The 115,343-nt window shown below is 60.9% G+C and carries 91 protein-coding genes and 1 tRNA gene (2 of these 92 only partly in view); 52 read left to right on the forward strand and 40 right to left on the reverse strand.

The genetic code is table 11. From position 1 onward, the window contains the following. The 6 genes from OHL18_RS06865 to OHL18_RS06890 all read left to right on the forward strand — a co-directional run. Positions 1-283, forward strand: the 3' portion of a protein-coding gene (locus tag OHL18_RS06865) for a chemotaxis protein CheW (RefSeq protein WP_263374072.1). Its footprint begins 164 nt before the window's first position; the window shows 283 of its 447 coding nt (coding positions 165-447); the start codon falls outside the window, past its left edge; it ends in the stop codon at positions 281-283. A gap of 54 nt (positions 284-337) precedes the next feature. After that, a complete protein-coding gene (locus tag OHL18_RS06870) occupies positions 338-2,488 on the forward strand; it encodes a methyl-accepting chemotaxis protein (protein ID WP_263374073.1) in 2,151 nt (716 codons plus the stop codon). Between the two features lie 60 nt (positions 2,489-2,548). Further along, positions 2,549-2,929, forward strand: coding sequence for a response regulator (locus tag OHL18_RS06875; protein WP_184214907.1), 381 nt, complete (start codon positions 2,549-2,551; stop codon positions 2,927-2,929). Between the two features lie 77 nt (positions 2,930-3,006). After that, entirely contained in the window at positions 3,007-4,092 is a 1,086-nt protein-coding gene (locus OHL18_RS06880) for a protein-glutamate methylesterase/protein-glutamine glutaminase (protein WP_263374074.1), read from the forward strand. Continuing rightward, positions 4,089-4,961 carry a CheR family methyltransferase gene (locus tag OHL18_RS06885; RefSeq protein ID WP_263374075.1) on the forward strand — a complete coding sequence of 291 codons (873 nt, stop codon included), beginning with the start codon at positions 4,089-4,091 and terminating at the stop codon, positions 4,959-4,961. The genes OHL18_RS06880 and OHL18_RS06885 overlap by 4 nt, the downstream gene beginning before the upstream one ends. Before the next feature lie 9 nt (positions 4,962-4,970). Continuing rightward, positions 4,971-5,465, forward strand: a complete 495-nt coding sequence (locus tag OHL18_RS06890) for a chemotaxis protein CheX (RefSeq protein ID WP_263374076.1) — start codon at positions 4,971-4,973, stop codon at positions 5,463-5,465. A 204-nt stretch (positions 5,466-5,669) separates the two neighbouring features. Here the strand turns inward: OHL18_RS06890 and OHL18_RS06895 are convergent, their stop codons facing one another. The 3 genes from OHL18_RS06895 to OHL18_RS06905 form a co-directional block, all read right to left on the reverse strand. Next, on the reverse strand, positions 5,670-9,026 hold the full coding sequence (locus OHL18_RS06895) for a carboxypeptidase-like regulatory domain-containing protein (RefSeq protein ID WP_263374077.1): 3,357 nt from the start codon (positions 9,024-9,026) through the stop codon (positions 5,670-5,672). 186 nt (positions 9,027-9,212) lie between these two features. After that, entirely contained in the window at positions 9,213-9,635 is a 423-nt protein-coding gene (locus OHL18_RS06900; RefSeq protein WP_263374078.1) for a helix-turn-helix transcriptional regulator, read from the reverse strand. A 60-nt stretch (positions 9,636-9,695) separates the two neighbouring features. Further along, positions 9,696-10,280, reverse strand: coding sequence for a YceI family protein (locus tag OHL18_RS06905; RefSeq protein ID WP_263374079.1), 585 nt, complete (start codon positions 10,278-10,280; stop codon positions 9,696-9,698). A 214-nt stretch (positions 10,281-10,494) separates the two neighbouring features. Between OHL18_RS06905 and OHL18_RS06910 the strand changes: the two genes are divergently transcribed. Further along, entirely contained in the window at positions 10,495-14,577 is a 4,083-nt protein-coding gene (locus OHL18_RS06910; RefSeq protein ID WP_263374080.1) for a hypothetical protein, read from the forward strand. A 36-nt stretch (positions 14,578-14,613) separates the two neighbouring features. Here the strand turns inward: OHL18_RS06910 and OHL18_RS06915 are convergent. Further along, a tRNA-Cys gene (locus OHL18_RS06915) sits at positions 14,614-14,689 on the reverse strand. A gap of 82 nt (positions 14,690-14,771) precedes the next feature. Beyond that, complete coding sequence (locus OHL18_RS06920; protein WP_263374081.1) at positions 14,772-15,437, reverse strand: peroxiredoxin; 666 nt, start codon at positions 15,435-15,437, stop codon at positions 14,772-14,774. A gap of 385 nt (positions 15,438-15,822) precedes the next feature. Here OHL18_RS06920 and OHL18_RS06925 point away from each other — a divergent pair, with 385 nt between their 5' ends. Further along, positions 15,823-16,761 carry a PhzF family phenazine biosynthesis protein gene (locus tag OHL18_RS06925; protein ID WP_263374082.1) on the forward strand — a complete coding sequence of 313 codons (939 nt, stop codon included), beginning with the start codon at positions 15,823-15,825 and terminating at the stop codon, positions 16,759-16,761. 265 nt (positions 16,762-17,026) lie between these two features. On the opposite strand, the gene OHL18_RS06930 is transcribed toward OHL18_RS06925, so the two are convergent. Further along, positions 17,027-17,239 (reverse strand): hypothetical protein, encoded by a 213-nt coding sequence (locus OHL18_RS06930; protein WP_263374083.1) that lies wholly within the window; start codon positions 17,237-17,239, stop codon positions 17,027-17,029. A 210-nt stretch (positions 17,240-17,449) separates the two neighbouring features. Here OHL18_RS06930 and OHL18_RS06935 point away from each other — a divergent pair, with 210 nt between their 5' ends. The 3 genes from OHL18_RS06935 (at position 17,450) to OHL18_RS06945 (ending at position 22,010) form a co-directional block, all read left to right on the forward strand. Next, the gene (locus OHL18_RS06935) at positions 17,450-18,001 is read left to right on the forward strand and encodes a response regulator (RefSeq protein WP_317890469.1); all 552 of its coding nucleotides are present in this window, start codon (positions 17,450-17,452) and stop codon (positions 17,999-18,001) included. Between the two features lie 254 nt (positions 18,002-18,255). Then, complete coding sequence (locus OHL18_RS06940; protein WP_263374084.1) at positions 18,256-20,886, forward strand: glycoside hydrolase family 2 protein; 2,631 nt, start codon at positions 18,256-18,258, stop codon at positions 20,884-20,886. Between the two features lie 215 nt (positions 20,887-21,101). Beyond that, positions 21,102-22,010 carry a DUF817 domain-containing protein gene (locus OHL18_RS06945; protein ID WP_263374085.1) on the forward strand — a complete coding sequence of 303 codons (909 nt, stop codon included), beginning with the start codon at positions 21,102-21,104 and terminating at the stop codon, positions 22,008-22,010. Between the two features lie 176 nt (positions 22,011-22,186). Here OHL18_RS06945 and OHL18_RS06950 read toward each other — a convergent pair whose 3' ends face one another. Then, on the reverse strand, positions 22,187-22,930 hold the full coding sequence (locus OHL18_RS06950; RefSeq protein ID WP_263374086.1) for an anti-sigma factor family protein: 744 nt from the start codon (positions 22,928-22,930) through the stop codon (positions 22,187-22,189). Next, a complete protein-coding gene (locus OHL18_RS06955; protein ID WP_263374087.1) occupies positions 22,927-23,508 on the reverse strand; it encodes a sigma-70 family RNA polymerase sigma factor in 582 nt (193 codons plus the stop codon). The genes OHL18_RS06950 and OHL18_RS06955 overlap by 4 nt, the downstream gene beginning before the upstream one ends. Positions 23,509-23,606: 98 nt before the next feature. Between OHL18_RS06955 and OHL18_RS06960 the strand changes: the two genes are divergently transcribed. Both OHL18_RS06960 and OHL18_RS06965 read left to right on the forward strand, forming a co-directional pair. Next, positions 23,607-24,590 (forward strand): metallophosphoesterase family protein, encoded by a 984-nt coding sequence (locus tag OHL18_RS06960; protein WP_263374088.1) that lies wholly within the window; start codon positions 23,607-23,609, stop codon positions 24,588-24,590. Next, positions 24,587-25,357: a heme-binding domain-containing protein gene (locus tag OHL18_RS06965; RefSeq protein WP_263374089.1), complete on the forward strand. Its 771-nt coding sequence runs from the start codon at positions 24,587-24,589 to the stop codon at positions 25,355-25,357. The genes OHL18_RS06960 and OHL18_RS06965 overlap by 4 nt, the downstream gene beginning before the upstream one ends. A 9-nt stretch (positions 25,358-25,366) precedes the next feature. On the opposite strand, the gene recG is transcribed toward OHL18_RS06965, so the two are convergent. Together recG and OHL18_RS06975 are read right to left on the reverse strand one after the other, a co-directional pair. Continuing rightward, complete coding sequence (recG, locus tag OHL18_RS06970; RefSeq protein ID WP_263374090.1) at positions 25,367-27,739, reverse strand: ATP-dependent DNA helicase RecG; 2,373 nt, start codon at positions 27,737-27,739, stop codon at positions 25,367-25,369. Positions 27,740-27,865: 126 nt separating this feature from the next. Beyond that, positions 27,866-29,758, reverse strand: coding sequence for a glycoside hydrolase family 127 protein (locus tag OHL18_RS06975; RefSeq protein ID WP_263374091.1), 1,893 nt, complete (start codon positions 29,756-29,758; stop codon positions 27,866-27,868). A gap of 144 nt (positions 29,759-29,902) precedes the next feature. On the opposite strand from OHL18_RS06975, the gene OHL18_RS06980 reads away from it, so the two are divergent. Then, complete coding sequence (locus tag OHL18_RS06980) at positions 29,903-31,135, forward strand: MFS transporter (RefSeq protein WP_263374092.1); 1,233 nt, start codon at positions 29,903-29,905, stop codon at positions 31,133-31,135. A 227-nt stretch (positions 31,136-31,362) separates the two neighbouring features. After that, positions 31,363-32,238, forward strand: a complete 876-nt coding sequence (locus tag OHL18_RS06985; RefSeq protein WP_263374093.1) for an NAD(P)-dependent oxidoreductase — start codon at positions 31,363-31,365, stop codon at positions 32,236-32,238. A 186-nt stretch (positions 32,239-32,424) separates the two neighbouring features. Here the strand turns inward: OHL18_RS06985 and OHL18_RS06990 are convergent, their stop codons facing one another. Continuing rightward, positions 32,425-33,285, reverse strand: coding sequence for an oxidoreductase (locus tag OHL18_RS06990; protein WP_263374094.1), 861 nt, complete (start codon positions 33,283-33,285; stop codon positions 32,425-32,427). Between the two features lie 92 nt (positions 33,286-33,377). On the opposite strand from OHL18_RS06990, the gene OHL18_RS06995 reads away from it, so the two are divergent. The 7 genes from OHL18_RS06995 (at position 33,378) to queA (ending at position 39,729) form a co-directional block, all read left to right on the forward strand. Further along, complete coding sequence (locus tag OHL18_RS06995; protein WP_263374095.1) at positions 33,378-34,010, forward strand: TetR/AcrR family transcriptional regulator; 633 nt, start codon at positions 33,378-33,380, stop codon at positions 34,008-34,010. Positions 34,011-34,138: 128 nt separating this feature from the next. Next, the gene (locus tag OHL18_RS07000) at positions 34,139-34,909 is read left to right on the forward strand and encodes a class I SAM-dependent methyltransferase (RefSeq protein ID WP_263374096.1); all 771 of its coding nucleotides are present in this window, start codon (positions 34,139-34,141) and stop codon (positions 34,907-34,909) included. 44 nt (positions 34,910-34,953) lie between these two features. Then, positions 34,954-35,913, forward strand: a complete 960-nt coding sequence (locus OHL18_RS07005) for an ABC transporter ATP-binding protein (protein ID WP_263374097.1) — start codon at positions 34,954-34,956, stop codon at positions 35,911-35,913. Next, a complete protein-coding gene (locus OHL18_RS07010; protein ID WP_263374098.1) occupies positions 35,906-37,153 on the forward strand; it encodes an ABC transporter permease in 1,248 nt (415 codons plus the stop codon). The genes OHL18_RS07005 and OHL18_RS07010 overlap by 8 nt, the downstream gene beginning before the upstream one ends. 182 nt (positions 37,154-37,335) lie before the next feature. Further along, the gene (locus OHL18_RS07015) at positions 37,336-37,998 is read left to right on the forward strand and encodes a lysophospholipid acyltransferase family protein (RefSeq protein WP_263374099.1); all 663 of its coding nucleotides are present in this window, start codon (positions 37,336-37,338) and stop codon (positions 37,996-37,998) included. A 97-nt stretch (positions 37,999-38,095) separates the two neighbouring features. Beyond that, positions 38,096-38,605, forward strand: a complete 510-nt coding sequence (locus OHL18_RS07020) for a protein-tyrosine phosphatase family protein (protein ID WP_263374100.1) — start codon at positions 38,096-38,098, stop codon at positions 38,603-38,605. A gap of 2 nt (positions 38,606-38,607) precedes the next feature. Next, positions 38,608-39,729, forward strand: a complete 1,122-nt coding sequence (queA, locus tag OHL18_RS07025; protein WP_263374101.1) for a tRNA preQ1(34) S-adenosylmethionine ribosyltransferase-isomerase QueA — start codon at positions 38,608-38,610, stop codon at positions 39,727-39,729. A gap of 7 nt (positions 39,730-39,736) precedes the next feature. Here queA and OHL18_RS07030 read toward each other — a convergent pair whose 3' ends face one another. After that, a complete protein-coding gene (locus tag OHL18_RS07030; protein ID WP_263374102.1) occupies positions 39,737-40,219 on the reverse strand; it encodes a nuclear transport factor 2 family protein in 483 nt (160 codons plus the stop codon). 95 nt (positions 40,220-40,314) lie between these two features. Here OHL18_RS07030 and polA point away from each other — a divergent pair, with 95 nt between their 5' ends. After that, entirely contained in the window at positions 40,315-43,308 is a 2,994-nt protein-coding gene (gene polA, locus OHL18_RS07035; RefSeq protein WP_263374103.1) for a DNA polymerase I, read from the forward strand. Positions 43,309-43,322: 14 nt separating this feature from the next. Here polA and OHL18_RS07040 read toward each other — a convergent pair whose 3' ends face one another. Continuing rightward, positions 43,323-44,741, reverse strand: coding sequence for a Cache 3/Cache 2 fusion domain-containing protein (locus tag OHL18_RS07040; RefSeq protein ID WP_263374104.1), 1,419 nt, complete (start codon positions 44,739-44,741; stop codon positions 43,323-43,325). Between the two features lie 534 nt (positions 44,742-45,275). Here OHL18_RS07040 and OHL18_RS07045 point away from each other — a divergent pair. Further along, positions 45,276-47,510 carry a putative bifunctional diguanylate cyclase/phosphodiesterase gene (locus OHL18_RS07045; RefSeq protein ID WP_263374105.1) on the forward strand — a complete coding sequence of 745 codons (2,235 nt, stop codon included), beginning with the start codon at positions 45,276-45,278 and terminating at the stop codon, positions 47,508-47,510. Between the two features lie 33 nt (positions 47,511-47,543). On the opposite strand, the gene OHL18_RS07050 is transcribed toward OHL18_RS07045, so the two are convergent. Beyond that, a complete protein-coding gene (locus OHL18_RS07050; RefSeq protein ID WP_263374106.1) occupies positions 47,544-48,626 on the reverse strand; it encodes a vWA domain-containing protein in 1,083 nt (360 codons plus the stop codon). A 382-nt stretch (positions 48,627-49,008) separates the two neighbouring features. Here OHL18_RS07050 and OHL18_RS07055 point away from each other — a divergent pair, with 382 nt between their 5' ends. Next, positions 49,009-49,458, forward strand: a complete 450-nt coding sequence (locus tag OHL18_RS07055; RefSeq protein WP_263374107.1) for a hypothetical protein — start codon at positions 49,009-49,011, stop codon at positions 49,456-49,458. Positions 49,459-49,586: 128 nt separating this feature from the next. Here OHL18_RS07055 and OHL18_RS07060 read toward each other — a convergent pair whose 3' ends face one another. Continuing rightward, positions 49,587-50,597, reverse strand: a complete 1,011-nt coding sequence (locus OHL18_RS07060; protein ID WP_263374108.1) for an MBL fold metallo-hydrolase — start codon at positions 50,595-50,597, stop codon at positions 49,587-49,589. 150 nt (positions 50,598-50,747) lie between these two features. Next, the gene (locus OHL18_RS07065) at positions 50,748-51,836 is read right to left on the reverse strand and encodes an MBL fold metallo-hydrolase (protein ID WP_263374109.1); all 1,089 of its coding nucleotides are present in this window, start codon (positions 51,834-51,836) and stop codon (positions 50,748-50,750) included. A gap of 238 nt (positions 51,837-52,074) precedes the next feature. Here OHL18_RS07065 and OHL18_RS07070 point away from each other — a divergent pair, with 238 nt between their 5' ends. The 3 genes from OHL18_RS07070 to OHL18_RS07080 all read left to right on the forward strand — a co-directional run bounded on the left by OHL18_RS07070 (position 52,075) and on the right by OHL18_RS07080 (position 57,144). Next, positions 52,075-53,190: a hypothetical protein gene (locus OHL18_RS07070; RefSeq protein ID WP_263374110.1), complete on the forward strand. Its 1,116-nt coding sequence runs from the start codon at positions 52,075-52,077 to the stop codon at positions 53,188-53,190. Positions 53,191-53,468: 278 nt separating this feature from the next. Continuing rightward, complete coding sequence (locus tag OHL18_RS07075) at positions 53,469-54,215, forward strand: tetratricopeptide repeat protein (protein WP_263374111.1); 747 nt, start codon at positions 53,469-53,471, stop codon at positions 54,213-54,215. A 313-nt stretch (positions 54,216-54,528) separates the two neighbouring features. Further along, on the forward strand, positions 54,529-57,144 hold the full coding sequence (locus OHL18_RS07080; RefSeq protein ID WP_263374112.1) for a sensor domain-containing protein: 2,616 nt from the start codon (positions 54,529-54,531) through the stop codon (positions 57,142-57,144). 16 nt (positions 57,145-57,160) lie between these two features. Here the strand turns inward: OHL18_RS07080 and OHL18_RS07085 are convergent, their stop codons facing one another. The 4 genes from OHL18_RS07085 to OHL18_RS07100 all read right to left on the reverse strand — a co-directional run bounded on the left by OHL18_RS07085 (position 57,161) and on the right by OHL18_RS07100 (position 65,262). Beyond that, positions 57,161-59,278, reverse strand: coding sequence for a beta-galactosidase (locus OHL18_RS07085; RefSeq protein ID WP_263374113.1), 2,118 nt, complete (start codon positions 59,276-59,278; stop codon positions 57,161-57,163). 178 nt (positions 59,279-59,456) lie between these two features. Further along, complete coding sequence (locus OHL18_RS07090) at positions 59,457-60,362, reverse strand: proline iminopeptidase-family hydrolase (protein WP_263374114.1); 906 nt, start codon at positions 60,360-60,362, stop codon at positions 59,457-59,459. 89 nt (positions 60,363-60,451) lie between these two features. Beyond that, a complete protein-coding gene (locus OHL18_RS07095; protein ID WP_263374115.1) occupies positions 60,452-63,679 on the reverse strand; it encodes an FG-GAP-like repeat-containing protein in 3,228 nt (1,075 codons plus the stop codon). 344 nt (positions 63,680-64,023) lie between these two features. Beyond that, positions 64,024-65,262, reverse strand: a complete 1,239-nt coding sequence (locus OHL18_RS07100) for a potassium channel family protein (RefSeq protein WP_263374116.1) — start codon at positions 65,260-65,262, stop codon at positions 64,024-64,026. Between the two features lie 206 nt (positions 65,263-65,468). Between OHL18_RS07100 and OHL18_RS07105 the strand changes: the two genes are divergently transcribed. Beyond that, positions 65,469-65,837 carry a response regulator gene (locus OHL18_RS07105; protein WP_263374117.1) on the forward strand — a complete coding sequence of 123 codons (369 nt, stop codon included), beginning with the start codon at positions 65,469-65,471 and terminating at the stop codon, positions 65,835-65,837. 160 nt (positions 65,838-65,997) lie between these two features. Here the strand turns inward: OHL18_RS07105 and OHL18_RS07110 are convergent, their stop codons facing one another. Then, positions 65,998-66,219, reverse strand: coding sequence for a hypothetical protein (locus OHL18_RS07110; RefSeq protein WP_263374118.1), 222 nt, complete (start codon positions 66,217-66,219; stop codon positions 65,998-66,000). A 369-nt stretch (positions 66,220-66,588) separates the two neighbouring features. Here OHL18_RS07110 and OHL18_RS07115 point away from each other — a divergent pair, with 369 nt between their 5' ends. The 4 genes from OHL18_RS07115 to OHL18_RS07130 all read left to right on the forward strand — a co-directional run bounded on the left by OHL18_RS07115 (position 66,589) and on the right by OHL18_RS07130 (position 71,828). Then, positions 66,589-67,041 (forward strand): hypothetical protein, encoded by a 453-nt coding sequence (locus tag OHL18_RS07115; RefSeq protein ID WP_263374119.1) that lies wholly within the window; start codon positions 66,589-66,591, stop codon positions 67,039-67,041. A 224-nt stretch (positions 67,042-67,265) separates the two neighbouring features. After that, positions 67,266-68,504 (forward strand): hypothetical protein, encoded by a 1,239-nt coding sequence (locus tag OHL18_RS07120; RefSeq protein WP_263374120.1) that lies wholly within the window; start codon positions 67,266-67,268, stop codon positions 68,502-68,504. Positions 68,505-68,670: 166 nt separating this feature from the next. Further along, complete coding sequence (gene xseA, locus OHL18_RS07125) at positions 68,671-70,341, forward strand: exodeoxyribonuclease VII large subunit (RefSeq protein ID WP_263374121.1); 1,671 nt, start codon at positions 68,671-68,673, stop codon at positions 70,339-70,341. Then, positions 70,338-71,828: a phosphoglucosamine mutase gene (locus tag OHL18_RS07130; protein ID WP_263374122.1), complete on the forward strand. Its 1,491-nt coding sequence runs from the start codon at positions 70,338-70,340 to the stop codon at positions 71,826-71,828. Before xseA ends, OHL18_RS07130 begins: the two co-directional genes overlap by 4 nt. Positions 71,829-71,999: 171 nt before the next feature. Here OHL18_RS07130 and OHL18_RS07135 read toward each other — a convergent pair whose 3' ends face one another. The 3 genes from OHL18_RS07135 to OHL18_RS07145 all read right to left on the reverse strand — a co-directional run bounded on the left by OHL18_RS07135 (position 72,000) and on the right by OHL18_RS07145 (position 75,942). Then, positions 72,000-72,602, reverse strand: a complete 603-nt coding sequence (locus OHL18_RS07135; protein WP_263374123.1) for a hypothetical protein — start codon at positions 72,600-72,602, stop codon at positions 72,000-72,002. A gap of 364 nt (positions 72,603-72,966) precedes the next feature. After that, positions 72,967-74,058 (reverse strand): permease, encoded by a 1,092-nt coding sequence (locus OHL18_RS07140; protein WP_263374124.1) that lies wholly within the window; start codon positions 74,056-74,058, stop codon positions 72,967-72,969. A gap of 222 nt (positions 74,059-74,280) precedes the next feature. Then, complete coding sequence (locus OHL18_RS07145) at positions 74,281-75,942, reverse strand: MFS transporter (RefSeq protein WP_263374125.1); 1,662 nt, start codon at positions 75,940-75,942, stop codon at positions 74,281-74,283. Between the two features lie 376 nt (positions 75,943-76,318). Between OHL18_RS07145 and OHL18_RS07150 the strand changes: the two genes are divergently transcribed. Both OHL18_RS07150 and OHL18_RS07155 read left to right on the forward strand, forming a co-directional pair. Continuing rightward, positions 76,319-76,735 carry a secondary thiamine-phosphate synthase enzyme YjbQ gene (locus tag OHL18_RS07150; protein ID WP_263374126.1) on the forward strand — a complete coding sequence of 139 codons (417 nt, stop codon included), beginning with the start codon at positions 76,319-76,321 and terminating at the stop codon, positions 76,733-76,735. Between the two features lie 257 nt (positions 76,736-76,992). Then, positions 76,993-78,393, forward strand: a complete 1,401-nt coding sequence (locus OHL18_RS07155; protein WP_263374127.1) for a DUF3999 domain-containing protein — start codon at positions 76,993-76,995, stop codon at positions 78,391-78,393. A 142-nt stretch (positions 78,394-78,535) separates the two neighbouring features. On the opposite strand, the gene OHL18_RS07160 is transcribed toward OHL18_RS07155, so the two are convergent. Both OHL18_RS07160 and OHL18_RS07165 read right to left on the reverse strand, forming a co-directional pair. Further along, entirely contained in the window at positions 78,536-80,497 is a 1,962-nt protein-coding gene (locus tag OHL18_RS07160) for a CocE/NonD family hydrolase (protein WP_263374128.1), read from the reverse strand. Positions 80,498-81,027: 530 nt separating this feature from the next. Then, positions 81,028-83,670, reverse strand: coding sequence for a DNA translocase FtsK (locus OHL18_RS07165; protein ID WP_396274056.1), 2,643 nt, complete (start codon positions 83,668-83,670; stop codon positions 81,028-81,030). 632 nt (positions 83,671-84,302) lie between these two features. Here OHL18_RS07165 and OHL18_RS07170 point away from each other — a divergent pair. Both OHL18_RS07170 and OHL18_RS07175 read left to right on the forward strand, forming a co-directional pair. Then, positions 84,303-84,770: a PA2169 family four-helix-bundle protein gene (locus OHL18_RS07170; RefSeq protein WP_263374130.1), complete on the forward strand. Its 468-nt coding sequence runs from the start codon at positions 84,303-84,305 to the stop codon at positions 84,768-84,770. A gap of 236 nt (positions 84,771-85,006) precedes the next feature. Continuing rightward, the gene (locus tag OHL18_RS07175; protein WP_263374131.1) at positions 85,007-85,354 is read left to right on the forward strand and encodes a DoxX family protein; all 348 of its coding nucleotides are present in this window, start codon (positions 85,007-85,009) and stop codon (positions 85,352-85,354) included. A gap of 175 nt (positions 85,355-85,529) precedes the next feature. Here OHL18_RS07175 and OHL18_RS07180 read toward each other — a convergent pair whose 3' ends face one another. Both OHL18_RS07180 and OHL18_RS07185 read right to left on the reverse strand, forming a co-directional pair. Further along, positions 85,530-87,158 carry a PDDEXK family nuclease gene (locus OHL18_RS07180; protein ID WP_263374132.1) on the reverse strand — a complete coding sequence of 543 codons (1,629 nt, stop codon included), beginning with the start codon at positions 87,156-87,158 and terminating at the stop codon, positions 85,530-85,532. A gap of 326 nt (positions 87,159-87,484) precedes the next feature. Then, the gene (locus OHL18_RS07185) at positions 87,485-88,027 is read right to left on the reverse strand and encodes a YfiT family bacillithiol transferase (RefSeq protein WP_263374133.1); all 543 of its coding nucleotides are present in this window, start codon (positions 88,025-88,027) and stop codon (positions 87,485-87,487) included. A 296-nt stretch (positions 88,028-88,323) separates the two neighbouring features. Here OHL18_RS07185 and OHL18_RS07190 point away from each other — a divergent pair, with 296 nt between their 5' ends. Next, on the forward strand, positions 88,324-89,151 hold the full coding sequence (locus OHL18_RS07190; protein ID WP_263374134.1) for a glycoside hydrolase domain-containing protein: 828 nt from the start codon (positions 88,324-88,326) through the stop codon (positions 89,149-89,151). Between the two features lie 26 nt (positions 89,152-89,177). Here OHL18_RS07190 and OHL18_RS07195 read toward each other — a convergent pair whose 3' ends face one another. The 9 genes from OHL18_RS07195 to rpmE form a co-directional block, all read right to left on the reverse strand. Next, positions 89,178-89,366, reverse strand: coding sequence for a hypothetical protein (locus OHL18_RS07195; RefSeq protein ID WP_263374135.1), 189 nt, complete (start codon positions 89,364-89,366; stop codon positions 89,178-89,180). 344 nt (positions 89,367-89,710) lie between these two features. Next, positions 89,711-91,138 (reverse strand): protoporphyrinogen oxidase, encoded by a 1,428-nt coding sequence (gene hemG, locus OHL18_RS07200; RefSeq protein ID WP_263374136.1) that lies wholly within the window; start codon positions 91,136-91,138, stop codon positions 89,711-89,713. Between the two features lie 144 nt (positions 91,139-91,282). Then, a complete protein-coding gene (gene hemH / locus OHL18_RS07205; protein ID WP_317890470.1) occupies positions 91,283-92,413 on the reverse strand; it encodes a ferrochelatase in 1,131 nt (376 codons plus the stop codon). Further along, positions 92,410-93,507: a uroporphyrinogen decarboxylase gene (gene hemE / locus OHL18_RS07210; protein WP_263374137.1), complete on the reverse strand. Its 1,098-nt coding sequence runs from the start codon at positions 93,505-93,507 to the stop codon at positions 92,410-92,412. Before hemE ends, hemH begins: the two co-directional genes overlap by 4 nt. 351 nt (positions 93,508-93,858) lie before the next feature. Continuing rightward, positions 93,859-94,152: a hypothetical protein gene (locus OHL18_RS07215; RefSeq protein WP_263374138.1), complete on the reverse strand. Its 294-nt coding sequence runs from the start codon at positions 94,150-94,152 to the stop codon at positions 93,859-93,861. A 2-nt stretch (positions 94,153-94,154) separates the two neighbouring features. Further along, positions 94,155-95,426 (reverse strand): tRNA dihydrouridine synthase, encoded by a 1,272-nt coding sequence (locus OHL18_RS07220; RefSeq protein ID WP_263374139.1) that lies wholly within the window; start codon positions 95,424-95,426, stop codon positions 94,155-94,157. Between the two features lie 4 nt (positions 95,427-95,430). Further along, positions 95,431-95,952 carry a hypothetical protein gene (locus OHL18_RS07225; protein ID WP_263374140.1) on the reverse strand — a complete coding sequence of 174 codons (522 nt, stop codon included), beginning with the start codon at positions 95,950-95,952 and terminating at the stop codon, positions 95,431-95,433. Continuing rightward, a complete protein-coding gene (locus OHL18_RS07230) occupies positions 95,939-96,358 on the reverse strand; it encodes a hypothetical protein (protein WP_263374141.1) in 420 nt (139 codons plus the stop codon). The genes OHL18_RS07225 and OHL18_RS07230 overlap by 14 nt, the downstream gene beginning before the upstream one ends. A gap of 78 nt (positions 96,359-96,436) precedes the next feature. Continuing rightward, positions 96,437-96,673 (reverse strand): 50S ribosomal protein L31, encoded by a 237-nt coding sequence (gene rpmE, locus OHL18_RS07235; protein ID WP_263374142.1) that lies wholly within the window; start codon positions 96,671-96,673, stop codon positions 96,437-96,439. A gap of 309 nt (positions 96,674-96,982) precedes the next feature. On the opposite strand from rpmE, the gene OHL18_RS07240 reads away from it, so the two are divergent. Next, positions 96,983-97,756, forward strand: coding sequence for an ATP-binding protein (locus tag OHL18_RS07240; protein ID WP_263374143.1), 774 nt, complete (start codon positions 96,983-96,985; stop codon positions 97,754-97,756). A gap of 143 nt (positions 97,757-97,899) precedes the next feature. On the opposite strand, the gene OHL18_RS07245 is transcribed toward OHL18_RS07240, so the two are convergent. Then, positions 97,900-98,061 (reverse strand): hypothetical protein, encoded by a 162-nt coding sequence (locus OHL18_RS07245; RefSeq protein ID WP_263374144.1) that lies wholly within the window; start codon positions 98,059-98,061, stop codon positions 97,900-97,902. A 195-nt stretch (positions 98,062-98,256) separates the two neighbouring features. Here OHL18_RS07245 and OHL18_RS07250 point away from each other — a divergent pair, with 195 nt between their 5' ends. Both OHL18_RS07250 and OHL18_RS07255 read left to right on the forward strand, forming a co-directional pair. Next, a complete protein-coding gene (locus tag OHL18_RS07250) occupies positions 98,257-98,835 on the forward strand; it encodes a DUF2393 domain-containing protein (protein ID WP_263374145.1) in 579 nt (192 codons plus the stop codon). Positions 98,836-99,203: 368 nt separating this feature from the next. Then, positions 99,204-100,109: an OmpA family protein gene (locus OHL18_RS07255; RefSeq protein ID WP_263374146.1), complete on the forward strand. Its 906-nt coding sequence runs from the start codon at positions 99,204-99,206 to the stop codon at positions 100,107-100,109. 370 nt (positions 100,110-100,479) lie between these two features. Here OHL18_RS07255 and OHL18_RS07260 read toward each other — a convergent pair whose 3' ends face one another. After that, complete coding sequence (locus OHL18_RS07260; RefSeq protein ID WP_263374147.1) at positions 100,480-102,987, reverse strand: putative bifunctional diguanylate cyclase/phosphodiesterase; 2,508 nt, start codon at positions 102,985-102,987, stop codon at positions 100,480-100,482. Between the two features lie 482 nt (positions 102,988-103,469). On the opposite strand from OHL18_RS07260, the gene OHL18_RS07265 reads away from it, so the two are divergent. From OHL18_RS07265 to OHL18_RS07290, 6 genes are all read left to right on the forward strand, one after another. Continuing rightward, a complete protein-coding gene (locus OHL18_RS07265) occupies positions 103,470-103,964 on the forward strand; it encodes a thioredoxin family protein (protein ID WP_263374148.1) in 495 nt (164 codons plus the stop codon). A gap of 302 nt (positions 103,965-104,266) precedes the next feature. Further along, positions 104,267-105,337 (forward strand): YihY/virulence factor BrkB family protein, encoded by a 1,071-nt coding sequence (locus tag OHL18_RS07270; RefSeq protein ID WP_263374149.1) that lies wholly within the window; start codon positions 104,267-104,269, stop codon positions 105,335-105,337. A gap of 141 nt (positions 105,338-105,478) precedes the next feature. After that, positions 105,479-107,086 carry a pyruvate kinase gene (gene pyk, locus OHL18_RS07275; RefSeq protein WP_263374150.1) on the forward strand — a complete coding sequence of 536 codons (1,608 nt, stop codon included), beginning with the start codon at positions 105,479-105,481 and terminating at the stop codon, positions 107,084-107,086. 497 nt (positions 107,087-107,583) lie between these two features. After that, positions 107,584-108,357: an EAL domain-containing protein gene (locus tag OHL18_RS07280; protein ID WP_263374151.1), complete on the forward strand. Its 774-nt coding sequence runs from the start codon at positions 107,584-107,586 to the stop codon at positions 108,355-108,357. Positions 108,358-108,529: 172 nt separating this feature from the next. Beyond that, positions 108,530-110,503, forward strand: a complete 1,974-nt coding sequence (gene mutL, locus OHL18_RS07285) for a DNA mismatch repair endonuclease MutL (RefSeq protein WP_263374152.1) — start codon at positions 108,530-108,532, stop codon at positions 110,501-110,503. Positions 110,504-110,609: 106 nt separating this feature from the next. Continuing rightward, positions 110,610-111,161, forward strand: a complete 552-nt coding sequence (locus tag OHL18_RS07290) for a hypothetical protein (RefSeq protein WP_263374153.1) — start codon at positions 110,610-110,612, stop codon at positions 111,159-111,161. Between the two features lie 23 nt (positions 111,162-111,184). Here the strand turns inward: OHL18_RS07290 and OHL18_RS07295 are convergent, their stop codons facing one another. After that, positions 111,185-111,943 carry a hypothetical protein gene (locus OHL18_RS07295; protein ID WP_263374154.1) on the reverse strand — a complete coding sequence of 253 codons (759 nt, stop codon included), beginning with the start codon at positions 111,941-111,943 and terminating at the stop codon, positions 111,185-111,187. A gap of 88 nt (positions 111,944-112,031) precedes the next feature. Between OHL18_RS07295 and OHL18_RS07300 the strand changes: the two genes are divergently transcribed. The 5 genes from OHL18_RS07300 to OHL18_RS07320 form a co-directional block, all read left to right on the forward strand. Beyond that, on the forward strand, positions 112,032-112,226 hold the full coding sequence (locus tag OHL18_RS07300; protein WP_263374155.1) for a hypothetical protein: 195 nt from the start codon (positions 112,032-112,034) through the stop codon (positions 112,224-112,226). A gap of 103 nt (positions 112,227-112,329) precedes the next feature. Then, the gene (locus OHL18_RS07305; protein ID WP_263374156.1) at positions 112,330-112,842 is read left to right on the forward strand and encodes a PAS domain-containing protein; all 513 of its coding nucleotides are present in this window, start codon (positions 112,330-112,332) and stop codon (positions 112,840-112,842) included. Between the two features lie 260 nt (positions 112,843-113,102). After that, positions 113,103-113,483: a KH domain-containing protein gene (locus tag OHL18_RS07310; RefSeq protein ID WP_263374157.1), complete on the forward strand. Its 381-nt coding sequence runs from the start codon at positions 113,103-113,105 to the stop codon at positions 113,481-113,483. Further along, entirely contained in the window at positions 113,461-114,657 is a 1,197-nt protein-coding gene (locus OHL18_RS07315; protein ID WP_263374158.1) for a PAS domain-containing protein, read from the forward strand. Before OHL18_RS07310 ends, OHL18_RS07315 begins: the two co-directional genes overlap by 23 nt. Positions 114,658-114,791: 134 nt before the next feature. Then, positions 114,792-115,343: the beginning of an alpha-L-arabinofuranosidase C-terminal domain-containing protein gene (locus tag OHL18_RS07320; protein WP_263374159.1), read on the forward strand. 1,425 nt of this gene lie beyond the right edge of the window; only the first 552 of its 1,977 coding nucleotides appear in the window; it begins with the start codon at positions 114,792-114,794; its stop codon lies beyond the right edge, outside the window.

The raw sequence follows: 115,343 nt of genomic DNA on the forward strand, positions 1-115,343 counted from the left end.
ACAGATCGTCATCGCCATCGACACTCGCCGAAGCCTCGGCCTTCCGCCCGCCGAAGGCGAAGACACGCGCGTGAATATCGCCATTCGCTCCGGCGACTCCGTCATCAGCCTGCTCGTCGACGAGGTCTGCGACGTCATCGATCTTCCCCTCTCCGCGCGCGCTCCCGTTCCGGAGAACATGCCCTACGAGCAGCGCCAGATGATCGAATGCGTCTTCCGCGCCAAGGACGAACTCATGCTCGTCCTCGATACCAACAACGTCTTTGAGAACGCCTGCAGTTGAAGCCAAATCTAGATTTCCAACTCAGTTTCAAAACACGGAGAGGACCAGGTCATCATGGAAACGAATCTCGAAAATGTACACGAAGAAGCACAGCAGGTAGCGGACCCGATTGACCTCGTTCGCCGGCTCGCCGCCGTCGCTCGTACCCAGGCTGTGGTCGAACTCGATCTCGACGGAAAGATTCTCTTCACGAACGATGTCTTCGCGAGGCTGGTGGGTTCTACTGCGAATGCGCTTGTAGGCACGCTGCACAGTTCGCTTCTTCGCTCAGCGGACCAACGCTCACCCGAGAACCGGCAGCTGTGGGACGATCTCCGCCAGGGCAAGTTTCACAGCGGTACTTATAGGATGCTCTCTGCCGATGGCGATCCCATCTGGTTCGAAGGCTCGTTCAATGCCATCCCGAGTTCGGACGGCAAGGGCAACCGTGTCGTCATGTTCGCCCATGACATCACGAAGGTGGAGTTGGAGCGGCAGGACTCGCGCGCGATTCTCGCTACCGTGAATCGCATGAATATGTTCGCCGAGTACAGCCCGGAAGGAATCATCCTCACCGTGAATGAAAACTTTACAAAGGCCTTCGGATACGACGCCTCCGAGATCGTCGGACAGAACATCTCACGGCTCAACTTCTCCGATGCCACCAGCCAGGAAGAATTCAGCGAACTGTGGGGCATCGTCCTCTCGGGGCGGCACAAGAACCAGGCCTTCAAGCGCAAGTCGAAGGACGGCCGCGTCATCTGGATCGGTGGCACCTTCGCGCCAGTGCTGGACGATAAAGGCGGTGTGGTCAAGATCATCTCCATCACCAGCGAGATCACCCAGCGCATCGTCGACGAAGAGAACCGCAATCGCCAGTTGGAAGAGACCAAGCACACCAAGGCGATGATCGAGTTCACCAATGAAGGCATCATCCTCGACGCCAACGACAACTTCTGCCACGTGATGGGCTACACGTTGCCAGAGATCAAGGGCAAGCACCACCGCATCTTCGTCGATCCCGCATACGCAGCCAGCCGCGAGTATGTCCAGTTCTGGGAAGACCTGAACCGCGGCAAGTTCCAGACCAGCGAGTTCAGACGCATCGACAAGAATGGCAAGGATGTCTGGATCGAGGCCACCTACAGTCCGCTCTTCGACATCAATGGCAAGGTAGACCGCGTCACCAAGCTAGCCACCGATATCACCGCGCAGGTGCGTGCGAAGGCCGACGCGGAGGCCGCTGAGACTCGCGAAAAGGCCGCCACCGCCGAGCTCCGCCACAAGGTCGACTCTCTGCTCGCCGTTGTCGCCGCGACTGCCAATGGCGACCTTACGCAAACCGTCACGGTCACTGGTGAAGACTCCATCGGCCAACTCGCTGCCGGCCTCACGAAGCTCATCACCGATCTCCGCTCCAGCATCTCCGGCATCGGGCAGACTGCCGGAGCTCTCTCCGCAGCGTCGTCGCAGCTGCTCAAGATCAGCCAGCAGGTGCTCACCAACTCCGATGGCTCCTTGCAGAAAGCCAAGACCGTATCGCAAAACAGCGAACAGGTCTCCGCCAACGTCTCCATCGTCGCGGCAAGCTCGGAAGAGATGCTCGCATCCATCCGCGAGATCTCGAAGAGCGCTTCGGGTGCATCGCGCATCGCCCGCACCGCAGTGAGCATGGCCGACGAGACGACCCAGACCATCGGCAAACTCGGCGTCTCCAGCCAGGAGATCGGCAAGGTCATCAAAGTCATCACGTCAATCGCTCAGCAGACCAATCTGCTCGCCCTCAACGCGACTATCGAAGCGGCCCGCGCAGGTGAAGCAGGCAAGGGCTTCGCGGTTGTCGCCAACGAGGTCAAAGAACTCGCGAAAGAGACTGCCCGCGCCACCGGCGAGATCAGCCTGAAGATCGAAGCCATCCAGAACGACACCAAGGCTGCGGTCAAGGCCATCGGAGACGTAAGCTCCATCATCAACGAGGTCAACGATATCTCAGGAACCATCGCTTCGGCGGTCGAAGAGCAGACCGCGACCACCAATGAGATTGGCCGCAACGTGACCGATGCTGCGAGAGGCACCGGCGACATCGCCCGCAACATCACCCTGGTGGCGGAGTCGGCGGAGTCTACCACTGCCGGGGCGCGCGACACCGAGACCGCCGCCAAGGAACTCACCGAGATGGCCAACCAGCTTCAGGTGCTCGTACAGCGCTTCCGCATCGCCGCATAACCAACAGACACTTCGCCCTCTCGCACCGCGCGGGAGGGTCGCCAACCGAAGGGAACCGCCATGAAGAAGGCACTCGTCGTCGACGATTCAAGGGCCATCCGCACCATGCTCTCGCGCATCCTCGTCCGCTACGGCTTCGAGGTCGCGCAGGCCGGTGACGGATCGGAGGCGCTGGTCGTGCTCGAACAACACCACGGAGACTTCGATCTGCTCTGCGTCGACTACAACATGCCCGTGATGAACGGTCTCGAACTGCTGAGCGAGATGCGCGAGCAGCCGCGCTTTGACGACATCCCCATCATGATGGTCACCACCGAGACGCAGATCGACTTCATCACATCAGCTCTCGCGCTCGGGGCCAACGAATACGTTATGAAACCGTTCACCGACGTCATGGTTCTTGAAAAGCTACAGACCCTCGGTCTCGTTCCTTACGAATGAATCTCTCCAACGCTTCGAACCAACACTCCGCCAGAGACTGGCAAGACAGCCGCTGGCAGAAAGGAACTGCAGCCTTCATGACGATGCTTCTCGAAAGCAGCCACTCCCAGGCGACCAAGATCCGCGTCCTCGTCGTCGACGACTCCAGCCTCATCCGCCGGATGGTCTCGCGCATCTTCGAAAGCGACCCCGAGATCGTCCTCACCGGCACCGCGCGCAACGGCATCGACGCGCTAAGCAAGCTCGGCGAGATGAAGCCGGATGTCGTCACGCTAGACGTAGAGATGCCCGAGATGGACGGCCTCCAGACGCTTCGCGAGATCTCGAAGACCTATCCCTCCGTGCGCGTCATCATGCTCAGCAGCCTCACGGAGCGCGGCACAAGCACCACACTCGACGCCCTGATGCATGGCGCAAGCGACTACGTCACTAAGCCCACGCAGGGCACGGAGTCGGCCTACGAGCAGCTTGCCGTGCAGCTCCTCTCCAAGGTCAAACAACTCTTCCCGAAGTTGAACTCCAACAAGCTCGCGGCAAGCGTCGCCCGCGCCAACGCTACCTCCTCCGCGCCAGCTCTCTCGCATCCTCCGGCGGAGATCTGCTGCATCGGCGTCTCCACCGGTGGCCCCAGCGCGCTCTACGACATTTGGGGACAATTTCCGAAGAACTTCCCTCTGCCCATCGTGCTCGTGCAGCACATGCCGGCGATGTTCACGCAGATGCTAGCCGACCGGCTGCACAGCGTCGGCTCCATCCCTGTCGTCGAAGGCAAGGAAGGCATGATGCTGATGCCCGGTCAGGCCGTCATCGCTCCCGGCGGCTATCACATGCGTGTCGCGCGGCAAGGCCGCGAGCTCATCGTGACCCTCGACGAAGGCCCCAAGGAAAACTCCTGCCGCCCCGCTGTCGATGTCCTCTTCCGCTCCGTCGTTGAAGTTCTGGGAGGCCGCGCCATCGCCGCGATCCTCACCGGCATGGGCCAGGACGGTCTGCTCGGCGTGCAGGCACTGAAGGCCAGGGGTGCCGTCATCCTCGCGCAAGACGAGGCCACCAGCGTCGTCTGGGGCATGCCCGGTGCCGTAGTCGCCGCCAAGGCCGCCGACTACGTTCTTCCCCTCGACAGAATTGTTCCCGAGATCCTCAAGAGCATTCGATACCGATGACGAATCCAAACCCCATATCGCGCCTCGAATACCCTGGCTCCCAGTCGGCCAGCGCCGCGCCGCTGATCTCGCCGCGCAACTACACCTTCCTGCAGACCTACATCTATCGCGAGTCCGGCATCGTGCTCGACGAGGACAAGCAGTATCTCTTCGAGAGCCGCCTTCGTCCTATCGTCGTGCGCGAAGGTCTAGCCTCCATCGATGCACTCTGCGACCTGGTCGCAACAGGCCGCTCGCCCGCGCTCGCCACGCGAGTCATCGATGCGATGACCACCAACGAGACGCTCTTCTTCCGCGATACAGCCATCTTCGAGGTCATGAAGACACAAGTTCTTCCGGAGCTGATCGCCGCTGCTGGTTCACGCAAGCTTCGCATCTGGTCGGCTGCGTCCTCCACCGGGCAGGAGGCCTACAGTCTCGCCATTACGCTGCTCGAAGCACGCATCGATCCCGGCCGAGTGGAGATCATCGGCACCGACCTCTGCGAACAGGTCGTCGAGCGCGCGGCAACAGGCAAGTATGTTCAGTTTGAAGTGGGCCGCGGCATGCCCATTCTTCTCTTGATGAAGTACTTCACCAAGGTCGGCCTCGACTGGCAGATCAAGCCTGAGGTCCGCAACATGGTCCACTTCCAAAAGTTGGACCTTAGGGGAAGCTTCGCCGCACTCGGGAAATTCGACCTTGTTCTTTGCCGGAACGTGCTTATCTACTTCGACGCCGCGACCAAGGAACAGATCATCGCCTCCATCCACAAGACGATCCTGCCTGGAGGCATGCTTGTCCTCGGCTGTGCCGAGACGCTCATCAGCGTCGATCACAAGTACGAGCGCAAGGTCTTCGGTCACTCCACCTTCTACGCCGTTCGATAGGACAAACCCATGCTTGCCGAACTCCTCACTCCCGAAAACATCGACGTTCAGATCACGGTCGCGCAGCAGGCCTTCACGGTTCTGGCCGACATCGAAGTCTTCCCTGTTCCGCCAGCCCCCGAACTGGTGGTCCTCGATCCCAACGAGATCGCCGACATCCGCGCCACCATCTGCTACATGGGCGAGTCCGAGGGCAGCATTCGCATCGAGTGCAGCCCCTCCATCGCCTTCGCCTTCACCGAGCGCATGACCGGAGCCGAGTTGCCGCAGGCCTTCAACGAAGACGTCCGCGACGCCATCGGCGAACTCATCAACACCATCGGCGGCAACCTCAAAGGCCTGCTGCCGGCGGGCACACGCATCAACACGCCGTTGGTCTTCCCCCAGCCTGCGGACAAGCTCCACCACCATGAGCCCGAGCCACAGCTAAGCTGCCTCAACTTCAACTCGCAGTTCGGCCCCTTCAGGATAGTGCTCCTCGACACCCTTCCCGACGCGGCCTAGCGGCTGCTCCACATCTCGCCTTTGAGATATGGGGCACACGCTAGATATGGGAGCTGTGCCCCATTCATCGCAGTCTCACCGCGATGAATGGGAATTCGTGCGAAGCACGAATCGCTTTCAATACCACTAAGAAACGTCATCTCGACCGGACCCTGAGCGCAGCGAAGGGGTAGTGGAGAGACCCCCCGCATTTGCTTTAGGCTCTTACCGGCTCAAACGAAGCGCCAACTGCAACACCCTCTGCTCGGTAGTCGTACTGGTAATACTTCCAAACGCCGCCGCCCCAAAGCTGCCATTCGGCTGCGCAAACGCAGGCGTATTGGTCACGTTGAACAACTCCGCTCGAAACTCCACATCATTCTTTTCGAGGACGCGCGTGTGCTTCACCAGCGCCATGTCGAGATCGCGGAACGCCGGCCCGCGCACCGGATTTCTCGAAGCATTTCCCAGCGTGAACTCCGGTGCCGTCGCAAACGCGGCCGTGTTGAAGTAATGCGCGGGCGTCCGCCGGCCGGGGCTCAGCGAAGAATTCGCGATGATGTTTGGCCGCTGCAGCGAGAAGCCCGCAAACGCATTATTGTTCGTCGCCTGCGTCACCGTGACCGGCATACCGGACTGCAGCGATGCAATCCCATTCACGGCCCATCCCCCCGCGATCACACTCGCAATGCCGCGCGATGCGAAGCTATGCCCACGTCCCGCCGGCAGCTCATACGTTGCTGCAAGCGAGGTCACATTCGGCATGTCGCCATTAGACGAATCCCGCTCCAGCCGCGGCTGGAAGGTGTCTGCCGCGATCAGGCTGCTCGAGTTCGGCGACGACAGCACGGTCGACGAGAACACCGAGGAAGCATCGTCGATCAGCTTCGAGTGCGTGTACGCCGCCAGGAAGTAGAGCCCATGCGTCACACGCTGTTCTACCTTTACCTCTAAGGCGTTGTAGTTAGTTGTGCCGCTGTTATTGCGATACGTCGCAACGTTCTGGAAGCGCGGATACGGCTTCAACAACTGTGCCGCGGCGATCGTCTTGGTCCCGATCGGGCTGGAGACGGGAATCTGGCCGTAGTAAGGATTCGTAACCTTCCCAGTCAGCGCTGTCGGATCGGTCAATCCCACCGCAAGCTGCGCTGCGGTCAACTGGTTCAGGTTCGAGTCGGGAATGCCAACATGCACAATGTGCGATCCGACATAAGCCACATCTACGGAAAGACTATTCGTAACCTGTCGCTGCACCGCGAGGTTCCACTGCTGCACGTATCCCGATCCAGCCTTGCGGTTCGCGGTGTAGACGCTCTGCCCAAGTCCGGCATTTGCGTTCAAGGTGATCGGCGCTACAGTCGGCCCGTTCGCCAGCGTGAATGCGGAGTTGATGCTGTCCTGCGTCTTCTGCTGCACGTTCTGGATAAACGGAAACTGCGGCAGCGTGAAGGGTGTCGTGATACCCGACTGATCGATGAAGACGATGCCGAAGCCCGACCGCACTACGGTCTTCGGTGTCAGCAGATAGGTGAAGCCGAGCCGAGGCCCAACGTTGTCCCAGTGAAGCTCACGCGCACTCTTCGAGTTGCCATCCACGCCCGCGTAATCCAGCTGCTGCGTCGCAAGATTGAAGACCGCGCCCTGGTTGTTCTTCTCGGTCGAAGGCGAATGCAGCGTCCATCGCGCTCCGATGTTCAACGTCAGCTTGTCGCTCGCGCGCCAGTCGTCCTGGATGAAGTACTCCTGGATGTGGTCGCGCGGCCGCAGAATCGATGTCTGCAGATCGATCGAGAACGTATCGACCTGCCCGAGTAGAAAGCTTGCCAGCGCGTTACCGCCCATGGTCGTCGTGGACGCCGCCGTCTGCGTGTCCGTTCCCGTCGTCGTGAACGCAAACGATCCTGTGGGACTTGGCGGAGCCACGGCATTCAACTGGTAGAAGCGCACGTCCGCGCCCCCCTTGATGGAGTGCCGCCCGAACGTGTAATTCAGCGTCTCTTCGAACTGCCACACGCCCGTCTGGTACTTCGAGAACGTGCTCGCCGTCGATCCAATCTGCTGGAAGCCGGTAATCGTAAACAGCGGCAGCGCATTGTTGAACGCCGCATTCGTTGGGATGCCCGGGATATTCAACGCAGCTGACGCCGTATCGCCCAGCGTCGGCCCAACGATGTCGTTACTGCGCCGTGTATAGCCCACATGAACATCGTTCAACAGGTGAGCATTGAACGTATGCGTCTCGTCAAAGACCGCCTGCTGTCCAAGCACATTCGACAGCCCGGCCACGCTGCCTGTTCCAATAATCCCGCTCAGCACCGTACCTCCGCTGCCCGGCAACGAGGTGATCGGCAGCTCGACATCGCTGTAGTAGGAGTAACGCCCAAACGCACGGTCCTTCGTCTTATAGGCTCCATCCATGCGGAAGTCGAACTGGTTCTGGTGGTCGGCATCGTTCGCCGTCCGCGTGTAGTTGTTCGCGGCACCAGACTTCGTCGGCACAGGAAAGCGGTTCAGCAGCGCCAGTGCGACTGGGTCGAACGGCGTTGTAATCACGTCGTTCGCGAACTCCTGCCGAATGTACTTGCCGTCTACCGTCTGCGTCGTCGCGGGGTTGTAGATCTTTGATACCCCGGTAAAGATGCCCTGCCGCTCCAGCAGAGTCGGCACTGTCGAAGTCGCAGGCTTGCCGATCAACTGCTTGATGCCCTGGTAGTCGCCGAAGAAGAACAGATGATTGCGCAGCACCGGCCCGCCCAGCGTCGCGCCATAAAGGTTTCGCCGATACTCCGGCTTCGCTCCGGTGGCCGCAAAGTAGTTGCGCGAGTTGAGGTCTTCGTTGCGGAAGAACTCATATAGGCTGCCATGAAACTCATTCCCGCCCGCCCGCGTTGCCACGTTCACGACGCCGCCGTTGAACCGGCCAAACTCCGCAGGCACGTTGTCAGCTTCGACCGTGAACTCCGCAATGTCATCGACGATGGGGAAGAACGCGACCTGCCCCGGCTCCGGCTGCAGCGCAGAGATGCCGTCGTAAACATACTCGTTCGTACGCGGACGACCGCCATTGATGCGCGGCAGCACCGTGCCGGGCGGCAACGCCACTCCGGGAGCCAGTGTTGTGAGGTTGATGAAGTTCCTGCTGTTCAGCGGCAGGCCCACGACCGTACTCCCAGCGATGTGCGTCTCAATGTCGCTCTCGCCTGCCTGCATCAGCGGAGCGTCCGCCGTCACGCTCACCCTCTGCCGGTCGCTACCCACCGTCAAAGTCAGCGTAACGTCCACGGTCTGCCCGACCGTTGCGGTAATTCCACTCCGAGTCAGATGTTCGAACCCTGAGACTGCCACATCCAGCCGATATTCGCCCGGCACCAGTTGCGAGAACAGGTAATCTCCCGCCGAAGAACTGATCGCCTGCTGGGTCACCCCCGTCGCCGCCTGGGTCAGAGTCACCTGGGCGTTCGGCACCGCCGCGCCCGAAGGATCGACAACTCTCCCTTGCAGCCTGGCTGCGATCTGCGCGAGCGTGGGCGACGAGGCGATGACCAGCAAAAAGGCGACGAGGAAGAGGTTTCTTAGTTTCACGCAGGGATCTCCTGAAGTTGCTGCGTCAGGCGGCAACCGGTCTTGAAGGGAAGAGGAACGAACAGGCAGCATCTACCCGATGCTGGTCCGTGGAACCTGACCTGTAAGGTTTCCTAACGAAATTATATGTTTCGATTCATATAGTCAACGAATGAGACGCAGCTCTCCCCGACCGGGTTACAGCTCTTATTCAGCGTCCAGCCGCTCCACCATCACGTCTGTTGACTTGATCAACGCCGCCGCGCTGTCGCCCTTTTTCAGGCGAAGCTCCCGCACCGCGCTTGCGGTGATGATCGCCGTGATCTGGTTGTCCCCAGCGCCGATCACCACCTCCGCCAGCAGGCCCTCCACGCGAACGCTGAGCACCTTGCCGCAGATCTGGTTCCTTCCGCTCACCCTGCGAAACCGTGCGCGCGACTCAGCCTCCGGCTTGAGGCTGTCCTTCGCCAGCAGCGGCCGCAGCGCGATCTCGGCGATCCGGTGATGCCCTCCCGGCGTCTGCACGGTAGACAACTTACCGCTCAGAATCCACTGCTTGATCGTCGGGTAGCTGATACCCAGCATCCGTGCCGCTTCGCGAGGTGTAAGCATCGGTGTCCGGGTCGCCATGCACGCAACTCTACCAGCGTCGTGTCCCACCCGCAAAGCATCGCCGACGCGCGCCCAAGATCATTGCGCTAACTGGCCGGTCAGCGTCAGGTCCACGTCGACCTCCTTTGCCACCTTCAGAATGAAGATGCTGGGGTCCTTCATGCCCCATTTCACGTAGGGCACGACGAAATGGGTCTTGGCGGTGCAGCGGCCGCCTTCGATATGGATCTGCATGGGTACCGTCAACTCATGCGCGTCGCCATGCACCGTGAAGATGCCACTCACCTGGATCGTGGAATCGCCGCTGGCCGCAATCGTCCCCTGGTAGCTCTTCGGCGCGAAGGAGATGTCGGCAAACTTCGAGATCTCCAGAACCTCACCCCACATCCTCTCGTCACGAGGGCCGTTGCCGGTATTGCCGCTGCCAGCGGAGACGACAACCAGGCCCGAGATCTTCGCCGCGCTGCGGTCGAAATCGACCGCTCCGCTCTTTACATGGAACGTTCCCTCGGTATCGTGTGCAGACCCGGAAAGTTTGAAGGCGACGGAGCTGGCATCGGGATTCACCGAGAACCTCTGCTGCTGTGCGAGTGCGCGACACGGCGCCAGCCCGCTCAACAGAAGCACCGCAGCCGTAAACATCGCTGGAAAGCTCGACTTCATCTTGGTCACCCTCGAATCCCTTGCAGTCACTTGCAGTTACTTGCAGTCTCAGGCCAGAGTGAGCGTGTTGCGACACACCTAACTACATTGTGAGGCCAACAAGCGGCTCTGTGAGGAGCTGCCTCCGCCAGCCTGAAGCACCTCGAAACGAAAAGCCGCTTGCGCTCACTGCTATACTGCGCGCTATTCGTGAGGAAGTGATTGGGAGTTGGCTATGTTCAGGAGAGCTTCAGCCGCGGTATTCACTCTGGCCGCCACCTTTGCGGCGGTGCATCTCGGATCTCCGTCGGCTGCTGCGCCTTCCGTCATGGCCGACGCTAAATCGCCGGCGATCGCTGATTCAGTGTCGACACCCGCCTATGCGGGCGGCTGCAGCGCGTATGCGTCGACCGGTGCTGCGAAGCCGGAGACCGGACCCCAGGACGAAAACGCCGCTGCCGCTACCAGTGTGATCGACAGCTTCTTCAGCCTGGACGCGGGCAGGAATCCCGCCTTGCCCTCCACGGTCCGGTTTGCCATCGTTCTTGCGCCCGATCCTCGCCACACCAACCTCAGCCTGATGTTCGATCGCGAGATGGCGATGCTCGTGCAAGCCGCACAGGACCAGGGCTACGACTACAACTCCTCATGGTTGCCCTGGAAGCAGGATTCCTCGCCGGCTCTGACTCATCTAGGCGATCGCCAGTATGCGGAGGACCTAACCAGCCAGCGCGAGAACTGCCCGGGCGTGATCCTCTTCCGTCGCCGCACCCAGCCCGGAACCGAGGACTTCAGGCAAGGTCTGGTGGTCTTCGTCGTCGGCGAACAGGCCACGGGAGGCATCAACGAGGGGCAATGGTTCAATGCATTGTTATGGCTGAGCAAGCATGCGGGTCTCAACGGCCCCGATGCATCCGCAGGGAAGACTCCGACGAAATCCATTGCAGGCGATGGGATCCTGCGTATCCTGGGCCCCACGTTTACCGGATCGCTGCCTGCACTCCGCCGCAACCTCAAAGCTCTTTACGATCCAGACCCGCCGCAAGCCGGCGGTGCTCCAGCGCCGCCAGCAATTCTCCGCGAGATATTTCCATCGGCCCGCATTCTCAGCGGCAGCGTAAGCAGTTGCTCCGCCGTTCAGTGGTTCGAGCGTGAACTTCCGCGGGACACAGCGAAGCCTCCTGCCACAGCGACTTGGCATATCGACTTCGGCACCTTCCAGGAGAACGACTCCGTCCACATCTTCCGTCTGATGAAGTTCCTCAGCTCCCAAGGCACACCTCCATCCGACACCGCCATCCTCTCCGAGGACGATACCGCCTACTCCGAGCACGAGCGCGTAGACTCTCCCTGCGACTTTCCCTACGCCCAGGACAACCGCCCGATTCACCTCGTCTTCCCCCGCGACATCTCCGCCCTTCGCAGCGCTTACGAGAAGCAGGCGGTCTTCGAGGGGTCAGGCCCCGGCCTCAAGGATCGCGCCCATCCGATCCTGCACGACGATGCGTCGAGCGATTCCGGGCAGTCAGAGATCACCGACACCATCGCCAGCTCCAGCGGCAGCGTCGCCGCGATCGACCAGGAGGCCTCTCTCTATGGCATCGTCAGTATCCTGCGCAATCACCACTCGCGCTATCTCATCCTGCGCTGCACCAACCCGCTGGACTTCCTCTTCCTGACCCGTTTCTTCCACCGCGCCTATCCGCAGGCTCGCATCGTAACTGTCGGCTCTGACCTGCTCTTTCGCCGCGAGATCGACACTACGGAGTTCCGCGGCGTGCTCGCGGTCTCCAGCTATCCTCTGCTGCCAAGAGCGCAACACTGGTCCCGTATCACGGAAGACAAATGGAACGAGCAGGATCACAACCACCTCGTCTTCCAGGGCAGCCTCGCGGAAGGCATGTACCTTGCCGCGCGCTACACGTTGCAGGGAGCGAACCTGCCGAGCCCGAACTCCGATCCGCAAACGGACCAATCCTCCGCCGTTCCCCTGATCCCCTTTCAACAACCGCCGCCCGAGTGCGTGGCCATGACCGGCCCGTGCCCGGCGCTGAAGATGTACCGCGCTTTTCCCGCACCCGATTACTCCGATCCGTTCTGGTTTCATCCCACGATCTCGGCCCCGAATTCTACCCACGAGAAGTTCAGCACTCACCCATCCACCTGGATCAGCGCCGTCGGTCGCGATGGATACTGGCCGATAGCCGTCATCAACAAAGATCAGATCGCAGGCATCTGTCTTGAAGATGAAGACAATCGATGCGCCGAGAATGCCTCCGGCAAAGCGCCTCCCGTCTCTACTGTCCTGGACCTGATTGAGCCCGATCCCGCAAAGCTCGCGAAGACCGGCGATCCGCACACTCCCGCGTCCGCTCTCGTTCAGCACTATGAGTTCAAGCGAGCAGCTCCGCAGGATCAGCCCCGAGTCTTCAATCCCCGGCTCAGGATGAGCCTGCCCCTGCCATGGATCCTCGCCGCTCTTCTCGCAAGCGCGTTGCTCGGCTACCAGGTGTGGGGGTTCATCAATGGAGGAGTCAATCCCTCGGACGGCCTCTTCTCGGTCTTTCGTCTCTCGGAAGACCCGGCGCATGGCGTCCTGCTTGCCGTCGGCTGCTCCTTGTCCGTGATGTTGCTCTTCGAACTGGGTGGAGTCTTCTTCGTCCCTCCAGATTTCTTTCTCATCAGCGGTTCGAAGGCCTATATCTTCACCGTGTTCACCGTGCTTCTCATCGCGATCGTGGTCATCTGTTGCTGGTTTGTACGGCGGAAGGCGCAGCTGGAAGAGCTGGGCGCGCCACCTGATCCGGGCTACCTCTTTCGCGCCCTCGGAGCCTGCGCAGGCTCTGGCATCCTCTTCATGGTCCTCTTCTGGTTCTGCTACCTCTCGCGCCTGGACCAGGTCAACGCCATCCCCCGGTTTTATCGCATGATCCACATCACGGACGGCGTCTCGCCGCTACTTCCGGTACTCCTGCTGACCTTCGGCTTCTACCTTTGGAACTGGCAGGCGATCGCCGGAGACCTGATGCTCGCTAGGGGATGTCCCACGCTGCCGCGTCTGCGCCGCGAGGGCGCGATCCCAGGCGGCTGGTTTCAGATCGGACCCCTAGGTCGCACCTTTCCCCCGCAGCCGGCCGCCGGCGACGGTCCCAATACGCTGGAGGCGGAGAATACCCGCATTAGCCATACGCTCGGCAGGGAGATCCTTCGCTTTGCCCACCCGTTCTGTTTCGCCAACCGCATCATCGCCGCACCGGTCTTTCTTTTCATCGCAACGTGCGTCTGCTTCGAGTGGACACGTAACCTTCCGCTTCTGGGGCTTGAGAGCAGTAGCTTCAACATCGTGGTCGACGGCATTCTGCTGATCGCCCTCCTCTTCACCGCTACTGAGGCACTGCGCCTTTACTCCACCTGGGTGCAGCTGAGAACGTTGCTGCTTGCCCTCGGTCGCCTGCGTCTGCGCAGAACCATCTGCCGCCTCCGTCCCATCGAGGCGAACTCCATCTGGAGCGTCAGTGGCAGTGTGCGCCGCGTCCAGTACGATCTCTTCCGGGATCAACTCGACGCCGCGAAACGGCTGCTTCGCCTAACCCACGGAAACTCGTTGGGTCATGGCCCTCTCCAATACCTCCCGAATGTGGAGCTCTACGGAGAGTGCTTCGCAGAGCTCATCGAGTCCCAGAACCCCACCCGGACCGCCTGGTGCTCTCCCATCGCCCCGACCACACCGGCAGAACCTGCCGCCGCGCCTCCACCGCGCGAGCTGCGCGATGTTCTCGCCGACGCTGCCGGCGAAGTCTGCAACCGGCTCATCGGAATCTGGGACGCTGAGACAGAGTCGCTCAACCTCGAAGGAGTCGGAGCCGCCTCAGACGATCATTCCAAAGAGATTCCTCTAAGCGGCGAAGCCAAGGTCCGCGCCGCTGAAGAGTTTGTCGCCTACCACTACATCTCCTTCATCCAGAACATCGTCGCCCGCATGCGGACCATGACTCTCTCGATGATCTGTCTCTTCATTACCGTTTGCTCCGCCATCTCGTTTTACCCCTTTGTTCCGCGTACTGAGGTAAGTGTCTGGCTCGCAATCAACCTGCTGCTGATTGGTGCCGCCGTTGCTTACGTCTACGCGGGCATGGAGCGCGATGAGATCCTCAGCTATATCGCGAGCACCACGCCGGGCCGTCTGGGAACGGACTTCTATGTGCGCCTTGCAGGATTTCTCGCCGGGCCACTCATCGGCATCCTCACGACACAGTTCCCGTCGATCACAGAGACCGCGCTGCAATGGCTGCAGCCCGGACTTGACGCGATCAAGTAAGCGGAATGCGCACTGCGCATCATGCGGGGATATTATTGGAGCACCGAATGGGATTTGAACCCATGAATACTGGTTTTGCAGACCAGCGCGTTAGCCACTTCGCCATCGGTGCTCTTGAATCGCCTGGAGCCGGCAAATGCCACACTCCCCGCAATCGTTGATCCTATCGTACAACCTTGCCTTCGACTCAATCCCTAGCGGGTTGCGAGCGCAAGGTCCTTCCTCGCCAGATACCAGGTTGCCACGTTCAGCCCGGCTCCGCCACCGTTGGTCCTCCTCGCCGCATCGGCCAGAGTAGCCGGAGCAGGCACGATCACCTGCTGGCCTGGCTTCCAGTTTGCCGGGCAGCTTACGCCGTTTGCGTCCGCCGTCTGCAGCCCCTGGAACATCCTCACCAGCTCCGCCACATTGCGGCCAAGCTGAGCAGGGTAGTACATCAGCGCCCGCACCAGGCCCTGCGGATCGATCGCAAACACCGCGCGCACCGTGGCCGTATCGTTCGCCACCTCATGCACCAGCCCATAAGCCTGCGAGACCTTCTGATCGAGGTCTGCGATCACAGGAAAGCGGATCTGGACCCCAGCCATCGCCTCCAGGTCGCGCACCCACGCGATGTGTGAGTAGATCGAGTCGATGGACACGCCCACCAGTTGCACGTTCAGCCGCTCAAACTCGTCCTGGTGCTTGGCAAACTCGATGAACTCCGTCGAGCACACCGGCGTAAAGTCCGACGGGTGCGAGAACAGCAGCACCCATTTGCCCTGCGCTGTGTAGTCGCTCAAGCGGATCGGGCCGTGCGTGCTCGTCGCCTCGAAATCCGGTGCTACTTCAAGAATCCGTGGAATACGTCCTTCGCTCATAGCTGCTCCTATCCATGAAACCAAAAAGAATGCCCGGGTGCCCCATCCATCGCAGTCTTATCGCGATGGGTGGGACGTAAACCCTTCCCCAGCCCTTCATGCACGAAACAAAAACCCCACCCTCGCTTCTCAGCGTCCGGGTGGGTTTTCTCTGCTCTTCGAAATGCTTCGCTTACTTCGAGTCGCTTATCCCATCATCCCGGAACACACCACGTCACATCCGCAGCAACAGCAGCGGCAGCAAGGCGTGTTCGAGAGGGAAGTCATCGTCATAAGCTCTAAACTGAATCTGTACCGCAGCCTGCCCTGAGTTCTATGCGGGTATGGCCGAGGAGGCTGTTTGACCTCCTTGCGGTAACTTCGACCTTACGATTTCGAGGCTTTCATGTCAATCCCACCCCCGTCTTCCGGAAAAGGCGCCACCGGGTACGCTCTCGTCGATGTCTTCGCCGAGTCGCCCCTCGAAGGCAACATGCTCGCCATCTTTACCGACGCCCGCCATCTCTCGACCGCCACCATGCAGGCTCTCGCCCGCGAGACCAACCTCGCCGAGACCACCTTCATCATCCCGCGCGATGCGGCCATCGAAGCTGAGCGCGGCGTTCAGGTGCGTATCTTCACCACGCAGGAGGAGCTTCAGTTCGCCGGCCATCCCACGCTTGGCACCGCAACCTGGCTCTATCTCAATCACCCTGTCCTGCGCGGGTCGGAGACGATCACGCTCGATCTTCCCGTAGGCCCCATCACCGTGAAGTTTGATTCGCAGGACGCGACGAAGCCAGGCGTCTTCGCCACGATGCAGCAGAAGGCTCCCACCTTCGGCACAATCCACACGCCAGAGGCCATAGCAGCCGCTCTGGGGCTCTCCGTCGATGACCTTGACCCATCGCTGCCAATCCAGACCGTCTCCACCGGCATGGCCTTCTGCATCGTTCCGCTGCGCTCGATGGAAGTCGCATCACGCCTCTGCATACCGCAGGACCAGGCGCAGTCCTATCTCGACTCCTGCGATGCGAAGTTTTTCTACTGCATCACGCGCGCGGACGAAGGCTCGTCCGCCGACTGGCACAACCGCATGCAGTTCTACAACGGAGAAGACCCCGCAACTGGTTCTGCTTCCGGCTGTGCCATCGCTTATCTCGTGCACCATAAGGCGGCGGTCAATGACCAGGCAGTTGTATTCGAGCAGGGCATTGAGATCAATCGGCCCAGCCGAATCGAAGTTAGGGCCGCTTTTTCAACCGATCAACAATCGATTCCCGATTTGGTGTTCGTCGGAGGACGCACCATTCCCGTTGCATCCGGTTCCTTTTTCCTGCCGTGATACACCGGATTCCCACAAGGAAAAACCGCGTTTAACCGCCAATTCACGCATACTTCGACTTTTTGCTTCGTTGGCAAGAGCAAAGAAATCCTTCGCTTCGCCAAATCTTCGCACTTGCGAAGTCCATGAGCCGTTCGTAATGTTGGGAAGCGTTACAGGGACAGCGGACGTTCTTACGAACTTCCTCTTTGCTCCTCAAAACAGTCTTTCGCCTGCTTTACCACAACTTGAGTTGAGAGAAGCCTCGCTGCTTGTCCGCCCCGGTTCAGATCTCCATCAGCTTCGCTGATGCGGGCCCTTGAATCCGCTGCCGGACATCGCAGACGCTCGCCTTCACTCGCACATCGCCCCTGCTTGCAAGGCGATCTTCACCTCCACGTGTGAAGATCGCGCCCGCCGCAGTAAGGCCATCTGCGTTCCATGAAGCCAGCGTGGCAACCTGCCCTGACTCCTTGCACGATGCAAGGCGGACCAGCAAGCAGGGCTTCTCTCGCACCCGTGGCCGCGCCGTTCCATGCCTCTAAACGAGGTCGAACGGCCGGCCGGGGGCACTGCTTCCTTCCGGAGCAGACAGGAGAGCCTCGTCTCATCGAGCCTCTTCCGTCTTCCTCCCAACGGCGCAGACGCCTTTCCTCGCTCTCAATCCACCGGGCGCGATCGCGGGTTCGTCCGAAACCATGCTGCCACGATGCGCCTCGCAACAAACGAGCACATCCCCGCGGCCCTCTCCGCCGCACGGCCCTACCAGCCGCGCCGGCAGATCCTGCGAGCCCCAATGCGCCCCAAGAAGTCGATCCTCTGTGTTGACAGCAACGAACAGCCTCTCTCAGTTCGTAAGTTTCTCCTCGAAACCCGCGGCTACCGCGTGATCACCGCCACCAGCTCCCAGCAGGCTCTTGAGATCCTCCGGGCATCCATCCCCGGCACGCTCGACCTCATCCTTTCAGATCTCATCATGCCGCAGATGGACGGCAACGAACTCGTCCGCCGCGCCAAGCAGCTTCACCCCGGCCTGCCCGCGATGATCGTCTCCGGCACCGTCACCTCGTTCGACCGCGCCATCGCCGCCGATGTCTTCCTCCCCAAGGGCGCTTGCTCCGCCTCCGAGATGCTCGAGCGCATCCGCGTCCTCGTAGCTCGCAAGCGAGGCCCCAAGAAGGCCGTCAAGCCCGACTACATCGCGCCCGACTTCGCTCCAGCCTCGTCGATGTCCTCCTTCGCCCACGCCGCAGCCAGCTAGGCCTGCCAGGAAAGCTTGTCATCCTTCGCCGCAGGCGGAGGATCTGCTTCTTCTCCGGACCGCCACCAATCTGTGCCCCATTCATCGCGCCGTTGCCTCACGCGATGAGTGGGTCTGGGCGACGAACGCCTCCAGCTCAAGCCAAGCGCGAACCTTCTTCATCCCACCGCTGTAAACTCGTCGCAATGTTCTTCATTCACTCAGACATCCGGAAAGCACCGCGGCCAACAATGACTGCTCTGAAGCTCGCCCTTATGGCATCGCTCCTCCCCGCCACCCTCGCCTCCGCCCAGCTCGTTCACCAGATCCCCGAGCAGACCCTCACCGGCTGGCAGATGCAGGACACCTCCAAGGTGGCAGGCAAGCCCGCCGAGGTCTCAAGCCCCGCCTTCAAGCCGGAAAATTGGTACAAGGCAACAGTCCCCGGAACGGTCCTCACCACGCTGGTCGACAATAAGGTCTACCCCGAGCCCCTCTACGGCGAGAACATGCGTTCCATCCCTGAGAGCCTCAACAAGGCCGACTACTGGTACCGCACCACATTCATGGTCCCCGCCTCGCACAAGGGCCGCCACACCTGGCTGCACTTCGCCGGCATCAACTACGAGGCCCAGATCTGGGTCAACGGCCATCAGGCCGGCTCCATGCGAGGCGCCTTCATCCGCGGCGACTTTGACATCTCCGACTTCGTCAAGCCCGGCACCACCGCAGCTCTCGCCGTCCTCATCTCGCCGCAACCGCACCCCGGCAAGCCCGTGGAACACACCGTCGCCAACGGAGTCGGCGTCAACGGTGGAGATACCGCAATCGACGGCCCAACCTTCCTCTCCACCATCGGCTGGGACTGGTTGCCCGCCGTCCGCGACCGCGATACCGGCATCTGGCTGCCCGTCACTCTCTCTGCCAGCGGCCCTGTGTTGATCAAACAACCCTTCGTCACCAGCGAGATCGCCGCAGACCACGGAACCGCCGATCTCACCGTCGCCGCCACAGTCAACAACATCACCGCCGCGCCCATCACCGGCACACTCACCGGCACCATCAAGGGCCCCGGCGCAGAGCCCATCAAGTTCAGCAAGCAAGTCTCCATCGACGCGAACAGCGCCACATCCGTAACCCTGGACACCGCCTCCATCCCCGCCCTCCACATCAGAGACCCGCACCTCTGGTGGCCGAACGGCTACGGCAAGCAAAATCTCTACAAACTCACGCTCTCCTTTGAGCTCGCCAAATCTGAAGCTCTCTCCGACGCCATCACCACCAACTTCGGCATCCGCAAGATCGACTACTCCGTCTCCGACTCCGAGAACCTCACCCTCTCCGTCAACGGAGTCCGCATCATGGTTCGCGGCGGCAACTGGGGCCTTGACGAAGGCATGAAGCGCATCCCGCGCGAGCGCCTCGACGCGCAGTTCCACATGCACGCCCTCGCCAACCTCAACCTCATCCGCAACTGGGTCGGCCAGAGCACCAGCCCCGACTTCTACGACATGGCCGACAAGTACGGCATCCTCCTCTGGGACGAGTTCTTTCAACCCAACCCCAGCGACGGCCCCAACCCCGACGACATACCCACCTACCTCGCCAACGTCACCGACAAGGTTCTCCGCTACCGCAACCATCCCGCCATCGCCGTCTGGTGCGCCCGCAACGAGGGCTACCCGCCCAAGGCACTCGACGACCAACTCAAGATCATGATGGCGAAGCTCGACCCCACCCGCCTCTATCAATCGAACTCAGCCGATGGCCGCGGCGTCTCCTCGCACGGTCCTTATCACTGGCGCTCGCCGCACCTCTTCTACAACCTCAACGAGAGCTTCAAGACCGAGACCGGCTCCGTCTCAATCCCCACAATCGAGTCGATTCAGGGAATGATGCCCGAGAAGGACTGGGAGACCCAGAACGACGACTGGGCCCAGCACGACCTCGCCCATGGTGCACAACGCGGCGACGCCTACCCCTACGAGCTCGCCAGACGCTACGGCCCCATCCGCAACCTCGCCGACTTCGTCCGCAAGGGCCAGCTCGCCAACTACGAGGCCTTCCGCGCCATGTACGAAGGCCGCAACGCGCAGATGTTCAAGGCCACCACCGGCGTCATCACGTGGATGAGCCATCCCGCGCAACCCAGCTTCGTCTGGCAGCTCTATCACTACGACCTCGATCCCAACTCATCGCTCTTCGCCGCGAAGAAAGCCTCCGAGACGATCCACGTCCAGCTCAATGAAGCCAATCATGGCGTCGAAGTCGTCAACAACACGCCCGAGCCGCTGTCCGGCCTCAAGGTCCACACCACCCAATACCTTCTCGACGGCAAGATCGTCGGTGAAGACACAAAGCCCATCGCAAACCTCCCCGCCAGCAGCACCATCAAGGTCTATCAGTTCGTCGAAGCAACACGCGAAGCTCTCTACTTCGTGAAGCTCGATCTCACCGACTCAGCGGGCAAGCTCCTCTCCACCAACTTCTACTGGCAGAACGTAGCCCAGGAAGACTTCACCGGCCTCGAAAAGCTCCCCACCGTCACGCTCGACGCGAAGGCAACCTCGACCACCGAAGGCAGTAACACCTTCATCAAAGTCACGATCCACAACCCATCGAAGTCGATCGCATTGATGACCCATCTTCAGCTTCACCAGAAGCAATCCGGCAAGCGCGTCCTACCCGCCTTCTACTCCGACAACTACGTCACGCTCACGCCCAACGAAGCGCGCACCATCACCATCGAAGCCGCCACCAAAGACCTCGCAGACGACAGCCCTCTTATTGCCATCGACGGCTTCAACATCGACGTCAAGCCTTCGTCAGGCGAAGTCTCCATAGCTCCAAACCTCAACGCTCAACCCATGCACTGGCCCGCCTCCAACCTCGTCCCTCATCAATAAATCCGGGTGTCCCACGTCTCCACTCTGAGACGTGGGACACTTGCGCGAACGCGCGAACCGCAACCCCTCACCCATTCAAAACCGCTCACTTTTCTCCCCACTTGATTCTTGTCATCCTTCGCGAAGCGGAGGACCCGCTTCTGTCTTTGCCGTGGCCTGTTCTTCCTAAATAGCTACCAAACTCCGGGTGCCCCATCCATCGCGGTCGTATCGCGATGGGTGGGAACGTATACCCTCAACCCAGTCCCTCTCCACCCACCATGCTCGCTTACACAAAATCCCGCTTCCACGCGGTCCGCGTCCGCTTCGAGAACCACGTCCCCACCAGTCCGCTCAACGCGCGCCTATGGGAGTTCTTCCTCTTCACCTTCAAGCAAGCCTGGGCATGCCTCTTCGGCGGGACGCTCCTCACCCTCGTCCTCCTCACAAAGCTCTTTTATCCCCCTCACGCATTCCTCGCCCGCTATGACTTCCTCTTCCTCGTAGCCCTCGCCATCCAGGCACTCCTGCTTATCCTCCGCATGGAGACCGTCCGCGAAGCCAAGATTATCTTGGTCTTCCACATCGTCGGCACGGTCATGGAGCTCTTCAAGACACAGCTCGGCTTCTGGCAGTATCCCGAGGCAAGCTTCTTTCGTCTCGGCCATGTTCCACTCTTCTCCGGCTTCATGTACGCCTCGGTAGGCAGCTTCATCGCCCGCATCACCCGCATCTTCGACCTCCGCTTCACCCGCTACCCCAGCGCGAAAGCCACGTCAGTCCTGGCGATTCTCATCTATGCCAACTTCTTCACCCACCACTACCTTCCCGACATCCGCTACCTGCTCTTCCTCTTCATCGCGATCCTCTTCGGCCCCACATGGATCTACTACCGGCCTTATCAGAAGCACCGTCGCATGCCGCTGCTGCTCGGCTTCTGCCTGGTTGCCCTCTTCATCTGGCTCGCAGAAAACATCGGCACCTTCGCCAACATATGGGTCTACCCCAACCAGCACAACGGCTGGCACGTAGTCCACTTCCAGAAATTCGGGAGCTGGCTTCTGCTGATGATCATCAGCTTCATCCTGGTCACTCTCGTCCACAAGCCACGCCCACCTGTGGCGACCGAATACCAGCAGCCTTGATGCTTGCATCCTCCTCGCGTCAATCCTTGTCATCTTTCGCGAACCGGGGCCGGGAAGCGGAGGATCCGCTCTTTCCTTTGCCATTGCCTATTCTCTTCCCTAAGCCACAACCGTTCGGGTGCCCCATCCATCGCGTCTTTGCGATGGGTGGGACGTAAGCAGTCAACCCGGCATACTCACCGCTGCGCCCCATCGACCGCCACCACTAACTCCTTCAGCTTCGCCATCTCCACATCACTCACCGCAACAACCTCAAGCCCCGCAGCATGCGAGTCCAAAATATGAAACCCTGAGGCCCGCACCTCCGTAGCACCCCCAGCCTCTGATCCAGCCTTCTCCATCAGGAAAACCGAGGCCCGATGCTTGCCCACGCTATAGATCAACTGCGCCGCCGGACGATGCCCAACATAAGTCAGGTTCGCCCCCTCCAGCGTCGTCCCTTCAGGCAATCCTTCCGGCACGTTGAAGCTGAACGGGATCTTCCCCTGGAACCATGGCTTCACCGTGTGCCGGTCGGAAGACAACACCTCCGGTGCTGCGCTTGCAGCCATCGTTGCTACATGCTGATCTGTAATCTCCGTCGCCAGCCCCTGCTCGATCTTCTGCGGGGTGAGACGCCACCATCCCATGCCTGCGAACGCAACGAACAGGGCCGCCGCAACCGCCCACTGCCTCCAAACCCCGCGGCTCGCAGTGGGCTTCGCGTCACGACTGTTACCTAATCGTGCGCGCAAATCGTCGGGCAACGTATACCGCCGCCCCACCTGCGCCGTCGTCTGCTTCAGCATCATCCTTGTCAGTGCGTCCGTGGTGCACTCCGCGCAACTCGCAAGATGGGCCGTCGCAGTCGCCATCTCCTGCGAAGACAGCTCGCCGTCAGCCAACGCGCTCATCGACTCATCCGATAGATGTTCCATCATCTCCGCACGCCTCTCGCAACGTCCTTCAATAGTTCCTCCCGTAGCTGCCGCCTCGCGCGCGCGATGCGCGACATCACCGTGCCCATAGGAATCTCCAGCACCGTGGCAATCTCGCGGTACTTCATCTCCTCCACATCGCACAGCAAAATCACCTCGAGCAGCGGTGCGGGCAACTGCTCCATCGCCGCCTCCACCGCGGCCCGATCGCTCATCTGCAGGAAGAGGCTCTCCGGCGTCGCCCACTCAACCGCTCCATCCGGGACGACCTCAGTTCCGCTCAACTCATCTTCGAGCGCAATGGTCCGCCGCGTTTCAAGCCCCGTCTTCGAAGTCAGAAAGGTGTTCCTCAAGATGCGAAAGATCCACGCCTTGAAGTTGCTGCCAGCCTCGAACCCGGCATAACCGCGCAACCCCTTTAGATATGTCTCCTGCACCAGGTCCTCGGCATCGGCAGGAACGCGCGCCAGCCACGAAGCGAGGTTGTAGAGCGCAGGCAGCAGCGGCTCCGCCATCTCCTCAAAGCTTCGGGTCGATTCCGCCTGTTCAGGCGCGGCACGCTTCCACGCTAATAACGTCATCGGTGCTCCGCTTCACCCATGCAAACTATAAAGCTTCGAAAATATTCCCGGAATAAATCTTGGGTTCGCTGGTTTACCTCTGCGGAGGAACAAAACGCATGAGCGATCAACATCTACCGGAACCAGTGCCGGAGAACCCAGCAACCACCCCATCATCCGACGGCATCGACCGCCGCAACTTCCTGTCCTGCATGGCCTGGGCCGGAACCGGCCTTATCTGGAGTATGGTGGGCGGCGTCCCCACCTCGAAGCTCTTCGCCGCCACGCCATCCAGCCATGCTGCCGCGCAAAGCAGCTTCAGCTTCGTTCAAATCAGCGACAGCCATATCGGCTTCAATAAGCCAGCGAACCAGGACGTCACGGGAACGCTGAAGCTGGCCATCGACAAGATCAACGCGCTCTCCGTCAGGCCGGAACTCCTGCTGCATACCGGCGACATCACCCACTCCGCCAAGCCCGCGGAGTTCGACACCGCCCAGCAACTCATCAAGTCCGCTAAGGCAGGCGAGACCTTCTACGTCCCCGGCGAACACGACTTCGCCTCCGACGACGGTGCCCAGTACAAAGCACGTTTCGGCAAAGGAACGCTGGGCACCGGCTGGTATAGCTTCAATCATCGCGGCGTCCACTTTATCGGCCTGAATAACTGTCTCCAGATCGACGCGCTCGGCAAGCTTGGCCCGGATCAGCTCGCATGGCTCAAGCAGGACCTCGCCGGCCTCTCTGCGTCGACACCGATAGTCGTCTTCGCCCACATCCCCTTGTGGATGGTTTACCCCGAGTGGGGCTGGGCAACGCAGGATGGAGCTGAAGCTCTCAGCTATCTCAAGCGCTTTGGCTCTGTCACTGTCCTCAACGGCCACATCCATCAGGTGGTGCAGAAGGTCGAAGGCAACGTCGCCTTCCACACCGCCACATCGACGGCCTTCCCCCAACCAGCGCCCGGCAAAGCTCCCAGCGCAGGCCCGATGATGGTACCTGCGGGCAAGCTCCGCAGCGTCCTCGGCATCACCGAAGTACAGTACATCGCGAAACACTCTCATCTCGCCATCGTCGATGCGTCGCTTGCGGAGAACGCATGAAACTCCGCACCGCCGTTCTCGCCTGGATCACTGCATTGCCAGCCTCGCTGCTTCTGGCCCGCGTCCATCCTTTCGGGGACGCGGGCCTCTTCGCCGCAACTCACCCCGCGCATCCCACCTCGATACCGCCGCAAGCGGACGCGATCCTCTCAGCCAAGTGCGTCGACTGCCACTCCGAGCAGACCCGCCCGCATCTCTATGGCCGATTTGCTCCCATATCCTGGCTGATGGAGCGCGACATCGTCGAAGGCCGCAAACATCTCGATCTCACAGCCTGGGACACCTACACCCCCGACAGGCAACAGACCCTCCAGTCACTCATCCTCAAAGAGGTCAGATCGAACGAGATGCCGTTGCCGCAGTACCGCATCATCCACCCCGACTCCGCGATGACTGCTGCGGACATCGAGGCTCTTACTTCCTGGGCCCATGCTTCCACCTCAAATGAGCTGCCATCCGCGACCACCGAAGGCGATTCTGCTGCGGGCAAGCTCGTCTTCGAGAAGCGCTGCACCGGCTGCCACGCGCTCGACCAAAGTCACGAAGGGCCGAAGCTGCGAGGAGTCTTCGGCAAACCTTCCGCGCAGGTCGCGGGCTTCGACTACTCGCCGGCGCTCAAAAGCTCGCACATCATCTGGAACGAGACCACGCTCGACAAATGGCTCACCGACCCTGACGCGTTTGCTCCGGGCAACAACATGAGCTTCGGTATCCCGAAACCGCAGGAGCGCAAGGACCTCATCCGATTCCTGAAGGACTCTCGCTGACCGTAGTCTCTACGCCTCGACCAGCCCATAGCGCCGCTGCCACTGCTGCTTCAGTCGCGCCCATACCGCCTCGCGCTCTTCCTTGGACACCTTCGGATCAGGCTCGCGTGCAAATCTTGCGGCCTCCACTTTCGCCAGCTCCAACTGCTCTCGATCGCGAATCAGATTCGCCACGCGAAACTCCGGCAGCCCCGCCTGCCGCGTCCCAAAGAACTCCCCTGGCCCGCGTTGCTGCAGGTCGAGCTCAGCCAGCTCAAACCCATCCTGCGTCCGCACCATCGCGTCCAGCCGAGCCTCCGCCTGCTCGCTCACACGCCCGCCGGTCATCAGGATGCAGTAGCTCTTCGCCGCGCCGCGCCCCACGCGCCCGCGAAGCTGGTGCATCTGCGCCATGCCAAACCTCTCCGCATGCTCGATCACCATCACCGTCGCGTTCGGAACATCCACGCCCACTTCAATCACGGTAGTGGCAATCAGCACATCCACGTCGCCGCGCTTGAACCGCGCCATCGCGACCTCCTTATCGTCGGAGCTCATGCGCCCATGCAACAACTCAATCCTTAGCCCGGCAAGCCCACCCTTCCCCAACTCCTCATACATCTCGGTCGCGGACCTCAGCTTCTGCTTGGGAAATAACTCCGGTTTTGCGCTCTTGCTCTTTGCAGCAGATTTCTTTGCTACCTTCTTCGCTGTCTTTATCCCGGCACTCAACGTCGCTTCTGTCTTCGCCTCGACTTCCTCATCATGCGCAAAATCCAACTCCGGCTGATCGTCCTTCGCTCCTTCAATCACCGGGTAAACGATGTAAGCCTGCCGCCCCGCCGCGACCTGCTTCTTCACAAACGCCCATACATCGCCAGCCCGCTCCTCCGTCGTCCTCCGCGTCACAATCGGCGTCCTTCCCGGTGGCAGCTCATCGATCACGCTTACATCAAGGTCCCCATAAAGCGTCAGCGCCAACGTCCGAGGAATTGGCGTCGCCGTCATCACCAGCACATCAGGATCGAGCGCGTCATCCTTCTTCATCAATCGAAATCTCTGCTGTACGCCAAACCGGTGTTGTTCATCCACGATCACCAGCCCAAGATTTGCAAAGTCCACCTTGTCTTCGATCAGCGCATGCGTGCCAATCGCAAGATGCGTCTCCCCGCGAAAGATCGTGGCTCGAGCCTGGCGTTTCGTCGCCTCATCCAGTGATCCGGTCAGCAGCGTCACACGATACGGCCTTCCCGTCTTCGGCGAGATAGCGTCACCCAGCAGCTTCCTCGCCGAAAGATAATGCTGCGTCGCCAGGATCTCCGTCGGAGCCATTAAAGCCGCCTGGTAGCCGTTCTCGATCGCCACCAGCGCCGCCTGCATGGCGACGATTGTCTTACCCGATCCCACATCGCCCTGCAACAATCGCCGCATAGGCTGCGGTCTCTTCATATCGGTAACGATCTCGCCCAGCACCCGCTTCTGCGCCGCCGTGGGATGGAAGGGAAGCACCTGCTTGATCGCCTTTCGCACCCCATCGCCCGTCGTGAACGCCGTCCCCTCGCGCTCCCGCATCCGCCGCCGCTTTAGCTCCAGCCCCAGCTCAAGGTAGAACAGTTCCTCAAAGATCAACCGCCGATGCCCGGGCGTGGTCGCTGCAATCAACTCCACCATCGGCGTCCCCGCCTCAGGAAAATGCACCGCCTTCAGCGCCTCGAGCCGTGCGGGCAACTTCAGCCGTGCACGCATACTCTTTGGCAAAGTCTCTTGATCGGCCAAAGGAAGACTCTGTGCCCCATTCATCGCGGCATCCTCGCGATGAGTGGGACTGCCACCACTCTCCATCTCCTCAAAGATCGACCAAAGCACACGTCTCAACCACTTCGATCCCAGCTTCGCGCCCCAAGCTGTCGTCCCACCCAGGGTCTCGTACACAGGAACGATTCGCCCCACCTCCAGCATGGAGAACTCAGCGTCCTCGCCCTGCGCATCGGTAGGCAGCAACTCGAACTGCGGCTGAATCATCTTGAACTTGCCCGCGCTCGATCGCGAAGGCTCCAGCTTCCCGTACAGCGCCACCATCTGCCCCGTACGAAACTTGTCCTTGAGATAAGCCCCGCGGAACCACATGCACTTCACCGTGTCGAGCCCCTGCCCCACGGTCATCTCGAACAGCGGCATCGACCGCGTATGCAGCAGCGCCGCCCCTCGCACCTCGCCGATGATCGATGCCATCTGCCCGGCCTTCAGTACAGAGATCGGCACCGGATTCAGCCGGTCCTCATAGCGAAACGGCAGGTGATACAGCAGGTCCTCGACCGTATCGATGCCCCGCTTCGCAAGCTCGACAGCAACCCGCTCGCCCACCCTCCTGACAAACTTCACCGGTGTAGAAAGTTCAAGCACCTCACGATGCTACCAAGCCCACCCTGCCACACCCGACAAACGCCGTCATTCTGAGCGAAGCGAAGAATCCCTGGATTTCTCCAGCCACGAAATTCGGGTGCCCCATCTTCGCGCATTGTCGTCGCACTAAGCCTTCAATGGCTGATACGTTCGGTACATCTCATCCCCAATCCCCATAAACGGCCGAAACGTAATCGGTGACCTCTCCGTCTCCACCGAGTATGCATCGCCACCCTCCACCTTCTTCGCCGCCACTAAGCTGGAGCGCGTCATCTCCGTCGGCCAGTGCCCGGTCGCCATGTACACCACCGGCCCACTCATCATCGCCGCAAACTCCGCTGTCTGCTGCGTTGCCAGCATCTTGCCCGGCTCGGTCGTGGAAGGCTGATTGACATTCATGCTCAGCGTCTCCAGCCGCACCGGCATTCCGAACTCCATCTCCACCACGTCGCCGTTCCGCCACCCACGCTTCACTGCATGGAACGTCCCTGGCCTCACGACGCCCTCGACCACGTTGCCGTTCACCATCACCCGAGTCCCCAGCCCTGCCCACTCCGGAATCCTTACATTCAGCGCGAACTCCCGCTCCGCCGCCAGCTTCAACGTCATCTTCGTCGTAGGCCGGAACGGGTACTCCGTCTCCTGCACCAGTGTCACCGGAGTTCCGCCCTGCTTCCATGTAACCTGCGAAGGCACAAATAGATTCACATGTAGGCCCGCTTCGCTCACAAAGTACGAGCTGATGCCGTAGTCCGCCGCAATCTGCGGAAGAGTGCCCGAGCAGCACGGCCACTTGTTTCCGTAGTACAGCTTGCGCCCATTCATGCTGTAGTCCGAGTAATAGAAACTCGACCCATCCTCCTGAATCGGCTTCGCCCCCAGCACCGTGTTGTAGAGCACCCGCTCCATGCTGTCGCCATACCGGCTATCGCCCGTGACACGCAGCAGATACCGCGTGATCTTGAAGTGCCCATAAGCTCCACACGGCGTCTCAAAGCTGTTCTTCTCGGAGAAGATGCTGCGCGCCAGATCATCCGTATGCGGCCGCAGCAGTTGCTCTCCTGGCCCCCATCCTCCGGTCGCATAGCTCTGCTCCTGCACGATGCGGAACCCATTCGTCGCCGCCCGAAGATGCTTCTCGCTGCCTGTCGTCAGGTAAGCCTGCATCGCCGAACTGAGCGCATTCACATGGCTGTACGCATGCTCGCCCGGCAGCACGTTGATGTCTTCGGATAGCGGATTGAACAGCAGGTCGTCCTCAAGAAACCGCACCGCCGTATCGCGATACCTCACGTCGCCCGTTCTCTGATAAGCGAGAAATAGATTCTCCGGCAGCGTGTACGTCTCGTCCCACGTGTCGCCGTCGATCTGGTGTGGCCGCGCGTGCTGCTCCATCCGCGAAAGCGCCTTCTCCGGCAGGTGCGGCAGCGCCGCATCGAGCGCTACCTTCATCGCGGGCTTCGCACTCTCCACTCCCGCGAGAGAACACGCATCGCTCAGCCCGCAGAACGTCTTGTCGAACGTGTACCCCGGCAGATGATAGCCGTCATAAAATCGGCTCACCAGGGTAGGTTGCAACCCCGCTACAAGCTGCTCCACCTTCACCTTGGTCGCCCGATCACCCGTAGCCGCATATCCCCGCGACAGCGCCGAGACATACTGACCAAAGCTGTGCCCCGCAACAAATCCCTCGGCCCCGCCATTGGTCGCCCAGAACCGCGAGTTCGAGTACCAGCCGCCCATATCATCGCCCGGCGCATCCAGCCCCGCACCTTGCCGGAACGGCTTGAGAAGCATGTCGTTGTCGAGCCCCAGAAACCGCGCCTGCGTCTGCTCAAACTGCGACCGCATCGGCCCCGGCAGCAGCGTCACCTGCCCATACTCAAGCTGCTTCAGCCTCGTACTCGCTCCCGCACCAGGGAGAAGGTCCGCCATCGCCCGCCCACCAAACGCCAGCCCTGCCGAAGCCGCGGCCCCACTCTTCAACACATCCCTGCGCGTAAACGAGCGAAACGACATCGCGATAGATCCCCCGGAGCCCGCTATTCTGAGTTGCAGAAATCCTACGCCACCCGTGCTACGACCCTCAATCGCCCGTAGTTCGACTGTCCCATGCCGACACTCGCAAACTCTGCGAGCCGATCCTCCAGATAAACTGGAAGAATGGACATCTCTCTCGCTGAGCAGGCGCAGAAGCCCGCGAGCATCCTCACCCGCACGCCGCTCATGGCGCTTGCCGTGGCTGCCTTCGGCATCGGCACCAGCGAGTTCATCATCATGGGCCTGCTGCCGGAGCTCTCGCGCGACTTCGCCGTCAGCATCCCCAAGGCGGGAGCTCTGGTCACCGGCTACGCTCTCTCGGTCACCATCGGAGCTCCGCTCGTTGCCCTGGCCACGGCACACATGGAGCGCAAACGCGCCCTGCTCCTTTTGATGGCCGTCTTCACCCTCGGCAACCTCGCCTGCGCCGTCGCGCCCACGTACAACCTCCTCTTCGCCGCCCGCGTCCTCACCGCTCTCTGCCACGGAGCCTTCTTTGGCATCGGTTCCGTAGTCGCTGCAAATCTGGTGCCCCGGAATCAGCGCTCGCAGGCCATCGCCCTCATGTTCTCCGGCCTCACCCTGGCGAATGTCCTCGGAGTTCCCGCCGGCACCGCGCTCGGACAGGCCTTCGGATGGCGCACCGCCTTCTGGGCCATCGTTCCCATCGGCCTCGCCGCCGCAACCGCCCTCTTCTTCCTCGTCCCGCCGCAGGAAGCAGGAAAGAGCAATCTCCTCCACGAGTTCAGCGTCCTCCGCCGCCCACAGGTGCTGCTCGGCATGTTTATGAGCACCCTCACCTCGGCCTCGCTCTTCTGTGTCTACACCTACGTCGCACCCACGCTGCTTGTCGTCACCCACGTCTCGCCACACATGGTCACGCTTACGCTGCTGCTCTTCGGCGTAGGCATCACCATCGGCAACCTCGCCGGCGGCACGCTCTCGGACTGGCATCCGCGGACCTTTCTCATCGCATCGATGCTCGCCCTCGTGGCCTCGCTCTTCGTTCTCTACTTCGCGGAGCCCTACGCCATCCCCTGCATCGCCATGGTCCTCATCTGGGGAGCGATCCAGTTCGGTGCCGGCGCTCCGCTCCAGTCCCGCGTCGTCGACCACGCCTCCGAAGCCCCCAACCTCGCCGCAACGCTCAACCAGGGAGCTTTCAACTTCGGCAACGCCACCGGAGCCTCGCTTGGCGGCCTCATCATCACGGCCGGATACGGCTACCGTAGCCTCACCTTCGCCAGCGCTGCGATCACCCTAGTCACGCTTGCTCTCGCCTTCCTCGCCGTCCGCCTCGATCGCAACAATCCCCGGCCCATCTCGCATGAGACCGGCCTCCGCATCTCCCACTAGCCCCTATTCCCCCATAAAGATGAAACGTCATCTCGACCGAAGCGGCGAACGGCATCATCGTTCGCCGCGCAGTGGAGAGACCCCCGCATTTGCCTTTTCTTTTTCCCGCCAAACTCAACTCTGTGCCCCATGCATCACGGCACCATCGTGATGCGTGGGACGGCCACGGCTTCCACCAGCCCTGAACCGAACCCTCCTCGCTCGCATCAAACTCGCAGGAGATACAAATGCAAATCGCCTTCCTCGGCCTGGGCAAGATGGGCAGCGCCATCGCTGGCCTTCTTCTTGATAAGGGCCACAGCCTCACCGTCTGGAACCGCACCGCCGCAGCCGCCAAGCCCCTTACCGATCGGGGCGCAAAGTCAGCCGAAACTCCCGTCGCTGCCGTTCAATCCGCCGACATCGTCTTCACCATGCTCACCGACGATAGTGCAGCCGAGTCCGTCCTCTTCGATCAAGGCACCCTCGCCGCGATCCGGGCGAATGCCATTCACATCTCGCTCTCGACCATCTCAGTAGCCTTGGCCGAACGTCTCGAAGCGGCACACGCTGAGCGCAAGCAGCGCTTCCTCAGCGTCCCTGTCTTCGGCCGCCCTAACGTTGCAGCCGAAAGCAAGCTCTGGCTAGCCATCGCGGGTGACTCCGCAGTCATCGAAGAAGCATTGCCACTCCTCGCCTCCATCTCACGGGGCCACACGATCATCGGCACGCGCCCCAGCCAGGCGAACGCCGCCAAGGTCGCCGGCAACTTTATGATCACGTCGATCATCGCCTCCCTCGCAGAGGCCTTCACCGTAGCCGAGTCGCACGGCATCGATCCCGCCATCTTTCTCGAGACCGTCAACAGCGCCCTCTTTCAATCGGCATTCGTCAGCAACTACGGCAAGTTCATGATCGATCCACCCGAGAACCCCGGCGCAACCATCAAGCTCGGCGCAAAGGACACAAGGCTCTTCCGCGAAGCCGCCCAGTCCACCCAAACTCCAACGCCGCTCGGCGACTTGTACCAGCAACACATGCAAGCGGCCATCGCCGCCGGTCGTGGCGATGATGACTGGGCCGCCGGCTACCTAAGCCAGACCCGCGCCGAAGCGAAGTCTTAGTTCGCCACGCTTTCCAGCAATACAAGAAGCGTCGCACTTTTGATCACTAGAAGATGCGTCATCTCGACCGGAGCGAAGCGAAGTGGAGAGACCCCCCGCATTGGCTTTTATCAAACTCTCCTCGGAGAAATCCGCCTCCGTGCCCCACTCATCGCAGTCGTATCGCGATGAGTGGGACGCAGAACGCTACCCGCCAATCGCATCCAGCCGCGCCACCACCTCCGGCGCCAACTGAATCTTCGCCGCCGCCAGATTCTCCTTCAAATGCTGCGACGACGAAGTCCCCGGAATCAGCAGCATATTCTCCGAGCGCTGATAGAGCCATGCCAGCGCCACCTGCATCGGAGTTGCGCCGATCTCTTTCGCTACGTCATCCAGCTCCGAAGACTGCAGCGGCGTAAATCCGCCAAGCGGGAAGTAAGGCACGTAAGCCACGCCCTTCTTCTCCAGCAGATCCACAAACGCATCGTCCTCGCGCTTCGCCAGGTTGTAGAAGTTCTGCACGCACACGATAGGCGTAATCTTCTCCGCCTCTTCGAACTGCTCCTGAGTCACATGGCTTAGACCGATGTGCTTGATCAGCCCTTGCTCCTTCAACTCAACCAGCACCGACAGCGCCTCCGCCAGTGACCCCGGAGCAGGAGCATCTCTGCCCAGGTTGCGCAGATTCACCACGTCCAGCGCATCCAGTCCAAGGTTCTTGAGATTGTCATGCACGCCACTCACCAGCACATCGCGCGAGTGGCTTTGAATCCACGATCCATCGCTGCCCCGCGTCGCACCGACCTTGGTCACAAGTACCAAGCCATCCTTGTACGGATGCAGCGCCTCCTTCAGAATCTGGTTCACCACATGCGGCCCATAGAAGTCGCTCGTATCGATATGGTTCACACCGCTCTCCACGGCCTCGCGCGCGACGGCCACAGCCGCAGCCCAATCCTTCGGCGGACCAAAGACATGCGGCCCCGCAAGCTGCATCGCGCCATATCCCATCCGGTCCACCGTCATCGAAGTTCCCGGAAACGTAAAATTCCTCGCGTCACTCATCCAATTCTCCTTTGCTGCCTTTTGCTGTTCTTTGCTGTCCTTCGCTCTTACCTGTGTTTAGATGAAGAAAGCTTCAGGTTAGGAGTTCGCATTTGCCGCCGCCATCCGCAACCCTCTTAGAGCCCCGTAAATCGCCGGTCCAGGCCCGTTCCGCCGCCAGTGTCGAGGCAATTTTAGAAGCCACCGTTCAGGTTTTGGTCTCCGTCGGGAAAGAGCGCCTCACCACCACCCGCGTCGCCGAACGCGCCGGGGTCTCCGTGGGCACCCTCTATCAGTACTTCCCCAATAAGACTGCGCTGCTGCAAGCCGCGCTTCGCCGCCATCTCGAGGCCGTCACCAACGCCATCGATCGCGTCTGCCAGGAGCAGCGCGGCCACCCGCTCGAAGAGATGGCCACGGCACTCATCACCACCTTCCTTGATGCCAAGATGCGCAACGCAAAAGCCAGCGTCGCCATGTACTCCATCAGCGCCGATGTCGACGGCATGAAGATCGCGCGGCAGATCGGCCTCCACTCCGGCAAGGTAGTCGCCGCCATGTTCGCAACGACGAGCGACCCTCCCTTGAGCGATCCCGCCCTGGTCGCCTCCATGCTGACCAGCGCCATGGCGGGCATTAGCCGCCGCCTGCTCGAAGGCCCTTCGCCCGAGAAACACGTCGAGCCCCTCAAGCAGGAGCTCATCTTCCTCGCCCGCGCCTACCTCAAAGCCTGTTCCGCCCGCTAAGCCCCCCACAACGAACTCGTCATCTCGACCGAACCCTGAGCGTAGCGAAGGGGAAGTGGAGAGACCCCCGCATTGGCCTTTGTCTTTGCTCGCAATACTCCTTAACCCCGCTAAGCGAAAATAGGACCATGAGCAACACCGAAAAGTTCACCGGCCGCGTCTCCGCCTACGTCGCCTACCGCGAACGCTACGACCCCGAGATCGTCCTCCCCGTCCTCCGCGAGTGGCGCGTCCTCGAACCCGACTGGCTCATCGCCGACATCGGCGCAGGCACCGGCATGTTGTCCGACGTCTTCCTCGCCAGCGGCAATCGCGTCCTCGCCATCGAACCCAACGCCGAGATGCGCCAGGCCTGCGCGCAACTCCACCCCGCCAACCCCAATCTCTCAATCATCGACGGCACCGCCGAAGCCACCGGCCTCGCCAGCGCCTCCGTCGATGTCGTCGCCGTAGGCCGCGCCCTGCACTGGTTCAACCTCGAAGCCACCCTGCCCGAGTTCCGCCGCATCCTCAAGCCGAATGGCTGGGTCATCATCCTCGCCTTCGGCCGTTCCAAAGAGGGCAGGGAAGAGAACATCGCCTACGAAGACTTTCTCCGCCCCTTCACCCAGGATGGCGAAGGGACCCGCGTCACCTACGCCGTATACCAGCGCCTCAAAGACCACTTCCCCGGCGACGAGTTCCACCACAAGGAGATCCCGGGAGAGATGTCGCTCGATTGGGACGCCCTCCGTGGCCTAACCCTCTCGCTCTCGCACGCGCCGCTGCCCGGTACGCCACAGTTCGCGCCCTTCGAGGCTTCCCTGACCCGCTACTTCGACAGATATCAGCAGGATGGCAGGATCACCCTCACCACCCGCTACTGGATCAACGCCGCTCGCTTCAACCAAGCCCTCTAAACCGCCCCTGATAGACTCACCTCATCACCCAATCCCGAGATCCCATGCCTATCGTCGAACTGCATAACGTCCGTAAGGTGTACGACACCAAGGTCGCCGTCCACGGACTCTCCTTCAAGATCGAACCCGGTACCATGTTCGGTCTCCTCGGCCCCAATGGCTCCGGCAAGACCTCCTCCATCCGCATGATGATCGGCATCACCGTGCCGGACTCCGGCTCGGTCACCCTCCTCGGCCAGCCCTTCGATCGCAGGAACCTGAACCGCGTCGGCTACCTGCCCGAAGAGCGCGGCCTCTACAAGAAGATGAACGTCCTCGATCAGCTCGTCTTCCTCGGCCAGCTCCACGGCCTCGACGCAGCCACAGCCAAAAAGCGCTCCCTCATCTGGTGCGAGCGCATGGAGATCTCCGAGGCCATCCCCAAGAAGACCGAAGAGCTCTCCAAGGGCATGCAGCAGAAGATCCAGTTCATCGCGTCGCTCTTGCACGAGCCTGACCTCATCATCATGGACGAGCCCTTCAGCGGCCTCGACCCCGTCAACGCAACCCTCCTTCAAGACACGTTGGTCGACCTACGCAAGGAAGGCAAAGCCGTCCTCTTCTCCACCCACCGCATGGACCAGGTTGAAAAACTCTGCGACGAGATCGCCCTGATCAGCGGCGGTCATCTCCTGCTCTCCGGCTCCATGCGCGAGGTCAAATCCACCTACCCGCGCAACCGCGTCCAGATCGTCTTCGAAGGCTCAGATGCCTTCCTGAAGCACCCCGCGATCGAAGAGGCCAAGAACTACAGCGGCCACGCCGAGATCAAACTAGCCCCATCGTCCGATCTCGCCTCCGCCTCGAACGCGGTCCTCACCGAAGCCCTCACCGGAGCCCGAGTCTCCCGCTTCGAAGTGATGGAGCCAACCTTGGAGGAGATCTTCATCGAGCGCGTTACCGCCCAGACTGCGGCCCAGAACACCGCCAGCGCCACCACGAACGGAGTCGCCGTCCATGCCTAGCAGCTTCCTTCACAACACCTGGCTCATCGCCCGCCGCGAGTACGTCGAGCGCATCCGCGCCAAGAGCTTCATCGTCATGACCGTCCTCATTCCCGCGCTCATGGGCGGCCTCACCTTCGCGATGAACTTTGCGACCGGCAAGAACGCGAAGTCCGATGTCAACATTGCCATCGTCACCCAGGACTCGAAGTTCGGCCTCGACCTCCAGCAGGAACTCGCGAAGCACAAGCACCCGAAGATCACCGCCGATGTCATCGCGCCTCCGGGCGCAGACACCCGCGCCGTTCTCGAAGGCGAGTTCAAGGACAAGAGCCTCGATGGATATCTCTGGGTCACGCCCCCGGCATCCGCACACGCAGCCCCTACCTTTGAATGGAAGACCCGCGCCAAGGGCTACCTCAACACCCAGACCGAGCTCAGCGAATCCATCCGCACCGTCCTCACCCGCGAGGGCCTCGCCCACTCCGGCATGGGTTCGCCCGACGTCGACGCTCTCATGCAGCCCATCGACCTCGACGCCACCACCGCCAGCAAGGACTCCGCGGCCTCCGGCGAAGCCGTTGCCTTCGGCCTCTTCTTCATCATGTACTTCGTCATCCTCTTCTACGGGATGAACGTCGCCCGCTCCATCATCGAAGAGAAGACCTCGCGTATCTTCGAGGTCCTGCTCGCCACCATCAGGCCCGAAGAGATGATGGCCGGCAAGGTCCTCGGCGTCGGTTCGGTCGGCCTCACCCAGGTAGGCATCTGGCTCCTCGGAGCCATCGCGCTTAGCGCACGCGGCCTCGTATCCCTCGGTGACGACTTTGCCTTCCACATCACCGCCCGCCAGGGAATCTTCTTCGTCGTCTTCTTCTTCCTCGGCTACACGCTCTACTCCGGCATGGCCGCCGCACTTGGTGCCATGACCAGCTCCGAGCAGGAGCTGCAGCAGATGAACATCTTCCTCATGCTGCCGCTCATCGCCTGCTCGGGCGTGGTCTTCACCGTCGTCTCAGACCCCAGCGGAACCGTGGCAAAGGTCTTCTCCTTCATCCCCTTCTGTACGCCACTCATCATGTACGTCCGCATCGCGGTCAGCCAGCCACCCTGGTACGAGATCGCGATCTCCATCGCCGCGCTATGCGCCACCATCGTGGCGATCCTATGGTTCGCTGCGAGAATCTACCGCGTAGGCATCCTGATGTACGGCAAAAAGCCGAACCTACCGGAACTCCTCCGCTGGCTCAAGTACAGCTAAAACTCCGAAGCTCCACAAAATCGGGTGCCCCATTCATCGCAGTTTTATCGCGATGAGTGGGACATTCGTGCGAAGCACGAACCGCTCTCCCCTAACCCGCCACCAACGCTCGGGTGCCCCATCCATCGCAGCTTCATCGCGAGGGGTGGGAAAGTAAGCTTTTTCCCAGCTAAACTACCCAAGTGCCACCACCCACCTACACCCCCACCCAGCGCCTGACCCTCTTCCTCGTCCCGCGCCTGGCCTCGCTCCTCATCCGCATCCTCGGCTCGACCCTCCGTTACGAAGATCTCATCGCTCCCGGAGTCACCCCCGGCTCGCAGATCCCCGGCCCCGTCGTCTACGCCTTCTGGCACCGTTGCCTGCTCTCCTGCGCCTACTACTTCCGCGGCCAGAAGATCGCGATCCTCATCTCCCGCAGCTTCGATGGCGAACTCATCGCCCGCACCGTGGAACGTCTCGGCTTCATCGCCATCCGCGGGTCAAGCTCAAGGGGCGGCGCCATGGCCCTAAAACAAATAGCCGACGAGTACGGTCGTGGCACCCGCTGCGCCATCACCGCCGACGGCCCCCGAGGCCCCAATATGGTCGCCAAACCCGGCACCGCCCAGTTCGCCCAGTTGGTCGGCACCTGGGTCGGCACCTTCTACGTCCTTCCACTCCGCGCCTGGGAGCTCAAGACCTGGGACCGATTCCTCATCCCCAAACCCTTCAGCCGAGTGCTCATCACCTGGCCTCCCCACGTCCCCGCCGAAGACGTCACCGAACAATCCGTCCAGGCCAATTTGGACCTCGCTGTCGCCATGACCCTCCCGCCCTTCAACCCAAAATCGTCGTCATTCTGAGCGAAGCGAAGAATCCCGAGAGATTACCTACCGCCCCGATCTCCCGACCGTTTCGGTCTCACACTCCTCTCTCGCCGCTTCAATTTAGGATTTTCCAATGAGCACTTTCTGGGTAGAGACCGAAAATCAACTCCGCGTGGCGATCGTGCCCCGTCCGCGTGGAGGAGACTGGCTCGAAGAGGAGATAGCTCATATCAAGCGAGATGGCATTAACGTCCTCGTCTCCATGCTTCCTGAAGACGAAGCGAACGAACTGGGCCTCTCTTCTGAAGCTGCGCTCTGTAGAGCAGCGGGAGTCATCTTCAAATCGTTCGCTATTACAGATCGAGAGACTCCCGCTTCAACCACCGCATTTAAATCATTCGTTGAAGGCCTCCAATCTGAACTCCGCGCGGGACGAAGTATCGCTGTCCACTGTCGAGCCTCAATTGGTCGTTCCTCCCTTTTGCTTGCCTCGCTGCTCTGCGCTGAGGGTTTCCAGCCAGAGGACGCCTTTACGCGTCTCTCAAAGGCCAGAGGTCTACAGGTCCCCGATACTCAAGAGCAAGTCCGCTGGGTCGAACGCTTCGTCGCCAGCCTTCAGCCCAAGAAACAACGGACAATCTAACCTTGCTCGTCTCCGACTTCAACTTCTCGCTCCCCGAAGACCTCATCGCCCAATCCCCGCCAGCGATCCGCGGCACCAGCCGCATGATGCATCTTGATCGCGCCACTGGCACCCTCAAAGACGACACCTTCGTCAACCTCCCCAGCTATCTCCACGAAGGCGACCTTCTCATCCTCAACGACAGCCGAGTCATCCCCGCCCGCCTCTACGCCACGCGAGCGCGCAGCCCGCACACTCAAAGCTCCTCGCCCGATCCAACGGGCCGCATCGAGGTCCTCCTAACCCAGCAGCTTCCCGGTAAAGAACGAGAAGACAACATCTGGTCCGCCCTCGTCCGCCCCAGTCGCAAGATCCAGCCCGGCGAACACCTGAACTTCGCCGACGAAACCAACGCGATCGCCCTAACGGCCGAAGTCCTAACCGCCGGAGACTTCGGCGAACGCACCCTCCGCTTCGCCCCCACTGCCGAACCCTTCCACGCCATCCTCGACAGCATCGGTCACATGCCTCTGCCGCCCTACATCCACCGCGATGACTCCGGCGAGGACCGCACACGCTACCAGACCGTCTACGCCAACCAGCCCGGCTCCGCCGCCGCGCCTACCGCCGGCCTCCACTTTACTTCTGAAGTATTGCAAGCCCTCAAATCCAAAGGCATTCAAATCGAGTACGTCACCCTCCACGTAGGCCTCGGCACCTTCCAGCCCGTCCGCGCCACCCACCTCGCCGACATCCGCCTCCACGCTGAGCACTACACTCTCACCGCTACAACCGCTGCAGCGATCAACAAAGCACTCGCAGAGAAGCGAAGGATCATCGCCGCCGGCACCACCACCACGCGCACGCTCGAACACTGCGCCCTCATCTCCAACGGCGAGCCGCTAGAGTCCCACTCCGGCCAGACCAGCATCTTCATCTCGCCCGGTCATGAATTCAAGATCGTACAAGGCCTCCTCACCAACTTTCACCTCCCGCAGTCGACGCTCATCATGCTGGTCAGCGCCCTCGCCGCGCAATCCCGTACGCCCGAGCAGGGAAGGGAACTCATCCTCTCCGCCTACCGCCACGCCGTCGAGCAGCGTTACCGCTTCTTCAGCTACGGCGACTGCATGTTGATTACCTAGCGGTCTATTACTCAGCGGCCGGCACAACCACCCGCGTGCTATGGAAGAACACCAGCGTCCACGCGCCATCCTGCTTCTTCAGAATCGCGGACTCCAGCCACTGCTGCGGTGCCGGTGCACTGGCTCCCGGCATCTGGATCGACCCGTCGTTCAGATAGGTAATCCACGCCCTGTCGCACTCCACCGTTACCTCAGGCTTCGTCACGTTCCACACAAACTTTGCGCCCTTGTCCTGAAACGCCTTCACAGCGTCCATCAGGCTGTCCATGCTTTCGTAACGCACTCCGCCATCGAACGCATAGAATCCCGGCGCAACCACCGTATGCAGCTTCGCGAAGTCATCGACTGTCGCCGCCTCGTACATGGTGCGCATGGTCTGCACTACGGCGGCCTTGTCTTTCGGGTCGGTCTTACAGTTTTGCGCGTTCGCACCCCGGCACTTCCCCAGGCTCAACAGACCGCACACAAACAGCGGTAATAACTTCCGCATCCTTGCACCTCACCCCTGAGAGTTTGCGGCAATCGTACCACGCTCAGGAAGTCCATTCGCCACGCCGCCTCTCGCAGCCGTACCATCAATTCATCATGTCCGAAGCGCCGCACACCTCCGCCAAGCCCCCCATCTACCTCCTCGATTCGATGGCCTTCATCTTCCGCGCCTACCACGCCATGCAGCGGCAGCGCCCCATGTCGACACGCACCGGCATCCCCACGGCCGCGACCTATGTCTTCGTCAACATGATCAACAAGCTGCGCAAGGACTTTTCTCCCCAGTACCTCGCAGCCATCTATGACGTCGGTGCTCCCGTCCATCGCAACGAGCTGGCGACGCAGTTGAAAGACGTCCAGAAGTTCAACATCAAGACCCAGGCCTTCGAGACCATCGAGTACGGCGGCTACAAGGCCAACCGAGCCGAGACCCCACCCGACCTCATCCAGCAGCAGCCTTACATCCGCCGCGCCCTCGAAGCCTTCCGCATCCCCATCCTCTACTACGAAGGCTTCGAGGCAGACGACGTCATCGGCACGCTCTCGCACAAGCTCGCCGCGCTCGGCCATCATGTCTACGTCATCTCGCCCGACAAGGACATGATGCAACTCGTCACCGACGAAGTCAGCATCCTCAACCCCACCAAAGACAATCTCATCCTCGATCCCGCTGGTGTCACGAATGTCCTCGGCGTGCCTCCCGAACAGGTGATCGACGTGATGGCCCTCCGCGGCGACTCCGTCGACAACATCCCCGGCGCTCCCGGCATCGGCGACAAAGGTTCCATCGACATCATCAAGGAGTTCGGCTCCGTAGAAGCCGCCCTCGACCGCGCCGACGAGGTCAAAAAGAAAACGTATCGCGAATCGTTACAAAATAATCGCGACAACATTCTTCTCTCGAAAGAGCTCGTCACCATCCACACCGAGGTGCCTATCGACTTCTCCATCGAAGCCATGCGCACCCAGCCCGTCGACAACGCCGCCTGCCGCGCCCTCTTCTCCGAGCTCGAATTCACTACGCTGCTCAAAGAACTCGCGCCATCCGTCGACAACACCGTCATCTCTTACGATTTGAAACCCACGCAGCTACAAATCGACCATCTCCTCACCGCCGCCCGCGCGATCAACCCCGAAACCGGCCGACCGCAGGGCCTAGCGATAGCCATCTTCGAAGACGCCACCGCCATCTCCGAAGAGATCGCCATCGAAGACCCCGCCGCCGAGACTGAAGTGGAACCCCCACCCGCCGAAACCATGTCCCTCTTCGGCGCTCCCACAGACACACCCCCCGAGACCTTGTCATCCTTCGCCGCAGGCGGAGGATCTGTTTCCTCGGCTACCACGGATGCTCCCGACCCCGCCTGCCGTCTAGGCCTTGCCGTCACCCCGAACGAAGCCATCGAAGTCTCCCTCGACGCTCCCGGCATCAAAGAGGCACTCACCGACCCCACCCTCCCCAAAGACCTCCACGACCTAAAAGCCGTCCTCCGCGCCCTTGCACCGCACTCCATCGATCTGCAAGGTGTTCGCGACGACGTGATGCTGCTCAGCTACCTCGTCAATCCCACTCACGGCTCCCATACGCTGCCCGACATCGCGGCCCGCACCACCAGCCGAGCCCTGATCCATCAGCCCACCAAGCTCAACCCCTCCGACCCTAATCGCCTCCCGGAAGCCGCCGCCGCCATCGTTCGCCTCGCCACCGCACTCACTACGCAGCTTGCCGAAGCAGGCACATTCGAGCACGAGATCCCGAAAGATGACCCCGCCCTCGGAGGTGCTGTGACCCTCGAGATGCTGGTCACCGAAAAGCCAACGCGGAAGGAGGAAGTCTCCCCGCTTCATAACGTCTACAAGACCATCGATCTCCCCCTCGTCCCCGTCCTGCTCCGCATGGAACAGACCGGCGTCCGCGTCGACAGCGAAGTCCTGCGCGCCCTTTCAAGCCGTCTCTCCATCGACATCGACAACCTCGCCGAGCGCATCTACGCCCTCGCCGGCGAGACCATGGGTCTCGATGGGCCACACCGCTTCAACATCAACTCGCCCAAGCAGCTCGGCGATGTTCTCTTCAACAAGATGAACCTCCCCAAGCCCATGAAGTACGGCAAGGGAAAAGTAGTCAGCACCGCGCAAGACGTCCTCGAAGAGCTCGCCGAGCACCACACCGCCCCCGCTCTGGTCCTCGAGTACCGCCAGATGTCGAAGCTACGCAGCAACTACACCGATCAGCTTCCCACGCTCGCCGACTCCGAAGGCCGCGTCCACACCACCTTCAACCAGATCGGCACCGCCACCGGCCGTCTCTCGTCGACGAACCCCAACCTGCAAAACATCCCCACCCGTACCGCCCTCGGCCGCGAGATCCGCACCGCCTTCATCCCCGCCCCCGGCAACCTGCTCATGTCCGCCGACTACTCCCAGATCGAGCTCCGCCTCATGGCCCACTTCTCACAGGACCCGCTCCTGCTCAACGCCTACCGCACAGATCAGGACATCCACACCCTCACCGCAGCTGAGGTCTTCGGCGTTGATCCCGCCACCATGTCCAAAGAGACCCGCGCCCGAGCCAAGGCCGTCAACTTCGGCATCGTCTACGGCATCAGCCCCTTCGGTCTCGCCGCCCAGCTAGGCATCGATCAGAAGGAAGCAAAGCTCTACATCGAGACCTACTTCGACCGCTACAAGGGCGTCCGCACCTTCATCGACGAGACCCTCGAAACCGTCCGCCGCGACGGCGCCGTCAAGACCTACTTCGGTCGCATCCGCCCCATCCCGGACATTCAGTCCCGCAACCCGAACATGCGCGGCTTCGCCGAGCGCACCGCCGTCAACACGCCGCTCCAAGGCACCGCCGCCGACCTCATCAAGCTCGCCATGATCGCCCTCGATCGCGAGATGACCGCACGCAAACTCCGCTCGAAGATGACCCTGCAAGTACACGACGAACTCCTCTTCGACGTCGTTCCCGAAGAGGCCGACGAGCTCAAAGCCCTCGTCAAACAAGAGATGGAACACGTAGCCGAGTTCTCCATCCCCATCGTCGCCGACGTAGGCCTCGGCCAGAACTGGCGAGACATCAAGTAAATTCCGTCACGCCGTTATCGGTCGAGAGCGAGGCCTACGTATAACGCTCCGATCACCTCGCCGGACGCTGAGATCACAGGATCGTAGGCGGCTACGAATGGCTTGCCAAGGATATAAACCGCTCCTTCGTGCCGAAGCTTCCTGGTCAACCGGGCCATCGCCGCGCCCTTGGGATTAAGGATCGTTCCCGTCGCGCGGCTGCCATCCGCCCGCTTGATGTTGGTAGCCGTTCGTACGAAGTCGCTTCCGTCCCGCACGAACAACGTGGCAACGCATCCAGTCCGCTGGTTGACACGGTCGACCAGAGCGTTCGCATCCGCCGCGTTGACTGACCCGAAGCGCAGGCCAGGAAGGGTACGGCCGCCGACCTCCGTGGTTCCATTCACGCGTGGAGCTCCCGCCTTCAAGCACTCGGCCCGAAGCTCTTCCATGGCGTGCTCCACACGCGGCCAGGAGTTGGCGATCTGGCGAACCAGGCTCTCCGAGTCGGAGCTTTCGCGGGAAGTTCCGCCCAATCCGCTTAGGAGAGCCAGATTCCTTCTAGCTCCTGTCCTTTGAAGCTGGCTTGCGGAGTCCACCAGCCGCATGCTCATCTCTGCGGCGGCATCGGCTTCAAACGTCGATGCCGAGGCCATCTTGTCGATCTCATTCAGTTGGGCGCTCAGACTTTCCAGAGCCGATGTCTGGCGATTGGAAGCGTCGGCCACTTCGGCAGACATCGTCTGCACCTGGTACATGGAGTCGCGAATGCTCTGGAGCGAATTCTGGACCTCGAGATTTCGCGTGATACTCGTGTCCGCGGCCTCTTCTCCAAGCAGCATCGACTTCTCCGCGGCGAGCGCGGTTGCACCCATCTTCCCGATGCTGGTTGCAATCTCGGTCGTCGACTCTCTTGCCCGGTCCGCCAGCGCTCGAATCTCCTGAGCGATCACATTGAAGCCGTCGCCGTGTGCGCCTGCATGCGCTGCTTCTACGGCAGCATTCAGCGCCAAGAGATTGGTCTGTCGCGCAATATCCCGAACGGTCTCGACGACGCGATTGACCTCGGTCATGCGTTGCACAAACTCCCGCATCAGAGAGGCGCTCTCTTTCGCGGTCTTCGACATGTCGCTCATGGAAGCGGCTGTGGCCTCCATCAGTTCATTGCCGCGCTCCGTGTCCCGGGCGACTGTCTCCGCCTGCTCGGCGGTCTTGAGGCTGTTGCCGGCGCAGCGTCTCGCTGAACTCTGGATCTGCCGCTCCATCGTCGCAATGTCCTGGACCATCTGGCGTTGCGCGTTGGAACGCTCCGCGGTCGCTTTCGACGTCTGCAGCAATGCGAAACTGAGGCTGCTGAATTCAGCGAAGGTCGACCCACCGGTCGTCGCCTTCGCACGACCCGGCATGGCCTGGGGCGAGTTCTTTCTGCTAAACGCATCGAGGAATCTGGACATACTACTGGACCTCAAGTCAGCCGGCTCAACGCCGGAAACGGAAGCAGGAAGATGCTTCGTTCCTCAATGCCGCGGCGTCCGGGCCGCACAAACGGCAGGCCCCCGAGTCATATCAGCGTGGTGCTCTGCTCACAAACAAACCTTAGCGGGTCACGTGACGTTCGGCACGTGGCCGAAGGTTGTAGCGTCCCAGACAATCGGGTCACGCTGCATCGTCGCCTTCCGCGTCCCCATCTCCCTGAATTTGTCAGGTCCCAGACCTGTTCCCAGACCTCTTCCCAGACCTTTTCCCAGACCTCATCGGGTCAAACTTCGGGCTGTCTCTCCGTCTCTGCCTCCCACTTTCAGGGGAGTTTCATTCAGCTCCTCCTGCGTCAAACTCATCCGGTCACGACGTAGAGACTCGTACCGAATGAGCGGGTCTTTGATCTTTCAACGGCAGTTCATCTCTTCACCCAATGTTCGCGAACGGGGCTGTTGACCACGCCGCTCGCAGCCGATAGGTAGCCGTCTCACCCGTGATTGGAGTGCAGTTTGTCATCCCCAGGGCCCATATCAGAGTCGTACTCGCGACTCTACAGTCGCGTTCTCTACGTCGTCATCCTGTTACAGCTAGCCCTCGGTTCCATCGCCTGGTTTGCCGCCAGATCGCTCCGGTTACAAAACTCCACTCTGATGGCCGACCGCCATCTTCTACTGGTCGAGTGGGCGCTGGGCCTGACGCCCTTTCTCATCATCACCGCCGTCCTCTGCGCCACCATGATTCGCCGCGACGCCCGTCGGCAGTCTGCTGGCCGGCAGCAGATGGAAGATGAACTTCGCCGGGCCCACAACACGCTCGAACGGCGCATCGAAGATCGCACCGCCCAGCTCCAGACCGAGGTGACCGAACGCCAGCGCGCCGAGCAGCTAAACCGCGGTCGAAATCAGCTTCTCGAGATGCTCGCCCAGGAGGAGCCGCCGCACAAGATCTTCCAGGCCCTCACCGACGTCATCGCCAAAGAACGTTCGCGCTGGTGCTGCGCCCTGCACCTCGCCCGCGAAGGCGATCTTCACATGGAATCCTCGAGCGGACTCCCTACAAATCTTCTCCGCAGTCTCAAGCAGCTCGACGTTACGATGACCGACGCTCCCGAAGCCGTGGCCCTGCGTGAACGCAAACCCCAGGTCATCGAAGACCTGCCCCGCGAACGCAAGCCCTGGCCTCAGCTCCTCTTCGCCAACGGCATTCAGTCTCTATGGTCGATTCCGATCTTCGCGCCGGATGGCTCACCCCTCGGCACCCTCACCATCTACTCTCTGCTCCGCTGCCAGCCCTCGCAACAGGATTGGGAGCTTCTCGAATCGCACTCCAAGATGGCCGCGCTCGTTCTCGAGCGATACCGCCTCCAGCAGGACCTGCGCCGCCACGCCTATCACGACAGCCTGACCGGACTTCCCAACCGATTGCTCGGAGAAGAGCAGCTGCACTCCGCCATCAAGCGCAGCTCACGAGCGGCCACGCCCGTCGCGGTCCTGTGGATCGACCTCAACAAATTCAAGCAGACCAATGACGTCCACGGCCATCTAGCCGGCGATGCTGTACTCAAAGAGGTCGCTCTCCGGCTCTCCGCCCGTCTGCGCGAGAGCGACACCATCGCCCGCATGGGGGGCGATGAGTTCATGGCCGTCCTCGAAGGCGTCACCGATCGTGCCGACGCCGAACACGTCGCCCAATCGCTGCTCCAATCGCTCACCGCGCCCATCCCGTTCCAGCGGCTTATGCTCTCCGCCTCCGCCAGCGTCGGCGTCTCCATGTATCCCGAGGACGGAGAATCAGCAGACCTGCTCGAAAGAAACGCCGACATGGCCATGTACGAGGCCAAGTTCGGACATCACGGCGTGCGCGCCTTCTCGCCCGCCCTCGACCTGGTCCTGTCCGAGCGCCGTGAACTCGCGAAGGCGATGACCGAGGCCCTCGAGACCGAGGGCTTCGCGCTGCACTATCAGCCTCAATACCGTCTGGATGGATCCCTCGCCGGATTCGAAGCCCTTCTTCGCCTGCCCCATCCCACGCTTGGGATGATCTCTCCTGCGCGGCTGATACCCATCGCGGAAGAGAGCGGCATGATCGTCGCTCTCGGCAACTGGGTCCTGCGCGAGGCGTGCCGTCAGAGTCTGGAATGGCAGCTCACCGGATATCGTGCCGTGCCCATCGCCGTCAATATCTCTGCGATCCAGTTCATGCGCGATGACTTCGCGGACCAGGTCGCCGATGTTCTCCGCGAGTCCGGCCTCGATCCCGAACTGCTCGAGCTTGAACTCACCGAAAGCGTGATGGTCAAAGACTTCACCGAGTCGACCCGGCAGCTTGAACGCCTCAAAGCTCTCGGCGTCAGCATCGCCGTCGACGACTTCGGAACCGGCTACTCCTCTCTGAACCAATTGCATCGTCTCCCCATAGACCGCATCAAGATCGACCGCTCCTTCATCCAGGCGCTCGGCGATCCTCGAGGAACGCTTCCGATCGTGGAGAGCATCATCTCGATGGCGCATCGCATGGGCATGATGGTGGTCGCCGAGGGCGTCGAGACCGAGCAGCAGGAGATGGCGCTGGCCGCAAACGGCTGCGACCTCCTTCAGGGATACCTTCTCTCGAAGCCTGTCGAAGCCATCAGGGCCGCTGGTCTGCTGGCTTCCACCGGCTTCGTGTTCCTGGAGGATCTTCCTCTTGACCGGTTTCCTGAGGAGCCTGTCGGTCGTGAGCGGGAGCTTGCCTCGGCCTCCTGAAGCGTTGCCTGGGCCGTCACCCGCTCCCCGCCGCTACTTCACCATTGGCTCCAACGCTCCCGTCGCCGTCATGAAGTACGGCGAGATCCCCGTCTGGGTCACCTTGACCCCATGCGTTGTTCCCAAGGGGTAAGCATCTTTCGGAATCGTCAGGATGAACCGGTTACGGATCAGGAAGAGGATGCCCGCAATTCCGTCTCTGCGGAACTCCGGCGCTGAAGTCAAGGTCAGACCGCCATCGTTCGCGCAGAGCAACTCCAGGTTATTTGCCGAGCGTAAGGCAGCCGGCGGGGCAAGGGAAACCGACGAACCAGGTGTTCCGTGGGTCGTTGTCAGCGCGTTCCGTGAGAAGTCGTCCGCGTCGGACTGCCGTTTGTCTCTCAGCCCGAAGATCGCCACGCCCTGGTCGAACGCATACTGCTCCACGGTCAGCCAGTCGTACTTTCCGCCCCCATTCTCGCCGCTTGAAATAAGCAGGATCACTCGCCTTCCCGGAGCATGCGATAGTCCCGCCACCGCGACCGCCACGTCGTCCCACAGCGGAAACGTCTTTCCGCATGCCGAGTGCTCCTTGCCTCCATGCAGCGTCGGGAACGACATCGCGTCGCTGACCCCCTTTCGCAGGGCCGCGGCGTCAGGAACAGCGTTATTCATCGAACGTGTCATCGTGCAGTCGGCCGCGTACATCGTGATGCGGTCCGTCGGCAGCAGCTGCGATCCCACCAGTCCCGCGAACTCGTCCCCCAGCTTGGAAAGATCGTGAAAGCTGTCCCTGCTTGCATCGATCAGGATCACCAGGGAGAGCGGATCCTCGCCCTCCCGGCGCATCGAGAGCGGTGTGATCTGCGTTCCATTGGCGGTCTTTAGCCTTAGCTTCTCCACCGGCACGTCATCGACAGGCCGATGGATATGGTCCGTGATCAGCAGAGCCATCTCAAGCGTAGGTACAGATGTTGCAGCGGCGCTCGGAGCAGCCGGAGCAACCACGGCGGCGGGTGCGGCCGCAGCCGGATCGGCGGTCTGGCTCTCCAGTATGGCGCAACTTCCAGGCAGAAGTAGGACGACGGTCAGCGAAAGCATTGAGCGAGCAGAGGTAAGCGAACGAGAGTGTCCCAAGTAATTCACCTTCTGCGGAGCTGTTTGCATCCGCGTAAAGCGGTCTGTGCCGCGCGCAGGAAGCATAGCATTTGACGGGAAGCCGGCCTCTCGAGCGCAGAGGCCGGCAGCTCTGACCAGCCAAATCAAGCACCGTCTTCTACTTTCGTGTCACTCTTGGCCCCTGACCCCCAAAAAATCTTGCCCATAATGGGCAAACCCATTAGCATCACCTCAAGAACAAATCCTAATTACTTCGAACCCTGAAGAGAGCTGCGTTTCAATCTCTTAGGTCATTCGCGGGTAACTTGAAATCTCTTCCCAGGCAAGCGGCTTTACAAGATTCATAACGTGAAAGGTAGATTTAATGCACTGGCAGACCATCCACCGTTTTAGATTTCTTTTGGTAATAATGCTGGGCATCTCCTGCCATTCCATCGCTCACGCTGCCTGCCAGGTTGAAGGCCCCTCGCTCGAAGAGACGACCAAGTACCTCATCGAAGCGGGCCGCTCAACCGTTCCCAACTTCACGCTCACCTATAGCATCGAGACCGGCGTCATCAAGCTCGACTCCGGCTTCCGCCAGAGTGTTCCCGTCTATCTTCTCGACTGCGAGTCCTTCGTCGTCAGCGGCCACCCGCCCACCAACGTCAAGGTCTGGTGCAAGGACAACGTCCTCTGCGTCAACAGCATGCAGAAGACCGGCGAGCCCTTCACCGAAGGCGCCCTCCGCATCTACTACGAAGCGGACGAGGAGCACGCCCTTCGCGTCTCTCGCGCTCTCTCGCACTTCGTCTACCTCGTTCAGAAGCAGTACGACGAACAGAAAGATCCCTTCGCCACCAAGAAGTAAGCAATTGAAGTCCTAACAGGAACCCGTCATCTCGACCGGAGCGAAGCGGAGTGGAGAGACCCCGCATTTCGCCCTTTCGAACCGCCCACCTGTCTGCTCCTGGAGCCGACAGGTGGGCCGTTCAGCATTTAGTCATAGGCGTAAGGATTCGTGTCCACCGTGGTCATACCGCGCGTCTGGTTACACAGAAACACCGACCCGGTAAAGTAGATCCCCGGCTTGGTAACGGTCTTCGCGACCTCGTACGCATGCTTCAGCTCCGCCACCGTCAACTGCACCGGAGCCTCATCCGGCTGATACGTAATCCCGTACGGATAGTCCTCGCCCGTCCTGCTGATCTCCACATGACACCCCACCACCCACGTCACGGCGTGCGTCTCCAGGAACCGCATCAGTCGCTCCATGCTCGCAAACCACTTGTCCCAGAAACTGATGTAGCACCGCCCGCGATAGAACATGTCTCCCGTGAAGAGAATCTGCGTGGACTCGTCGTAGTAAGCGAACTCCGACTCCACATGCCCCGGGCTTCCCCATATCAAAATCTTCCGCCCGCCCAGGTCCAGCGCCACCCGCTCCTCGGGATAGTTCGTCATCCCCCAGAAGCCGACCATCTCCTCATGCGTCTGCCCCATGAACCGAGTGTTTGGCCGGTCCCAGAACTGGTCGATCCCCGCGTAGTGGTCGTCATGCAGATGGCTGAAGCTCAGCAGCAGTTCCATATCGTTGGGCTTCCGTCCATTCCGCGTGCACCACTCCGCAATGCACTGGTCGACCACATCCCGCAGCCCCCAATCCGTCCGTAGCTGCGTATAACCCTGGTCAATGAAAAGTATCCGCTCATTCCCAAAGTAGAGGTGCATAAACGGAGCCTCATAGCTGTAAGCCTTGTTCTGGCGCAGATACGCCGTGTGCTCGTTGTACCAATGCACCTGCACCGCAGGGTCCTTGTTGTCCATGCACGAGGGCGACCCGCAGATCCACCTCTCCGGCCACGTCCCCGCCGCCGGAACTTCCGTCGCAAAATCAATCTGCTTCTTCGCAACAGCGGGCTCCGCAACCGCCTCGCGTTCCATCACCACCGACACCGTCGGAATCACCACCGAAACGATCGGCAAAGCCAGAAAACTTCTACGATCCATCAACCCACCCTCTAAGACCTCAATAAAGAACCGTCATCTCGACCGGACCCTGAGCAACGCGAAGGGGAAGTGGAGAGACCCCCGCATTTCGCCTTGTGCCCCATTCATCGCAGCTTCATCGCGATGAGTGGGTTCACCGATAAGCCCCATCTATGGCAGCCAGAACGGCACCGGAATCTCCGGCATATCCGCTCCTGTCCGATACACCTGTTCATCCGGCCCCACGCGGTTCAGCAGAATGAACTCCTCGCGAAACACAACCGTCGCCTTCCCAACGATCCCCGTCGCATACGTCAGCGCCTCATCGATCACCCTAGGCTCCAACTGCAGCACATGCTCAAACTCGCGATGGTTCCTGAACCGCGGATAGGCTCTCCCTGGCACAAACATCATCTCAATGTGTCCGCCCATAACCCACTTCACCGTGTGGCTCTCGCTCCACGCCTTCAGCCTTGTCAGCGAAGTCACATAGTCTCGATCGTTCGCGATCATGATCCTGCCCGGATACAGCAGGTCGCCCGTATAAAGCAGCTTGTTGTACGAGTCATAGAACGTCACCCCATCTTTATGCGTCCCCGGCGTGGGAATGACGGTGATCACCCTCCCGCCCAGGTCGATCTTGCCCGTCCCCTTCGGCCACTCTCCCAAACCATAGAACTGTTTTGCCGCCGCCAACTCCATCGGCGCAAGCGTAGTCTCCGGCCTTCCCACAAACTGCCCTCGCCCCTGGTGCTGCGCGACATCCTCACCCGACGTCAGCACCACCGTCAGCGGAATCGTCTTCCTTCCCCGCATCTGGCACCACCGCCGCACCAGCGCATCCACCGTCTTCCGCAGCGGATAAAACTCCGCCTCCGGAGTCGCTCCCGTATCGATCAGCAACGCCCCGCTGTTCCCGAACAGCAGGTACGTAAACGGAGCCTCCCAATGCACGCACGGATTCTCGCGCAGGATGTACGTGTCCTCGTTGTAGGCGATCACATGGACCCGCGGATCGGTATTCTTCGCCGCCACCACTGACCCATGAATCCACCGCAGCGTGATATCTCCCGCGGCCGGCCCGTCACACTCGTAGTCATGCACCACCGGCCCTGTCCGGCGCAGCGGCAGACACGAGTCCGTATTCCTCACCCCCGGCGGGTTATAAGCCTGCTCCGGATCGCCATTCGGTGTATTCGCCAGTTTCTTCGGCGGTACCACGACGCAAGGAACAGCCGTCTCTGAACTACCCGTTTGCATTGAATCCTCCACGCACTCCCCACCAAGAAGACGTCATCTCGACCGAAGCCGTGCAGCGACCGGGGTCCCCGGCGAACGTTCTTTGTTCGCTGGGGTGGCAGAGCACGGCGCAGCGGAGAGACCCCCGCATTTTCCCTTTGCCCCACAACCCCGCGCCCGGGCGCAACCCCGCCGGCGCCCCAATCCTCTAAAAGTGATAACCCGAGTCTACGCAACCGGCCGCCTTTGAATCAGCAACATGGCCGCTCTCTATCTCCGCAATAAGCACTCCTGCTCTTTCCACCACGACTTTCATCCCGAAATCCGCGTCATAACCAACATGACCTCGAGCTCCGCCTCTGGCCCGGCCCATCGCAAACGCAATCTCCTCGTACCGATTCTGACCGCGCTCCTCTGCGCTCCATCGGCCTTCGCCTCCGCGTCCTTCCTTCTCGAAGAACCCTACGGCACCTTCGGCGCGCTCAACCCCACCGGTCACGCCGCTATCTACCTCGACAACGTCTGCGCCGACACCCCCACCCACCTCCGCCCCTGCCGCGATGAAGAGCCCGGAGTCGTCATCAGCCGCTATCACCGCGTCGGCGGATACGACTGGATCGCCATCCCCGTCATCCCCTACCTCTACGCCGTCGACTCCATCAGCGAGATCCCCGAGCGCGTCGACAAAAAACAAGTCGCCGCCCTCCGCGACGCCTACCGCCGCAAATACCTCCTCGACATCGCCCCCAGCACCCTCGACGACCGCGCCCCCAAAGGCGACTGGACCCAGCTCGTTGGCGCATCCTTCGACCGCCGCGTCTATGGCCTCCGCTTCGACACCACCCCCGACCAGGACCTCGAACTGATCGCCATCCTCAACGACCGCCGCAACGTCGCGCACTTCAACCTCTTCTATCGCAACTGCGCGGACTTCTCCCGATCCGTCCTCCAGATCTACATGCCCGACGCCATCCGCCGCAACGTCATCGCCGACTTCGGCATCATGACCCCCAAGCAGATCGCCCGCTCCCTCGTCGTCTACGACAAGCACCACCCGGAGCTCCACGCCACCTTCTTCACCATCCCCCAGGTTCCCGGCACCCTTCACCGCAGCCACTCCGTTGATGGCGTCGCCGAAGCTCTCGTCAAGAGCAAAAAGTACGTCATCCCCTTGACCTTCTTCGCTCCCCAGGTCACCGGAGCGGCCGTCGCCGCCTTCCTCGTCAATGGCCGCCTCAAGCTCCCCAAAGACCCGCCGGATCTGGTTCTGACCACCACTGATTCCGCATCTCCCACGCAGCCCGCCGACGCCCAGCCCGCCAACACTCAGCCTGTCGTCGCCCCGGCAAGCGTTCCGACACCCCTCAGCAGATAAAGCCAGCGGGGATTAGACGAAGAACCGGGGAACAAAATCAACAAAATAGAAGTCGTCAGCTCGACCGAAGCGGCGGACAGCTTTCTCGTCCGTCTCGTAGTGGAGAGACCCCCGCATTCTCTCGCTCGGCCACTCTGATCAGCCGCGGGCAGAACCCACTCGCCCGCTGTTACACTAAAGATTCGCGCCGTCTCTCCAGCGCGGACATCTTTTCAGTTCCGCCAGATGGCCGGATCACCTCGCCGCCGCGGAACGACCCAAAGGAAGACAAAACCACCGTGGATCAGCAGACCAAAGAGACTCTCAAGCACGACCAGTTCATCGACACCACCAACTCCGGCATCTCCTGGGCCAGCGCCCACCGCAGCACCCTCATCACCGGCGCTGTCGTTCTGCTCGTCGCGATCGTGGCCGTCATCGGCGGTTTCGCCCTCTACAATCACCGCTCGGAGCAGGCAGCCACCGACTTCGGTGCCGCCTTGCAGGCCTACCAGACACCCATCGCGCAGCCTGGCCAGCCCGTGCCTCCCGGCGTCAAGACCTACTCTTCAGTTCTTGAGCGCGCCAAGGCCGCCAACGCCATGTTCCTCGCCGTCTCGGACAAGTACGGCATGACCCACGCGGGCAAGCTCTCGCTCTACTTCGCCGGCCTTACCGCCATCGAAGCCGGCCAGAACGCCGCCGCCGAGACCGACCTCAAGAAGGTCGCCGACGGCTGGAACTCCGATCTCGCCGCCCTCGCCAAGCTCTCGCTCGCGCAGCTCTACCGCCAGACCAGCCGCGACTCCCAGGCCATCGACCTCTACAACCAGCTCACCGCGAAGCCGACCTCTACCGTTCCTGCCGGCCTCGCCCAGCTTCAGCTAGCCGAGCTCTACGAGTCCGAAGGCAAGCCAGCCGAGGCCAAGAAGATCTACGCCCAGCTCAAGGACAAAGACGCCAAGGGCCCCATCGGCCAGATCGCCCAGCAGAAGCTGAACCCTGCTCCCGCAGGCGGCCCCGGCGGAGCGATCCAGGCTCAATAGCAATCAGCACAGACCAAAAAATCCGCTAGCTCTGCGGTAGAGAATCAGCCATTTTGCCCATCGTTACGACATCTTGTCGCTAAGGATGGGCAAAATGGCGTTATGTCGTCTTTCAGACGTGTATTTTCGTGCGACCAAGAGTAGTGTTGACAAAGTCAATGGCATGAAGCATTAATGTTCATCTGGCAAATAATCATGCGAGCTCGCATGGGTCGGTAAGGATCTTCCTATATCGTCGTGCGGCAAGCCGGTTCGTTGAAAAGCGAGTGTTGGAGATTCAGAAATTCCCAGTAGTGTTGGATAGGAATTTCTCATGCAAGTAGGTTCGAAGGTCGTTCACCCTCTCGTCGTGGGGTCCGGAGTCATTGCGGTTGTTGGTGTCTTTATTGCGTTCCCCTGGATGCTCACCAACATCTTCTCCGCCACCTATCTTCCACACGGCTTCTGCTTCATGTGGAATCCGCAGCTACTCTGGCTGCACGTCATCTCCGACATCATTATCAGCGCCTCTTATCTGGTCATCGCCGGGACCCTTGTGCATCTGGTGCGGGCTGCGCGGAAAGACGTTCCGCTGCAGAACATCTTCTTTCTCTTTGGCGCTTTCATCCTCCTCTGCGGCCTCACCCACTTCCTTGCAGTCGTCGTCCTTTGGAAGCCGCTGTATTGGATGGAAGGAGACGTCAAGCTGCTTACGGCGGCCGCTTCCTTGCTCACTGCCATCGTCCTTCCCTTATCAATCCCTAAAATCCGCGGTATTCTCACGAGCGCCAGGCTCTCCGCCGAAAGCGAGCGCCGCTTCCTCGCTGCTGCCAACTCCAGCCTCGACAGCATCTTCATCCTCTCCAGCATTCGCGATGCCGCGGGAGAGATCGAGGACTTCAAATTCAATTTCGTCAATCCAAATGCCGCCCGGTTGATCAGCCGCACGCCCGACGAAATCCTGGGACAACGCCTTTGCGAATTGGTCCCATTCAACCGAACCTCCGGCCTCATCGAGAGATACAAACACGTCGTTGAGACGGGAGTCGGTTTCAAGGAAGAATTTCACATCAGCGCAGAGCGAGTCCTCGCGTCCTGGCTGAAGATCCAGGCCATCAAACTCGAAGACGGAATCGTCATCACCACCAGCGACATCACGACGCGAAAGCGCCTTGAGTTCGAGCGAACCAAGGCGTTCACTCATTCACTGATTGACAGCTCTCCAGCGACTATCATCGTCACCGACCTTACCTACACCATCACCGCGATCAACCCCGCCGCGGAGAGAATGCTCTGGTACAAGCCTGAAGAAGTCGTTGGAAAGCAGACGCCGCTCATCTTCTACGACATCGAAGAGATCGAGGACCGTGCCAAAAAACTTACGACGAAATATGGGACGCAAGTCACCGTCAACGAGGTCATCTTCTTCGTCAGCCGTGCCCAGAACATCGACGACGAGGCCGAGTGGAGCTTCGTTCGCAAGGGGGGATCACGCCTCACCGTCCAGGTCACAGTAACTCCCCTTGTCGGGGATAGCGCCCACGACTCCGGCTTCATGATCACCGCCTATGACGTCTCAGAGCGAAAGCGCCGCGAAGAGTACATCTCGCACATCTCCCAGCACGACTCGCTCACCGGCCTGCCCACGCGCCACCTCCTCTTCGATCGTCTGGCAATGGCCATCGAACGCGCAAAACGCATGAGTACAAACTGCGCTCTCCTCATGTGTGATCTCAATGAGTTCAAGGGAGTCAATGACTCCTACGGCCATCACGCCGGCGACGTTCTGCTCTCCCAGCTCGCCACCCGCCTGAAGAGCACCATACGGGCTAGTGACACCGTCGCCCGCATGGGTGGGGATGAGTTCGTGGTTCTTCTGGAAGGGATACACAACGAGGCCGAAGCGATCACCATCGCGAAACAGATCAAGGAGAGCCTTCGTCTGCCCTTCACCTTGTCGCAAAACACCACCATCCACGTAGACGGCAGCATTGGCATCTGCATGTATCCCGAGAGTGCCTCCGACTCGACCAGCCTGCTCAGAAATGCGGACGTGGCCATGTATCACGCCAAGGTTGAGGGAGGTGTCCAGATTGAGATCTACACCAAAGCGCTTGCCCACACCTCTATGCAGAAGCAGGAGATCGCCGCCGGCCTGCGCGATGCCCTGCGCAACGGCGAATTGCGCCTCAACTATCAGCCTCAACTTGACCTCTGCGACGAGCGCGTCGTCGGCTTTGAATGTCTCCTGCGTTGGACCAATCCGCGCCTCGGAGCTATCTCGCCCGCCATCTTCATCCCCATCGCCGAAGCGAGCGGCCTTATTCAGCCGATCGGTGCCTGGGTACTCAAGCAGGCGTGCAAGGACATCCGAGCACTCAACCTGAAGCTCGGACGCGAACTCTTTATCTCGGTCAATCTCTCGCCCCGCCAGATGGAACAGAAGGGCATCCTCGAGATCGTGGCGGAAGCAATTCAGGAAAGCGGAATCGATCCGGCTTGGCTCGAACTGGAGATCACAGAAGGCGTCCTGATGAAGGACTCCGTCGCTACCACAGCGGTGCTTGAGGGCTTGCGTAAACTCGGCGTCCGGATCGCGATCGACGACTTCGGTACCGGCTTCTCCAACATGTCCTACCTGCTGCGCCTGCCCATCGACTGCCTCAAGATCGACCGCTCCATCATCGATGGCTGCTCGACCACCTCGAACATGTCGACCGTTGCAAGCGCAATCATCGCGCTCGCTCATCAACTCAAGCTCAGCGTAGTCGCCGAAGGTGCAGAGATGATCGAAGAGATCGAGTTCCTGCAGCACGAGAAGTGTGACCGCGTTCAGGGATTTTACTTCTCCCGCCCGCTTCCCTTGGATCAGATCGTCGCCATGAACCTCAATGGCCACGGCGACGGCCACAAGCTGCGCGGAGAAGCTCAACCGGCTGCCAGCCGCTAGCCGCTGCAACAGCGCTTCATATCGGCATCAAGACGCGCACGCCATAAGCATCGAGACTCACCGCCTCGGACACCGCCGCCCCGCTCAAAACATCCTTCATCTTCCCCGCCACCTTCACAGTAACCGGCTCAGCGTTGTAGTTCAGCACATAAGTCAGCGTTCCCTTGCTGGATCCCCGCCTGGTGATCTCCACGCCTCGCGGCACATCCGCGGCTACCTTCACCCCGGAAGTCGCGGCCAGAGTCAGCAGCACGCGCGCCAGGTCGGCCGGCTCGAGGTGCGCTCCCACATAAACCGCCTTGCCCCTACCAAAGCTGTGAGACGTAATCGCCGCCTTCCCCGCATACTGCCCCGTCGTATAAGTCGCCAACACGTCCGCTCCCTTGGGATCGAGAATGTCGCTCCATACCTTGCACTCCGCCTCGTTCCCAGCCAGCATCCCGGAGAACATAACTCCCTGCTTCTCCGAATAGATCGGCTGCGTGTCCAGCACCTCCACCCCCATCACATCCCTCAGCAATCCCGGCAGCGGAGTATCGACCACCCGGTCATTCTCCTCCTTCACGCCCAGCCGGAAGCCCGCCACAAACACGCCGCCGCCCTGCACAAAGCTGCGAATCCGTTCCGCCTGCTCCTTCGTGACGATGTACATCACCGGCGCGTACACCACCTTGTACCGCGACAAGTCCTTCGTCGCATCCACAATGTCCACGCCCGCGTTCGACGCGCCAACGCATCCATACCAGGTCATCAACTCGGTCGCGTACTTCAGATTCATCTGGCTTGGCTGAATCGTCAGCGCCCAATCCGAGTTCGAGTCGAAGCACAGTGCCACCTCCGCCACATACGGCGCGTTCAAAGCCTCACGCCCCAGCGACTTCAGCTCCTTGATCGTCTGCTTCATCTCGTCGAACCCCGGGCTATGCGACCGGTCATGCCGGATCATCCCGTGCCAGTACTCCTCCGCTCCAAAGTTCGCCGTGTCCCAGCGAAAGTAGTTGATCCCCATCGCTCCATGCGAGATCGCCTGGTACGTCCACAGCCGAATCTGCCCCGGCTCCGGCTGCGGAGAAAAGTACGGCTGCCCCGCCTTGCCCGACTGCTCTTCCATCACCAGGAACGGCTTGCCATCCTTCACGCTGCGCGAAAAATCATGCGCGAACGAAGCCACCGAAGAGTTACTCTGCCCACCAAAGAACAGCGCAAAGAATCCCGGATAGTTGTCCGCCGAAACGAAGTCCAGCTTCCGATACAGATCGCGATCGTCGATCGTATCGACCAGACCTGGAACGTTGTTCGTCGTGATGAAGTGCTTCGGACACTCCCGCCGCAGCATCGTCAACTGCTCTTCGAGATAGCTCACATTCGCGTAGCTCTGGTATCGGTCATAATCCAGCGTCAGCCCCGGATTCGTCGGAGCCCCCGAGGGCAGCGGCACTGGAATCTGCGACCAATCCGTATACGTATTGCTCCAGAAGACCGTCCCCCACGCTTCGTTCACCGCCTCCAGCGTCTTGTACTTTTCCCTTGTCCACGCCTGAAATCCCTCACCGCAAAACCGGCAGTAACAACGTGCATCGTTTCCCAGGGTCAGTTCGTTATCGATCTGCCACCCCGCCACCCCAGGCGTATTGGCAAACCGTTTTGCCATCTCTGTCGCTATCGTCAACGATAGCTTCCGGTAAGTCTTATTCGTCGGACAAGTGAACCGCCGCGACCCATAAGTCAGCGTGACCCCATGCTCATTCACGATCAGGATCTCGGGATACTTCTTTGACAGCCAGGAAGGCGGCGCAGCCGTCGGCGTTCCCAGGATCACAGCGATCCCATGCGCATTCAGAATCTTCACCGACCGCTCCAGCCATGCGAACTCGAAGAATCCTTCCTTCGGCTCCATCAACGCCCAGGCGAACTCTGCGATGCGGACGTTGGTGATGCCCATCGCCGCCATCTGGGTGGCATCGTCTTCCCAAAGATGTTCGGGCGTCTGGTCAGGATAGTAGTCCGTCCCCAGCAGCAGCAGATTAGAGGAAACGTTTACTGTGTCGCCCTGACTAAAAGCCACCCGCCCCGGCAGAACGCCCAACGTCGCCACCGCAGCCCCAGCACTCAGCACAAACATCCGTCGATTCATATTTCCCCCAAGGCCGTTGTTTATAGCAGCCCCAACCTACGATCGGCAATCGACGCCCCTGACAACGTCTCCTAAACCACGGTTCGCATCCCTCCGCAGAACGTCATCTCGACCGCAGCGAAGCGGAGCGGAGAGACCCCGCATTTAGCTTTTCTCCTATTCCTCTCAACTACTTCGCTCACAGCCCCTTCAAAAACTTCAGAAGCCCCTCAAAGTAAACCGCCTGGTCGTCCCACATCGCCAGATGGCTCCCATTCGGACAGATCAGCGACGTCCCATTCGCCACCATCGTCGCCATCCTCTTCAAATCTTCGGGATCCATCGTGTCGTGCGCCGCTCCAATCGTTAGCGTCTTAACCGTGATCTCGTGCAGCCGGTCCCAGCTCTCCCAGTCCTTGAAGTTCCCTGTCACCACGAACTCGCTCTTACCCTGCATCTCGTGATAGATCGCAAGGTTCGCATCGCGGAACGCTCGCGTCACCGGCTCCGGCCACGGCTTCGTTCTGCAGATCACCTGCGGATAAAGCTCTTCCATCATGATCCGCTCGTACTCCGGATTGTCGTAGTCCCGCGCTGCGTCCAGAATCTCCAGCCGCTCCCGCGACTCCGGCCCCAGCAGCCCCTTCAGATAATCGAGTCGCCCCAGGTAAGCCTGGATACCCGCCGTCATATTCGAGATCACTAGCCCCTTCAAGTGCCGCTGATACTTCAGCGCGTACTCGATCGAGAGCATCCCGCCCCAGCTCTGCCCATACAGCACAAAGTCCTCGAGCCCCAACCCCACCCGCACCTCTTCCACCTCTTCGCGATACCGCTCCCGCGTCCACAACGCCGGATCATCCGGCTTGTCCGAGTTCCCGCACCCAAGCTGGTCGTAGTAGTACATCTCGATGCCCGCCTGCGGCAGGAACGACTCCATCGCCTCCAGATACTGGTGCGTAAATCCCGGCCCGCCATGCAGCAGCAACACCTTGAGTGGCCCTTCGCCCATCCGCTTGGTCCACACCTTGTACCGGCCACCCATTACCGGCACCATCTTGATCCCCGCCACCTTGATTCCAACCGGATTTAGCCCGTCGCTCATCGCAGCAGTATACCCACGCCCCAAAAGGGCAGCGGAGTCGATAGACTCTGCTGCCCTTTTGCGTCCATCCGTGCACCCTGCGACGAGTCCTAGTGAGCGATCCAAGTCCAGTTCAGAATCTTGATCGAACTTGGAGTCGCTCCGGTTCCGGCCGTAAATCCGGCAAACGCCTGTGCCGGTATCAACGATTCCAGCCCGCTTCCCGAGTACAGCTTTGTGGTGAAGTTCTCGTACTCATCAAGGTCCGTGATGGAAAGCGTCAGATTCGTTCCATCCGACTCGATCCGCGCATGGAACGTATGCCCGGTGTACAAGAGAATGCCAGTCGATCCCAGATTGATCGAAGGCGTGGTCGGAGAGGCGCCGTTGAGATAGAGGCCAGTCGAGTCTGTCCCCTCGCCAGCATTGTTATGCGTGTCGAACTTGATCGCCAGGCTGTTGCCGATCACCGTTCCTCCGCCGTTCGGGACCGCCGGACCGTAGCCCAGGCCTCCGCCCTGCGATCCGATCGAAGCCAGTCGCTGGTTCTGGATTACAAACGCAAACCCATCCCCTTGGCCGTTCGCGATCTGGAAGTCGAAGTCGGTCGAGAAGAAGCCCTGCGGCAGTACCTTCTGGACCTCAAACGCTGTGGTCGCCTGGAACTGGGTGCCGTTGGTCAACTGCAGCGCCGATCCGTTGACCGCCGCGATGCCATTGAACGCAAGCCCTGTGCCGCCCGAATATCCATCGAACGCCTGCCCTGTCCCTGGAGCGAATCCATCCGGATAGGTCGGCTTCGGATAGAGAAGCAGCGCCGGAGCTGGCGGAAAGGTGTTGATATTGATGTTCCAATCGTAGATAGTCTGAACGGCTGTGCCGGAACCGGTTCCTCCAGTGAATCCCGCGTAGAAGGCGCTGCCGCCCAGCGGGTAAGCCGTCGAGAGGAGCAACGTGAAATCGGTGGACTTTTGCGTCACGAGATCGGTAAGCGTCACCTCGATCTGATTCGTATTCTGCGAGAAGATCCTCGCGTGAAAACGATGGCCGCTATGCAGATCGAGACCGGAGGGCGTCAGGTCGACTGCGGGCGACAGATTCGGATTGTTCGACGAAGTAACTCCGTTCTCCTCGAGCCTCACCGAATTGCTGCCTTCGCCCAGGTTGTTATGCAGGTCGAAGGCGATTGCAAGACTGTTCGTGATGCTCGCTCCGGTTCCGCCGGCAGGATTTCCGTAGCCAAGGCCGCTGCCGGAAGAGCCAATCGCGTTTGGCCCATTCGACTGCAGCACGAAGGCGAAGCCGTCAGCAGTGGCATTCGTCAATTGAAAGTCGAACTGCGCGTCGAGAGAGGAGATCGCGCTCAAATCGATTCTCTTCTTGGAGAAGAAGCTGCCGCTCTCGAACTGACCTCCATCGGTCAACTCGATCGCCGACCCCTGTAGCTTGGCGCTTCCATTAAGTTGAAGTCCCGTCTCTCCCGCAAATCCGCTGCCGTACGCAACTCCTGCTGAATCGACCTCGTTGCCGGTGGACACGCTCGCGCTGTGGAAGGTGTCCCCGGAGTAGCTGGAGATGATGTTGTGGACCCCGGAATCGAGCGATATGGCCGTGCTACTGTTCGCGACTAAAGTCTCATTCAATGACCCCACAAAGCCCGTGGAAGCCGAAGTATTCAGCGGATTCAACTCCAGCAGATCAGGTATCCCGTCTCCCGTGAAGTCTGCGTAAGCAAGCACGGGATAGACGTACCCAGATGGCTGCGGAAGTACGATGCCGGTCGTGTAAAAATCACCCTGCTGCCCGTAGGGGTTGGTGAACTGCTGGGCTCCAAAATACGTCCCGAGATATCCCTCCGAGCCGGTGAACCCCGCTACACCCAGCTTGCCATTGCCGATGACGTCGGCGGCGAACGGATAGCTGACCCCGTTGCTGCCGTGCTGAACGAAGGTATAGTCACCGTTCCCGTGCAAAAAGACGCCGCTGCCGAATCCTGTGAATTCGACGTCCACAAAGCCGTCGTTATCGAAGTCACCGACCAGAAGTGAACCCCCATTGCCCAGCTCACCATAAAAACTCCCCATCAGCGTGACAGCTGCAACGGGAGTGGACTGGAAAGTGCCATCCCCATTTCCGCCAAGAACCACGATCTGTTGCGTCACCACGTCATAGAAGGCCAGGTCCTGAAATCCATCATGATTGAAGTCCGCAATCGCTGGATTGGCGAGTGTGTCTCCGCCTAGCGAAATCGCTGCCTGCACCGCAAACGTGCCGTCGCCCTGTCCCAGCAGCACATGAATCGCACCCCCGCCCGAAGCAGTCTTGCTGACAAGAACCAGGTCTGCTATCCCATCCCTGTTCAGGTCGCCCGTCGCGAGGAACAGCGGACTGTCGGTCAAGTGAGTCGCAGTAGCTGCTGTAAACGTTCCATTGCCATTTCCCAGTCCGATATAAATCGAGTTCGTCGCTGCGTCCGGAATTGCGATATCGAGATTGCCGTCTCCGTTGAAGTCCGCCGTAAGCAGAGCTCCATGCGCTCCGGTTGGTCCTGCAGGCGTAGGCCCGGGCGTAAAGGCACCAGCTCCGTTGTCAAGCAGAACGTTCAATGTCGAAGCGCTATTGGTCTCCGCGATGTCCTGAAATCCATCGTTGTTGAAGTCCCCGGTCGTCGCTGCAACCGCCGTTGTCTTAAGCGCCGCAGGAACGCTGGAGAGGTCCAGCAAATTCCCGCCAAGGTACGAAAGGTAGGGAAGGTAGTCGACATTCACAACCACCGGCGCGGTCGCCAGCACAGCATTGTCTCTGGAAGCGTCTGTAAACGTAACGGTTCCGCCCGGCCTCAGGCTTCCCACGCTCTGCACATTCGCCGACAAAGTAAACCCCGCGCTGGCTGGAACCGCGCTACCAGCGACGCTGGTCGCCGCGACTGCCGCGCTGGGCGTGGTCGAAAAATCGTGATAAACAGAGGTGCTTCCCGCATAGGTCTTCGTCCCGTGAAAGATCGCCCGCAGTTGGTGCGGCCCCGGTGCAAGTTGAACCCGGATAGTCGCCGTCCCATTCGCCAGCAGCTGCGCCCGGCCGATCGGAGCGACGTTCTCGCAGTCCGCCGGTCCCTTGTCGCAAAAGATCACCTGCCCCGGATGCACTACCGTTGGACCTGACGTCACCATCGCCGTCAGCGTCGTGACGCACCCCTGTTGCAGACACGCGGGACTTACATCCAGGGCGGTCGATGTAGACGCCTGGGCACGGCACTCAGTCGAAGACCCTATCAGGGCAAAGACTGCCAGAACCAGGATGGGAAGCAAAAAAGACGGGGCAACGCGCAGAACTCTCATGTAGGTCTCCGGAGTGGTGAGATCGCTTATAGGCAACAGTGCTCGAGTGAGGAAGAATTTCGATGCCGGGTCGTTCCGCGTGCATCGACTTGGAGGGCTGATGCTATCTATCGGTAGCGGGTTGCTCGTAGCTTGGGGAGTAACAACAAGTCGGGCTATGCAGTCGAGCTATGACCGGATGCGCTGTGCCGCGCCTATCCCGCGTCGACGGAATAATACCTCGCTGGCATAGGAATATTCGAGAAAAATAAATAAATCCTCCGCCAACGCGAAAAACCCGCGCTTCGAAGTTGCTGCCTGCTTCAAAAGGAACTATCCGAAGTCGGAGACTTACACTCCCTTACTTACTTATGGTCCTCGTGCAGCGGCGTCCCACCCACAACCGCATACTCGTTCGCTTCGTTGTCAGGTGCCGCGCTATTAGGCCCGGCCTCGGCTCTCTTCCGTGCGATCTCCTTCTGCGACCGCAGCCCCGCCACCGTGCTCCACTGGTCGTTCTTCTTCGGCTCCGTGAGCCAATCCGAGACCGGCATCCCCAGGTACTCCGCCAGAGCATGAGCATACGGCTCATAGAGCTTCCGGATCGCCCTCAGCCGCTCCTCCGATGCCGGATCGCCGCACAGCACAATGTCGGTATCGTTCAGCAGCCCGCAGAGCTTGCGAAAGTCCGCCATCGGCAGCCGGTCGATCTCCTGCTGCGCCGCCCACTGCTTCTTCTCCTTCAGATGAAAGACCAGCACCAGGTCCACCAGCGCATGCCTTGCCATGGCGAAGGTCAACTGCGCCTGCCGTACCGGCGTCCCCTGCAAACTGGTAATCAGCACCGAACACGCATCGAGCACCGCCGTCAGCGCCGACAGCCAGCTCTGATTGTCATGCTGCGACCTGTAGTAGCAGAGAAGCGGGTACGACACATGCGACTCCAGCAGTTCCGCCGACCACCGCTCCCACTCCATCAGCAGTGCGACAATTGCCTCGTCGCCGCCGTCGAACCCATGCCGCCGCAGCAGCTCCCCAGCCGTCGGGGGCGACCCCGCCCGCCCATCCAGCAGCGCGATGCTTACCTCGCGCTTGGAGAACGCTCCGTACAGCACCGGCACATACCCAATCACCAGCGCGACGAAGCCCAGCCCCACGCCCGCCTCGGTAATAATCATCGCCCGCGCCGAGACCACCTGCGGCAGAATGTCCCCCAGCCCCAGCGTGAACAACGTCGTCCCGCTTACATAAAGGTCGGTCTTGAACTGGTCCAGCCCACTCGTCGCCACATGCCCGGTCACGTCGTGAAACGGCGACCCCATCGCATAGAACAGCAGCGCGAACCCGATCTCCAGCACCGCCGCCCACACCACTAGCAGCAGAATCAGGGATGCCGGCCCGTAGATCCCGTAAAAGTCCTCCCGCACCCGCTTGCTCTTGATCCGTCGTGCAATCGCCGCCCACGGCCCCCACGTCACCAGGAAAAACAGCCGGGTGATCCGGAAACGTCCCGCTGGACGCCGTGGCAGGATAATTGTCTGGAATGTGTCCAGACCCACCGCCAACAGAAACACCACTCCCGCAAATCCCGTTAAGATGTGCAAATTCCTTTGGCTCCGAATCAGATTCTAGGCTACGTCTGGCCTGACAGCATCTCTGGCCGCAAGAGCAATAAAGGAGCGCTATGTTGCCTGGACGACAGTAACTGATCGAAAATACCGGTAAGCTCAGCGGGCTTGTATCCCAAATCTGGCATCACGCTCACAGGGGTCTCATCACTACGCAACCGCTCTCCCAACGAAACCACACCATGAAACGAGTCCTGGTCATGGACGATGAACAAATCACAGCCGACACGCTGGGCCTGATCTTTCGCAAGCGGGGATTTGATACCCACGTCGCCTACACCGTCGACGCCGCCCTTGACTTCGTCCGTGAGTCCCATCCAGAACTCATCCTCTGCGACATCACCATGCCCGGTCGCGACGGCCTCGAGTTCATGGTCGAACTCACGCGCATGAACTCCTCCTGCCCGGTCATCGTGCTCACCGGCTACGTCACCAACCTGCCTCCGGTCCGCGAACAGATTCGCAAGATGCCGCAGAACACACACGTCTTCCTCAAGCCCTGCCCGCCCGAAGAGATCCTCCGCGAAGCCACCCGCATGCTCTCCGCCTGACCGTCTCCCGCGTCTGTTGCCACTCCTTATGCCTCGGCTGCCAACGTGAACAACTCGCCCGGTCTTGCTTAAGGGCACGGCTTCAGCCTTGCCATGAGCTCGTCACCTGTCTCGCGGCTTTAGTCGCTGAGGTGCGGTTTATCACTCCCGCGCAGTTACCTCACCAGGTCTTAAACGGCCAGATCAGCCGGAGCAGCGTGCGCAGAAGGACAAAGCTGAGACTGAACTCGGGATCGCCCGGAGAGACATCTCCCATCTTCGGATCGAGCCCACGCAGTTTTTCTTCTGTGATGTTGTCCGTAAATCCAAACGACCGCGACACTGGCTTGTCCTTGCGAACCGGATACGGTTGAAAGTTAGCGCAGGCACGTTTGCAGATCACGCATTCTGAGTGAAAGTAGGCATGGTCCGCACAGTGTGGTTGCTGTGGATCGGGGACCATCTTTCCCGGACGCACGATTTCCAGCGCCTCGCTTCGCAAGTGAATCGGACGAAGTACGACACCCTTTGGAGCGGGCTCAGGCAATTCCATGGCATGAAGTGTACTATCCCGCGTCCCCCATCCACGCTGCTTCACCGCATGGGTGGGTCCTTCGCGCCGGACTCCCGTCCACAACCGGACACGCATGTTGTAAAACGAACACTCGCCGCAATCCTCCATTGCCACCGTCCTAATCACGTCAGCAACTTACCTTTGGCAGCCAAATTGCCCCGATCTCCGGTGCCGCTCCCCATCAAAGGAGTCCCACCCATGCCGCACTTCGAACGCATCCGCGACGTCATCTCCGGCCCCTTCAGCCCCGGCATCATCGACCAGCGTCAGGCTGCCGGCTGGCAGCTCCTCTCCATCGAGTGGCGCCGCGAGCTGCCCGAATCCGAAGCCCCCAGCCCAGGTGCTTATTCTGACGACATCCCCTACGGCCTCCGCATCTCCGATGACTGCTCCCGCCTCGAGATCGACCCCACTGAAAATCAGGTCCTCCAGCAGATGATGGAACTCCTCGCCCAGGACTTCCCCTACCCCAAAAATCGTCAGCGACCTCAACGAAAAGGGCTTCCGCACCCGCGATGGCAGTCTCTGGACCCGCGTCGCCGTCTTCAACATGATGCCCCGCCTCATCGAAGCCGGCCCCCGCCTGCTCACCCACCGCACTTTCAGGTAAACCCGGCCACGAATCCGGGTGCCCCACATTCTCGCTTTTGAGATGTGGGACGCAAATACTCCCTCCGCCCGATAGTCCCCTCGCCGATACTGCCTTCTCCCGAAGTTGGAGGACCTGTTTTCGCTTTGTCGTTGTTGTTGCCGTCATCCTGAGCGAAGCGAAGGACCCGCCACACCTCTTACGTCCGCTCATCTGCTCGAACCTTTCGCCACACGACTCACTGCCAACCCGATCCATTTCCCCCGCCACCGGTGTCTAACTCCACATGGCCCTCGCACGCCGTTGGACCCGCCGACTCCTCCGCGCCTCTCTTTATGCCCTTGTCGCGGTCCTCCTGCTATCCGCCATCCTCCGCACCGCAACCTATCTCTACCGCCTCCGCGCCGAGCACCTCATGGCCGACCTCCAATCCCTCCAGCTCCGCCACAGCACCTGGCCCGAAGCCCAGCGCCTCATCACCCGATGGGGCCGTCACGGACACTACGAAGGCACCTGCGACGCCTCCTTCTGCCGCTACACCATCAGCCTCGAAAGCCCCGAGTGGGCGGAAGAATATACCTTCGCTAGGACGCAGCACTCTAAGGCCGTTGATTCAATAGGGCCGCCGACGCACAATCTGCTTCAGCGTCTTGGGAGTAGGGCCGCGCTAATAGATGTCACGTTCGTCGTCCAGGACGGCGTAATTCTTCGGAAAGGGGCCGTATTTGCCTACAGCGTTGTGAATAACGTCAGGGTCGACGATTCCTACTTGCTCATCGCCACGATTCACTCGGCCAGCCGACTCGGTAACGACGATGGCTGGTACCTAACAGGCACCGACCAACTCGCAAGACACCCGTTCTATACATTCACGAGGCCCGGCGGCTGCACATTCTGCATGATGGCGCGCGTCACCTTTGCTGCCGATACACCAGACTCTCAAGTCCGCAATCTCACAACCTTCGACCTTGCCTGCCTCACGAGCTTTAGACCCTGTACCGCGATCGAAGATGTCTATCCTGCCTCGGAAGGGTGGCACCTCTATGACGGCGCGACGGGAGGCCGCCCCGAGACCATCGAGACACAGAAGCAAAACGCCCCGCTTCCAGTGGCATGTGGCGTCCCAATCTTTGCCCGGGGCCGTGAGGCCGGCCAGATCTTTGCAGTGACCTCAATCACCGAGTCCCAACACACCGAAGAAGGCGTCATTCGCGAGCCAGCAAATCTCCGGCTCGACGAAGTCCTAAAGGGAAGCACATTCCATCGCTTGGGCGAAAGGATGAGCGTAGTTGCTGAGGCTGACGGTCGTTCCACACCTCTTCAGATAGAGACTCCGCTGACCCCAAGCAAACACTTCCTCATCATCTCCTTTTACCCAGCGGACACATCCTATCCACTTGAACTCAACCGCTGTTCCGTCATCCCGGACACCCCCGAAAACCGAGCTCAACTCCAACTCGGGATAGCTCAGAACGACACCCTTCGCCATTCCGACCCACGCGCCGACTGGTTCGTTCCTGAATAGATCGGGTGCCCCACATCTCGCCTCTGAGATGTGGGACGTAAAACGTTCCGCGCTCCAATAACCCGTGTGCCCCATTCATCGCGCTCTTGTCTCTCGCGATGAGTGGGTCTTCGCGCCCCGCGCGAACCGCCCCCGCCCACTCCCAGAATGCTAAACTTCCCTCTGGATGCCCGCCGGAGAAAACCCGCCTTCCTCACCCGATACCCTGGCCAGCCTGCGCCGCAAATCCCGCCCCAAGCTGGAAAAAAGCCGCCCCACCCAACCCGACCTCTTCTCCACCGCAGAATCCGCGCCAGCCCCAGAATCTAAAAAAGCCGTCATTCTGAGCGCAGCGAAGAATCCCCACATTCCGGCCTCTGCCACTGTCGTTCCCGTTGAGCAAGAACGCCGCATCTACTCCGTCCGCGCCCTCGTCGCCGACATCCGCCAGCACACCGAGTCCGCCTACTCCAACATCTGGGTCGAAGGCGAGATCTCCAACTGCCGCCCCGCCGCCTCCGGCCACGTCTACTTCACCCTAAAAGACGGCGAAGCCCAGCTCCCCATCGTCCTCTTCCGCCGCCAGGCCCAACTCCTCCGCTTCCGCCCGCAAGACGGCCTAGCCGTCCTCGTCCGAGGCCGCATCTCCGTCTACGAGTCCCGAGGCCAGCTCCAGCTCATCGCCGAGACCATGGAACCCCGCGGCGCAGGCGCACTCCAGCTCGCCTTCGAACAACTCAAGCGCCGCCTCGCCGACGAAGGCCTCTTCGACGCCGCCCGCAAGCGCCCCCTGCCGCCCTTCCCGCACTGCATCGGCGTCGTCACCTCGCCCACCGGAGCCGTCATCCGCGACATCGTCACCGTCGTCCGCCGTCGCCACGCCCGCCTCAACCTGCTCATCTACCCCGCCCTCATGCAGGGCACGAACAGCCCGCAGACAGTCATCGACGGCATCGCCTGGTTCAACGCACATCCCGACAGAGTTGACCTCATCGTCATCGCAAGAGGCGGCGGCTCCCTCGAAGACCTCGCCGCCTTCAACGACGAGTCCCTCGCCCGCGCCATCGCCGCCAGTGAGCTTCCCATCGTCTCCGCCATCGGCCACGAGACCGACTTCACCATCGCCGACTTCGTCGCCGACCTCCGCGCTCCCACGCCCTCAGCCGCCGCCGAGCTCATCACCGCCGCCCAGCACCGCATCGAAGACCGCGTCCACGCCCTCACCACCCGCCTTCAGCGCGCCGTGTCTTACAGCCTCATGCAGTCGCGGCAGCGCTACGCCCGCCTCTCCGCCGACTCCGTCCTCATGCGCCTCCGCGACAGCCTCTACCGCCGCGAGCAGCACCTCGACGACCTCGCCTACCGCGCCGACTCCGCCCTGCACCGCCGCCTCCGCTCTCACACCGCCCGCCTCACGTCGCTCACCGCGCGTCTCCAGCAGCAAGCCCCCACCGCCCGGCTTGCCCTCACCCACCGCCGCCTCGACCGCGTCCGCGAAGCCCTCATCCGCATCGGCAGCCACCTTCTCGACACCCGCCGCACGCGCCTTGCCTCCGCCACCACGCGCCTCCACGCTCTATCGCCGCTAGCCGTCCTCAACCGCGGCTACGCCCTCATCTACGCAGAGCCAACAAATCCGGGTGCCCCACATCTCGCCTCTGAGATGTGGGACAGCATGTCCGGCCAACCAAGCCCGGGTGCCCCACCCATCGATTCTGATGGGTGGGATGAAAACATCTCCCCCGCCTCGAACGGCACTCTCCTCCGCAACGCCGCCGACGTGAAACCCGGCCAACGCATCCGCGCCCGCCTGGCCACCGGCACCCTCACCGCCACAGTTTTGGAGACCCACGAATGAAGAAGCTCTTCGGCACCGACGGCATCCGCGCCGTCGCCGGCCAGGCCCCGCTTGACCCGCCCACCATCTACGCCGTCGGTCTCGCCCTCGCCCATCACCTCGGCAACTCGCCAAAGGTCCTCATCGGCCCGCCTCGCGTCTTGATCGGTTCGGATACCCGCGAATCCGGCACCTGGATCGCCGCAACCCTCACCTCAGGTCTCATTGCCGGCGGAGCTACTGTCGAGTCCGCCGGCATCATCACCACCCCCGGCGTCGCCTATCTCGCGGCCACCCACAACTTCGCCGCCGGCATCGTCATCTCCGCCTCCCACAATCCCTGGGAAGACAACGGCATCAAGCTCTTCGGCCCCGACGGCTTCAAACTCCCCGACGCCACCGAACTAGCCATCGAAGCGGAGATCTTCCGCCAGCTGGAAATTAGCCAGCTTGAGGAAAGCCGTCATCCTGAGGCGAAGCCGAAGGATCCCGATGCGGCTGACCTCACCACAACCGCTCGAACCTTTCAGCCACAGAACCCGGGTGCCCCACATCTCGACTCTGAGATGTGGGATAGAACCACCACAACCACGCCCGCCGTAAACGAATCCGACCGCCTTGCCTACATCAACTTCCTCTTGAACGCCGTCCCCGACCTTACCCTCACCAATCAAAAAATCGTCATCGACTGCGCCAACGGAGCCGCCAGCTCCATCGCACCGCAGCTCTTCGCCTCCCTGATCGAACGCGGTGGCGGCGAAGTCCACATCACCCACGCCAGCCCCACCGGCCGCAACATCAACGAGCACTGCGGCGCTCTCCACCCCATCGTCGTAGCCCAGGAAGTAGTCGCTCAAAAAGCCACCCTCGGCATCACCTTCGACGGCGACGCCGACCGCGCCCTCTTCGCCGACCACCACGGCAACGTCATCAACGGCGACGCGGTTCTTCTATTGGCAGCAAGAGACCTCGCCGCCCGCAACGCCCTCGCGAACAACACGGTCGTCGCGACGACGATGTCCAACATGGGCTTAGAAGCCGCTTTAAAACGGACGAATATAAAAATGCTCCGCGCCAACGTAGGCGACAAGTATGTCCTCGAGCAGATGCTCGCCACCGGCGCATCCCTCGGCGGCGAACAATCCGGCCACATCATCTTCTCCGGCCGCAGCACCACCGGCGACGGTCTCCTCACCGCTCTGCTGCTGCTCGACATCGTGCAAAGGGCAGGGAACTCCCTTGCCGACCTAACCTCCGACCTCAAGACCTTCCCCCAGGTCATCGTCAACGTGAAGGTCCGCGAAAAACGCCCTCTCGATGCCATCCCCACAGTAGTCGCCGCCATCGCCGCCGCCGAGCACGATCTCAAAGACACCGGCCGCGTCGTCATCCGCTACTCCGGCACCGAAGCCCTCGCCCGCGTCATGATCGAAGCCGAATCCGAACCCCTCATGCGCCACCATTCAGAGGCGATTGCCGCCGCCATACGGAATGAACTCGGCATCTGACCAGCGGCGCTAGCTTCTCCCTTGTCATCCTTCCACGAAGTGGGAGGATCTGCTTCTTCTATCTCGGCCGCTAATGCGTTGAGAGGCGCTAGACCGCAACCCTGAGCGTAGCCGGGAGTCGAAGAACGCGATGCTACTGGCATCGACGTCGCTGAAAATCACGGCCACCCGCTAAAGAGAATGAAATCTTTGCCGAGCTTCGCGTACTAGGCGCTCGAGGCTGGAGAGATATAAACGGGCTAATTCGACAGGCGAGTCAACCGGTACGCCATTGATCACCGGAGGATTTCTTAGGGAACAGTAAATAGAAGCTACTTCTGGCCGTAGTGAAATGTAGTACTTTTCAAGCTCCCCGCTCGGAGTTTTTATCATCCATCCGGACCCGCCTTCCGAATCTCCTACGAACATAGCCACGCTTCCTGGCGGCCGAGGGCCAAAATCCCTCTCGGGCTGAAAATCGTGGATCACAACCTCATTAGTCAAGGAGATTGACTCACCTTCTTTAACTATCTTGTTCCGAAGCACGTACATATAGCCCGCGATTGGATCAGCTTTCAACTTAGCCATTTCGGGTTCGTACCAAGCCTCAAAATCCTGAACAATATTCTTTAGGTGCGGTAATGCAAAAGTTACAGAACGTCCCCAATTCACTACATTAGCGAAACCCGACCGCAAACGTCCTGGAGTAGTTCGCATATCCTCCAGCCCGTGCTGAGCGGTGAGCAATATGAACTCGGCTCCTTGCAGAACTTCCTCTACACTTTTCTTCTGCAAGGTGGCAGCTCCCTATTTTGGAAATAGATCTCGCTTGTCGCGAACAAATTGATTGGTTTGTATCTTGGCCGCTTCGAAGAACGCCGGTCAGCCTTCAGAGGGCTAGCGAGATCTAAATTGACTCTTTAGAGAGAACGCCCTTAGCTTCTCTGCGAACACGCTTGTTATACTTGCGTTTTATCTCGGCACGCTGACCAGGCCGCCACTGTAAGAAGCGTCTCCATCGCGTGAGGGCATCATGCTCATATCCGGATTTGATCGGCACTTCGCCCTTGGCCATTTCATCTTCCCCATCTAAGCATAACTCTGTGCCGGTGGGCCGGGCACCGCACATCTCGCTCCTGAGATGTGGGACGTACGCCCCCTAAACCCCGCTCCACATCACCGCCAACCCCGCCATTACTCCCAACCCGGCTACCGCACCCGCCAGCCGCAACCCCGCCTTCTTCCCCACCAACTCCGACATCGCACTCAGCGAATAGACGCTCACCGGCCCCAGCGTGCACAGCAGCGCCACCACATAAGCCGCCGGAGCGCCCGCGCGATAAAGTACAAACGCCAACGCCACATCCAGAGCCATAGGAACCGGCAGCAGCGTCCCCACAATCGCCACCCCAATCACGCCGATCACCGACACCGGCAGATGCGTCCCATACGCCGGAATCACCACCGCCATCGTCGCGCCCAGCACCGCTGCCAGCAGCATCCACGGCAGCGTCATCAGGAACAGCCGCGCAAAGTTCCGCAGGTACTTCGCCCCAAACGCCGCCAGCCGAGCACCCAGCGAAGGCTGCTCCTCAAACGATCCCATCGAAAGAATCTTCCGCTTGTTCTCCGCCACCAGCAGCGGCACGCAAGCCAGCAGCAAGACCGGCACGGCCACGCGCCAAAGCGCAATGTGCAGTGGAAACAGCACAAACGCCATCGCCACCACCACGGGGTTCATCGTCGGCGAAGCGATCATCGCCGCCAGCGTCATCCGGGTGCTCGCGCCACCCACGATCAGGCTCTGTGCCACCGGCGTCGCGCAGTTCGTGCAAACGCCCAGCGGAGCTCCCGCCACCGCCCCGCACAGCACATTCCCCGCCGCAGATTCAAACCGCTTTGGCACCATCGCCCCGGCAAACAGCGTCATCATCGCCGCCCCAAACGGCACCGCGAAGTACATCCCAAACCGGTTGGTATACAGCCAGTTCACGCTCGTCTTCGCAATCTGCTCCGGCACCGGCATCTCCGGAGTCACCTTCAGCAGCGCGTCAAACGAGATCGTCCCGGCCACCTTCACCCCATTGCCCGCATGGAGCTTCTTCAGCAAAGCCGGATACCGCTGCTGCGTCCAGAAGATCAGCGCGATACTCACCGCCAGCAGGATCGACAGCGAGACCTCAAGCCTCGGCAAACGGCGCGTAGGAGCGGCAACGGCGACAGTCGGAACGGAGAACGGAGCAGTAGACATAGGCCTACCAGTCTGCCCGTTTATGGTGGAGACGTCCATCAATCAATAGATGGAGATTCGCCGAGATCGCCGCAAAGAAGCGCAACCTTCAATCGGCGCGCCACACCCCAACTCAAGAGACGTCATCTCGACTGAAGCGGCGGACGGTTGTATCGTCGGTCGCGCAGTGGAGAGACCCCCGCATTTCCTCTTTTCACCCCTGCCAAGCCACCCAGACCTGTCTTACCCCGCAACTTCGCTCGCATAGATCTGGTACGACACCTTCGGCCTCTCGCCGCTTTCATTCATCGCATAAACCCGGTCCCGAATCGCCGCGTCCTCCGCCGTCACCCGTTCCCGGCTCCGAAGATAGTCCAGCCACGACTCCATCAGGAACGTCTCGTTCAGCCGCTCCGGATCCGTCGCATCCCGATAGATCCCCCACCGTATCGCCCCATCCCGCAGCCTCACTCCGCGCAGCTGATGGATCGCCTTGGTGAACTCCGCATAGTGCTCCGCCTTCACTACGTACTCCACGCTCACCCGCACCGGCCCCGCCGTCACATCCGACTCACCCGCCAGTTGCGGTGCCGGCCGCTGCCACTGGTAAGGAGTGTGGTCCGGCAACGGGCCCTCCAGAATCCTGAACCGGTGCACCACCGGCAGTGTCACCAGCAGCCCCGCCGCCGCCGCCACCAGCGCCACCGGCGTCGAGCTATGCTCCGCCACAAACCCCCAGGTAATCGACCCCAGCGCCAGTCCGCCCTGGAACGTCATCAGGTAAGTCCCCAGCGCCCGCGCCTGCACCCACGCCGGCACCGCAAGTTGCACCGAAGTATTCAGCGTCGCCATCGTGCTCGTCCACGCAAAGCCCGCAGCAATCAGCACCGCAATAATGATTCCTGGAGACCGCACCCGGGCCATCACCAGCAGCGTCAGCGCCATGTACGCCGTCGCTACGGCAATCATGCGGCTCGCTCCAAACCTGCGCCTTACCTTGCCCAGAACGGTCGCCGCGATGACTGCCCCCAGTCCCAGCGAGCCATTCAGAATGCCGTACCCCATCGCTCCCTGGTGCAGGTCACGGTTCGCCACAACCGCCAGCAGCGACCACACCGCCGAGACGAAAAACGTAAACGTGAACGCCCGTATCAGCGACGACTGTAGTGACGGCGAGTACCGCACATACCGCAGCCCCGACCGGATCGACCCCTCGATACGCTCCGCGGGCAGCACGCTCTTGAACAGCGGCACCCGCTTCCAGTTCACCAGCACCCAGATCACGCCCGCAAAGCTCAGTGCGTTCAGCAGGAACACCGAACCAGCACCTTTATCGACGCCCTTGAACGACGCCACCATCAACCCGCCCAGCGCCGGCCCCACTGCCCGCGCCAGGTTGTTGCTCGCCGAGTTCAACGACACCGTATCCGGAATCAGCTCCCGCGGCACCAGCTCCGGCACAATCGCCTGCCAGGCCGGATTGTTCATCGCCGATCCCACATTCATCAGAAACGTAAACGACAGCAGCGCCCACGGAGAGATATGCCCCAGAAACGTCAGCACCGCCAACACCGCGACCGTCGCCAGCATCCACGCCTGCCAGAAGATCAGCAGCCGCCGCCGGTCGAAGATGTCCGCCGTGGCCCCGGCCAGCAGCCCCAAGATCAGCACCGGCAAGCTCGCCGCCGCCTGCATCAGCGCGATCAGCAGCGGCGAGGTGGTCAGCGTCGTCATCAGCCACGTCGCTGCCGTGTCCTGCATCCATGTCCCAACGTTCGACACGGTCGACGCAATCCAGCGATCGCGAAACAGCGCGATCCTGAGCGGCGCAAACCCGCTTGAAGAAGTCACAGGCTGCAGAAGAGGCTTAATCTCTGGCGTCGAATTCGGGGTCTCAAAAGGCATCCATCCCAGTCTATCGGCATGACAAGCGCATGGCTGGTCCTTGGCTCGTCTCGCGTATTGGCACGGCTTCAGCCGTGCCAAAGATGCTTTTCAGGGAACGCGGCTTCAGCCGCTGAGGTACGCCTCATCTGCTGTAAAACGGCTTAAAGAGGAAACCCACGCAGCGCGGTGGGGGCTGATGCGTGGGTTTGCCTGTTATTGCAACGAAGTGGGTGGACTTCGCTGTGACCGACTCAACCCGAAGGGAGTCTTGCCACTCACCTACTTTAAGGTAATCATCCCGAAATGTCAACAAATTTACTGTCGGAGAAGCGCCCATCGCTCGTTATCCGCCCCCTTTACTCTTGGAACAGTCCAGACAATACAGGAGCAAAGCTTGAAGCAGTCAACACACACCCTCGAAATCACCACCCGCGGCCAGAACCTCTACGAGTTCACCTCCGCCGTCGCCCAATGGATCAGCCGTCAGGAGATTCACACTGGCCTGCTCACCGTCTTCTGCCGCCACACCTCCGCCTCGCTCCTCGTCCAGGAGAACGCCGACCCCACCGTCCGCACCGACATCAAGGCCTACTTCGACCGCATCGCCCCCGAAAACGGCCCGTATCGCCACGACTCCGAAGGCCCCGACGACATGCCCGCCCACCTTAAGACCGCCCTTACCCAGGTGCAACTCTCCATCCCGCTCGTAGAGGGACGCCTCGCGCTCGGCACCTGGCAGGGCATCTACCTCTTCGAACACCGCACCCGCCCCCACCGCCGCGAGATCGTCCTTCACCTCATCGGCGAATAGTTCTCACAAACGTCTCCATTTCTCAGTCACAAAATTCAGAACCAATCGAAAGAAACGTCATCTCGACCGCAGCCGTGCAGCCTTATCGCACGGCGTAGTGGAGAGAGACCCCGCATTCGCTTTTGTTTGCTCTTGTTTTTGCCGTTATCGGCAGCGGAGTCGAAAGACCCCGATACCGCTCATGTCCCACAACCTCTCGAACCTTTCAACCCAGACCCTCCCCAAACCAATCGTCCACTTCGTTCTAGAATCGGGACGTGCTATTCGACCGAGTCCGGCCCAGCCTCCATCTCGCCGCCGCCAAACCCGTCCTCGCCTCGTTGCTCCTTTTCTTCCAGGTCACGCCTCACCCCGAAGCTTCCCCGCAACACTTCCGCTACGAACGCACCATCCGCCTTCCGACCTCCGTGACGCCTCTTGTCGGCGAGACCTGCGCCGTCCTTGACGCCTCCGTCTTCACCCACGCCTCCCCGTCCCTCAAAGACCTCCGCATCTACGCCAGAAACACCGAAGCAGGTCGTCCCGAAATCCCCTACGCCATCACCCTCAGTGAGCCCCTCCAGCAGGACACCGACGACGCCCGCATCCTCAACCTCGGCACCCGCTCCGGCCACATCGTCTTCGACCTCGCCATGCCGTCGCGCCCCTACACTGCCGTCGCCCTCGATCTCGACGCCCACGACTTCATCGCCACCGCCGAGGTCTCCGGCAGCCAGCAACTCTCCGCGCCCCAACCCACCAGCCTCGGCAGCTTCACCCTCTTCGACCTCGCCAGCCAGCACCTCTCGCACAGCACCAGCCTGCCGCTCTCAGAGTCCAGCTTTCCCTACCTCCACATCGATCTATCCCTCGCCCCCGCGCCCGGAACGTCCGGCACCGCCGCGTCCCTGAACCGTCCAGAGATCGTCAAGTCCGCCTCCGTCCCGCCCAGCCGCGAGGCCCAGACCCTCTACACCACACTCCAGCAGACCTCCGCCGTGATCCAGCGCGGCCGCGAATCCGTGGCCACCTTTCAGGTCCCCGCTCGCGTTCCCATTGAACGCATCGCCTTCACTCTTGCCCCCGGCTACAAGGGCAGCTTCAGCCGCGCCGTTCGCCTCGAGGCCCGCGTCATACCCGGCAAGAACCCCGACCCCACAGTCGACTCAGCCCCGGAAGACGACACCCCGCCTTCCGCCGAGACTTCCACCGGCACCATCCTCAGCGTTCACAAGCTCGAAGCCGGCCGCGAGATCGCCCAGGAAGACCTCGCCATCCCCACCGCCATCGGCGCCAACATGCAGCACTTCGCCGAGCTCCAGGTGGCCATCGACAACGGAGACGACACCCCTCTTCCCATCGCCTCCGTCCAGCTCCAGATGCGTCAGCGCCGCATCTGCTTCGACGCCACTGTCGCCACCAACCAGCCCTTGCAACTTTTCTACGGTGACTCCACCCTCGAAGCCCCGATCTATGACTACGCCAAACTCTTCAAGCCCTCCGCCACGCCGTTGATCGCCACCCTGGCGCCCGAAGCATCAAACCCCACCTACACCCCCCGCACCGACACCCGCCCCTTCACCGAGCGCCACCCCGAACTCCTCTGGATCGTCCTCCTGGCAGTCGTCTGTATCCTCGCCCTGACCGCCTTCCGCAGCGCCAAAAAACTCCCCCGTTAGGTCACTGCCTTCATTCTGAGCGAAGCGGTGAATCTCCGCATTTGTTCAGCCACCGAAGCCCGGGTGCCCCATCCATGCGCAGCCTCACCGCGCATGGGTGGGAACGTAAACCTTATCCCTAGCCTTTTCGAACCGCCACCAACTACTTCACCACCGGCAACTCCACAAAACTAGCCTCTTTCCCTGAGTGATACACCCTCTCGGTAGCCTTCTTATAATCCTCCGGCTTGGCAAAGAAGATATTCGGCACAAACGTCTGCGGGTTCCGGTCATACAGCGGGAACCAGCTCGACTGCACCTGCACCATCACCTTGTGCCCCGGCAGAAACACATGGTTCACCGTAGGCAGCGCGAACTTATACGTGAGCGGCTCATTCGGCGGAATCGCCTTCGCCTCCGCCAGGCTCTCGCGATAACGCCCGCGGAAGATGTCCATCGACACCGCAAGCTGATACCCGCCCATCTCGACGTCACCGCCAACCTCATCCGGGTACACATCGATCAGCTTCACCACCCAGTCCGCATCGCTGCCGGTCGTCGAAGCCACGAGGTGAGCAATCGGCTCCCCGCTGATCTTCAGCGGCGAAGTCAGCACGTCGCTTGTATACGTCAGCACATCCGTCCGGCCAGAGAACTCCCGCTGATCGTCCACCAGCCACCGCACCCACGAGAGGTTCGGCGTATACCCCATCGGCTGGTTCGGCCTTGTACGAAAGGGAACAGGCTTGGCCGGATCGGACACAAACTCATCAAACTCCTCGCCCCCGGCAGGCACTTTGAACCCCAGCTTCGATCCCGCCTGCAAATACATCGGAGTCGCCTTCGGCTCGCACCCATGCGCGCATCCCGAAGGCCACGACTCCAGCCGCTCCCACGTATTCGTCCCCGTCTCATACGCGGTCACCGGAGCCGTCTTCAGCGGTGGCGGATCATCCTTCAGATAGTGTGCGAGGAACGGCGCAAGAATCTGCTCGCGAAAATAAAGCCCGGTATCGCTATGGAACTTCACCGCTCCCAGCGAACTCGCCTCTTCGATCTCCTGCCCATGATGCCACGGCCCAATCACCAGGAACAGCTTGTCGTTATGCGTGTCCTTCGGCTCCAGCGCCTTGTACGTCGCAATCGCTCCGTAGATGTCCTCCTGGTCCCATAGGCTCTGCACCAGCATCGTCGGCACCGTCAGCGGCTCTGCAGCCACTACCTTGTCGACCGCCTGATCACTCCAGAAGCTGTCGTATGCGGGATGCTCGATGACCTTCTTCCAGAACCCGATCTGCTCCAGCCCCCGACGTTTGCCCAACTCTCCCGCCGACCCAAACCTCATATAAAAGTCATAGTCGTCGAAGTACGTATTCAGCCAGTGATAGTCATTCCCTCGCGACCCCGCCTGCTCATAGATGTAGCTCATGTTCTGTTGCCGGAACGCCCCGTTATGGAACCAGTCGTCGCCGCGCCACCCATCCACCATCGGGTTCATCGGCACAGCAACCTTCAGCGCCGGATGCGGATGCGAGATTGGAATCAGCGCCGTAAATCCGTCATACGAGATACCCAGGATCCCCACCTTTCCATTCGACTCCGGCACATGCTTCACCAGCCAGTCTATGGTGTCGTAGGTATCGGTCGTCTCATCCACGGGAGTAGGATTCAGCGGTCCATGATTCGGCCGGTTCATCACATAATCGCCCTCGCTGCCATACTTGCCGCGAATGTCCTGCACCACGCGAATGTATCCACCACCGATGATCGTCTCCAGCGCATTGTCATACCCAAACAGCGCGCTCGCGAGATGAATACTTTGCGCATTGGTTGTCGTCGCCGTAGCGCTATAAGGAGTGCGCGTCAGCAGCATCCCCTCATGCTTCGCTGGCTTCTCTTTTAGAGACAGGGGAACCAGGATGACGGTATGCAGCTTCACCCCGTCGCGCATGGCGATCATCACCTCGCGCCGCTCATAGTCCATGCCCTCACCGGCATAGGTCGGCTGCTGCAAAGTGGTTGGCGTCTCACTTGGATAGTTGGGATACTGCGGAACGGTCTGCGCATGAGAAGACAGAGCAGCCACCGAAAACACTGCCGCAAACAAGACGATTCGCTGAGACATATGCAAGAGGTTCACCAGAGAGTGATTTATCGAAGCCGGGTAGCAACAGCCTACAGGACTTCAAGCTTTCACAACTCCCAACCCTTGTCATCCACCGCCAACCCTTGTCATCCTTCGCCGCAGGCGGAGGATCTGCTGTTGTCCTTGACGTTGCTCGTTCTTCCTCCACCAACCACAACTCCGTCATCCTGAGCGAAGTCCCTTGCAGCTTCACCGCAAGGGGCGCAGTCGAAGGACCCCGTCGCTGCTGACATTACCGTGTCCGCTCGAACCTTTCAGCCCAATAGCTAACGCCGCGGATCATTCCCCTGCTTATGGTGGGCCTGTTGGCGTGCGCAAACGGGTTTTCGCATCATGCGTTGTCGAAGCGCCGTGAATGATATCCAGGTAATAATGCCGCACGTAATGAGTACTCGCGGCGGTTCGATACCCGCGACCGCCGCATAGATCGCTCCAAGATCTACCAGCACGAAAACGAAGAGGCTGAAGGAAAGCAGCCAAACCCAAATCTTGTGTCTCAAAACTTCCCTCTACCGCGCCGCTGCCTCAATCTCCGCCAGCCAATCCGCCGACTTCAAAATCTCCCGCGGCTTCGATCCATCCGCCGGCCCCACCAGACCATCGTTCTCCATCATGTCGATCAGATGCGCCGCCCTGCCATACCCGATCCGCAACCGTCTTTGCAGCAGGGAAGTGCTCGCCTTGCCAAACTCAAACACCAGCCGCATCGCATCTTCGTAGAGCTCGTCGTTGTCCTCGCCGCCGCTCATATCGTCGATCTCTCTACCCTTATCGTCCTTCGGCCCTTCGAGGAAGCCATGCACATACTCGGCCTCACCCTGCGCCTTCCAGAACTCCGTGACCGCCGAGATCTCCTTCTCCGTCACAAACGGCGCATGCACCCGCTGCACCCGGCTCGTCCCCGGTGGCAGATACAACATATCTCCCCGCCCCAGCAGGCTCTCCGCTCCATTGCTGTCGATGATCGTCCGCGAGTCCACCTTCGTCGCCAACCGGAAGCTCATACGCGTAGGCACATTCGCCTTGATCAACCCGGTGATGACATCCACGCTGGGCCGCTGCGTAGCCAGCACCAGATGAATCCCCACAGCACGCGCCATCTGCGCCAGCCGGGTAATCGACTCCTCAACGTTCGCGCGATCCAGCATCATCAAATCCGCAAGCTCATCGATGATGATGATGATGTAAGGCAGCGGCTCCTGGTTCACGTCCTCAAACAGATACTCGCTGCCATGATCAAAGAGCTTGTTGAACTGGTCGATATTCCTGACGTGGTTGGCAGCAAGCAGCTTCAGCCGCCGCTCCATCTCCCGCACCGCATTCTTCAGAGCATTCGCCGCCAGCTTTGCCTCGGTAATGATCGGCGTAAACAGATGCGGAATGCCCTCGTACATCCCCAACTCAACCCGCTTCGGGTCGACGAGAATCATCCTCACCTGCTCCGGCGTGCTCTTGAACAGCACGCTCATAATCATCGCGTTAATCGCCACCGACTTACCCGAACCCGTCGATCCCGCGATCAGCACATGCGGCATCGCCGCCAGGTCAGCCGTCACAATCCGCCCGTTGATGTCCTTACCCAGCGCAATCGCCAGCTTGCTTTTGCTCTGCGCAAACGACTCGCACTCGACGACATCCCTCAGCCAGATCGTCTCGCGCTCATGGTTCGGCACCTGGATACCGACAGTCGACTTACCCGGCATCCGCTCAATCAAGATCGACTCCGCCGCCATCGCCAGACAGAGATCGTCGGCCAACCCGGTCACGCGCGCATACTTCACGCCCGCATCCGGCCGGAACTCGAACGTCGTCACCACCGGCCCGGGATTGATCTGCGTCACTTGGCCATCCACGCCAAACTCCGCGCACTTCTCCACCAGCACCCGCGCCTCATCACGCAGCGCATCTTCTCTCACCACGGCATGGTCTTCGCTTTGGAAGAGCAGCGTCGAAGGCGGCAGCTTATACCCGCGCACCGACTTCGGCGTAATCACCACCGCTACCTGGTCCGCATCCGCCCGCTTGCCGAATGAAATCTGTCCCGGCATCTGCGCCAGCGGCATCGCATCAGGCATCGGCTCCGGTTCAGCGAACGGAGCCATCGGTCGAGGCATCTCCACCAGGTTCCCCGGACGCGAAGCCGAGATCTCCGAACCAATCACCTCATCGAGCGCCCACGGCGCAGGCGCGCTATCCGGCAGATCGAATGCCTCCTCGTGGAACAGCGGTGCCGAAGCCGCCGCCAATGCCTCTGCATAGGGGGCCGCCGCTGCCGCAGCCGTTCCCAGCGCCGTCGCTGGAGGAGCATCCACATCCGTCCGCGGCATCCTCTGCCACATCGAAGCTGGCGCCGGAACCACCATTGGTTCCTCTTCCTGACTCATCGCCAGTTCGTCACGACGAGCCTTGCGTCTGCCCCACCATCCAAACAGTCCACCCAGCAGACTCGTGCTCGGCTCGTTCTCGTCAGCGGCCAGTGCATCCGCCATCTCTGCCGGCGACTTCTTCCGCGCCTTCTCCTCGGCCTTGCGCGCCCGTTCGATCGCCCGCTCACGCTTGCTCTCGTACGCCCCAATAATCTCGTCCGCCTCGGCGTCCGACCGCTTCCGCTTCCGGCTTAGCCACCACTCCTGAATCCGCTGCACAAAGCTGAACCGCGCCGCCATCCACTCGCTCGCCGTATTGAACGTGAACGTCGTCGCCAGGTACAGCGACAGCGCCACCATCAGCGTCAGCACGATCACCGCTCCCGGCAGGTTCAGGTAGTGCACCATCGCATCGCCCAGAATTCGCCCCGTCACGCCTTCAAGCGGCAGCGAGTGCATCCACAAAAGATGCCCCGGCAGCAGCGCAATCGCCGCCGGCGCAAACACCACCCAAAGCGTCAGTCCAATCCCCTTAGCCAGCCCTGAACCCGCCGGCATCGACCGCATCCAGCTGATCCCCAGCCGCACCATCACCAGCGGCAGCAGAAACACCGCAACGCCCATAATCTGCAGCGCCGAATCCGAAACCCAGGCCCCAATTAGCCCCGTCCAGTTATGCGCAGGTCTCCCCGTCACATAACTCCCCACCGTATTGAACGACGGGTCAGACGCGGTATAGCTGACCAGAGCCAGCAGCAGCAGCGCCGCCGACACCAGTACCATCATGCCCAGAATCTCATTGACCCTGCGATTTCGAGTTGGAGCGAGAACAAACCGGAGCGTCTTCAAGCGTTTGACCTACTTCGTTCGAGCGTTGGCCACCAGGCCGCGTCGTCCTCAGGTTCTGTCGTTCCGCGCAACTCTGGCAGGTACACTCGATTATTCCAGCTACCAGCGACTAAAGGGCGAAGATCGACCCGCCACGTACCTCCCTGCTCACCCACCCCGAACCCATCCACCCAAACCATTGTCATCCTTCGCCGCAGGCGGAGGATCTGCTTTTGCTGTTGCCGCTGCTTTTGCCTTTCGCCCGCCCCATGAGAAACGTCATCTCGACCGGACCCTGAGCGCAGCGAAGGGGAAGTGGAGAGACCCCCGCATTGGCAGTTGCGGGTTGTTCTTGTCTTTGCTTAGGACCGTACCCCACCAAATAAAATCCACAAGCAAACCCCACACCCCCCATCGCATCTAGATACCCATACTCGCTGCCGCGCGCGATAGACCGCACGGCAGTCCTTATCAAGCGTCGCGCAGGGGAACGGGTTTTCGCCATTTCCTCCGCTTGTCGCCGGTGACGGAGAATGGCCCACAACCGGCGGACCCTGCCACGCAACTCAAAGTTCCGAAGGGAAAACATCATGGCCGAATCGATCAACAACGAAGAAGTAATCAAGGTCCTCAAGAACGTCATCAACTCCCTCGAAGATGGCCAGAAGGGCTTCACCGATCTCGCCGAGCATCTTCAGGACCCTCACCTCAAGCAGTTCTTCGTAGCCGAGGCGCTCAAGCGAGCCAGCTTCCGCGGCGACCTCGAGAGCGAACTCCACCACGCCGGCGTCCACGACGTGAAGGAGACAGGCACCGTAGCCGGAGCTCTCCATCGCACCTGGGGCAACGTGAAACTCAGCGTCGTCAAGGGCGACCACGAAGTCCTGTCCATCGCCGAGCAGGGCGAAGACGTAGCCAAGAAGGCCTACGCCGATGCTCTAGAACAGCCGCTCCCTCTCCCGATCAAGCAGCTTCTCATCACCCAGCAGGAGCATGTCATCGCCTCGCACAACCACGTACGCGATCACCGCGACGCTCTGGCTCTGGCAGCAAAGTAAGCCCTCCCCGAATATCCAACACCGGCCAGCAGAGGATCCTCTGTAGGCCGGTTTTTTCTTTTCATCCCACCCAAGAACTCCGTCATCCTGAGCGAAGGCCTTCGCAGCCTCACCGCGAGGGCCGTAGTCGAAGGACCCCGAGACCTCCCGAATCACCCATGCCGCTCGAACCTTCCCACCACGAACCTTCATCGCGCCCGACCGCCCTCCAAAGTGGACCTTTACGCTTGAACTCGATGCGCCTACTCCTAGCAATCGTCTTCATCGCCGCCGGAACCCTCCACTTCCTCATCCCTCAGACGTACGTCCGCATCATGCCGCCGTACCTCCCCGCCCATCTCCTCCTCGTCCACATCAGTGGTCTCTGCGAGATCTTCGGCGGGATCGGCCTGCTCTTCAACCCACCCATCCGCACCCTCGCCGCATGGGGACTCGTAGCTCTACTCGTCGCCGTCATGCCCGCCAACATCTACATGGCGATGGACCATGCCAGCTACCCATCCATCCCTGCATGGGCGCTCTACCTCCGGCTCCCCTTGCAACTCCCGCTCATCGGGTGGGCCTGGCTCTATACCCGCCGCTGACTCATGCGTAGCTCCGCAAAAGGAAAACGCCGTCATCCTGAGCGCAGCGCGTAGCGCGGAGTCGAAGGACCCCGAGCGATTCCACATCACCCATACCGCCCAAACCTTTCAACCACAAATCGGGTGCCCCATATCTGGCAGTACCATCGCCAGATGTGGGATGTGTGCCACAGACTCACCCTTCCCCGCCATAAACTCCCCTAGCCCCATCCGAACTCCGCTTCTTCCAAACCACCTTGATCTCCCGCCGCCACCGCTCATCAATCGCCACCAGCGTCCACTCCACACGCGGCGAAAGATAGCGCAGCACCGTCTCCGTAGCCGGATGAATCCGCAAAGCCGGAGCCACCAGAAACAACCTCGGTGCCTCGCGCGCCAACCTCACTCCGCCAAAGTATCCGTTCCGCTGAAACTCTCCCAACCCCGTCACCGGATCGGGATTCTCCAGATGATGCGCCCGCACCCTCACCCAGTAGTCCAGCCCCTGCAGTGCCAGATGCAAATCCTCCTCCGCCTTCAACTCGATCACCGCCAGCCGCCCGTCCGCCGTCACCCCCAGCAGGTCGAGCATCCCCCGGTCCGCAGCCGCAAACGCCGGCACCTGCGTATACACATGTTCGGGATCGAGCCCCGCATCGATCGGTTCCACGTTCTTCCGCAGCACGCTCTCCAACCACCGCTCCGGAGCCATCCGGTAAAGCACGTCCCGCGTGCTCCCCATCGCACTCCGTCGCGCAAACAGCCGCTCCACCAGCTCCCTCAACTCGGTCTCGTTCTCCTCCGTCAGCGGAGTCTCATTCGCTCCCGCCCCAAACGTAATCTCCTCTACGCGATTGAAGCTCTCCCCCGCATATCCCGTCTTCACCCGCGCAAACTCCAGCCCATGGATCAGGAACGCCATCTCCCCGCCGCTCCGCACTCGCGTCTCCACCGTGCCTCGCATCACCTGAGGCACCAGCGCCAGCACCCTCTTCGCGGCCTCGCCAAACCGCTCCCGTGCCGCCGCCTCATTCGGAGCGTGCAACAGCCGCGTCACCAGATTCCCAAAGTCCCCCGCCTCCCGCGCCGCAAGCTCGTCCGTCTCTTCCTCGAAGACGTACAACTCCCACTTCGCCACCGCCGGATTCAGCCACGTCAGCCGTGAGAGCGTCAGCGCCTCCATCCCCGTCGGCACGATGACTCGAAGCCCCTGAAACAGTCGCCGCCCGCCCGCGCTCTCCCGGCACTGCGCCAGCCATAGAATCCCCGGCGTCAGCACACCGTCGACGGTCGCCTGCGTCTCCTCTCTGTTGACCCCAATCACCGCCCAAGCCTGCGTGCCCTTCACCTGCACTCCACGCGCATAAGCCGGCCCAAAGCTCTTCTCCAGATCCATCGAGGTGCGAAACCCCTCAGGATTCCAGTCCGGAAACTCCCGCAACAGCGCCTTCTCCAGCCGCCGCAGATACCTCAGCCGCGTACTCTCTCTGGACGAGGGCGTCCGCCGATCTTTGTCCGCCACCAGCTCCAGCATCTGCGGCTTCGTCTGCCCAAACCGCAATGTACTCAACCGCAGCGACGCCTTGCGCGGAGCCGCCTCCACCACCCGCCGCACCAGGTTCCGTTCTTCATCCCACATATGCAGCGAGCACCGCCCATGCTCGCCCCCCACCGTGTACTTCGCCGTCCGCATATCGAACAGCGGCCGCCCATCCTCCAGCAGCACCGCCGCCGGATGCTCAGCCAGAAACGTCTCCAGCGCCTCAGCCACCTGACGCGCCGTCTGCTCTCTTTGTCCGGGAGAAATCTCAGCTCCGGCCTTCATCGCACGAGCATACCTTTTTATTTGTCATTCCCGCAGGGAATCTGCGTTTCTTGTCCCAGCCGCGATATCACGGGTGCTTCACATCTCGCCTCTGAGATGTGGGACGTATACCGCTATGTGCCCATTCATCGCGTTGTTGTCTTAAGCGATGAATGGGACATTCGCGCCAAGCGCGAACCGCTTTCCTATCCTTACCCTGGACTCCGTCATCCTGAGCGAAGCATCGTGCAGATTCACCGCGCGATGCGCAGTCAGAGGACCCCGAGAACGCTCCCATCACCGATGCTGCCTGGATCCTTCTACCTAAGAACGCAAGAGCAGCAGCGTTACCACCCCTCCCTACGCCGCAGCTCTGTCACGTGCGCCGTATGGTGCAAACTATGCCATTGATACAGCAAGGTCGCTGCCGCGATACTCGAAGGCCCACGCTCCGGATGCCGAAACTCCCTCTTCCACTGCGCCTCATCGAGCGATTTCAGCATCACCACCCACCGTGCATGAACTCCCTCAAGAATCCCCAGCGGCACCTCAATCGGCCCCTTCGAATCCGCCAGTTCCGCCCACGCCTTCTCGTTGTACCCGGTTATCAGCGGCGATTCTTCCGTCAGCGCCAGCCGCACTCGAATAAAAGCATTCATATGGCTGTCCGAGACATGATGCGCCAGCTGCCGCACCGTCCATCCGCCCTCGCGATACGGCGTATCAATCTGCGCCTCCGACAGCCCAGCCACCGCCGCCCGCATAGCCTTCGGCAGCCCTTCAATCGTCGCCACCGCAGCCGCAATCTCCGCATGTCCGATCACCGCCGGCATCACGCACTGCCCAACCGGATACCGCAGATCAACCACCGCATCAACACTCGTCGCCATAAAATCCTCCTTCCAAAAACGTCATCTCGACCCAAGCAATTCCGGCACACAAAAAGTTTCGTCATCTCGACCGAAGCATCACAGCCCCATAAAGATCCGTCATCTCGACCGGAGCGCAGCGAAGTGGAGAGACCCCCGCATTTGCTCTCGCCGGTGCCTTTGCCGTTGTCCTTGCCGTCATCCTGAGCGGAGCGAAGGACCCCGATACCGCCGACACCACCCAAAGCTCTCGAACCTTTCAGCGAACACCTGAAAGGGCAGATCCGCCACGAACCACCTGCCGGTATTCTATCCACGTGACCCGCCACCTGCGATCCATACTCGCCCTCATTCTTCTCGCGGCCTCATCCCACGCCCAGACTCCCAAAACCTACATCGGCTTCGACCGCAACCTCTACCCCGGCGACGCCGCCCTTCCCGCCCTCCGCCGCCACTTCGACTTCACCAGCTTCTGGCTCACCAACCCACCGGGCGCGACTCACAACACCTGGACTGGCAAACGCGCCACTCTCGCCGGACAAGGCTTCGGCTTCCTCGTCCTGGCCAACGGCCGCACCGAATCCCAAATCAAATCCGCTCACTCCACGCCAGCCGAGCTTGGAAAGAAGGATGCCACCGCCGCTGCCGCCTCCGCCCAGCGCGAAGGCTTTCCGCCCCACACCCTCATCTTCCTCGACCAGGAAGAAGGCGGCCGCCTCACCGCCGAACAATCCGGCTACCTCTTCGCCTGGACCGAGACCCTAGCCGCCTCCGGCTTCCGTCCAGGCGCGTACGTTAGCGGTCAACCCGTCCCCGACGGCCCCGGCCAAACCATCACCACCGCGCAAGACATCCAGGGACAGGTCGCCGCCCGCCACCTTCATCCCATTGCCCTCTGGGTCTATCAGGACACCTGCCCACCCTCCAACGGCTGCGCATTCACCCCTCCGCCTCTAGCTTCCAGCGGAACTCCCACCGCCGAAGTCTGGCAGTACGCCCAGTCCCCACGCCGCCGCGCCAACACCGCCGCCTGCGCTAAGACCTACGCACCAGATAACAACTGCTACGCCCCCGACCCAGCCCTCGGCAATCTCATCCTCGACCTGAACGTAGCCGCCACCCCCGACCCCTCGTCCGGCCGCTAGCCAGCCAGGGGCAGGGAAGCGCAGCTCTACTTCTTCGCCTCTTCCAACAGCTTCTCGGAGTGCCGATGCGCCTCCGCCGAATGCTCCTGCGCCTGCTTCGAAAGTTCATGCGCGCTCAGATGATCTCCCTTGCCATGAGCAACGGCCGCCGCCTGATGAGCATGTGCGGCAAGGTTGTGTAACTCGGCGACTCGGTTATGCGTGCTCTGTGTCATAGTTTGTTCTCCCAAGCCATTAGACGCCAACCAACAAACTCCGTGCCCCATTCTTGCAGCCGTATCGCGATGAGTGGGACCGCACCTTCATACTTCCCCCTCAAGATTCGTCATCTCGACCGGAGCGAAGCGGAGTGGAGAGACCCCCGCATTGGCCTCTGTCCCTCGCAGAACCATTGAAATCGGGTGCCCCATCCATGCTGCTTCACCGCATGGGTGGGACATTCGTGCGTAAGCACGAACCGCTCTCCTTCACCGAGCCATGAACGCGGGTGCCCCGCATCTCGATTCTGAGATGTGGGATCGATCACCCACCCCCGACCCGTGCCCCATTCATCACGGCTTCATCGTGATGGATGGGCGGCCACAAACTCCCGCGCCGCCGCCCGAGCATCCCTCACCAGATCCGGCAGCCCCACCCCGCGATACCCATTCCCCAGCAGCCAAATCCCACCCATCGCCTCCACCCGCGCAAACAACTCGGCCATCCGCTCCAGGTGCCCGACTGCATATTGAGGCAGAGCTCGCGGCCACCGTCTCACCACCGTCATCACCGGAGCAGGCAATCGCCCCAACACCCGCTGAAGCTCTGCCATCGCCAGCCCAGCAATCTCTTCGTCGCCAGCCCCAAGCAACTCATCCGCCGCCTTACCCCCAAAGAACGCCCGCACCAGCCGTCCACCCTTAGGCACCCGCGCGGGATATTTCTGATCTACAAACGTCCCCGCCAGCAATCGGCTCTCTTGCGACCCCGGCGGCACCAGAAACCCAAACCCGGGCGGCAACTCCAACGGCCCGGCAAACGCAAACGCCGCCACCACCGCCGACGTCGCCTCAATCTCCATCAACGCCGCCGCCCGTTCATCGCTCGGCGCAATCAGCCTCCGCGCGACGTCCACCGGAGCAGCCATCATCACAGCACCGAACTGTTGCGTTCCACCAGCCGTCGAAACCATCCATCCATCGCCCTTCTTTGCCACCCCCGCAACCGGGCACTCCAGCCGCACCCACTCCGAAGGAATCTCCTCCACCATCCGCTCCACCAGTGCCCCACTTCCACCCCGCAGCGAAGTAAACAGCGCCGCAGCCCCCGCTAACTCGCTAACCCGCTGGTTCGCTAACTCGCTGCTCCTCTCCATCCCTAGCACCAAACTCCCAAACTCCCGCTCCAGCTTCACAAACGGCCCCATCACCGCCCGCACGCTCAGCTTCGTCACATCTCCGCCAAAGACACCCCCCAGCAGCGGAGCTCCAATCTTCTCCAGCACCTCCATCCCGAAGTGCCGCGCCACAAAGCTGGCCACGCTCTCATCGCCAATGGGAATCGAAGCCTTCAGCTCCTCGGCCCGTCCCACCTCCGCACGAAACGCCGTCTTCGCCTCGGCAGAAAACAGCGGCGAAGCATCGATCCCATCCAGCGCCGCCATCCCCTTCGGCACCATCATTCGCATGCCGTCTGGCATCACCACCAGCTTGCCGTCCTGCAGCACATAAGTCTTCCGCGTAGCGTCATTCGACGAGATAATCTCAGCCGTAAGCCCCAGCTCCCCAGCCAGCTCCCGCGCCCAGGGCTTATCCGTCACCCACCCATCCGGCCCGCACTCAATTACAAATCCATCACGACGCACGGTCTCAACGATCCCACCCAGCCGCTCCGAAGCCTCGAACACCACCGCCTCAACCGCCGCCCCCTCAGCCGCCATCCTCGCAAGCTGCCAGGCCGCAGTCACCCCTGCAATCCCACCCCCAACGATCGCGACCCGCTTCGTCACACTTCTCCTAACAAGAACACGTCATCTCGACCGGAGCGCGGCGAAATGGAGACCCCCCGCATTTCGCTTTCTCTTACTGCAGCCACCACTCCGTGCCCCGTTCATCGCAGCCCTATCGCGATGAGTGGGATTAGCCGCAGCAGTCTAAACCGTCACAACCTCATCCACCGTAGCCGGATACTCCCCCGACACCACTTCTTCCAAAGCCTGCACCAGCAGCGGTGAGGCGTTCAAACTCTCCGCCCGCCACAGCAGCAACCCAATCTCTCGAGCCATCTCGCGGAACGCAATGTCGATGTCGTACAGAATCTCGACGTGGTCGCAGAGGAAGCCAACCGGCTGCATCACCACGCCGACCTCGCCCTGCGCCTTCAGCGCATTCAGCGTGTCTTCGACCGTCGGCCCAATCCACGGCCCGCCGCTGATCCCCTGGCTCTGAAATGCGAAGTACCAGTCCTTATCCGTGAGTCCAACTACCCTCAACCGTTCCGCCACCTGCACCGCCGTGGCCTTCGCCTCCACCGGATACGGGTCGGGCGACTCCTGCTCCGGCGTCCCCGGCCGCGCTCCAATCACCGAAGCCGCTCCTGTACTGATCGTCCGGCAGGGCACCGAGTGTGCCGTAAACAGCACCGGTACCCGCCGTCCCGCAATCGCGCAGGCCTCCGCCCAAACCGGCCACAGCCTATCCGCGAACGCCCGCGCCAGCGTGGGATTCTCTGCCCATCCCGCCACAAACGTCATCTCCATCCCGCTCGCAGCCGCCTTTACCGCGCTGCGATAAAGACCCACGCTCGTTCGCGAGTTCTGCGGAGCCAGACACACCGCCTTGAATCGCTTCACCCCATCGGCCCGCATCTGCGCTACCGTGTCTGCAATGTACGGATGCCAGTTCCGCATGCCAACGTAGACCTTGGTATTTGGTCCGGTGTAGTTCAGCGCCTGCTCCAGCAGAAATCCCTGGGTCAGCGTCCACTTCGTCAGCGGCGGAGCCTCTTCGCCCGGAGTCGCCTTCAGCCCAATCTCCGCATAGCGATGCTGCAACTCCTCCACGACCTCCCGCGGCAGAGCCCGCCCACCGGTCACCTTGCTCAGGTACTCGGCCATCTCGCCCAGCACGTCCGGCGTCCCATGGGCCAGCAGAAGCACCGCATCATGCGGCTGGTCTGGCTCTGTCTCCAGCACAGGCTCCTCCATCAACACGGGAGTCTCGCTCTCCTGCTGCATCGGTTTCTCTTCGACCTGCTCGACGGGGAGATTCGACTCGTCACTCATCGCTGCTTGTACTCCTTCACCAACTCCACCACCCGAATCACATTCTCCACCGGTGTGCCCGGTACGATGCCATGCCCCAGGTTGAAGATGTGCCCTGGCCTGCCGCCTGCCGCGTCCAGGACCTCCCGCACCCGCCGCTCCAGCACACCCTGTGGAGCAAACAACGTAATCGGATCGAGATTTCCCTGCACACCGCAGCCCTCGCCGACAGACTTCCACCCCACCTCGAGCGGCACCCGCCAGTCCAGCCCAATCACATCCGCGCCCGTCTCGCGCATCGTCGAGAGCAGAGAAGCGGTATCCACACCAAAGTAGATCACCGGCACACCAAACGCCTTCACCCGTTGTACGAGCTCCTTCGTCCACGGCAAACAGTACTCGCGGAAGTCAGTGACCGACAGCGCCCCAGCCCAGCTATCGAAGATCTGGATCACATCCGCGCCGCCCTCGACCTGCTGCTTCGCAAATGCAACCAAAACGGTTACAAGTTTCTCCATCAGCAGCGGCCACGCGGGTGATTGCGAGTACATCAGTTTCTTCGTCTCCACATAATTCCGTGAAGACCCGCCCTCGATCATGTAACTCGCCAGCGTAAACGGAGCGCCACAGAAGCCGATGATCCCCAGCGTGTCTCCATCCGCCCTCGGCCCGGCAAAGTGCTTCGCGACCTTCTCGATCGACTTCGCCACATACCCCAGCTCATCCGCGCGATCTGTCCGCAGTGCCTGCACATGCTCCAGCGACCGCACCGGCGTATGCACCTGCGGCCCTTCACCAGCGACAAACTCAAAGTCCAGTCCCATCGGCGTAAACGGCAGCAGCAGGTCCGCAAAGATAATCGCCGCATCCACCCCCAGCCGTTCGGCTGCCGTGATGGTGACCTCCGCCGCAATCTCCGGCGTCCTGCAGATATCGAGCAGGCTGTGATGCTTTCGCACCGCCATGTACTCCGGCATATACCGCCCCGCCTGCCGCAAAAACCAAACCGGCGTCCGGTCCACAGGCCGTCGCAGGCAAGCCCGCACAAACCGGCTACTCCCAGCCTCCACCCCCAACGTATCCTCTGTCGCTACAGCCAATGCCTCGTCACTCAAAGCGCAAATCTCCCCATATCGATCACTTTGAGCCTAGCATCCTGGGCCTCCCGGAGACGCAACCTTTCCCTCTTCGAAACTCACGAAAGGTTCAATTCCGGCCCATTTTGTTTGTCATCCTTCGATCTTGTTTGTCACCCGTGGATTTGGTTTGTCATCCTTCGCCGCAGGCGGAGGATCTGCTTCTGTCTTTGTTCTTGTGGTTGTTCTTGCTCTTGTGGTTGCTCTTGTTCTTGCCGTTGTTTTTGCGGTTGTTCGTTCTTGCCGTCATCCTGAGCGAAGCGAAGGACCCGCCACCCGGCCCCCACCGCCACAGCCGCTCGAACCTTTCAGCCACGAACAACGGCGCTCCTAGGCGTCCCGCGATTCAGCCGTTCCGCCCCGCAGACTCCACACCCAAAGCACTCCCATCACCCCAAAGAACGCCACTGCAGCCACACCCAGCCCGGCCACCACCGCAGCCGTCATCGCTCCCAGAAAGTTCTCCGTATCTCCCGGCCTCGTCCGCCCGAGATACTCCACCATCAGAAAAAACGCCAACGGAAACGTCACCGCAAACCCCGCCACGCCCACCAGCAGCGAGATCGCAATCCGCTTGAACCATCCCTCTTCCGTCTTCGGATTCTTCCGCCAGCGAATCTGCATGCTCAGGCGAGTATAGCTTCGCTGTCGTGCACACTCTCGTGCATCCGTGCCTGTTCCGCCCGGCCCTCAAAGAACGCTTCCACCGAATCCAAAACCCCGGCGCCATTCTTCGCCTCGAAGATCGCCTTCCGCAGCCCCGACCCTCCCGGAACCCCATGCGTGAACCAGCTCGCGAACTGCTTCATCTTGCCCACGCAGTCCCGGTTCCGCTGCTCCCTTGCGGTCTGGCCTGACGCCATAATCGCCTCCGCACGCGCCGCCTCCGCGCGCTCCTCGATCGCAATCTCATCCACCAGCATCTGAAAGTACGTCCGGATCATCCGGTACCGGTCCGCATCGGTAGGCACCTCATACGTTCCAACACCGGTAGCTTCCTTGGTCGACGTGTACTGCGCAATCTGCCGAAAGATCCACGGATTCGCCGGCGCAGCCCGCCCGATCATCACCGCATCGCAGTGGGTCGCATCCACCATCGCCGCCGCATCCTCGGGCGTGCGAATGTCCCCGTTCCCGATCACGGGAATGCTCACCGCATCCTTCACGGCCGCAATGTACTCCCACCGCGCCTGCCCGGTGTAGCCATCCTCACGCGTCCTCGCATGAAGCGCGACAGCGTTCAGCCCGCAGTCCTCCGCCATCTTGGCGAGCTCCACGCAGACGATGTTTTTATCGTTCCACCCCATCCGGAACTTGACTGTAAATGGAATGGTGACCGCCGCCCGCACCCGCTTGAAGATCACCTCGATCAGAGGCAGGTCCCGCAGCAGCCCAGACCCACCATTGCAAGCGACAACCCGCTTCGCCGGGCAGCCCAGGTTCAGGTCGACCAAATCGAACCCCGCATCCTGGCATATCCGCGCCGAGTCTGCCAGCGTCTCCGGATTCGACCCAAAGATCTGCGCCGAGATCGGATGCTCATCGTCGTAGTAGGTCAGATACCGCTTCCGCTTCGTCTCCCGCATCCGCGAGAGCCCATCCGCCGAAGTAAACTCCGTCATGATCAACCCGCATCCGGACTGCTGATTCGAAGTCACCGCCTCGACACCAGCTCCGCTCTCGAGCGATCCCGACCCGTCCCCCGAAAACATGCTGGCATTCTTGATGAACCGCCGAAACACGGTATCGGTCACCCCTGCCATCGGCGCGAGCACTGTCGCCGGAGCGATCTCCACTCCACCAATATTGAACCGGGCAGGCACGCGCGTATGCTCCGGCATCGCATGCTCCGCCGGATCGTCCCAACGCTTCTGCTCCAATGTGTAACGCTTCTTCATAACTTCAGGCCCGTATCTCCCAGTCCGCTTCGTGTTGCTGCACATACTCATCGGCCAGCTTGGCAATCTTCGCCCGAAAACGCTCTGGCTTGATCACGGTCAAAATTTGAGGTTCAGCGTCCTCTGGTAGGTTGATAAGCAGAAATCCAACTCTTCCTACTCCATCGGGAGCGAAAGTCTCTTCTTTGATACTTGTTATGGGTTCAAAACCACTTCTTCTGCCCTTTCCGTCAATAATTCCTATGTATTTGAACTGGGCCGGAATCCCCGTTAGCTCTTCGAGCAGCTTTCTCTCCATGTCGAATTCATGGGAAACGTCAGGACTGCCACTTTCGAAATAGAGATAGCTGAATAACAGCACAGCATGTACATCACCTACTCCATCGCGGTTGATTGCAAGGACATCAACGTGGTGTCCATCCCATTCGGCATCGATGTAAATCTTGGGAATGGAGAGCTGATTCTCAAAGTGAGCCAGCACGGCGTTTTTCGCGCGACCCATCAGCCGTACTTCATCGATCTTCATACTTCCACCCCGCGATCTTTAGTTCTCTAGCCGTAGCGTCAGCCCATTTTGCGAATCGCCCAGCTCGCGTGAAGAGCGATTCATAATCGCTATGCTCCATGCGTTTCGCCGAGTAAGCAACCACGTTCTTCCTGGAAAGCAGGAAGCGCAAATGGCTAATCCCAGACCCATGCTGAGGATATCGCGCCACTAAGGCCTGGAGTGCATCGGCAGCTTTGTCATGCCCATCGGCCGCCAGCTTTTCATCGCCAAGTCCTGCCCGAAGAGCATCGCTGTATGAGATCGCCGAGTGAATCGCCAGCAGCGCAGAGGAGTTCCGAAAGGCCTGGTCTTCCTGCAGCAAGATCATCGCGTCAAACATGTCCACCGCACGATTGAGATAGTGTTGGACGAGCGCTTCTTGCATGCAGCATTTTCCCACACCCCCAAACCGAAAAAGGCCCCGCAACAGCGGAGGCCTTTCGGGTTCTATCGACCTCCGCCCTTACTTCGCGGCAGTCTCGGCCTTACCCGCATCCGACTTCGCGAACTTGCGGCGGAACCGCTCGACGCGGCCAGCCGTATCGATCAGCTTCTGCTTACCCGTAAAGAACGGGTGGCAGGCGGAGCAGATTTCGAGCACGATATCGCCCTTGTGGGTCGAACGCGTCTGGAAGTTTGAACCGCAGGCGCACTTGACGGTGATCTCGTTATACGAGGGGTGGATTCCTTCTTTTGGCATGATGCATTCCTATTCTTATCTCGATTTGCCCTCCGGAGTCGCGGTTCGCTTGCAAACGGTGCGCTCACGTTCACATCGAAGGCCTGTCGCAACCCGGTGACGCCCCGCTTTGCAGGGCAATCAGGCACTCCCAATAGTGTATCTAAGGAATCTGATTCGCCAAAGACAAATTCGATTCGCGACCAACGGGAGCGTCACGCGAAGCGGTATACACGTCACGAAGTGACCGCCCCGCGCGTAGCGGACCCGTCCGGCAGGACACGATTCACACAGTACTTCACAGCTTGCGACCCTGCCATACTAGAACTCGTGCCTGATATCTGCCCCATCTGCGAAGGACTCGGCCTCCACATCAACCGCCGCCCCGACGGCACCCAGTTCGCCGAGGCCTGCCCGTACCGCCTCGTCCAGCGTTCCCAGCGCATGATCACCCGCGCCCAGATTCCCCGCCGCTACGAGCACTGCACCCTCGACAGCTACGAGACCGGCTTCGGCGGGGCACACCGGACACTAGCGGCAGCGCACCTGCGCGCCCGCAAGTTCGTCGAAAACTACTCCCCCACGGACACCACTGGCACCGGTCTCCTGCTCACCGGCTCCATCGGCGTCGGCAAAACTCATCTAGCCGTCGGCATCCTGCAATCGCTCGTCGCCGAACGAGGTGCCACCGGGCTCTTCTATGACTACCGCGACCTCCTCAAGCAGGTCCAAAACAGCTACAACCGCCAGGTCAGCGAAACGGAGCTCGAGATCCTGAAGCCGGTCTTCGAAGCCGAAGTCCTCGTCCTGGACGAGCTCGGCGCCTCTAAGCCCACCGACTGGGTCTGGGACACCGTCGCCCACATCCTCAACACCCGCTACAACGACCGCCGCACCACCATCATCACCACCAACTACAGCAACCTCCCGCCGCTAGGTGGTGATGGAGGGCAGGGAAGCGCCGTCCGCAACGCCGTCCGCGAGGAGACCCTCGGAGACCGCATCGGCGAGCGCATGCGCTCCCGCCTGCAGGAGATGTGTGTCGTAGTCGAGATGCACGGCGAAGACTTCCGCCAGAAGGTCAAGCGCGCCAGCTTCGCCTAGACAGTTCTTCCCGCGAAATACGTCATCTCGACCGGAGCGAAGCGCAGTGGAGAGACCCCCGCATTTGCCTCTCATGGCGGTAAGCTGCCTATATTGACTCGCCGCCGAGCAGATCCGGCCTCGTCGTAGTCCCTGAAGAGCCTTCAGCAAACCGTCATCAACAGCAGTAGCGCCACCCCTGCCGCCGCCACCTTATAAGCCACATTTGGGCAAAGCAGCAGCGAGGCGGCCTTCTTCTCAGAACGCGCTACAAGATGAATTCCATGATGAGCAAGTGCGGCATGCGGCAGATGGGAAGCAGACATAGCTCAGTTCTCCAGTGAAACTCTGTGCGGACAACTTACTCATCGGCCACGCCCCCGGCAACTTGAGCACTCCCGGCCAGACTGATCTGCCGCCCCTGCATGACCATCGTGTTACACGTTTCTTACACGTTCCTAGGTCGTTCCCAGGCCGCTCCCGCCACCGTTCCTCACACCCGCGGTATAAAATCTCGCCTAATGAGCGATCCCCGCAATCAACCCGGCTCCCCCGCGGAAAGCAGTCCCGCAAAATCGTCCAGTGACGACGCCATCTTCTCCGCTCCCCCCGAAGAGCCGTCAAACCGCGGCCTCCTCATCGGGATCGTCTGCTTAGCCATCCTCGTCATCGTCGCTGGCATCTTCCTGCCCCGTGGCGAGCAGAAGGCGACCGCCAAACCCTCCAACACCATCCTTCCCGCTGACGCCTACGCAAAGTCGCTCGTCTTCTCCGAACTCGCCATGAGCGAGTCCACCAGCCTCTCCGGAGGAAAATCCACCTTCCTCGACGGTCACATCAAGAATGTCGGCTCCTCCACCCTCACCGGAGCCACCCTCCAGGTCATCTTCCGCAACGACGTCGGCCTCTCCCCGCAGGTCGAATCGCTCCCGCTCTCGCTCATCCGCACCCGCCAGCCCTACGTCGACACCGAACCCGTCAGCGCCGCCCCCATCAAGCCCGGCGACGACGTCGAGTTCCGCCTCATCTTCGAATCCATCCCCGAGAACTGGAACCAGCAGATGCCCGAAGTCAATGTCGTCCACACGACCTTGCAATAGCGGCGATTGCACAGCGTAAAACCGCCTAAGCCGCCCTTCGCAGCGCCGAAAATGTCGGCCCTCGACGACATTTACACCATCCCAGGCGTCTCGAAAAGGGGTACTTTCTCGCCACCTGGCGGAAGAAACTTCCACCCCCATTTTCGTTGCATCGCGAACCCAGAAATCCTGCACTCAAAAGTGGCCGTAACTCGCTGAAAAACCGTCGCACTCGCGTTTTCGCGAAATGGCCATCCGCTTGCTTTCACTCCCTGCGTGTACGAGATGTGAAGCGGTTTCGCTGAAGATTTCCCAAGCACGGCGAGATCAAATTCAGCATCACACCCTCCAGCTGCACGCACCAGATGCATCACCTGGGAGTAAACAAAATGACGAAGATGACGGCAGTAAATGCAGGAAAATTTTCAGTTCTTATCCTTGGCGCGACCCTGGCGAGCTCGGCATTCGCCCAGTCGGGCACCACGGACGGAGTAGCTCAACCCTCCCCCACCCTCCCCGCGGCACAGACCACCCAACCCGATGCCAACGACTCTTCCACCTACGCGACGGGCAAGCCGCTCGCCGGTCAGTCCAAGGAAGGCTTCTGGGGCCATATGAACCCCTTCGCTCGGAAGAAGTGGGTAAACCGTCAGGTCGATCCCATCAAGGACCGCACCAACGAGCTCGATCAGCTTCAGGCCAAGAACGCGAATGACATCCGCGACGTAGACTCTCGCGCGACCGCCGGAATCAACAAGGCTCAGCAGTCCGCCAGCCTTGCCGATCAGCACGCAGCCGATGCCCGCAACCGTGCCGACCAGGCAAATGGTCTCGCATCGGACGCTAGCAACCGCACCAACGCTCTGAACGGGACCGTTAGCAATCTCGACCAGTATCAGACCGTCACTGCTGCTCCCGTCGCCTTCGTCTCCGGTCGTACGACTTTAGGCCCCAAGGCCAAGGCTCAACTCGATGACATCGCCACCAGGCTGCAAGGCGAAAAGGGCTACATCATTGAAGTCCAGGGCTACAGCCGCGCAGGTGTCCAGACCTCGCAGGCGATGGCTGACTCCGTCGTCCGCTACCTCGTAACCGAGCACCAGGTTCCCATCTACCGCATCTATCGCACCGGCCTCGGTCGCAATGCGCAGAAGCCGGCTGATGGAGAGAAGCCCCTCACCAATGGCGTGATGGTCAGCCTGATGCATAACAGCCTCGCCACCATGGCATCCACTTCCGCTTCAGCCGCGCCTTTGGCTGAAACCGGAATCAGCCACGTGGACGGAAACCAGTAATCAAAAACGGGAAAAAATGAGAATACTGTGCAAAACAGAACATTCTTCTCCCGCGAAGCGATCTTAAGATAGCGGGACGCAGCCCTGTACAGAGCGCGCCCGCGACAGACTCTCCTAACCAGAGAGAACCAAGGCAGATTGGCCCCTCGCCCGAGGGGCCGTTTTTTTTGCTGCAAGAAAAATCAGTAAGCCAACGAAGAAATCGTCATCTCGACGAACCCCTACCAACCCAATGAAGCGTCATCTCGACCGGAGCCGTGCAGCTTTATCGCGCGGCGAAGTGGAGAGACCCCCGCATTTCGCTCTACTCAACCAAAAATCTGTGCCCCATTCATCGCAGTCTCATCGCGATGAGTGGGCCGCCACCAACTTACCCGATCGTCACCGGCCTCAGGTTCCCATCCGTAGGCCGGATAAACTCAATCTTCTCTTCCGCAGCAATCGCCACCGCCGCCCGCTCGCCCGAAGGATCGCTCAGGTTCATCCGCTCGATCCCCGGAACCGCTTCGACAAACTTCTCCGGCGAAAGCGGTCTCGCAAAGAAGTACCCCTGTGCCTGATCGCACCGCCGGCGAAGCAGGAACTTCAACTGGTCCCGCGTCTCCACACCCTCAGCGATCACCTTCACGCCCAGGCCATGCGACATCGCAATCACGGTCCGCACCACCGACGCCGCGTTCACGTCCGAAGCCGCCTGCCTTACAAAGCTCTGGTCGATCTTCAGCCGGTCCACCTGGTACTGCAGCAGATAATTGAAGTTGCAGAATCCCGTCCCAAAGTCGTCGATCGAAAGCCCCACGCCCAGGTCGCGAATCATCTGCAGCGTCTTCATGTTCGCCGACGAGTTGATCATCAGCGTGTTCTCGATGATTTCGATCTCAAGATCGTTCGGATGAAGTCCGCTCTCGTCCAGCGACTCTTCAATCGTCCGCAGCAGCTTCGCCTGCGCAAACTGGTGCGGCGACAGATTCACCGACAGCGACACCCGCCGTCCCAGCTTCTCCTGGATCCACTTCGCCTCCTGGCAGCTCTTCCGCATCAGCCACATGCCGAACTCAGGCAGGATGCCAATCTTCTCCGCCATGGGAATAAAGTGCGCCGGCGAGACCAGCCCGAACTTCGGGTGTCTCCAGCGCAGCAGCGCCTCCATGCCAATCACCTTGCCGCTCGGCAACGCCACCTGCGGCTGGTACTCCATGAACAACTCGTCCCGGTCCATCGCCTGGCGTAGCGCGCCTTCCATCGAGAGCCGCGAGTAGGCATCCTCCAGCATCTTCGGCGCAAACATCGCCATCCGGTGCCGTCCCGCCTCTTTCGCCCAGAACATCGCCGTCTCGCTCCGTCGCAGCAGCGTCTCCGTGTCTGCGGCAAGGTCCGGATACACGCAGATCCCGATGCTCGACGTCACATTGATCGCGTGGCCGCTCACCATGTACGGCGAAGAGATCGTCCGCAGAAGCTGCTCCGCGCAAAACTCAATATTCGAGATATCTGTGTGGTCCGGCAGAAGAACGATGAACTCATCGCCGCCGATCCGAGCCACCGTATCCGAGATCCTCACCTTCCCCATCAAACGATTGGCCGCGGTAGTCAGGATCTCGTCGCCCACCGGATGCCCGAGCGCATCGTTGATCCGCTTGAAGTTGTCGACATCCATCGTCAACACCGCAACCTTCGTGCCCGCCCGCTTGCTCCGCTTGATCGCCTGCGTAATCCGGTCTTCCAGAAGGCTCTTGCTCACCAGCCCCGTCAGGTCGTCATACAACCCGCCGGTCGCTGGGTCTGTCTCCACGTGTTTCCGCTTGGTCGAGTCGTGCGCGATCGCGATCATTCCGGTCCGCTCGCCCGCCGGTCCCGTCAATACCTTCAACGCCAGGCTGACCGGCAGCCTCGTCCCGTCCCGGCGAATGAACGTCCAATCCTGCTCGGGAACCGTGTGCGATCCCGGCGTCTTGGTCACCACCACCTTGCTCATGACCGTCGAGGCGCTGATGCTTATCCGCTCCGGCGGCGAAGAGATCAGGTCGATTCCCTGCAGCATCACGCCATCTTGCTCGCTGCGCTGGATCGCCCTTTGCTGCAACTCCTGCGGATCATGCAGCAACAGGATCGACGCCGACCCGATCAACTCCTGGCTGCTGTACCCCGTAAGCTGCTCGGCCTCGATGTTCATCGCCGTGATCGTCCCCGCGCCATCGGTCGCGATGATGCCAAACGGGGCCTGCTCAAAGATGTGTTCGCTAAACTCCGAGACACTGTGGAACTGGTCCTGAACCGCCTTGAACTCGGTCATGTCCGTGCTCGATATAGCAACTCCATCGCCCAGTTGCACCACGTGATGCCGAAGCCACTTGATCTTGGCCCCAGTGGAGGTCACGGGAAGTTCCACCGTCAGCGATGCTCCCGTCTCCACCACCTCAAAGTACCGCTCGATCTGGCTCGGCTCGAGGAATCTGCCGAAATGTTCGAGGCAGCTCGCCCCCACAAGACTGCCAGCCTTACCCTGGAGCCGCCGCTCACCCTCGGCGTTCACATAGCGGAAGCTGAAATCACGGATCGTGCCTTTGCTGTCGCGCACGCTGTCGAGAATATAGAAGGCGTCCCGCGAGGCCTCTGCGGCCGCCTGAAAGCGCCGCCGCTCCTCATTGAGCCGCTCCACGTCCATGGTCCGGAACGAGGTGGCCTTTCTACGGTGAATCCCCAGCATCGCCAGGCTGCCCACACCCAGCCCACCCAGCAGCATGCCCAGATTGCGTGCAAGTTCCTGCGTCGGAACTCCGGCCAGCAGGAACGTGCCGGCGGCACGATAGGCGCCTGCCGATGGCCACGGTCTAGTCGTCAGCAGATCCCATGCAGCAGAGCTGATATGAGGCCCCAAGAAACTCTCCCGCTAATGAATTTGCACAGCCATTCCGGTCGCCCGTTGTCAAACGTTACCATCTGACGTGGACGTTCCTAGTTACTTAAGTGGCATCCCCTGCTACACATTCTGTGTCCTTTAATGAATCAATCAACCCTCCCCAATCGCCTTGCCCCATTCATCGTGGCTCTATCGCGATGAGTGGGCAGCCATCAACCCATCCAAAGAATCGTTATCTCGACCGAACCCTGAGCTTGTCCAAGGGCAGTGGAGAGACCCCCTTTTCGCACTTAGCCTGCTCCGCTAACCGCATCTCCGTCAAGACTTCCCGCCAAATCGCACCGTCCGCCACGGTCTCCTGAACGCTCCCGAAGCCATCATTTTGCATCGCGCCCTGTATTCATGCATCCTTTACAGGAGCGTCGCCACGGCTGCGAAAGCCGGAGGCTGCGCGTCAGCGCCGCAAGCCTCACGGCAACGATCCAAAGGATGGTCCTTAAGTGAAACTCTCGCACGTCTTCCGCAACCTCGCTCTCCTTTCCGTTGCCACCTTCACGCTCTCTCTGGCAGCGCCTCAGACTCAGGCCCAGACGCCCTTCGTCAAGAAACACATCTACTCCGAGACCTCCGATCCCAAAGCCGACATCGCCGCTGCCTTCGCCCAGGCAAAGAAAGAGCACAAGCGCGTCCTGCTCGACTTCGGCGGCGACTGGTGCGGAGACTGCCAGGTCCTTGACATCTACTTCCACCAGGCTCCCAACGACGCCCTGCTCGAGAAGAACTTCGTCCTCGTTCACGTCTTCATCGGCCACATCGACAAGAACCTCGACATCCCGGAGAAGTACGGCGTCGCCATCCATAAGGGCGTGCCTGCCCTCGCCGTCGTCTCCCCCAAGGGCGAGACCATCTTTGCCCAGAAGACCGGCGAGTTCGAAGACATGCGCCACATGAACTCCCAGTCCGTCACCGACTTCCTCGAAAAGTGGAAGCAGTAGCCGTCCGCCTCTAACAGGACGTCATCTCGACCGGAGCCTCTCGCAGTCTTATCGCGAGAGGCGCAGTGGAGAGACCCCGCATTGCTCTTTCTTCCCCACCACTACCAACCGGGTGCCCCATCCATCGCAGCCGTATCGCGATGGGTGGGACGTAAATCCTCAGGGTGCCCATCTTCGCGCGGCTTCATCGCGCTAAGGTGGGCATTCGTGCGAAGCACGAACCGCCTTCCCCAACCCATCCCGAAAATCTTCACCTTCCCTCACCGCCCGTCTCCGCATATCCTGAAACTCCGAGGAGGAAGATGGCGATGAGCTCCACCCCGTCTTCAACGGAGACTCCCGTGACCGTCGCCTCCCAGCGTCCGCCCGGCACCCTCCGCAACGCCGCGTCTCTCGCACCGGCCCGGATGATGCGCTTCCTCGGCCTGCTCCACCGCACCTTCGCCGGCTTTCTCGCCCACGACTGCCTCCATCTCGCCCAGGCCGCGGCCTACTCCGCCCTGGTCGCCCTCTTTCCCACGCTCATCGTCTCCGCAGCCGTCGTCGCCCTGCTCCCGGACGCCGCTCCGCTCCGTTTCCAGGCAGCGCTCTTCTTCGATCGCGTCCTCCCGGGAGACGTCAGCCCCATCCTCGATGCCTACTTCCAGAACGGCCAGGAGACGATCCACTCCACCCGCGCCCTCGTTCTCGCCGCGATCGTCTCCCTCATCGGCGCCTCCAGCGTCATCGTCACCCTCATGGAGGGCTTCCGCCGCGCCTTCAACCTCCCCGGCGACCGATGGAGCTTCTGGGGACGCCGCTGGCGCTCGGTCGCCCTCGTCTTCATCGCCCTCGTCCCACTCTTCATCGCCAGCGTGTTGGTGATCTTTGGCCACGCCGTCTCCAGTTGGATCTCCGCCAACATCGGCGACTCCGCCCGCTGGCTCGTCCTCACCGTTGCCTTTCTGGTCCGCTGGACCGTCGCCCTCATCTCCAGCGTCTTCGTCATCGCAATCACCTACCACATGGGCACTCCGCCCGCGGGCCTCGCCGTCATGGAGGAGGACAACCGCAACGATCACCTCTGGGGCTCGGTCCGTACCGTCCGCGCCATGAGCACCATGGAGCGTTCCTGGACCCGCACCCTCCCCGGCGCAACCCTCGCCACCGCCATGTGGTTCATCACCACCCTCGTCTTCGGCTGGTACGTCACCCGCTTCGCAAACTACTCGGAGGTCTACGGCTCGCTCGGCGCCGGCGTCGCCCTCCTCTTCTGGCTCTACATCATCTCGCTCAGCGTTCTCGCCGGCGCAGAGTTCAACGCCCAGCTCTATCCCGCCTACTGCAACGCTCCCTCATTGGAACCGCAGACCCCTCGAGAACCCTTCGCCTAGCGCTCTTCCAACCGTCCTGTCATCGCACAGACGCAATTACCCAGTTAGAATTGCCTTCGACGGCAAATCCAGATTCGCAACCACCCGCAGACATCGCTCCTCTGTCTGCATCAGGGTAAGAAAGTACACGGCACTGGCCCCATGAAACAGAAATCAGCCCCATCGAAGTCCGCTACCAAGCTCAAGAAGAACTCCGAAAGCAAGTCCTCGAAGAAGAGCCTCGCGCCGCTTGAGGCCGCCGCCGTTCCCGCGCACCCGCTCGCACGCGGACGCCGCGCCAAGATCGTCGCCACCCTCGGCCCCGCCTCCAGCTCTGAAGAGGTCTTCCGCCAGCTCGTCCGTGCCGGCCTCGACGTCGCCCGTCTCAACTTCTCCCACGGCTCCCACGAGCAAAAAGCCGCCCTTATCAAGATGGTGCGCAAGGTCAGCCGCGAAGAGGGCAAGCCCATCTGCATCCTCGCCGACCTCCAGGGCCCCAAGATCCGCACCGGCAAGCTCGTCGACCACAAGCCCGTCCTGCTCGTCGCCGGCGAACGTCTTACCATCACCCCGCGCGAGATCGAAGGCACCAAGGAGCTCGTCGGTACCACCTTCACTACCCTCGCCGAAAACCTCGAACCCGGCTCCCAGATCCTCCTCTCCGACGGCCTCATCGAACTCCGCGTCGAGACGATCGGAGAGATCGTAGACGGTCGCGGCGACGTCACCTGCGAGATCATCAACGGCGGCATGCTCGGCGAAAACAAGGGCATCAATCTTCCCGGCATCGCGGTAAACGTTCCATCGCTCACCGAAAAGGACGAAGAAGACCTCATCTTCGCCATCGGCGAAGGCGTCGACACCATCGCCGTCTCCTTCGTCCGCACCGCCGACGACGTCCGCCACGTCAAGAAGCGCCTCGACGCGCTCAAAAGCGACGCCTGGATCATCGCCAAGCTCGAAAAACCCCAGGCCATCGAGCACCTCGACTCCATCCTCGAAGTCGCCGACTGCATCATGGTCGCCCGCGGCGACCTCGGCGTCGAAGTCCCCCCCGAAAAAGTCCCCGCCATCCAGAAGCACATCATCCGCCGCGCGGCTGAGTACCGCCGCCCCGTCATCACCGCGACCCAGATGCTCGAGTCGATGATCGACAACCCCCGCCCCACCCGCGCCGAGGTCTCAGACGTCGCCAACGCCATCTACGATGGCTCCGACGCCGTCATGCTCTCCGCAGAATCTGCCGCCGGCAAGTATCCCGTCGCCTCGGTCGCCATGATGGCCAAGATCGTCGTCGAGACCGAGCACCAGATGCGCACCGAGCCCCAGCATCAGCTCCCGCGCATCAAGCCCACCGGCCTCTCTGTCGCCGAGACCATCTGCGAGTGCATGGCCCACGCCGCCGAAGACCTCGATGTCGGCGCGATCGCCATCTTCACCGAGACCGGCGCCACCGCCCGCCTCCTCTCGAAGTACCGCCCCGACCCGCCCATCTTCGCCCTCTCCCCCAACGAAGAGGTCATCAACCGTTCCATGCTTCTCTGGGGAACCTACCCCATCCTTTGCAGTCGCTTCCGCGACACCGACAAGCTCATCCAGATGGCCGAGTCCAGTCTGCTTGGCCCAGGCTACGTCCACGAGCGCCAGATCGTCGGCATCGTCGCCGGCACCCGCACCCGCTCCGGCGCGACCAACTTCATGCGCCTCCACATGATCGGCGACCGCGAGCCCGACATCCTCGAAAAGAAGCCCAAGAAGAAAAAGAAGTAACCCATCACTTCAATTCGCACGAGATAGCCTCTTGCCTCAGCTCGCGTAAGGATGCCAGTCTCAGACTGTGCATCCTTGCCCTAGTTAAGGGCACGGCTTCAGCCGTGCCGAAGAAGCTTTGCGTGCCACACGGCTTTAGCCGCTGAGGTACGCCGCCCGAACATTCATCTCGAACGAAGCGAAGCGCGGGTGCCCCATCCGTCGCAGCCTCATCGCGATGGGTGGGACGTAAGCCGCACATCCGGCCTCGAAAACGCCAACCGTACCGAGGCACCCCCGCATTTCCGTCTTCCCCAGCACAAATCAAACTGCGGATCGCCCCCGTCTAACGTGAAGCCAACCCCAAGCATCCACGTTGGTTGTATAGGAAACCGAGTCGCCCCTTCGGTACTCTGACTCTGGCGTCGGAAGCGACCGATACCCGCAGTGCTCCATGTTCGTTCTTGGAGATCAATTGCCTGCGCCGTCTCAATGACGACAGTGTCTCGAGGGAATCCATGGAAGTCCTGCAACAACGTCGATCCGCCTGCAACGCATGCAAGGACGGTCACGACGAACCCTTTCCCTTCACCATGGCCTTCCAGCCCATCGTGAACGTCGAGACCGGTCGCGTCTACGCCTATGAAGCTCTCGCCCGCGGCCCGGAACAGCAGTCCGCCGGCTTCGTCCTCGGCCAGGTCAACAATGAAAATCTCTACGCCTTCGACCAGTCCTGCCGCGTCAAGGCCATCACCCTCGCCGCGCAGCTTGGTCTCGCCCAGACGGGCGCCATGCTCTCAATCAACTTCATGCCCGGCGCCGTCTACAGCCCCGCAGCTTGCATCCAGTTGACCCTCAAGACCGCCACGGCCCTCGGCTTTCCCCTCGACCGCCTCATCTTCGAGATCGTCGAAGTAGAAAAGGTAGCCAGCCCCCAGCACCTCATGGACATCTTCAATGAGTACCGCAAGTGCGGTTTTCGCGTCGCGCTCGATGACTTCGGCGCAGGCTGGGCCGGCTTGGGTCTCCTTGCCGATGTTCCAGCCGATGCTGTCAAGCTCGACATCGACCTCATCCGCGGCATCCACAAGCGCCCCCGCGCCCTCGCCATCGTCGAATCGATAGCGCTGCTCTCGGAATCGCTCCACTTCAACGTCGTCGCCGAAGGCGTCGAAACCTTCGACGAGTACCACGCCCTCCGCGACTGCGGCATCAACCTCATGCAGGGCTATCTCTTCGCCCGCCCTGGCTTCGAAAGCCTCCCTACCGTCACCCTCCCCGAACACCGCTAAGTCGCAAACCGCTCACAAAATACCGTCATCTCGACCGAAGCCGCAGTCTCATCGCGGCGCATTGGAGAGACCCCCGCATTTAGCTTCTCCCACCCAAAGCTCTCATTCCCGTTTCTGTCCTACACCCTCCACCCTTCCCCCTACACCCTCCCGAACCCTCTACAATCGTTTTATGGGCCGCATCCGCATCCTCTCCGACCAGGTGGCCAATCAGATCGCCGCCGGCGAGGTCGTCGAACGCCCCGCCTCCGTCGTCAAGGAGCTCCTCGAAAACTCCCTCGACGCCGACGCCTCCCGCATCCGCATCGACGTCGAAGCCGGTGGCCGCAAGCTCATCCGCATCACCGACAACGGCTGCGGCATGGTCAAGGACGACGCCCTGCTCGCCTTCGAGCGCCACGCCACCTCCAAGCTCCGCTCCTCCGACGACCTCCTCTCCATCACCACCCTCGGCTTCCGCGGGGAGGCCCTGCCTTCGATCGCCTCCGTCTCCCGCCTCAAGCTCGAGACCCGCGCCACCGGCGTCGCCACCGGTACCCTGGTCGAGATCGCCGGCGGCTCCATCATCCACTTCGAAGACGCCGGCGTCCCTCCCGGCACCGTCATCGAGGTCCGCGACCTCTTCTTCAACACCCCCGCCCGCCGCAAGTTCCTTCGCTCCGAACAGACCGAGCTCTCGCAGATCGCGGCCATGGTGACGCACTACGCTCTCGCCAACCCGACCAAGCACTTCGAGCTCCACTCCGCCTCGCACGCCCTGCTCACCGCGCCCGGAGCCCGCAACACCGCCGAACGCCTCTTCCAGATCTTCGGCGCAGACACCGCCGCCCTCATGATCCCCGTCGCCGCCGAGATGGACTTCGCCCGTTCCGGCCTGCCCGAGTTGCCGCCCTGGAAGCGCCCGCTCGGCGACGAGACCCCTGACTTCGGCCACCTCCGTATCACCGGCTTCGTGTCCAAACCTGAATTGCAAAAACTGAACCGCAACTCCATCTATCTCTTCGTCAACCACCGCCTCATCCGCGACCGCCTCGTCCTCCACGCCTTCACCGAGGCCTACCGCAACATCATCCCGCCCACCTCCTACCCGGTCGTCCTGCTCTTCCTCGAGATGCCGCCCGAAGAGGTCGACGTCAACGTCCACCCGGCCAAGACCGAAGTCCGCTTCCGCCAGCCCAGCTTCGTCCACGACTTCATCCGCGACACCGTCCGCGCCGCGCTCACCTCTGCCCGCCCCGCTGCCAGCTTCGCCGCCGCGCTTACCAACTCTCCCCACGCGTCGTCTTCGTTACTGATCGACGTGAACCCGCTTCCCGACGGTCCCGAATCCCCGGTCTTCCAACCCCGCGAGGCCTACACCTTCGGCACAACGCTCGACGATCCCCGCCCACCCATCCAACCCGTCTCCGAGCCTGATCCGGCATCCAACGCCGAGCCTTTCATCCTCGCCCCTCAGCTAGTCCCCGAATCCCCCGGACGCTTCGACTTCTCGGGCTCCATCCCGGTCGGCTACGACGAAAATCCAAGTCCCGCAGTTTCGAACGACGAACCCCAAACCCTTAACGCCCTGGCCACCCTCAAGCCCCTCGGCCAGCTCCGCGACTCCTTCATCCTCGCCGTCAACGAAGAAGGCCTCTGGATCGTCGACCAGCACGTAGCCCACGAGCGCGTCCTGTTCGAAAAGATCCTCCGCGACCGCGAAGTCGAAGCCGTCCAGCGCCAGCGCCTCCTCATGCCCTTGCTCATCGACCTTCTCCCCGCCCAGATGGTCGCCTTCGCCACCATCGCCGAGGAGCTCGACCGCAACGGCTTCGAAGCCGAGCCGTTCGGCCCCCGCACCCTCGCCATCAAGGCCGCGCCCGTGGGCCTCGAGGGCAGGGAACTCGAACGCATGTTGGAAGAGGTCCTCGCCGTCCCCGAGCGCGAGCAGCAGACCGAAAACTCCGAGACCCGCCGCCGCCGCATCGCCGCCTCGATCGCCTGCCACGCCGCCATCAAGGTCAACATGCCCCTAGAGCCCGCCAAGATCGACTGGCTGCTCCAGGAGCTAGCCAAGACCGAACACCCCACCAGTTGCCCCCACGGCCGCCCCATCGCCCTCAAATACACCCACAAAGACATCCAAAAAGCCTTCCAACGCATCTAAATTTTTAGGATATGCACGTTTATCAGAAAGCAAACGATCCTGCCTGAGTGACTTGCCGCGCTTAGCAAGCCGGTAGCTAGGCCAAATCTGCTGTATTTTGGTTGCCATGGAAAAGACTAGGATCAACGCGTTTCTGACAGAACTGGCATTCCAATGTGCATTCGCTGAACGCATCTATCAGGAATTGGATTTTGCGCTAGATAACAACGGGAATTCACTGCTGATCTTTTGCCGTCTTCAGTCTTTTCTAGGTGCGGCAGCTAACATTTCGAAGCTACTATTTGGCGATCACACGGCCAAGGGAAAGATAGCCTTTACGGCTAGAGAACCGCTGCGAAGTGCATTGGGAGTGCGCGATGGCGATTTCACTCACGCAAGAAGTGTAAGAAACCGTTTCGAGCATCTGGATGAAGATTTGGACGAATGGTGGGAAGCAAGCACAGGGAAAAACTTCGAAGACTGTAGCGTAGAGATAGATGGCTACAAAATGACAAATCTACCCGAAGAGGACAAATTTAGAATCTTCAATCGAACAACAGGAGTGCTGAGCGTACGCCGAGGGCATTCCGTCAATGTTCATGACCTTATGACAGAGATTGGTACTCTTGAAGAGTCTCTAAGGATCACCGGAGTGCTAACTCAGTACATAAAGACATGACCGGGCAAACCGTCTTCTTCTCGCTAATCTACAAACCCACCAGGACAGGATGTGAATTGGCGAGTCCTAGTCCCTTCGTATTGAAAGCAGTAGCCCGTGTGGTGAACATTATTAAAGATGTCCGAGTAAGTGGCGACTCCTTGGAGTATTAGCGAGGCTTGGCCGCTTTCTAGGGCCGAGACACACGCCTTGTCAGGTGTAAATTGAAGGATCTGATCTCCTGGTTTTTGCTGCGGGGCAACGTCAATCTCGTCACCGCTCTGCAGTGGGATAGACAGGTAATTACACCCAGAGCCGCCAAATTTGCTTTCAGTTTGTGCTCGGAAACGAAGTGCAGGGCTCAATCCAGAATTCACAAACTTGAAAGCTATCGTATTTGGAACGCCAGCGGTTATTGGAATATCGGCAACTTCAGGACCGCCGACAGGCAAAATCCGTGTTTCTGCCACTAGAACCCACGCACGTTGCCCCGCTCTGAAGTTATTGTTGGCATCACGCCATTGCAGATAGGTGATTATCGCGTAAGCAATGCCAAAAACGATACCTGCCAACTCAACTCGGGATTTCCATCTTCTAAGGAACCGATCCCATTTGCTATCGGGCTTGATTCCTCTCTGCCCTGAGTGCCCGGCTCGAGATAAAACCACTGCTTTGCCTGAACGGCTGTCTTGATCGGAATCATCGCCTTCGCCTTGATGAGCCATCTTGAGGAGCTTCTCAAGCGTGCGATTTAAGTGTTTGAGTTGCTCGATAGTTTCGCGCCACATTTCTTTGTTGTCCATGCTGGGCCTCAAGAATCACAAATACCATGAAATTGCTGGATCGCAAGTTGCCGCACAATCCCCCACCTTCCGAGATCATCATTGCCACGTGATCACCCGAATCCCCGCCGTCTCTATGCTGCTCCTATCCGCCTCCACCACTCTCTTCGCAGCGGAACCCCGAAAGACAGCGGTGATCTCCGTCGACGCCACCCACCCCGGCGTCTCGCCCTCCATGTTTGGCATCTTCTTCCAAGACATCAACTTCGGCGCCGAGTGCCCCACATCCCGCTTCCGCGGGTAAAAGCACAGGTGGACACCCACCTCCACCTTTCCTCCGAAGCCACCTCCTCCGCAAACTGCTACCTTCCCCTCGCAGCAAGTTCCACTCATCCAAGGAGGCGAAAATGGCAGCAGCAACCGCACTTGCCGTAGGCACGCAGGCAACCAGCAGCATGATCCTCGACGGCGACTTCGAGAACATCGAGTTCTCCGGAGAGATCCACAACGGACATCTCGTGGTCGAGGGCATCCTCGCCAACCAGGCGGCGATCGATAACATCCCCGTCGGCATCTATGTCCTCGAAACCGACGGCACCGTCGTCAAATGCAATCAGGCAGCCATCTCCGCCTGGGGACGCACTCCTGCCCTCGGAGCCTCAGAGAAGTACTGCGGCGCGCATATCCTCCGCTACCCATCCGGCGAGGTCATGCCCCATGAACACGCCCCTCCGACCGTCGTCATCAAGAACGGTGGCACCGTCCGCAACGCCGACGTCATCTGCGAGCAGCCGAATGGACACCGTCTGCTCGCCCTCGTCAATATCTTCCCGATTCGCAACCATCACGGCGAAGTCGTTGGTGGAGTCAACGTCTTCCGGCACAACACCAGCAAATCCGTCCCCGGACTCAACGCCTGAAGGACCAGACCCCGCCTTGCCCAGTGCCCACCCATGCAGCTTTACTGCATGGGTGGATCTCTGTTCTCACTCCAGACTTCTCTGTCTGGACGCCCGTAGCCGTGATCAAACGCCTCGACCATATCTCCATCTCCGTCGGACGATTGCTGAGACCCGCCGCTCGGTGCTATCGTTTTCACGCGGTGAAAAATACAGTTTGCAGATTTTGACCTGGCTGCGAGCACTTGCCGTTCATAGACGCCTTAGAGAAGGAAGCGACGATGAGCGCAGCGGTGAAATCGCCTCAGGCAGTGGCCGCGCAAATAAGTCTGGCTGCGACCGAGATCGTTCGTTCGATCGTTGACCATCCCAGTCAGGTCGCCGTGGAAGTGCTCGAAGTGAACCACGCTCGAGCGACCCTTCTGCTCAAGGTCCACCCCGAAGACATGGAGACCCTCCTCGCGCACGAAGGCCGCATCCTGCGCGCCTTGCGCACCTTCGCTTATGCGGTATCTGCAAGAAACAATCTCGCGCTTCAACTGCAACTTGAAGCCACCGGGTCTCCTCCGGTTTCGACACTCCCCCCGACCCTTGAAACTTCCTCACCTGAAGGGCAATCACAAAGGAGTGACGAAGCTGATGAGAGCCAATCTGGCATTTAACGAATCACAGGACAAGAGATTCATCGTTCTCTGCGCCATCGAGCCGGCTACGCCCGTCATCGTCACACCGTCCGTCTTTCTCTTCTCAAGCGAACACCCTTTCCTGGAGAACGTCGTCGCCGCCGGCCTTCGCGACGAAGACATGATCTCCGTCACCTCCACAGTCCTGCTTTCCATCGTCAAACCGGTCTTTCCCCAGCGCTGGGTGACCATCGAGGTCACCGAGTCGCAACGAGTGACCTTAGGCCTGCACCCCGAACGAGCTGCAAACGCTGACAAGCCACGCTTCAGTACGCACCCGGACACTCTTCCCGGGGCCTTCGGGAGCCTGAGGCAGATGCACGACTTCCTGCTCCAGGCACCATTTCCATTTCTCATGATGAAAGGGCCCGAGCACGTGCTCACGTTCATCAACCCTCCTTACGTCGAACTTCTCCACCGCGACGTGCGCCAGAACCTCCTCGGACTGCCGGTGCGCGAGCTCCTCCCGGAGCTGGAGGGTCAGCCCTTCTTTGGTCTTCTTGATGAGGTCTACAGGACGGGCGTTCCGTTCGTCGGCAAGGAGATCTTCGGCAGCCTGCGAAACCAGAAGACAGGCGAGATGAAAGATCACTACTTCGACTTTGTCTATCATCCGACCCATGATGAATCTGGCGCAGTCTCCGGCATCTTTGCCCAGGCCTTCGATGTTACGGAGCGCGTCCTGGCGCGCCAGGTAAGCGCCTCCCGCGAGGCGCAGCTCTACCGTCAGTGGGCGGAGCTCGACACCATGTACCGCACCTCCCCGGTCGGCATGTGTCTCCTCGATGTGGAGGAGTACCGCGTCCTCAGGATGAGCGACAAGCTGGCCTCGCTCATCGGCAGGTCGGCGGGAGCCCTCATCGGTCAAAGAATTCTCGACATCTTTCCCGTCGTCGAGGGCGCGGCGGAGCAGCTCCGTAAAGCCGCCGCGGGAGAGTACGTCCGCAACTTCGAGGTCGCCACCGCCGTGCATTCCATGCCCGGAGTCCTGCGTCAATGGCTGGTAAACTTTGGCCCTCTGCGCGGCGCAAGCGGCGCGGTAGAAGCCATCGCATGTGTCTCCCTGGAGATCACGGACCGCATCCCCTACGGCGAGGAAGCCTCGCGGGAAAAGGCCCTGCCATTCCCGTTGTTCTCTGACGCCGAAGGGTAGAAACTTAGCCCATCGGGGCCGGGTACCCCCCATCTCGATTCTGAGATGTGGGAAGGGAGCCACGGAACGTCCACCCGCAAAAGTTCGGTAAACGTTTCACCGCGCCGCCTCTTTTCCGATATCATCGCTGCCATATGTTCACCCGGATCACCGCCGCCGCTCTGCTCCTCGCCGCCTCCACAGCTCTCTTCGCAGCGGAACCCCCAAAGACAGCGGTGATCGCCGTCGACGCCACCCACCCCGGTGCCTCCATCTCCCCCTCCATGTTCGGCATCTTCTTCGAAGACATCAACTTCGGCGCCGACGGCGGCCTCTATCCCGAGCTCGTCAAGAACCGCTCCTTCGAGTTCTCTGAGGCTCTCACCGGCTGGCACGAGGTCCTCAAGTACGAGCTGCCCAAAGGTATCGATCCGCCCAAGGGCGAGCTCGACATCCGCACCGACTCGCCCCTCAACGCGACCAACCCGCACTACCTCCGCGCCCACGCCACCGCCCCCGGATACGCCTTCTACAACGTCGGCTACCGCGGAATGGGCGTCACCAGCGGCGCAGGCTACCGCTTCTCCGCCTACATCCGAAGCAACGGCCCGAAGTCCCTCCGCGCCACCCTCACCGACCCCTCCGGCAAGGTCATCGGCACTGGCAAGCTCGAAGGTTTCATGGGCAACGGCTGGACGCGCTACGAG

Source organism: Granulicella aggregans (assembly GCF_025685565.1).
In the GTDB taxonomy this organism is placed as follows: Bacteria; Acidobacteriota; Terriglobia; order Terriglobales; family Acidobacteriaceae; genus Edaphobacter; species Edaphobacter aggregans_B.

What these genes read in the sequence shown, in the direction of transcription:
- OHL18_RS06870 (WP_263374073.1), top strand. Translation starts at nt 338, where the DNA reads ATGGAAACGAATCTCGAAAATGTACACGAAGAAGCACAGCAGGTAGCG.
- OHL18_RS06950 (WP_263374086.1), bottom strand. Translation starts at nt 22,930, where the DNA reads ATGATGGAACATCTATCGGATGAGTCGATGAGCGCGTTGGCTGACGGC.
- OHL18_RS07140 (WP_263374124.1), bottom strand. Translation starts at nt 74,058, where the DNA reads ATGTCTACTGCTCCGTTCTCCGTTCCGACTGTCGCCGTTGCCGCTCCT.
- OHL18_RS07170 (WP_263374130.1), top strand. Translation starts at nt 84,303, where the DNA reads ATGGCCGAATCGATCAACAACGAAGAAGTAATCAAGGTCCTCAAGAAC.
- OHL18_RS07180 (WP_263374132.1), bottom strand. Translation starts at nt 87,158, where the DNA reads ATGAAGGCCGGAGCTGAGATTTCTCCCGGACAAAGAGAGCAGACGGCG.
- OHL18_RS07195 (WP_263374135.1), bottom strand. Translation starts at nt 89,366, where the DNA reads ATGACACAGAGCACGCATAACCGAGTCGCCGAGTTACACAACCTTGCC.
- OHL18_RS07310 (WP_263374157.1), top strand. Translation starts at nt 113,103, where the DNA reads ATGAGCGCAGCGGTGAAATCGCCTCAGGCAGTGGCCGCGCAAATAAGT.
- OHL18_RS07160 (WP_263374128.1), bottom strand. Translation starts at nt 80,497, where the DNA reads ATGTCTCAGCGAATCGTCTTGTTTGCGGCAGTGTTTTCGGTGGCTGCT.
- OHL18_RS07280 (WP_263374151.1), top strand. Translation starts at nt 107,584, where the DNA reads ATGGAAGTCCTGCAACAACGTCGATCCGCCTGCAACGCATGCAAGGAC.
- OHL18_RS07220 (WP_263374139.1), bottom strand. Translation starts at nt 95,426, where the DNA reads ATGAAGAAGCGTTACACATTGGAGCAGAAGCGTTGGGACGATCCGGCG.
- OHL18_RS06920 (WP_263374081.1), bottom strand. Translation starts at nt 15,437, where the DNA reads ATGAGCGAAGGACGTATTCCACGGATTCTTGAAGTAGCACCGGATTTC.
- OHL18_RS06985 (WP_263374093.1), top strand. Translation starts at nt 31,363, where the DNA reads ATGCAAATCGCCTTCCTCGGCCTGGGCAAGATGGGCAGCGCCATCGCT.
- OHL18_RS06885 (WP_263374075.1), top strand. Translation starts at nt 4,089, where the DNA reads ATGACGAATCCAAACCCCATATCGCGCCTCGAATACCCTGGCTCCCAG.
- OHL18_RS06900 (WP_263374078.1), bottom strand. Translation starts at nt 9,635, where the DNA reads ATGGCGACCCGGACACCGATGCTTACACCTCGCGAAGCGGCACGGATG.
- OHL18_RS07185 (WP_263374133.1), bottom strand. Translation starts at nt 88,027, where the DNA reads ATGGCGACGAGTGTTGATGCGGTGGTTGATCTGCGGTATCCGGTTGGG.
- mutL (WP_263374152.1), top strand. Translation starts at nt 108,530, where the DNA reads ATGGGCCGCATCCGCATCCTCTCCGACCAGGTGGCCAATCAGATCGCC.
- OHL18_RS07040 (WP_263374104.1), bottom strand. Translation starts at nt 44,741, where the DNA reads ATGTCCAGATTCCTCGATGCGTTTAGCAGAAAGAACTCGCCCCAGGCC.
- OHL18_RS06960 (WP_263374088.1), top strand. Translation starts at nt 23,607, where the DNA reads ATGAGCGATCAACATCTACCGGAACCAGTGCCGGAGAACCCAGCAACC.
- OHL18_RS07315 (WP_263374158.1), top strand. Translation starts at nt 113,461, where the DNA reads ATGAGAGCCAATCTGGCATTTAACGAATCACAGGACAAGAGATTCATC.
- OHL18_RS07130 (WP_263374122.1), top strand. Translation starts at nt 70,338, where the DNA reads ATGAAGAAGCTCTTCGGCACCGACGGCATCCGCGCCGTCGCCGGCCAG.
- xseA (WP_263374121.1), top strand. Translation starts at nt 68,671, where the DNA reads ATGCCCGCCGGAGAAAACCCGCCTTCCTCACCCGATACCCTGGCCAGC.
- OHL18_RS07070 (WP_263374110.1), top strand. Translation starts at nt 52,075, where the DNA reads ATGGCCGCTCTCTATCTCCGCAATAAGCACTCCTGCTCTTTCCACCAC.
- OHL18_RS07250 (WP_263374145.1), top strand. Translation starts at nt 98,257, where the DNA reads ATGAGCGATCCCCGCAATCAACCCGGCTCCCCCGCGGAAAGCAGTCCC.
- OHL18_RS06955 (WP_263374087.1), bottom strand. Translation starts at nt 23,508, where the DNA reads ATGACGTTATTAGCGTGGAAGCGTGCCGCGCCTGAACAGGCGGAATCG.
- OHL18_RS07020 (WP_263374100.1), top strand. Translation starts at nt 38,096, where the DNA reads ATGAGCACTTTCTGGGTAGAGACCGAAAATCAACTCCGCGTGGCGATC.
- OHL18_RS07270 (WP_263374149.1), top strand. Translation starts at nt 104,267, where the DNA reads ATGGCGATGAGCTCCACCCCGTCTTCAACGGAGACTCCCGTGACCGTC.
- OHL18_RS07245 (WP_263374144.1), bottom strand. Translation starts at nt 98,061, where the DNA reads ATGTCTGCTTCCCATCTGCCGCATGCCGCACTTGCTCATCATGGAATT.
- OHL18_RS06925 (WP_263374082.1), top strand. Translation starts at nt 15,823, where the DNA reads ATGTCAATCCCACCCCCGTCTTCCGGAAAAGGCGCCACCGGGTACGCT.
- OHL18_RS07115 (WP_263374119.1), top strand. Translation starts at nt 66,589, where the DNA reads ATGCCGCACTTCGAACGCATCCGCGACGTCATCTCCGGCCCCTTCAGC.
- OHL18_RS07145 (WP_263374125.1), bottom strand. Translation starts at nt 75,942, where the DNA reads ATGCCTTTTGAGACCCCGAATTCGACGCCAGAGATTAAGCCTCTTCTG.
- OHL18_RS07225 (WP_263374140.1), bottom strand. Translation starts at nt 95,952, where the DNA reads ATGAAGATCGATGAAGTACGGCTGATGGGTCGCGCGAAAAACGCCGTG.
- OHL18_RS06880 (WP_263374074.1), top strand. Translation starts at nt 3,007, where the DNA reads ATGACGATGCTTCTCGAAAGCAGCCACTCCCAGGCGACCAAGATCCGC.
- OHL18_RS07295 (WP_263374154.1), bottom strand. Translation starts at nt 111,943, where the DNA reads ATGGACAACAAAGAAATGTGGCGCGAAACTATCGAGCAACTCAAACAC.
- OHL18_RS07165 (WP_396274056.1), bottom strand. Translation starts at nt 83,670, where the DNA reads ATGATGGTACTGGTGTCGGCGGCGCTGCTGCTGCTGGCTCTGGTCAGC.
- OHL18_RS06975 (WP_263374091.1), bottom strand. Translation starts at nt 29,758, where the DNA reads ATGTCGTTTCGCTCGTTTACGCGCAGGGATGTGTTGAAGAGTGGGGCC.
- OHL18_RS07000 (WP_263374096.1), top strand. Translation starts at nt 34,139, where the DNA reads ATGAGCAACACCGAAAAGTTCACCGGCCGCGTCTCCGCCTACGTCGCC.
- rpmE (WP_263374142.1), bottom strand. Translation starts at nt 96,673, where the DNA reads ATGCCAAAAGAAGGAATCCACCCCTCGTATAACGAGATCACCGTCAAG.
- OHL18_RS06940 (WP_263374084.1), top strand. Translation starts at nt 18,256, where the DNA reads ATGGCATCGCTCCTCCCCGCCACCCTCGCCTCCGCCCAGCTCGTTCAC.
- OHL18_RS07230 (WP_263374141.1), bottom strand. Translation starts at nt 96,358, where the DNA reads ATGCAAGAAGCGCTCGTCCAACACTATCTCAATCGTGCGGTGGACATG.
- OHL18_RS07095 (WP_263374115.1), bottom strand. Translation starts at nt 63,679, where the DNA reads ATGAGAGTTCTGCGCGTTGCCCCGTCTTTTTTGCTTCCCATCCTGGTT.
- OHL18_RS07085 (WP_263374113.1), bottom strand. Translation starts at nt 59,278, where the DNA reads ATGAATCGACGGATGTTTGTGCTGAGTGCTGGGGCTGCGGTGGCGACG.
- OHL18_RS07255 (WP_263374146.1), top strand. Translation starts at nt 99,204, where the DNA reads ATGACGAAGATGACGGCAGTAAATGCAGGAAAATTTTCAGTTCTTATC.
- OHL18_RS07175 (WP_263374131.1), top strand. Translation starts at nt 85,007, where the DNA reads ATGCGCCTACTCCTAGCAATCGTCTTCATCGCCGCCGGAACCCTCCAC.
- OHL18_RS07005 (WP_263374097.1), top strand. Translation starts at nt 34,954, where the DNA reads ATGCCTATCGTCGAACTGCATAACGTCCGTAAGGTGTACGACACCAAG.
- OHL18_RS07010 (WP_263374098.1), top strand. Translation starts at nt 35,906, where the DNA reads ATGCCTAGCAGCTTCCTTCACAACACCTGGCTCATCGCCCGCCGCGAG.
- OHL18_RS06935 (WP_317890469.1), top strand. Translation starts at nt 17,450, where the DNA reads ATGCGCCTCGCAACAAACGAGCACATCCCCGCGGCCCTCTCCGCCGCA.
- OHL18_RS07120 (WP_263374120.1), top strand. Translation starts at nt 67,266, where the DNA reads ATGGCCCTCGCACGCCGTTGGACCCGCCGACTCCTCCGCGCCTCTCTT.
- OHL18_RS06945 (WP_263374085.1), top strand. Translation starts at nt 21,102, where the DNA reads ATGGGTGGGAACGTATACCCTCAACCCAGTCCCTCTCCACCCACCATG.
- polA (WP_263374103.1), top strand. Translation starts at nt 40,315, where the DNA reads ATGTCCGAAGCGCCGCACACCTCCGCCAAGCCCCCCATCTACCTCCTC.
- pyk (WP_263374150.1), top strand. Translation starts at nt 105,479, where the DNA reads ATGAAACAGAAATCAGCCCCATCGAAGTCCGCTACCAAGCTCAAGAAG.
- OHL18_RS07080 (WP_263374112.1), top strand. Translation starts at nt 54,529, where the DNA reads ATGCAAGTAGGTTCGAAGGTCGTTCACCCTCTCGTCGTGGGGTCCGGA.
- OHL18_RS07060 (WP_263374108.1), bottom strand. Translation starts at nt 50,597, where the DNA reads ATGGATCGTAGAAGTTTTCTGGCTTTGCCGATCGTTTCGGTGGTGATT.
- OHL18_RS07305 (WP_263374156.1), top strand. Translation starts at nt 112,330, where the DNA reads ATGGCAGCAGCAACCGCACTTGCCGTAGGCACGCAGGCAACCAGCAGC.
- OHL18_RS06890 (WP_263374076.1), top strand. Translation starts at nt 4,971, where the DNA reads ATGCTTGCCGAACTCCTCACTCCCGAAAACATCGACGTTCAGATCACG.
- OHL18_RS06990 (WP_263374094.1), bottom strand. Translation starts at nt 33,285, where the DNA reads ATGAGTGACGCGAGGAATTTTACGTTTCCGGGAACTTCGATGACGGTG.
- OHL18_RS06980 (WP_263374092.1), top strand. Translation starts at nt 29,903, where the DNA reads ATGGACATCTCTCTCGCTGAGCAGGCGCAGAAGCCCGCGAGCATCCTC.
- OHL18_RS06910 (WP_263374080.1), top strand. Translation starts at nt 10,495, where the DNA reads ATGTTCAGGAGAGCTTCAGCCGCGGTATTCACTCTGGCCGCCACCTTT.
- hemH (WP_317890470.1), bottom strand. Translation starts at nt 92,413, where the DNA reads ATGAGTGACGAGTCGAATCTCCCCGTCGAGCAGGTCGAAGAGAAACCG.
- OHL18_RS06875 (WP_184214907.1), top strand. Translation starts at nt 2,549, where the DNA reads ATGAAGAAGGCACTCGTCGTCGACGATTCAAGGGCCATCCGCACCATG.
- OHL18_RS07090 (WP_263374114.1), bottom strand. Translation starts at nt 60,362, where the DNA reads ATGAGCGACGGGCTAAATCCGGTTGGAATCAAGGTGGCGGGGATCAAG.
- OHL18_RS06905 (WP_263374079.1), bottom strand. Translation starts at nt 10,280, where the DNA reads ATGAAGTCGAGCTTTCCAGCGATGTTTACGGCTGCGGTGCTTCTGTTG.
- OHL18_RS07065 (WP_263374109.1), bottom strand. Translation starts at nt 51,836, where the DNA reads ATGCAAACGGGTAGTTCAGAGACGGCTGTTCCTTGCGTCGTGGTACCG.
- OHL18_RS07290 (WP_263374153.1), top strand. Translation starts at nt 110,610, where the DNA reads ATGGAAAAGACTAGGATCAACGCGTTTCTGACAGAACTGGCATTCCAA.
- OHL18_RS07215 (WP_263374138.1), bottom strand. Translation starts at nt 94,152, where the DNA reads ATGCAGATTCGCTGGCGGAAGAATCCGAAGACGGAAGAGGGATGGTTC.
- OHL18_RS06965 (WP_263374089.1), top strand. Translation starts at nt 24,587, where the DNA reads ATGAAACTCCGCACCGCCGTTCTCGCCTGGATCACTGCATTGCCAGCC.
- OHL18_RS07105 (WP_263374117.1), top strand. Translation starts at nt 65,469, where the DNA reads ATGAAACGAGTCCTGGTCATGGACGATGAACAAATCACAGCCGACACG.
- OHL18_RS07030 (WP_263374102.1), bottom strand. Translation starts at nt 40,219, where the DNA reads ATGCGGAAGTTATTACCGCTGTTTGTGTGCGGTCTGTTGAGCCTGGGG.